The organism is Spirosoma montaniterrae (genome assembly GCF_001988955.1).
GTDB classification, from domain to species: Bacteria; Bacteroidota; Bacteroidia; order Cytophagales; family Spirosomataceae; genus Spirosoma; species Spirosoma montaniterrae.
On record NZ_CP014263.1, the window covers coordinates 2765545 to 2880887 of the forward strand.

The following is a 115343-nucleotide window of genomic DNA, read 5'->3' on the forward strand; positions in this document are numbered from 1 at the left end:
AACGTCTGGGCGAAGAGAGACGTAGCAAAGAGGGCTACGGCAAACAAAACGCCATAGCTTTTCAGGCACCGCCGGATTAGCCCAGCGGTTGAGGGTGTGGTAGACATTTGGTCAAATAGTGTAGTTTATGGGTTAGCTATCGAGGATAAAGCCCTGACAATGAGTCTTGTTTTTTAGACCTTTTGTCAATGCACCGTCACCTACCGCTTAGTAAATAAGCCATTCGCACGGAAGAGTGAATAGAAATGGTTTGTTTTGCAAAGCCGTTGGCGGCTGCGTCGTCTACCTATTCATGACCGAACTTACTCAACCCTCTCCCCTGCCCCATCGCTGGTTTGCGGCCCTCGTCGCCGTCGGGATTCTTATCAATGCAACCGGTCTGTTTCCGCCCATCATGGAACCCGACGGGGCATTGTACGCCTGCATTGCCAAAACAATGGCGCAGTCGAACGATTTCGTGAACCTCTACGCCGTTGGCACCGACTGGCTCGACAAGCCGCACTTTCCGTTCTGGATGGTCGCGCTGAGTTTTAAGCTATTTGGCATCAACACGTTCGCCTACAAACTACCGGCCCTGCTGTTTTTTCTGATGGGTGTTTGGTACACATACCGGTTTGCCCGGCTTCTGTACCCGAAGGTCGTAGCGCAGGTGGCCGTGCTGGTACTGCTTACGGCCTTCCACGGCGTACTGTCCAACGCCGACGTTCGGGCCGAGCCGTATCTGATGGGGCTGATTATCGGAGCCGTATATCATTTCTGGCGATTGACCCCACCCCAACCCCTCCCCTTGAAAAAAGGGGAGGGGCTCAAACCATGCCGCCCTGTAAGCCCCTCCCCTTTTTTCAAGGGGAGGGGTTGGGGTGGGGTAGACCTCCTCCTCGGCTCTTTCCTGACTGGCTGCGCGCTGATGACTAAAGGCGTTTTTGTGCTGGTGCCTATCGGGGCGGGATTGGTGCTGCACTGGCTCCTGACGGGTCAATGGCGCGAGTTGCTGAAACCACGCTGGTATGTAGCCGTAGTCTTGTCGTTTGTTTTTACGCTGCCCGAAGTGTATTGCCTGTATCAGCAATTCAATTTGCACCCCGAGAAGATCGTGTTCGGCAAAACGGGCGTTTCGGGTATAAAATTCTTTTTCTGGGATAGTCAGTTCGGGCGATTTTTCAATACCGGCCCCATCAAAGGCGAAGGCGACAAACTGTTTTTCGTACATACGACGCTATGGGCGTTTCTGCCGTGGTCGCTGCCGTTGTACGCGGGCGTAGGCAAGGCCGTGATGCAGTTGTTCCGGCGGTTTACGGGCAAATCGCACCAACCGCTCCCCGAATATGTGTCGCTGGGGTCGGGGCTGGCAACGTTCGCGCTGTTCTCGCTGTCGGGCTTTCAACTGCCGCACTATATGAACATTGTGTTTCCATTTTTTGCAATTCTGACGGCACAGTTTCTGGTGGGTCTTTCGCCAAAAAATCTGCGTCGATGGACAGTCGGGCAGAGCGTTATCGCCGGTTTGCTGGTGGTGCTGACAGTGGGTTTGATACTGGTTGTTCGGCCCGCCGGGATGAGTCTGGCAATTGGCTGGGTTGCCGTTGTTTCGCTGCTGACGCTGATGCTGTTCCGGCAAGCCGACCTATCAACGCTGACGGGTCGCCTGACGGGGGCAATGGCCGTATTTTTCGGCATCCTGAATCTGTTTTTATACCCTGCGTTTTTACAATATCAGGCCGGTATGACAGCCGCCCGCTACGTGAACGAGCAGCCTGATCTGGTCCAGCAACCCGTTTGGCTGTACCTGCCCGGCACAGGCGTTGGGGGGGGTAGTTTCTGGTCATACGAGTTTTACGCCACTGGCCCAACGGCTTACGTGCGTTCTGATTCGGCCCTGCGCCAACGGCTTCAGCGCGGCCCCATAATGGTGTTCACCGAAGGCGTTTACGCCGATTCGCTCGTAAGCCGGGGCTTTGGGCTGCGTCGGCTGGCTGCGTTTCCGTTCTTCCATGTCAGCACCCTTACCGGCGATTTCCTGAACCCCGACACCCGCCCCAAAACGCTGGAACCGTATGTACTGGCGGAGGTATCACCGCGATGACTGACTCAGGTAGCCCGAGCCGTGATAGAACTCGACGCGCTGGGTTTTGCCGTTGGGTTGTTTCACCAGGCGGTGTGTTTCGCCGGGTTTGGCGGGTTGTGGACGAATGGGGTTAACTGGGCGAATGAGTTGCAGGGGGCCGTTGTTGTTTGCCACCAGATACAGCAATTCCTGCCCGGTCGAGAGGGCCGCGAAAGCTTTGGCATCGCGGTCAATGGCAAGCCCGGCATCGGCAGGCATCACGGGCCGGAAGTTGCCCCGGCCATCGCCCAGCAGCAGGCACCCACGCCCGGCATCGTACCAGCCCGTATAGGTTTCCGGCGCGTAGGAGTTACCCACCAACAACGCATCGGGCAACCCATCGGCGTTGAAATCGCCGGTTTGCATACCGAACACGGGCGATAGTTGCGCCAGCGTCGGCAACGGGCGAATAGCAAACTCACCGTTGCCTTTGTTCTCAATATAGCAACTCCGTAACTCAGTTGCGCTCAACATAGTAGCCCCTTCTGTATTGTCAGAGAAAGCATCGTCAAAAGACTGCCGGGCGTATTGCTGGTAGCTGGTAAATCGTTTGCGCGAGAGCGTCGGCATCTGATCGTTGAGCAGATCGCGGATGGGTACAATATGCTCTTTCCCCTGGAGATACTGCGTCAGAATGGGGTCAAGCTGGCCGTTTCCGTCGAAATCTTTGGCATACACGCGAAGCGGCTCATCAGACGAAACGCGGTAGCGGGTGTTAAGGCCCAGATTACCCGCGATGTAATCCACATCACCGTCCTGATCGAAGTCGGCTCCGGTGAGGGAGTTCCAGAGACCTTTGTATTGACTAAGTGACTGATTGACTGATTGAACGAGCCGCCCGCGTTCGTTTGTGAAGACGGTGATGGGCATAAACTCGCCCGCCAGCATCAGGTCAGGGTCGTTGTCGTTATCGAAGTCGGTCCAGAGGGCCGCACAGGTCATGCCTACGTAGCGCAGGCCCGGCGCGAGTTGGTCGGTCACGTCAGTAAACCGTTTCCCATCGTTTCGCAACAGGTAAGACCTCGGAGCCAGCGGGTACTGCCCCACTTTCACGCGCCCGGCCCGGAACAAATCCAGATCGCCATCACCGTCAAAATCAGCCGCCACCACGCACGACCCCGACGATGTAGTGGGCGGTAAAACGCCTTCGGCGCGGGTCAGTTTTCCCGTGCCATCGTTAAGATAAAGCCGGTCCTGATAGATGCCGCTGCTGTCGGGCAACCGGCTGCCGCCACTGACCACGTACAAATCCTGATCGCCATCGCCGTCGGCATCGAAAAACAGCGACCCCATGTCTTCGAGGTCGTTGGCCCCCTGTACGCGTTGAGCAAACTGACCGGGTTTGGTTTGCAGAAACAGGCTGCGAACCTGCCCAGCATCGGCCCCCACAAACACGTCGTCCAAACCGTTCCCATCAGCGTCGGCAATAGCAATGGCGGGGCTGTTTTTGGCATAGACCTGCGGCAGCAACGGCGTTCGCTCCAAATCGTTGAGTGGGGCCTCCTCGTGCCGGAAGGTCAGGCCCGCAGAAGCGGCATCAGCCGTTGAAAATAACGGGGCTACAGCCGCCGGAACTACCGAAAACGCGCTGGCATTCGGCTTGTACACGATTTCATGCATCCGATCAGCCGGAAGTTGGCCCACCCGCTGATACGCGCCATCGGCCCAGCGAATTTCGACCGTTGCCGCCGTATGTTTACCCAGCCCGACATGCACAAACGGCTCCACCGACGATGCGTAGCCCCGAACCGGATGCACGGCCACCGCCTGTGTTTGCCCGTCGGGTGTTCTGACGCGCACTTCGGCCCCCAGTCCGTGTGCATCGGCGGGCAGGTGCAACCGGAGCGCGTGATTCGCTATCGGCTGGCCGGGCCGGTTGGTTTCGTTGCGGTACAGCCCTGCTTCGCTGTCCATATTATTGATTATCAGGTCCAGATCGCCGTCGTTATCCAGGTCGGCGTAGGCCGCGCCGTTGGAGAACGTTTTCTCGCCAAAACCCCAGTTTTCCGACTCATCGGCAAAGGTCAGTTCGCCACCCGGCTCGCCCGAGCGGTTGCGGAACATATAGTTGTGCAGCTTAATTTCGGGCAGTTTGTAAAGCTCCGCCAGCGTCTGCCTGCGCGACGATTGCGCCGGGTTGCCAAAGCTCGCGGCCTGACTGTTCAGGTAAGCTACGTAATCGAGGTTGGTAATGTCGCGCCGGTAGCCGTTGGTCACGAATAAGTCTTTATAGCCATCGTTGTCGAAATCAGCCAGTAGCGGTGCCCAACTCCAGTCGGTGCGGAACACACCAGCCAGTTGCCCGATTTCAGAGAATCGCTCCTGACCCATGTTCAGTTGCAACGTATTGCGCACATACTCATCCTGATAACCCTGCTGCCGGGCGAGGTGAAAAAATTCCCAGTTGGTTTTGATGAGCATCATTTTCTGCCGTTCGTTGGTTTCCGGGAGCATGTCTACCACCATCACGTCGGGCCGAGTATCGTTGTTAACATCCTGAATGTCAACACCCATACTGTTGTAGCTGGTATGTTTGAAATAGTCGCGGGAACGGTCCGTAAAATGGCCGTTGCGGTCGTTGACATACACTACGTCGTTCGACAGAAAATCGTTGGCACAATAGACGTCGGGCCAGCCATCCTGATTGATATCGGCCACGGTCAGGCCCAGCCCGTAGCCCTCGGCCAGAATGCCGGCCTCGCGGGAAACGTCAGTAAAGCGTGTAACGCGGCTGGAAAGCCGCCGGTTTTTGTTGCTGACTGGCGGCTTTCCAGCCGCGTTACTTGTCTCATTCCGGTACAGCCGATCCGTGCTTGGCCCTTCGCCGTTCAGGCGTTTGGGGCGGATGGTGTTGCGACCTGTGCGTTCTACAGCGTTATTCAGGACGTAACAATCCAGATCACCGTCGCGGTCGTAGTCGAAAAATGCGGCCTGGGTGTTCATGCCGCTGTCGTCAAGGCCATAGTCACGGGCCATCTCCCGAAACGTCGGCACATCCCCCACTCCCTTGCCCTTACCTCTTATACCCTCGTTGATAAACAGCAGGTTGTGCCGCATGGCGCGGGCCGTATCGCGTCCGGCCACGCTCACGTAAATGTCGGGCCAGCCATCCTGGTTCACGTCGGCCACGCTCACGCCCGTACACCAGGCTGCGGTGGTTACGCCCGCTTTTTTGGTCACGTCCTCGAACTTGAAGGCGTCTTTACCCGGCTCCGTCCTGTTCAGATACAGGCGCGACGTAACGTTGTTTCCCGCAAAAAACAGGTCGAGCCGACCGTCGCGGTTGAAATCGCCGACGCCCACGCCCGCACCGTTGTACATCGGGTCGTAGGTATTGGCGTTGAGCGTATCGTTCTCAAACGGCTGCATTTTGTTGTTGAACGTCACGCCCGACTCTGCCCCGCCGATTGGCGTGAAGCGGGCATCCGATGGCTGGTTGGATTGGCAGGCAGCTAAACCCGTTAGTAACACCAATAGTATGGCGCGGTAAATCATACAAAGACGAATCATTCTACCCGTAAAGCAAAAAAATGGCATAATTATCTGTTGCCTATCGCGCCTTAACTACGATCAAGTGGCCGTTAATAGAAAAATCTAAAGAAATAGTAGTAAAAATACGCAGAAAATACCGCAAGTTTGTGGGCAGTTTTTCGTAGCTTTCGTATCAATCCTCGCGTACTATTAACTGTGAACGGTTCATTTAACTACCACAAGGCTACCGACGCCCAAATCTGGGACGACTTTTTACGCGGTAATCAGCTTGCCTATTCGTTCATGTATGAAAAGTACGCTCGCGTGCTGTACAATTATGGTTTTAAGATTGCCCAGAACCGCCAACTTACCGAAGATTGCCTGCAAGACCTGTTTTTGACTATCCTGGAAAGCCGCGAACGGCTTAGCCATACCGACTCGATTAAGTTCTACCTGATGCGGTCGCTCCGGCGCGAAATTGTCCGCAAGCTGAACGCCCAACAACGTTTTTCCGACAATCCCGACCATGAAATCGACTTCAAAGTCGAGTTTTTTTACGAACCCACCTGGCTCGATTCGCAAATCAGCAAAGAACGCTCGGAAGCCGTACTCCGCGAGCTAAACCACCTGCCCGCCCGCCAGAAAGAAGCCCTTTTTTTAAAATTCTTCGACAACCTCAGCTACGAAGAAATTGCGGGCATTATGGGCATCGAAACCACCTCAGCCTACAAAGTCATTTACAAAGCAATTGCCTCTCTTCAGAAACGTATGCCCGTCGATTTGCTGGCAGTACTATTAACGGTGGCAGCAGCGTAGAGACGCAAGATGTTGCGTCTCCTTCCCGGATGGCTCTTCACCGAATGGCGGGTGCGTCTCCTTCCCGGATGGCTCTTCACCGGATGGCAAAGGCTACCGCAGCGTAGAGACGCAACCCTTTGCGTCTCATTTGCCGGATGGCTCTTCACCGGATGGCAAAGGCTGCCGCATCAGGAGACGCAAGATCTTGCGTCTCTACTAAAAATTTTCCTCTTTTTCCGGGGGATAATTCAGTACGCCGTTTCCTCTTGGTGATAAATAACCCGTATCGCCTGCATGAAACAGCCCTACGAACAGTTTAGTGTCCACGATTTTGTACTCGACGATGCCTTCCGCCGATGGGTGTTCGAGCCAAACGAACAGAGCATGACGTTCTGGCACACGTTTATGCTTCAACATCCCGATAAACAGGCCGATCTGGATGAAGCTTCCTCGCTCCTGCTGCACCTTCGGGCCAATTATGACGACCTCACCGACGCCAGTCAGCAACGGATTCAACAGGTGCTCGATCAGGCTGCGGCTGTTCAGCTTGCGCCCGAACCGATCAGTACAACCGTTCGGCCACTTTGGCAACGGCGCGGTTTTGTGTGGCGTATGGCCGCGTCGCTGACGGGCGTTCTGTTGGTGGCTGCATCGGTCTGGTATTGGATGCAGCCGAATGAGCAGTACATAAAAACTGCGTTTGGCGAAAACCGCAGTGTACAGCTACCCGATGGCTCAACGGTATTGCTCAATGGCAACTCTACTCTAACGTTTACCGACGACTGGAATGCCGACGAAACCCGCGAAGTGTGGCTGGAGGGCGAAGGGTTTTTTAAGGTTGCCAAAAAGCAGGCAGCGGGTGGGCGGCTGAAGTTTGTGACGCATACGCCCGGCTTAGACATTACGGTGCTCGGTACGCAGTTCAACGTAAACACCCGGCGTGGCAACACTGCCGTTACGCTGGTAGAAGGCCGTGTTCGGTTGAGCAAACCGGGCGTGACGCAAAGCCGGATTATCGAGATGAAACCCGGTCAGGTTGCCACTACCCAGCCGAGTATCGCCAACGTTGAAGTACGAGACGAAAAACCGCAACTCCACACCGCCTGGACGCAACGGCAGTTTATTTTTGAAAATACCGCCCTGCGCGACATCGCCCAGCAACTAAGCGATACGTACGGCCTCGAACTGGTATTTGAAGACAGCGAATTAGCCGACCGACGATTTACGGGCAACCTCTCCAACGAGAGTCCCGAAACGTTGCTCACTACCCTATCCATCACCTTCGACCTGAGCATCCGGCGCAATGGCAACCGGATATTGCTGCAACGCTCACCGTAGATACCCCCCCCTGTCCCCTCCCCGTTAGGGAGGGGTAAGCCTGAAAAGCTTCGCGCTCCTCACCCCTCCCTAACGGGGAGGGGACGGGGGTGGGGTAAAAGGCAACTGTTCCAGTAAATCGACCAACCAACTAATAGTTTAATACCCTACAGTCAAATGAAAAACACATACATTACTCTCTCGATGCTGGTGGCAGGCATAGGGGTATATGCAGTACCGCAAACAACAGCGGCTCAACTGCTATCCCGCGCCCAGCCCGCCTACGCCAGCACGGCATTTCGGCAGCAGGCGGCTACCGAGCAGCCCGCCACGCCCGCCAGCAGCCGAAGTCAGTCGGGGCGTTCGCTGAAGCGGGTGCTGACCGAACTCGAACGGCGATTCAACGTTAATTTCGCGTATGACGAACAGGCATTGGCCGGTCGGCGGACCGAGCTTGAATTCAATGGATTATCACTCGATCAGGCTCTGACCCAACTGAGTGAATCGCAGGGGTTGCGTTACCGGAAAGTGACCGACAACTTAGTGGCGATTCAGGCGTTGCCAGCAAAAAACGCACTGGCCGGAGCCACGCCACCGGCCCAACTACTCAACGAAACGAACATAATCGAAAGCAGTAACAACCAACAGGTTCGCCGGATCAGCGGCCAGATTACCGACGAAAAAGGGCAGGGCCTGCCCGGTGCCAACATCATTGAAAAAGGCACCACCACCGGCACCACGTCCGATGGCAGCGGTAATTTCGTACTGAACGTGTCGGATGGAGCCACTACGCTCATTATTTCGAGCGTGGGCTATCTGCGACAGGAAATAGCTATCGGCAATCGCACAACCATTAACGTGCAGATGGCCGTTGACGACCGCACCCTCGATGAAGTGGTTGTGGTTTCATATGGCACGGTAAAACGCTCGAACCTGACCGAAGCCGTGAGTATTGTGAATACCGTAGAAGCCAAAAAAGTACAGGCGGCATCGGTAGTTGATCAGATTCAGGGGCGGGCTGCCGGGGTTACGGTGGCCTCAACAGGCGGTGCGCCAGGAGCAACAGCCAGCATTAAAATTCGCGGCTCAAGCACGTTCGGCTCCAAACAAGACCCGATTTATATCATCGACGGGGTCATCATCGAAAGTGCCGGGTCTGATTTTAACCCGAATGACATTGAAACCATTACCATTCTGAAAGATGCGGCTGCCACGGCTCTATATGGCTCACGCGGCATGAACGGAGCCATTGTAATTACTACCAAGCGCGGCAAGGCAGGCAGACCAAGCATCGAATACAGCGGCTACTACGGCGTTCAGAACATTGCCAAACGCCTGCCACTGGCCGGGCGGGAGCAGTACATTCGCACCTGGACGGCAGCCTACCAGAACGCCAAACTGCCGGTGCCTGATTTCGGCGCGGGCGGTTTCAATACTGACTGGCAGGAGGAGCTAATTAAACCCGGAGCCATTACCGATCATAACGTCAGCATTTCGGGCGGGTCGGATAACAACGGCAACAGTTCGAACTACCGCATCTCGGCGGGCTACTTCGATCAGGACGGCACCATCGTTGGGCCACGTTTTCGCCGGTATTCAGGCCGGGTCAATGCGGGCGTGAAGCGTGGTAAGCTCAACATCGGCGAGTCGTTGTATCTGGCTTATGTTGACAGTCGTAATGTGACTGGCCAACCGTTCGATCAGGTTGTGCGAATGCCGCCCACCATTCCGGTATACGATCCCAACAACCTAAGCGGTTTTGGCTACGGCAGTGCCAACAATCCAACTTTTGGCACTAATCCAATTGGGCAGCAGTTGAAAGATGATAACACCAGCAACGGCTACAAAATGCTGGGCAATATTTATGGTGATTACGAACTGTTACCAGGCCTGAACTACCGGCTAAGCCTAAGCTTAGACTTCAGTAATTATCAGAATAAGTTTTTCGCCCGGCCCGGCGCATTGAGCTACAACAGCCCTGCTCCGCCGTTTGGTATTCTCGAGAATACTACCGGACGGTTCTTCAACACGCTTATCGAGAATACGCTGACATACAACAAAACCGTTGGTAAGCATCAGTTCAACGCCCTTTTAGGCTATACACGCCAACGGTTCGACCAGAACGAAGTATTTGCCCGGACCGAAGGTATTGTGGGCGAATTTCAGCAACAGGGTGCTGGTACGCTGAACCCACAAACGCGGGGTTTTGCCCGTATTTCTGGTCTGGTTTCGTATTTGGGTCGACTCAATTATACCTTCGCCGACAAGTACATCATCCAGGGTAACATTCGTCGGGATGCGTCGTCGAACTTCCCAAAAAGTAATCAGGTGGCGTATTTCCCATCGGTATCGGCAGCCTGGAACATTAACCGCGAAGCCTTTATGTCGGGCATTTCGAGCATCAGCAACTTGCAACTGCGGGCCAGCTATGGCTCAGTGGGCAATCAGGCTATTGACCCGTACTCGCTCGACCCCACCATCCAGCCCAACCTGAACTATGTCCTGGGCGGGGGCAACTCGATAGTGGCCGGGGCTACCAACCGCCAGTTGCAAAACTCAAATCTGCGCTGGGAAAGCAAAATCACCACAAACGTGGGCATCGATGCGGCTTTCTTCAGCAACCGCCTGCAAGTAACGGCTGAATATTTCAACTCGCTGTCGAAAGACCTGCTGCTACGCGTACCTATTCCCATCTCGGCGGGCAATCAGGGCGATAATCCTTTCGACAATTTAGGGCAGATTCGGAATCGGGGCGTTGAGCTAAGTTTGACCTATCAAGACAAGAAAGGCGACATCCGCTACAGCGTAAACGGGCAGTTGACCAGCATTCGAAACAAGGTGCTGCAATTGGTACCCACAAACGGCAACCAGCCTATCTTCGGCTACGGGCAAATTACCCGCACAACAGTGGGCGGTGGATTGGGGGAGTTCTTTGTGCTACGACAGGATGGTATTTTCCAGAATCAGGCTGAAATTGACGCGGGCCCGCGCCAGCCCAATGTAACGCCCGGCGACGTGCGCTACCGCGATATCAACGGCGATGGGCGAATTAACAACGATGACCGGCAAGTAGCTGGAACGCCATTCCCGACGCTCGAATACGGTTCCAATATATCGGTTGGCTACAAGAATTTCGAGCTGACGATGTTCCTGCAAGGTGTGTCGGGTAATGTGCTATTTAACCGCAGCCGCAACTGGACCGACCGTTTCGATGACGTGCAAAACGTGCGCTCGGACGTGACCTTCTGGACCGGCCCCGGCACCTCGACTATCACGCCAAAACCAATTAAAAATGACCCAACGCTAAACCCGGCTTTCAATACCGACCGCTGGGTAGAAAGTGGTGCCTATGCCCGTCTGCGCACCCTGCAAGTAGCATATACGTTCTCGTCCGATGCACTGACGCGCATGAAAATGAGTAACGCTCGGGTTTATGTACAAGCGCAGAATTTGTTTACGATTACCAAATATTCAGGTTATAATCCTGACGTTGTAGGTGATAATGGCAATAGCAATTTTATTGCACGGGGTATTGACCAGGGTAACTACCCTGTTGCGCGGGTAATCAGTGTTGGCCTTCAACTTGGTTTTTAAGAAAAATACCCCCAACCCCCTGAAGGGGGCTTCCCATCCGGGTCCGCAAGCCCTCTTCAGGAGGTTGGAGGTCTAAAAATTAGACATAATTATGAATACGAAATCTCTGGCACTAACTGCCGTATTGACCGGGGGCCTGCTGTTTAGCTGCAGCGAGAGCAAGCTGCTCGATCAGGTAAACCCCAACCAGGCATCGACGGCCACGTTCTGGAAAACGCAGGACGATGCCATCAAAGGCCTGAACGCAGCGTACAGCGGTATGCAGGACCGCCGTTGGTCGCTCTGGATTCGCTTCCTGACCGACCTTAGCTCCGACGAGGGTTATAGCCAAAGCCCCTGGACCGACCTTGCCAACATTAGTAAGTTCATCGTTACGGATTATAATATTCCGATGAACCGCGAGTCGTTCGAGGCTGCCTATCAGGGTCTGTACCGCACCCATCAGGTGCTGGAAAACGTGCCGAACATTCAGATGAATGCCACACTGCAAAAGCGGATTCTGGCCGAAGCCAAACTGATTCGGGCATATTTCTATTACAACATGGCGAATATCTGGGGCAATGTGCCGCTTGTGTTGACCTCACAAACGCTGAGCGACCGGCCCAAGCAGGCGTCGCAGGCCGATGTGTTCGCGCAGGTGATTAAAGATTGTCAGGAAGCCGCTGCCGACTTGCCCGAAAATTACACCGGAGCCGACGTGGGCCGACTGCACAAGTACAGTGCCATTGCGTTGCTGGGCAAAACCTATATGCAGCAGCGCAAGTGGGCCGAAGCTGCCGCAGCGTTCAAACAGATCATCGACGTTGTGCCGACCCGGTTCGACCTGATTCCCGACTGGCGCGACAACTTTACCACCGCAGCCGAGAACAACAAAGAGTCGCTGTTCGAGATACAGTACTACGAAGAAAACCGGCTCGGCTTCCCCAACTACGACGTAGCGGGCGGTTCGGAGTCGTCGGAGCGGGCACAGTTTTTCGGATTGCGTAACACAGATGGCTTCAGCGGGGGCGGCTGGTGCGACGGTCAGCCAACCAAGTGGCTGTATAACCAGTTCTTGCGCGAAAAAGACAAAGACGGTAAAGTGGACCAACGACTCGATTATACGATTTTCTACGGCGGCAGTTCGCTGAAGCCCTACGGAAAAACGTATGCCGAGTTCAATCAGTCGGCAGGAGGTAAAGATTTTATTACTGCCACCGACCGGTTCTGGATCAAATACACCAACTACTGGAAAAGCAACGACAGTTATTTCTCTGGTATCAACGACCGCGTGATTCGTTTGGCCGATATAATGTTGCTGTATGCCGAAGCCCTGAACGAGCAGGGGCAAACAGCGCAGGGAATTCCGTTTGCCAACCGGGTGCGGGCGCGGGTAAACATGCTGCCGCTGCCACTGACCATTTCGCAGGTGCAGTTTCGCGAGCAGCTTCGCCACGAGCGCGTACTGGAACTGGCGGGCGAAACCCAACGCTTCTGGGACATGAAACGCTACGGCATTGCCGGGCCGGAAATTGCCGGGCCAAACCCCACACAACCCGCCAACGTTTCGGACTTCGACACCGATTTCCGCACGTTCGTGAAAGGCAAGAGCGAACTCTATCCGATTCCGCTCTACGAAACCGACGCCAACCCAAACCTGAAACAGAATACAGGCTGGTAACGGCCCATGTAGAGACGCAAGATCTTGCGTCTCGTTCGCGTCAGCAACGCACACCCGGCAGTGAAGCCTCAACAACCATCCGGGAAGGAGACGCAATAACATCCGGGAAGGAGACGCAACATCTTGCGTCTCTACATGGGTAATTCATAGGTTAGTAGTATCCAAAAGCCGATCCTGACGTGGGGTCGGCTTTTTTAAACCTCAACACATGAAAAACTTTCTTATTGCGCTACTTGGCATCGTACTGCTGACCGGGCCGATAGCCTGCCGCAAAACGCCCGGCACAAACGCGGTGGTGCCGCCCAGCCAAACTCCACCTGCCGATACCAGTACCCGGTTCAGAAATCCGCTGCTGACCGTTGGCCCCGATCCGTGGGTGATTTATCAGGACGGCTTTTACTATGCGATGCACACCACCGGCAACGATTTGCGAATTTATAAAACGCCGAAGATGAGTCAGTTAGGCACATCGACGTATCGAACAGTATGGTCGGCACCGGGCACCCCTGCCACGCGCGACGTTTGGGCACCCGAACTCCACCGGGCCAATAATCGCTGGTACATTTATTACGCGGCTCTGGTAGCACCCAACACGCAGCACCGGATGTATGTCCTCGAAACCGATGCTGCCGACCCGCTTACCGGAACCTGGACGGCGCGGGGTGAACTGAAACTACCCGACAATCGCTGGGCCATAGACGGTACGCTGCTGCAACTCAACGGCAAGCTCTACTACGCCTGGTCGGGTTGGGAAAGTGCGAATGCCGCCGATGGTCGCCACCAAAATATTTACTTCTGTGCCATGACCGACCCACTCACCCCCACCGGGCCGCGCATTCGGGTATCGTCGCCGGAGTACGATTGGGAGAAGCAGGGAAGCCCCAGAGAACCCAACGTGAACGAAGGGCCAGAGTTTCTGACGCGTAATGGCAAGGTCTTTTTAGTGTATTCGGCCAGTCATTGCAGCACCGACGCCTACGCCCTCGGTATGCTTACGGCCAATGCCACTGCCGACCTGACCAACCCGGCCTCCTGGACCAAATCGGCCACGCCCGTCTTCGGCCCAACTGCCGCCAACGGCACCTACGGGATAGGCCATAACAGCTTTTTCCAGACACCCGACCAGAAAGAAGACTGGCTTGTGTATCACGCCAACCCACAGGCCGGGCAGGGTTGCGCCGACAACCGCTCGGTACGGATGCAGCCGTTTACGTGGAAACCCGACGGTTCGCCCGATTTTGGTACGCCCGTTTCGTTAACGACCCTTTTGAAAAAACCCAGTGGCGAGTGATTACGTTACAAGTCATAGAACAATGCTATCTTTTTCAATTAAGTCAACACTTGCCGGGCTATCTGGCTTACTTGTTCTGCTTATGGCTTTAACGGGCTGTACGTCGAGCCGGACGGTGCCGCCAACCAAGCAGGCCAACAACACCACGACGCAGAGTACGCTGGTGTGGGATCAGCAGACACGCCGAAAAGTTTCGACGGGACCGGGGATTCGGTACAGCGGGTATGCCCGGCTGGTTCAGTTACACGACCGTTCGCTGCTGGCTGTGTATGAAGCCGATGGCAGCATTGTGGCCGTAAGAAGTCAGGACATGGGCAATAGCTGGTCGGCTCCGGTGGTGATAGCGGCCCGGCAACCCGGCCTGAACATGGCCGTTCCAGACGTGCTTGAACTGAACGACCGCTCGATTTTGGTATGTTACAATCCCCGGCCTAACCCTATCGACCCGGCCCGGCGGTTCGGGATTCGGACCAAAAAAAGCTACGACGGGGGCCAAATCTGGCGCGACGAACGGCTGCTCTACGAAGCCGGGTATCGATTCGACGACGGTTGTTGGGAGCCTTCGGCGCGGCAACTGCCATCGGGTGAGATTCTGCTATTTTTTGCCAACGAAGGCGTTTACCTTACCTCAAACGAGCAGAACATATCACTGCTGCGTTCGGCAAATAATGGCCTGACCTGGAGTCAGGAGCCGCAGATAGTCAGTTTTCGGGCGGGTAGCCGCGACGGTATGCCGGTGCCGCTGCTCCTCAACAACGGGCGTGAGTGGGTAGTAGCGATTGAAGATAACGGCTTCCGGAATTTCAAACCCTACATCGTTCGCTCAACGCTGACGCAGAACTGGCAACAGCCCGTGCTGCACAATAGCCCCGACCGCTGGCCCGCGCTGGCCGAACCCCTCCCCGACTCGATCTACGCTGGAGCACCCTACCTGCGGCAGCTACCTACTGGAGAAACCTTGCTGTCGTATCAGGGTACGGAAGGCCGCGTCAACGATATAAAATTTGCCGACATGAAGGTGGTCATCGGCGATAGCAGTGCCCGGAACTTCGGTAGCAAGAGTGTTCCGTTTATTATTCCCGCCAACAAATCGGCCCTCTGGAACAGCCTGAGTATTCTGGCAGACTCGACCATAGTGGCTCTCACCAGCACCAATGCGTATTCGGCTGATGGAACCGTTGACGTCTGGATGATTAAAGGGCGTTTCATCCGTAAGCCGACAAATTAATTCGACGGCTTACGGATTATCGTTCATGGCTTAATTCACTTTTGTGAGCAGCGTATAGCCCATTAGCTTGCCGTTTTTGTTAAACGTTTCAGACTTGATATCAAGCAGTTGATTGGGAGCACGGTAACTCACTACGCGCATGTTGCCACGAATCGGGATACCCATTGTCCGGTTTGTAAAGTTCATGTCCGAGGCCACTTTATACGTATCGAACGTACCGGCGGGGGTCGTAATAGACTCTTTACCTTCGACCTGCCGGTTCACCATCGTCATGTTCATCTCCATCATGGTTGTGCCGTTAGTCAGGAAATCGGCTTCGATCTGCCCATCGGCCAATTTCTGCCCAACGCTATAAGAAGCCGGGTACACGATGCTATTGCTTTTCATTTTCAACTGCGCATCTTTCATGGCCGTCTGCATGCCCTGCAACGCGCCCGACAAGTCGGCCAGCAGTTCATCGCCTTTGCAGGTATATCGAATGGTGTAGGGAGGCTGTGTTTTGCCTTTCTCATCCTGCACCTGCACGGTCATGTCGACAAGGGTAGCCCCGCCTTCCTTACGAACGTCGTTGACCCGATACGACATCACGCCCGTGAGTTTATCTTTGGCATTGTAGGTACTCATCTGATAACTCATACCGGTTTTCATTGAGAACCCTAAACAATCCTGCGCCCAACCCGTGGTGAGCGTTCCCAAAACCAGCAACAGCGAAAAAATCAATACTTTCATGACACGTGTGTTTAGCGTTTCATCGGCAAAATAGACATGCAGACGAACACACTGTCAATTCATTGATTGAACGGAGTGTAGGTCAACCGCCCCGCCGATTGAGTTCGCGTAGCACGTCGGCCAATGTACGGAATCGATTCGCATCGCCAATAAAACTCAGGCCCGACATAATTAGCGCAAAACCGCCTGTGCTAACCCAAAACCACAGGTCCTCATTAGCTTCCTTCATGTTGGAGCCGTGTAGTAATACGGCTAATCCGGTGCCCAACAGCATAGCCCCGCCCCCGCCAAAGAGCCAATACTTTAGTAGTAATTTCTTTTCCCGTTCTGTTCGCATGATGCCTGTTTTTGTGAATTAAAACCTCTACAGCACAGTTGGGTTTCAAAAAAATAGTATCTTACCCCTTCATTTTTCGTCTCTACTTTGTCCGCATTTAGCTAAACCGACAACACGAATGCCCGTATTTACTTTAGGTATCGAAGAGGAATTTCAGACCATCGACCCCGAAACCCGCGAACTTCGCTCGCATATGTCGAAGTTAGTGGAGGGCGGTAAAATTGTGCTTCAGGAGCGCGTAAAAGCCGAAATGCACCAGGCCGTGGTCGAGGTTGGGACCAATATTTGCCACAATATTCAAGAAGCGCGGCAAGAGGTAACGTACCTGCGCCGGGAGATTATCGAACTGGCCGAAAAGCAAAACCTGAAAGTAGCGGCTGCCGGTACGCACCCCTTTTCCGACTGGCAGAGTCAGCTCATTACGCCCAACGAACGCTACGACCGGCTCATCGAAGAAATGCGCGACGTAGCCCGCTCCAACCTTATTTTCGGGTTGCACGTCCACGTGGGCATCGAAACCCGGAACCAGGGCATTCACATTATGAACGCTGTGCGGTATTTTCTGCCACATATCTACGCGCTCTCAACCAGTTCGCCGTTCTGGCGGGGTCGTAACACGGGCTTCAAATCGTATCGATCAAAAGTATTCGACAAGTTTCCGCGCACGGGTATTCCTGATTTTTTTGCGTCGGCGGCTGAATATGACGAATATATCAACCTGCTGGTTAAAACAGGCTGCATCGACAACGGCAAAAAAATCTGGTGGGATATTCGTTTGCACCCGTTTTTCGACACCATCGAGTTCCGCATCTGCGACGTACCCATGCGCGTAGACGAAACCATTTGCTTAGCCGCCATCATGCAGGCATTGGTGGTCAAGATTCACAAGCTGATGGGTAAAAATCTGAATTTCAGACCCTATCGCCGTATTCTGATCAACGAGAACAAATGGCGGGCGGCCCGCTACGGTATTGAAGGCAAACTCATCGATTTCGGCAAACAGGAAGAAGTGCCTACGCACCAGCTTATTCATGAACTGCTCGAATTTATTGACGACGTTGTCGATGAATTAGACAGCCGGGCCGAGTGCGAATACGTACTGAAAATTCTGGAAATGGGTACTGGTGCTGATCGCCAATTGGCCGTTTTCAACCAAACCGGCGACCTTAAACACGTTGTGGATTACATCGTTAGCGAAACTTCTTACGGAGTTCGGTAGTTGGTAGTCTTAACTAAGAATGAAAAATGAAGAGTGAAAAGTGAAAAATGTAACGGGGGCGCGCGAACCGTAGAATCGCCCCACTTTGCATTTTCCACTTTGCATTTTTCACTACTGAATGATGAAAATTGCCGTACTCGATATGAATGACAACCGTCCCAACGAAGGGATGCGTTGTATTTTACATGCTATTCGCACCGTCCAGGGAAACGATCATCTGGAATTGAGCTTCGACGTGTTCAACGTTCGGGGCAACAACGAAGTCCCCGGTCTGGATTACGATCTATATATCTCGTCGGGTGGGCCGGGTAGCCCAATGGCAACGGATGATGAGTGGGAGAAAAAGTATTTCCGGCTGATCGATCAGTTGTTTACCTGGAACAAACAGAACAAGCGTAAGAAATACGTTTTTCTGATTTGCCATTCGTTCCAGTTGGTAACGCGTCATTTGGGAATCGCCGAACTGAGCAAACGCAAATCGACGTCGTTCGGCATTTTTCCTGTTCACAAAACCGACGACGGCTGCACCGACCCCGTTTTCGACGGATTGCCAGAACCGTTCTACGCCGTTGATTCACGTGATTATCAGGCACTTGAACCCGATCTGAAACGCATGGATGCTATGGGAGCCACAATCCTGTGCATGGAGAAAATCAGACCCCACGTCGATTTGCCCCGTGCGCTGATGGCAATCCGGTTCTCGCCCGAAATCGTTGGTACGCAGTTCCATCCTGAAGCTGATGACGAAGGTATGCTGCGCTATTTCCTGACCGATGAAAAACGCGAGCAGATCACCCGCAACTTTGGGCAGGCCAAGTACGACGAAATGATGGCTTACTTGCAGGACCCTACCAAAATTGCCCTGACCGAATCGGTTGTGCTGCCCGGCTTCATCCGGCAAGCCGCCCGTGCGCTACAACCAATGAATCAATTAGTTAGACAGGATTAACAGGATTTTGGCTGTATATCCTGTCAGTCTTGTTAATCCTGTCAAAAAATGATTCAGTCTGCCCGCCAAACCTTCAATTCGGCATTTAGCCCTGAAACCTATCAGGCATTTATAGATAAGATTCACGCCGACCTGCCCGGTCAGTTGGATTTCCGCGTGGCCGAAACGCCCGTGTTCGTGCCCAAAATTCTGACTAATAAGCTACTGACGGCCTGTGATGACATTATCGACACGCTGACTCGCGACGATTTCAAAACGCTGACCGAGGCCGCTATTCCTGCCGGTCAGCGCGTACCAAACGAAGACGAACATACTCAGTTTCTGGCCGTTGATTTCGCCGTTTGCCATGATGATACTGGCGAATTGACACCACAGCTAATTGAATTACAGGGATTTCCGTCGCTTTATGGATTTCAGCCCTATCTGGCGTCGCAGTTCCGGGCCAATTATCCGATACCGGCAGATTTGTCGCACTTGTTCTCCGTATCGACCAACGAAGCCTATCTCGACAACCTGCGGCAACTCCTGCTGGGTGATTGCAACCCGGAAGAGGTGATTCTGCTGGAAATCTACCCCGACAAGCAGAAAACCCGCATCGACTTTGTACTGACCGAAAAAGCCACTGGCGTGAGAGCCGTGTGTCTGACCAAAATCAGCAAAGAAGGGCGGCAGTTGTTCTACGAGCGCGATGGCCGCAGGGTGCAGATCAAACGCATCTATAACCGCCTGATTTTCGATGAGTTGCAGCACATAACCGACCTGCAAACCGATTTCCAACTGACCGATGACGTAGACGTGGAGTGGGTGGGTCATCCGAACTGGTTTTTCCGCATCAGTAAATACACGCTGCCCCTGCTCAACAGCCCGTATGTTCCTGTTAGTCATTTCCTGTCTGACCTGAGCGAGTACCCATCCGATCTGGAAAATTATGTATTGAAACCGCTGTTTTCGTTCGCTGGTAGTGGTGTAAAAATTAACATTACGCAGGCCGACATAGACGAAATTCCTGCCGGGCAGCGCAGCGGCTATCTGCTGCAACGCAAGGTAAAATACGAGCCAGTTATTCAGTCGCCCGACGGATTGGTGAAGTGCGAAATTCGGATGTTGTTCATCTGGCCGAAAGCCGACAGCAGGCCCACGCTGATTACCAATCTGGGCCGTCTGAGCCGGGGCGAAATGATCGGCGTGAATTTCAACAAGAACAAAGACTGGGTCGGCGGAACAGTGTGTTTCTTCGAGAAGTAACTTTTATGACACGGAGGAGACGCAGAGATACACAGAGATTAATACCCAATGGAATCATCTATGACGTATTGCTGACGCATGAGGAGACGCAAAGGGTTGCGTCTCTACGGTTGACCATCCGACGTAGAGACGCAATCCTTTGCGTCTCACTCGCGTCAGCAATACGTCATAGCCAAGTCAAAATAGTATAAGTAAAATATTCTCTGCGAATCTCTGTGCGTCCTCTGTGTATCTCTGTGTCATAGCCAAATCTCTTACCCCACATGCAAACCACAGAAAAAGCCGTTTTTGACCTCACGGGCAAGGTTGCCATTATTACCGGAGCCAGCAAAGGCATTGGCGAAGACATTGCCCGGCTCTATGCCCGTTTCGGTGCCAAAGTCGTTGTCAGTAGCCGCAAGCAGGATGCCTGCGATGCCCTCGCAGACGATATCAGGGCGCAGGGGGGCGAGGCTATCGGCATTGCCGCTCACGTTGGCGACATGGCCCAATTACAGCAGTTGGTCGAAAAAACCATCGAAGCCTATGGCGGCATTGATATTCTGGTCAACAACGCGGCCTCGAACCCCGTTTTCGGCCCTTCTCTTGACTGCGACGGGTCGGCTTTCGACAAAATCATGCAGGCCAACGTGAAGGCTCCGTTCGAGTTGAGCAAACTGTGTTACCCCAGCATGAAAGCGCGGGGTGGCGGCAGCATCATCATGATGGGCAGCATTGCCGGTCACACCCCCGACCCCGGTTTGGGCATTTACAGCGTGAGCAAAGCCAGCCTGAACATGCTCACCAAAGTGCTGGCGAAAGAATGGGGCCCTGATGGCATCCGGGTAAACGCCATTTGTCCGGGCCTGATTAAAACCAAATTTTCGCAGGCACTCTGGCAGAACGAACAGATTCTGGAACACTTCACCCAGCGCATTCCTATTGCCCGCATGGGTACAACCGACGAGATTAGCCCGTTGGCTCTGTTGCTGGCTTCGGACGCGTCGTCGTACACCACCGGCAGTTTGTTCTACGCCGATGGCGGCACCGTGATTTGAGCCAATTCTGCGTTACTTTTGTTATGCCGGTAAACACACGAACCTATGCAATCGATCACGTATCATTTAGACGCCAGTGAACTCGATAACCGCCTGATAGATAGCATCAAATCGCTGTTCAAGCACGGGCGCGTAACAGTTACAGTTGAATTGGACGAGAAAGAAATTTCGAGTGATGCTATTTTAAAAAAAATACAGAAAAACCAGTCCGCATCGGTTAAATATGTATTCGAAGGTAATGAATTTGATAAGGTTGCAAACCAACTCCTCAACGACGAGGCCGTTGACCTTCAGCCTTACAGCCGCATTAATTCATGAGAACTGTTGAGTTTGTAGGCGATGCATTTGATGAGTTCGCTGACTGGGCAAGAACAGACAAGAAAGTTTATCAGCGCATTGTCCGATTAATCACCGAGTGCCGACGTACTCCCTTTGATGGTACGGGAAAGCCCGAAGCGTTGAGAGCAAATTTGTCGGGCTTCTGGTCACGGCGAATTACCGACGAGCACCGATTGATTTATCAGGTTACTCAGGATACGATTATAATCTACAGTCTCCTCGGGCATTACGAAGATTAAACCAGTATGATTCCGCTCAATGCTCGTGAAGTTTGGCTGCGTGGCCCGGTGCCGGGTATTCCGGGGCTGCTCCAGCCGGTGGCCCATGCGCTGTTGCAGGCCCGCGAAGAAGTGAACGCCCTGATGCACGATTTTCCTGATGCGCTGCTCCGCGAACGCCTGCCTTCGCCATCGGGCGAGCCTGTTGCATCGGTCGGTTTTCACCTGCAACACCTGTCGGGCGTTCTCGACCGGATGTGTACATACGCCCGTGGCGAAAGTCTGTCGCCCAGCCAGTTGAACGATTTGTCGATGGAAAGCAAGCCGGTAGGGTCGTTTATGACCACAGCGCAATTGCTGCGTCGGTTCGGTGAACAGATTGATAAAGCACTGGCGCAATTGAAAACAGTCGATGAAGCCACGCTGACCGAAGTGCGCGAAGTAGGCCGGGCTAAACTACCTTCTACGGTTATTGGCTTGTACGTCCACGCGGCAGAGCATACCATGCGGCACGTTGGTCAATTGTCCGTAACGGCGCGGCTGCTGAAACCAGAATAAGCTTTTCGTGTTGTAGGCGAGCATTAGCCCGTATTACTGCACGGCTACGATCTTAAACTCGGTTCGGCGGTTTTGCTGGTGTTCATCTTCCGAACAGGCAACTCCATCTACGCAACCATTCAGAATTTCGGATTCACCGTAGCCTTTCGCTACTAAGCGACTTGCTGGAATACCGCGTGAAATCAGGTAATCCAATGCGGCCCGTGCGCGGTTTTCAGAAAGGCGAATGTTGTACATGTCAGTAGCCCGAGCGTCGGTATGTGAACGCAATTCGATCTGCATCTGCGGGTATTCTTTCAGAATCGCCAGCACGTGGTCGAGTTCGCGGGCGGCATCGGGCCGGATAAAGAACTTATTCAGGTCATAATAAATGTTCTTCAACTGAAATACGTCGCCCACACCGTAAAGCCCCAGCGAGTCGGTAACAACAGCTTTTTTCTTCGCCTTGCCATACTGTGCTTTTTTAGTAGCATAACGGTCTTTCTGCGCTGTAATCGTATAGGGCGCATTCGGTTTGGTAGCAAACTCGTAGCCGCCATCGAGACCGGTCGTTACCGTTTGTTCCGATTTATCTTTTTCGTTCCGTAGTGTCACTTTCACACCGGGAGCAGGTTTCTGATTCACTTCGGTTTTAATTACCCCTTTCACCAGCGTATTTTCTGACCGTTCGAGGTAAATTTTCAAATCCATCGTTGGTTTCGGCGACTGCGTCAGAGTTGAATACCGAACACTGTTCATGGCGTAGCCTTCTTTGATGGCTTTAAACTCGTATTCGGTGTTTGTATCGATGCAGAGGTCAGTGCGCCCGGCTTCGTTGGTAATGCGCAAATCCTGATTTACACTATTCCGAACAATACGAACGTCGGCTCCTTCGAGTGGGGTGCCGGTTTTGGCGTCATACACCAGCACGTTCAACTGTTTGCAGGTGCGCCGGAACGAATAAATATCGTCGTCGCTCACCCCTTTTTTGCGGTTACTGCTGAAATAACCCGTTGTGCGGCCCCGGTCGGTGATAAACCCAAAATCGTCTTTTTCCGAGTTGATGGGTGCGCCCACGTTCTGAACGCCTTTGTAGGCCACACCGTCGCGCAGTTCGGCATAGAATACGTCTAAACCGCCCAGCCCTTCGTGACCATCCGACGACAGATACAGATGTCCGGCTTCATCAGCATAAGGAAACATTTCGTTACCCTCAGTATTGATTTCCTTACCCATATTTACGGGTGTCCCCCATTGGCCGTTGTTATATTCAACCACGTAAATGTCTGTGCCACCATAACCACCGGGCATGTCCGATGCGAAATACAGTTTAGAATCGTCGGGCGAGAACGCCGGATGGCCTACTGAATATTCGCTGCTGTTGAATGGAAGTTCCTGAATGCTAACCCATTTACCATTTTTATTGACGGCTGAATACAATTTCAGTTTTTTCACACCATCCGAACTTTTGCCCGACTTGCCTTTGCCGGTGTTGTTTCGCGTGAAGACAATGAAGTTCTGGTCTTTCGTAAATGTCATGGGTCCCTCGTGATACTTGGTATTGAGGGTTTTGCTAAAAATTTCGGCCTTCGTCAGCTTCTGCGGTTCAACTATTGTTTCGGTTTCATTGGCTTTGGCATCGCCACCTCCACCCAGCACAGCCGCGTTTGAGGAGCGCGTAACAACCGAACCCGGCACGCGTAACTGATTGGTATCGGGGTGAAAATACAGATCGAGGAATGGAGTTTGATTCCAGTTGAATACCCGCTTGATAGCCCCCGACTCGTCGCGGGCCGATACGAATACCAATCCTCCTTTATAATACATCGGGCTGAAATCGGCCTGCCGCGAGTTAATGGGCAGATCATAAAGCCGGTACGATGATGAATCCTGATAAAACCGGTTCATGTCCATATACGATACCGTAAACCGGCGACCGCGCAAGTCCTGACCCTGTTTTTCACCGTATTGGCTATACATCTTCTGCGACTCGCGGTATTTGCCGTTAGTGGCTAATGCCTGCGCGTAGTACAGGTAGATTTCGCTGTCGAGATCGGTGTATGTTTTTACCAATTCGCCGTACACACGCTCGGCGTTGCGGGCATCCTGCAATTTACGGTAGCTGTACCCTAATTTGATCAGGGCTTCACGGGTTTCGGCGGGATCTTTCTTTTTGTCGGCCCGCAGCAGTTCCTCATACGCCCGCACCGCACCGACGTAACTAAGGTTATCAAACTGCCTGTTGGCTGCCCGCAACCGTGCACTCTGTGCCTGAGCTGTGAGACTTGCCAACGACAGCATTGCCAGCAACAAGACCTGTACTATTCGATTCATGAGCGTATTCGATTTTAAAAAAGAACTTTGGGCTTTTGCCGAAAGCTATCAAATAAAGTGCCAAAATTAAACAACCCCTTTAAAAAGGCATAGCGAGTTGATTTTCAGCTTATAAATATGCCTGGTTTTACCGAAACCGAATCTCTATGACCTGCGCGTAGTTCTAAACAAAAGTTTTCGATACCGGTCAGACGTATCAATCTCAGAAAGTCATTACGTTTGAGTATGCGTGCTAATCAGCTTTCATCAGCCAGCACACCCGGTTCGTTTCACCCGTAACCCGAAACCGGTGTCCAATCCGTCGACCAACCACCCAGGCGATGTCTCCGCCCGATAACAGCACCGCCGTTTGTTCGCGCTCGGAGCGGCTGATTTTCAGATCGTTCAGCAAATCGCTAACGAGTTTGGTGCCGCTCAGGCCCAGCGGTCGGAAGCGGTCGCCCTGCCGCCACGGGCGAATGATGATGGGGAACGTTAGCCGGTCGGCGTCCAGACAGGCTAAGGCGGCATCGGCGGGCGGGCGAAAATCGTCGGGTTTATCGAAACAGGATACGGTAAGCTGAAATTGCCCGGCTACATCGATTGGTGTGTCGGGCCACTCGGTCAGCACCAGTTCATAATCGGCAGCAACAGGCAGCGGTTCGAGCAACAGTCCGGCGCGTTCGTGCGTAATTCGATGCGTAGCCGACAGAAACGCCTGCCCGCTTTGCCGACTCAGCGCGTTCAGCATCTGGGCAACCGGCTCCGGCCCAAAACCATAAGGCCGCAACCACTCGGCCAGCCGAAAGCCCGGCTCCGGTAGCGTCAGCAACGCATCGGCGGGAATGAAAATAGCGTCGTTTTGTTTTGTAACCAGCGCATGCCACGACCGGGCAAGTTCGGTTTGCACCAGCACTTCAGCCGCCCGAAGCCGCTCAACGGTTCGCGGCAGGGTATCGGTCAGCAAGCCTGGGTTAAGGTCTGTCAACACTGGCACCACCTGATGCCGAATGCGATTGCGGGCATATTTGTCTTCGGCATTGGAACTGTCTTCTCTATGAACAAGGCCGGTTTGTTGCGCATAAACAGCCAGGTCGTTGCGGGTGGCAAAGAGCAGTGGGCGAACTACGGGGCCGCTGCGGGGCAAGATGCCGTGCAGACCGGCCAGCCCGGTGCCGCGTGTCAGATTCAGCAGCAGCGTTTCGAACACGTCGTTCTGATGATGGGCCGTTGCCACCCAGGCGTAACCGTGTTCGCGAAGCAACGCCGTAAACCAGTTATAGCGCAATTCACGAGCGGCCATCTGAATCGAAATACCCCGTTCGGCAGCCACCGTAGCCGTATCGAAGCGGGTCAGGTGAAACGGAACCCCGTAGCGGTCGGCTATGTTTTGAACAAAAACGGCATCGGCATCCGACTCGTCCCCGCGTAGCCCGAAGTTGACGTGCGCTATGGCAAACGGCTGGTGAATGGCTCCAAATAGGTCGGTCATCACAACCGAGTCTACTCCACCGCTTACGGCCAGTAGTACGCAATCGGTGGGCGCGAAAAGCTTTTGTTCGTTAATATATCCTAAAAAACGGTCTGTCAACATCCGGCACCGGCCCAAAGCCGTAGTTTTGTTATCATGGTTCGCTCGCTTACCCGCCTGTTTGGGTGTTTTGGTTTATTGGTTCTGCTGCTATCGCCCGGCGCACGGGCGCAGGTGGGCGGTATGCCCGGTCGTTCGGGAGCGGCTGACAAAGTCGAACTGCTGTCCGGAGCCGACAGTTTAGTGGGCATTACGGTGCCGGGGCAAGTGGTTCGTAAAATTTACAATAACGTTCGATTTCGGCAAAAAGGTGTGCTGATGTTCTGCGACCTCGCCATCCAGAACGTAACGACCAACGTTATCGAAGCGTATGGCAACGTGCGGCTCGTGCAGGGCGACACCATCAGCGTTCGGAGCGACACCATGTTTTATTACGGGAACACCCGACAGGCCAACCTGCGTGGACGCGTGACCATGCGCGACCGCAAAATGACACTGACAACCTCACAACTCGACTACGACATGCTTTCGGGCATGGCCTATTATCCTAAACCGGGCCGCATTGTCGATAAGGAAAACGTACTGACCAGTCGCGAAGGATATTATGACACCCGTATCAAGCAGTTTATTTTCCGACAGAACGTTCGGCTCGTGAACACCAAAGGTACGCTTACCGCCGATTCGCTGCTGTATAATTCCAACACCCGTATCGCCACGTTTCAGGGGCCAACCCGCATTACCAACAAAGATGGCGTACTCACGTCTGTTGCAGGGCAGTATAACACAACAACCGGCATCTCAAATTTTCAGCGACGGGCCACGGTCGAAACGCCCAAATACCGGCTCACCGGCGACTCGCTCTATTACGACAACACCACCGAACTCGGCATTGCGAAGGGCAATGTGCTCATGGTTGCCAAAGATCGGAAAGCCATTATTTTGGGCGATCATGTTCGATACAACGGCAAAAATGGCATTTCGCGCGTAACGGGCCATGCCGTTGCCAAGAGCCTTGCCAACGAAACTACCAACGACACGCTCTATTTAAGAGCCGATACGCTGTTTTCGTTTGACAACAAGGTAAACAACACGCGCCGGTTTCTGGCGCAGAAAAACGTGTTTGTGTTCAAGTCGGACCTGCAAAGCAAATGCGACTCGCTAATTTACAGCACCGCCGACTCTACCATTTACTTCTACAAAAAGCCGATTGTCTGGAGCCAGAATAAGTACCAGATGGAGGCAGATTCAATGCGTGCTTTGTTGAAAAATAACGTTATCAACACCATGTTCATGAAGGGCAAATCGTTCGTGATTTCGCTCGACACGCTTAAGAATTTCAACCAGATCAAAGGTCGCACCATTACGGCCTATTTTAGCACGAAAATTGCTTCTGTTACAACGGTAACGCCTACTGCTCAGGCCACAAAGACTGGCATTCAGTCGACAAAACAGACCCGGCCAGCCAGTGTAAGCACGTCGGCAGCGTCGTTGGCGAAGGTTGTCTCAAATCGAGCAACAAAACCCGTGTCTGTGACCGTGACGCAGCAGGAAAAAACCACCATCGACCGCGTGATTGTGGAAGGGAACGGGCAGAGTATTTATTACGCCGTCGACGAAAAGAACCGAATGATTGGCCTGAATCACGTAGAATGTAGTCGGATGAACATCGAGTTCAATGATACAAAAGTGGGGCAGATTCGATTCTATGGGCAACCCGACGCGCAGTTGGTGCCGCCGAGCGAGATTACCGACGACATCAAACAGTTGGATGGGTTCAGGTGGCGCGACGCAGAAAAGCCGACGAAAGGGCAGGTGTTGTGGGTAGAAACGCCCCCCGCAGAGCAGGCTGGCAATAAGAATTCGATTAAAATTAAGCCAAAACCCAAACCTTTACCTAAAAAACTGGTTCCGAAACTAAATACGTAGGGATTTTAACAATATTTTAAACCCTCCCCCGTTGACTTTGTCTTATTCCGTGAATACGTTTGTGGTGAATAAAAGTGCAATTGACGTAGGCTTTCATGAAACAAATTATACTTGTTGGTATGTTGGTTGGTTTGCTCTCCGCAGCCATTCCGCTTCGGGCGCAGGTTGCCCAGCGGGATTCAGACGCCCGCAAGGGTAGTCGGCTGGAGCTGGGCCGTACCACGCCAAACCGTAAAACAAACACCGCTACGCTCCCCGGTACGCGCTTCACGCTCGTACCCAAGCCATCGGAAGCGGGCCTTGACCGGGGCGTTAACCTCCGCAAAAACGCTCCGATAAACGAGCATTACCGTACCCTGCTGGTAGCGCGTCCGGCTGCAAAGTCGGCGTCGCGCACATCGGCCAGTCCCGATGTAACGCCGGTTGTTTCGGCAGAGCGTAATTCGGCACCAGCTGTAGAAGGCAAAGCAGAAGACCGGTTGTTTGCCAACGAAAAAATCTGGGTATCGAACGTTTATCCAAATCCTGCCGACGATGTAGCTGAAGTTGATTATCAGTTCAGCAACGGGGCTTCTGGCGATGCCCGGTTAGTGTTGCTGAACGTGCTGGGGTCGCCCGTAGCAGAGTATGTACTGGACCGAAGCGACCGCAAAGCCCGGCTCGTCACGCGTGACTTATCGACGGGCTATTATTTGTATCAGCTTTCGGTCGATGGCCGCAAAGTAGCGACCAAACGGCTATTGGTTCGGCATCAATAATTAACAGTTCTTAACACGAAGCCTGCCGGGCTTTGGTACTATACGGGCTGCGCCGTCGTTAAAACGGTGTAGCCCTCTATTTTTTTTGTATCTTTGTGCGGTATGCAACAGTGTCATTTTGTTAAAGTTCTGCTGGGAACGTGGGTTGTGTTTGTGCTGGGATCGTGTAGTCCGTTCTCCAAATTGCAGAAGAGCGGAACCGACGACGAGAAGTACAAAGGTGCCCTTGAGTACTATAAAAAAGAAGACTGGTATCGGGCTGGTGTGCTGTTTGAAGAACTGATTCCGGTATTGAAAGGCAGTAACGAGTCGGAAATGGCTCAGTTTTATTATGCCTACACGCAGTATCATCAGCAACAGTATCTGCTAGGTGCTACACTGTTCAAGAAGTTTTATGAAACCTTCGCCCGCAGTGAATACGCGCAGGAATCCATGTACATGTATGCCCTGTCGTTGTATAAAGATACGCCCCAGTTCAACCTCGACCAGTCGAATACGTTAACCGCTACGGCGGCCTTGCAGGATTTCGTAAACGCCTATCCCGACAGCAAATACAAAGACGAATGCACGAGCATGATTCTGGATTTGCGCAAAAAGTTAGAGCGAAAAGCCTACGAGAAGGCTAAATTGTATTACAAAACCAGCGGTTTCAACATTGCATCCTACAAATCGTCGGTTATTGCGATCAATAACTTTCAGCGCGAATTTCCAGATTCGGAATACAACGAAGAATTGGCCTTCTTAAAGGTTGATGCTGAGTTTAGTCTGGCTCAAAATAGCCTTGAGACGAAGCAAAAGGAACGATATTTAGAAGCAATCGGTTATCACCAATTGTTCGTGGACAAATATCCGAACAGCAAATTTCTGAAAGAGTCAGAAAAAATGTATGAAATCAGTCAGCGTGAAATCGAGCGACTGGTTAAACTCGAGCAAGAGCGCGAGCAGGAAAAACAAAAAGCAAAAACGGCTGATCCCAACCGCCCCGCGAAGGTAACGGCAGCAAACTAATTCAGTGAACATATGGCAACCAACCAATCGATCATTACCCGCGACAACGACAAGATTGCCGCTCAAACCGGCAACCTCTACGAATCGGTATCAATTATCTCGAAACGTGCTCGTCAGATTTCGACCAAGAACAAGGAAGAACTGAGCAACAAACTGTCTGAGTTTGTGTCGGCGGTTGATAACCTTGAAGAAGTGTTTGAAAATCGTGAACAGATCGAAATTTCGAAATTCTACGAGCGGATGCCGAAGCCAACGTCGACGGCTACCGATGAGTTTCTGGAAGGCAAAGTCTACTGGCGTTATAACGACGAAGATCCACAGGTATAAGTGGGTCTATCGATGTTGATATAGTTAGCCGCACGGTATATTCGCCGTGCGGTTTTTTGGTTTAATCTTCGTTCGTTCAATGACCGGCAAACGCATTCTCCTCGGCATAACGGGTAGCATATCAGCTTATAAATCAGCACTATTGACCCGATTGTTAATCAAAGCCGGGGCTGAGGTTCAGGTAATTATGACCGAGTCGGCGCAGGCATTCATTACACCCCTCACCTTAGGTACGCTGTCGAAACGGCCCGTGCTGACCAGATTTGTGAGCGACGAAGCCGCCGGTACATGGAATAACCACGTTGAGTTAGGTTTGTGGGCCGACGCGTTCATAATTGCCCCGGCCTCGGCGCATACGCTGGCCCGCTGCGCCCACGGCCTGTGCGACGATCTGCTGTCGGCGGTGTATCTATCGGCCAAATGTCCGGTGTTTTTTGCCCCGGCAATGGACCTCGATATGTACCGTCACCCCACAACAGTCGAGAATTTGCGCCGACTCGAATCCTTTGGCAACCACATCATTCGGGCCGAGTTTGGCGAACTGGCAAGCGGCCTGGTAGGCGAAGGGCGACTGGCCGAACCCGAAACCATCGTCCAAACCCTCGAAACGTTCTGGTCAATAGACAAGCCGGAAAACCCTTCCAGCCCTGCCCCTTACCCCCTACCCCTGCTGAATAAGCGTGTTTTGGTAACAGCCGGACCAACGCAGGAGGCCATTGACCCGGTGCGGTACATTAGTAATCATTCCACGGGCAAAATGGGTTATGCCATTGCCGGGGCGCTTGCGCAGGCCGGTGCTGATGTTACGCTCGTGAGCGGCCCCACGGCCCTCCCCCTGCCCCACCCGACTATCCGCCGTGTGGATGTGCTATCAGCGCGGCAGATGTTTGAAGCTGCACAGGTCGCTTTTACCGAGGCCGACGTGGTGGTACTGAGTGCCGCCGTAGCCGACTACACGCCGGCCCATCCTGCCGACCGCAAGATTAAAAAGAAGGAAGATACGTTTTCGATTGAATTGACGAAAACTACCGACATTGCCGCTACCCTGGGGGCTATGAAACGCGACGGGCAACTTATCATGGGCTTCGCGCTCGAAACCGACAACGAACGCGAAAACGCGCTTAAAAAGCTGTACGCCAAGCAATTCGATTGGATTGTACTGAACTCCCTACGCGACGCCGGGGCCGGTTTCGGGCACGATACCAATAAAATTACCGTTATTGACAAAGACGAGCAAACCTACGAATTTGCACTCAAGTCGAAGATTGAACTGGCACAGGATTTGGTTAATCTTGTAACGCAAAAACTGGCTTCTGCCTGACTCGTTTCTATGAGAATTGTACATATTTTCTTACTATTAATTGGCTTCGTCGGGTCGGTGCGGGCGCAGGAGCTGAATTGCCAGGTCACAATAAACTCCGATCAGCTATTTGCCCAGCAAAAGACTGATTTTTCGTACATGGATCAGTTGAAAGGGATCATCACTGAATTCATGAATACCCGGCGCTGGAGCAACGATCAGTTTGCTACTTCCGAGCGGATTAACTGTTCGCTGAATATCAACCTGATCAAGTCATTACAACAGGGCGCATTTGAAGCTACGGCGCAAATTGTGGTCACGCGGCCTGTGTATGGCTCCAACTATGAGAGTACTATCTTCAGTTACGTAGACCGAAATTTCAACTTCGTTTACCTACCAACTACGCCTGTTTTTTTTCGTGAGAACCAGTTTTCCGACGACCTGACTTCGTTACTGGCCTTCTATGCCAACGTAATTTTAGCCGTTGACTACGACACGTTCAGCAAGCAGGGTGGCAACCTGTTTATTCAACGAGCCTACGCCATTACAAATCTGGCTCAGCAGGGTTCGCCGAATCCGGCGTGGCAGGCAGGCGGTGATCGGCGAAGCCGGTACTGGCTTATCGAAAATTTGCAGAATCAGCAACTACTGCCATTCCGCGATGGCATGTACGCGTATCACCGACAGGGGTTGGACGTGTTTGCGGCTAACCCCGTACAGGTTCGAAAACAAACCCTCGACCTGCTCGCTACTATCCGCACTATTGGCCTGCAACTACCTGTTTCGGTGGTGATTAACTCGTTTTTTGATGCGAAAGCGCAGGAACTGTATAACATCCTGGCCGAAGGTACACCCACCGAACGGAAACGAGCCTTCGACCTCCTCTCGTTTTTAGACCCCGCCAAAACCGAGCTGTACCGAAAACTGATAACCACGGGGCAGTAAACGTTCTCCGTCTTCTATGGAGAACATACGGCGTTGCAATAAAAAATCAGAACCGAGTATCCGCCCTCGTTGTTAGCTTTGTAAGGAATCTGCTGTATGCTATCGCATCTATTGATAAAAAACTACGCCCTCATCGACGAACTCGAACTCGCCCCTGACCGTCAGCTCAACATTATTACGGGCGAAACTGGCGCAGGAAAGTCGATTATGCTGGGAGCTATTGGGCTACTGCTGGGTAATCGGGCCGACACGCGGGTGTTGTATAATCCCGAAAAAAAGTGCGTCATCGAAGGGTCGTTCGGCGTTTCAGGTTACGCCATCGAGCGCATTTTCGAAGAAGAAGAATTAGATTTTTCCGATACCTGCATCGTCCGTCGTGAGATTAGCGTAAGTGGTAAATCGCGGGCGTTTGTCAATGACACACCCGTAAATTTAGAAACGCTCCGTCGGGTGTCGAGCCAGTTGATGGACATTCATTCGCAGCACGACTCCGTACTGCTCGGCTCCAATGAATATCAGTTGGAAATTGTAGATACCTATGCCCAGGACGATGCTTTACTGCGCCAGTATCGAACTGATTATCAAGAGTATAGAGTCAAAAAATCTGTCTACGATCAGCTTCAGAGCGAGGCTGCGGCTATGCGTAAAGAGTTTGATTATAACAGTTTTCTGTATGAAGAACTCAGCAAAGCACAGCTACAACCCGACGAGCAGGAAACACTCGAACAGGAGTTGACCATTCTGGAGAATGCAGAAGATATAAAAGCCCGGCTCCAGTTGGCGTATGAATATTTAGACAATACCGAACAGTCGATTATTGACTTTTTAAAAGGTGTAGTCAGTAATCTGGCCTATATCAGTAAGCTCTCGGACCAATACGAACAATTGCAGCAACGGGCACAAAGCAGCCTGATTGAACTGCGCGACCTGGCCGATGAAATCAGTACTGAACAGGACCGGGTAGACATTGACGACGCCCGCGCCGAAACCATCCGCGAACGGCTTAACCTGCTGTATCAGCTTCAGACCAAGCACCAGGCTAAAGACGTAGCTGCACTCATTGCCCTGCGCGACGAGCTGGGGCAGAAGGTGAGCAAAGTACTGAATTTGGACGACAGCTTAGCCGCTGCTAAAGCCGACGCCGAAAACGCCCGCGCCCAGTTGCTGGTCAGTGCGCAGGCTTTGTCTGCGGCCCGGCTCGCGGTGTTGCAGCCTATAGAAACCGAAATTGGCGGGCTGCTACACGACCTCGGTATGCCCAATGCATCGCTGAAAATTCAGGCTGAAACGGGTAAACCTACACCTACCGGCATCGATACTATCTCATTTCTGTTCAGTGCCAACAAGGGTATAAAGCCACAGCAGTTGAAAAACGTGGCCTCAGGCGGTGAGTTTTCGCGATTGATGATGGCGATTAAATACATTTTAGCCAGCAAACGCTCGTTGCCAACAATCATTTTCGATGAAATTGACACGGGCGTATCCGGCGAAATTGCCATTAAAATGGGCAATATGATGCGTGAAATGGCGCATAACCACCAACTCATTGCCATTACACACCTGCATCAGATTGCGGGTCAGGGTAACGCGCATTATTTTGTGTATAAAGATCACTCTGCCGATAAAACCGTTAGCCGTATCAGAAAGTTGACGTTTGACGAGCGCGTGAATGAGATTGCCCAGATGATTGGCGGTAAGAATCCATCGGCGAGTGCGCTGAAAAATGCCCGCGAGATTCTGAAACAGCGAACGGCTGCAACCGTCAAGTAGTAAACCGGTAAAACTGTCTTCGTAGAAAAAATAGTTATGTGTCTATGAGAAACTGGTTTACCACTTGTGTGCTGGTGCTTTCGGGTTTGCTGGTATCGGCATGTCGTATGCAAGATGCTGTTGATCAGGCCGAAAACGAGGTTTTCGCCATTCATGATCAGGTTATGCCCAAGACCAGTCAGATTCTTGCGCTGCGAAAACGCCTGACGGAGCGCGTAGCCGAATTAGATAGTCTGAAACAAACAGGTTCGGCAGTTGCCACCCTGCGTACCGACGAAGAACGCGAACAGGCGTTACGCATCAAACGAAACTTAACCGAAGCCGACAGCCTGATGTTGTTATGGATGAACCAATACAACAGCGATACGCTCGATAAGCTATCGGAGGAAGATGGTTTGCGTTATTTAGACACCCAAAAAGAGCAGATTACGCATATCAAAACGAAAGTTGACGGCAGCATTCAGCAGGCCAGAAAGTTTTTAGATGAGAGCTAACCAAATCAGATTTCCGGCAGGCATGGCCCTGTTGACCGCTACGCTGCTCTATAGCCTTTCCTGTCAGAGCGATGATGAAATTAAACGGCAACGCTACATTACGGAAGGCATTCTGGTCTACAAAAATAACTGTGCCAACTGCCACCAAACAGACGGGAAAGGTCTGGCGGCACTCTATCCGCCCCTCGCCGGATCTGATTATTTAGCCAAAAAAGACAGCGTAATTTGTTTGATTCGGTATGGTCAGCAGGGCCCGATTGTGGTGAATGGCAAGCGATACAACCGCCCGATGCCCGCCCAACCCCAACTTAGTGACCTTGAAATTGCTGAATTAGTGACCTACATCTACAACGAGTGGGGCAATGAAACCAAAGTAACCGACGTCAAAGAAGTAAAGCCGGTGCTGGAAGCATGTCGGAGGTAACGACACGGTAGTGGTTCTTCCGGCGATTTGTCAGATGCTTTCTACGGTATGACCAACGGTTTCGGCTTCGGTGGGTTCATACTTGTAATCGCGCTGCAAATAAAGACGGAATGTAGTGCCTTCGTTTTCACTGCTTTCTACTTGAATTTCAGCCTTATTAGCGTCTACAAGCTCTTTCACAAAATTTAGCCCTATGCCTAATCCGGGTTCGTTTCTGGTCCCGAACCGGACTGATTTCCGGGATAGTGTGAAGAGCGTAGTGAGCGTATCGGCAGGAATACCTACCCCCGTGTCGGTTATTATGAGACAAATTTTATGCCTATGATATTTGTGCGCAACTGCAATTGAACCACCAGGTCGGGTAAATTTCACCGCGTTTTGGAGCAGGTTACGAATGATAATTGATAAGTGATTCGGATCAGCAAAAGCACATAGATTTTCGGGTAAAGCAGATCGTAAGTCAATGCGTTTGTCATCGGCAACGGTCTGTAGCAAACGAATTTCCTGCGCTACTATGGCCGATAGAGATACAACGGCTGGTTCGGCACGAAGGCCGCCAAGCTGCGCCACCGACCAGCTTAACAAACTCTCTAACAGGTTGCTAACCTGAGTGAGCCGATCCGATAAGCTTTGTACTGATTGATTAAATTCGGCTTTGCTCAATACACCCCAATCGTGGAGGGCAATAAAGTTTTTCAGGCCCGCAACCGGCGACCGAAGATCGTGCGACAAAATGGTAAACAGCTTGTCTTTCGTCTGATTTAGCTGCATTAGCTGGATGCGCTGTCGCTCGATACGCCATCGACTGTGAAAGAGTACGATCAAAAAACTTAACAATAGTACAGAGACGCTAAAAACTATAAGGTTATAAATACGTTGCTGTCGTTGCTTTGTTTCGAGGGTTGCCAATTCCTTTTCTTTCCGTTCAATAGCTACAGCCGCCTTAAGTTCAGCCACCTGAATTTTGGCATCACGGGTTTGGCGAACGCGCTGTAGCCATAACTGTATTTGATTTATCGTCTTACTTAGTCCGTAAGCACGTTTGTAGTCGTTCTGGGCCAGATATAGTTCTGTAAGCGTTCGGTAATAGTGGAGTAAATGCAGTGTGTCGGGCTTCACACGCTTTTGCTCATGGCTCAACCCCTTCAGCAGATACGATTCGGCCTCGTCATACTGCTTCAGAAAAATAGCCAGTTGAGCCATATCGTTACTATAAATAAAAAAACCCCTCGATTGACGTAACTTACTTTTAGCCGCAGCCAAACGACGTGCAACGGCCAACGCTTGTTTGTGTTGGCCCTGAGCCTGTAAGATTTTACAGTAATCCAGACCAATCGTAATCCAGCGGTCTACATCATGCTGCTCATAAATGTGCATAGTCCGCAGGCAGTACGGCTTAGCCTGCGAATACCGTTGTTGCAGTATATTAATTTCACTACATAAGCCGTAAACGTCGGCCCTGACCTCCCAATCGTTTGTCTTTTGCGCGTGAAGCAGAGCTAAATTCATCAGCTCAGGGAGGCTCTGCATCCGCTGATGTACGGCTACGACACACAAAAGCTGATAACACGCAGCCAGATGCCGGTGGTCGTTATGACGGGTGGCTATGGCTTTCGCTTTTGTTATCCAATGTATTGCACGAGCTTCATCTTTTACTACATACAAATACATATGGCCTAATCGGTGCATAGCCCGCGCCACGCCAGACGTATTACCTGCGCGTTGCATCGAACCCAGCGACTGGTATAAATAATACAGGCAGGAGTCGGTCTGTTCAGGCTCGTAATAGACAGCTAATGTCCAGGCGATCTGACCGCGTGCCGAATCCGACGTTGTGCTTATCAACTGCCGCCGTAGAGAATCGGGGCTACAGACGGCCCTCGTTCCGATTCCCATCATAGACAGGAAAAGCAGATGCCGCAAAATGATGGTTCTACAGCCTACGAAATAGTAGCACATACTATATTGTTCTGCTAACCAATTGATTGCCAATATGCTTGCGGTGCAGTTGCGACCGATACTGATCGCCAATGGGTATGGTTTGCCCTGTAGTAAGTATCAACTCATTCTTACCAATCCGACTGATGGCAGCCCGGTGAACAATGAACGAACGGTGAACCCGCAGAAAATGGTCGCCCTTCAACTGTTCTTCAAGCTTTGCGATGGATAGCGTGGGAACGATAGTCTGCGTCGTAGTAACGATATGCAGAAAATTCTCCTGTGCCTGCATATACAGCACGTCGTCGTAGGTAATTTGTACGTACTGCTGATTTTCGCGAACAAAAAAGTAGGGAACCGGCGCGGTTTGATCGGCAGGTTGTTGCAGGCGCAGCCGTGCCTTCTCGACACTGTGTAAGAAACGAGCCAAGTCGATGGGCTTCAGCAGAAAATCGACCGGCGATACTTCGTAACAATCCAGCGCATAGTCGCGGTGCGATGTAACAAAAATCACCAAAGGCGGCTGCTTCATGCTACGGATAAACGCCAGCCCTGATATTTCCGGCATCTCTATGTCGCAGAGCAATAAATCGACCTCGTGGCCGGTCATGAGCGCGTAAGCTTCCATAGCCGATGAGCAGCTACCAATCAGATGCAGTAACGGATTCATCTGTACCATTTTGGTCAGAATGGTCCGCCATTGACTGTCATCGTCAATAATCACGCTATTGATTTTCATACGAACGGTGGTAAACTGATGGATACTTTTATTTAATGTACGAATCGATAGTGTTAACCCACGGATAGAATAGGTTCATCAACGTTTCTTATTTCGCTTTGGCACAGCGGGTGTGGGCAGATAATTTTGACTATAGGTTCTGATAGATTCTATTGAGCAAATCTACTTAATAAAACCTACAGACCTGCTTTTTCTTATTTACCGTTATCCAACATTCCTGAAATAGCGGTTTACCCGTAAGCAATATGACCTCTACGCTAACAGACGAAGAACTTGTTTCCCTATTCATCAAGACCCAACAGGCAACTTATTTTCAGGCAATTTATACCCGTTACTACGGCATGATCTACCGATACTGTCGGCAATACGCTCATCAGCACGAAGAAGCGAAAGACCTGACGCAGGAGGTATTCATCCGACTGGCACGGGGCATGACGAGCTTTGCCGGGCGTGCGCGTTTTAAAACCTGGCTGTGTGCCGTCACCCATAATTATTGCCTCGACTATATTCATAAACAAAGTCGTCTGCGCATTTTATACTACGACCCCGAATCATTGCTGCTGTTAAATCTGCCCGATGTCAGTGAGCAACAGAATCAGCAATGGGAACAACTCGACACAGTAATGAAACAGCTAAAACCGGCTGAAATTCAGCTCTTAACGGATTTCTATTTCAACCGTCTTCCCTTGAATGAGCTGGCGTTCCGCTATCAGACCAAGAAAAGTATTATAAAAACGCGGTTGTTCAGGGTCAGGGCGCGGCTGCGGCAACTGTACCGGGAACGGGTTGCCTCACTGGATTAGCTGCGCCTAATAATGACGCATCTATTACCAGAATTACTGTACAAAACAGGCCGGTTTGTCAGTAGAATCATACGATTCATCAATATGACTACGTTGGCTTTTCTGCTTCTTTGCGAAGCCTATACTTTTGCTTCGCTTCTTAAAACCTATGTGCTTCTCAGTTAGAAACCTTTTGTTGATCAGTGCTTTAGCTACTGGATTCGTATCCTGCAAAAAAGAGGATAATCCGGTTGTGCCAGTTGGCGGGCAATTAAGCGGGCAGGTTCAACTGTGGGATAGCCGGACAAATACGCTTGCCGACCACAGCGGTGTAACGGTATCCATAGATGGCCCCTCTGCTGAAACCGCTCTTACCGACGCTTCGGGCAATTACGTTTTCAAAGACCTGCGCTATGGCGATTACAATCTGACGTTTGTTAAAAATGGTTATGGCACCTACCGGTTGTTCAATGTAGCGCATAGGCAAGCTACCACGGCCCCGACTACGATGGTCAATACTGTTCAATTGGGGCAGCAAACAACGACCTCGATACGCTCATTCACGATTACAGGAACTACTTATACTGGTAACAGTGGAGTCAGCTTTCAAACGACGGTTAGTCCCAACCCAACTGTTTCGGATCGGGTGTACATACGCCACTTTCTGAGCAACGATTCGACTGTTTCCAATACCAGATTTACGTTTGCGTCGCCACTCACTTCACTGATTAGTAACAATGCGACCAGTGGATTCACCAAAAATGATCTGCTGGCCGCAGGTTTCAAAACCGGGCAAACGATTTATGCCCGTATCTACACCGATTCGTTCCAGAGCAACAGTTACAAAAACCCTGTAACAAACACCTGGGTGTTTCCAAACCTCAATGTGGCGGCTCCCCCTGCTCAATCGTTTGTGCTCACGAAATAAAGCTTTGTAAACTAATCAATCGTCTCCATATGAAGACCTTCCTCTTTTGTTTACTACTCTCTACTACAAGTCAAACCACTGGCGGTCAGGCGACTAAGCCTACCGCAAACGCGCTGAATTTTCTGAAAACCTACGATGGTAAGTTTTCGTATAAAGTGCAGCTATTTAAAAAACGAGCCTTTACGCAACGGCTCGAACGGTTGGTTGGCCCTAAAAGGTATGCCTTTCTGAAGCGAAACTGGCACATCGATATGCCGATGGTGTATAAGAACGACCAATTTGTAGCGGAAGCCTGCCAGCGTCATTCATGCGGCTTCACCGACTTCATGGTCGTGTATGACTTTAACACCGACGAGATGTTTGCAGGCATACGCATTGACCGTGTGCCGAAAACCTATGCTGAAAAGAAGGGGAAATTACCCCCCGTATTGACTACCTGGAGGGTGGATAAGTACATTAAAAAATAAGCCCGCCGGGGTGCTGGCACTAACTTTTGGTTTTCTCCAATCCAGCTATTTAACGCATCATGACAACACTTAAGGTTCCAGGCATTTACACACCCCTGCCGGTAGAACTAATTGTCTGGATTCAGGGCGACGAGAATTATGTACGTATGCACCTGATCAATGGCCGCTACCATACGCTAACCCGAACCTTGAAATGGTTTGATATACAGTTACCCCAGTTTGTTCGGCTGCATAAATCAACACTGGTTAATCCGGCCTACGTAACGCATCTGAACTGGGCCGGGTCTCGCAATGTCAAGGCTGTTCTCCGCACAGGGGTTGTGCTGCGGATTTCCCGTAGGCGCATCAGATCGGTGGCCACTCAACTACAGCAGGGCGTCATTGTGTAGCAAACATCTTGTTCAGGATACCTCGCTTTCACTCAAAACATACTTTTACTATGAAGTTCGTTCCTTACGTTCAACTACTGACCGTTATTTTTTGCGTTCATTCCTGCGTCCTGCATCATCCTGGCGGTGATTTCGGCGGAGGAAATACCGGCAATGGCAACGCAGGCGGAGGCACTACCGTTGTGGATAACCTGACGCGGTATCGATGGGGCTTAGTGCGTTTTGGCAATACAAACAATCCGTTGACGATGCGTTCCGCAGGCCCTTCAATCTATCTGCCAGCAGGGGGAAATGGAGAAGGCTTTACCGGGTGTCGGCAGTTTCGCTGTAATTTCAGTGCAAACGCTTCGTCGCGGTACATCACTTTCCGAAACATTCAGTTTCAGAATTACGACCCCTGCAACGACGGACGCACGGAAGACCGCTTCTTAGACGCACTGAAACGCACCAATCGCTACCAAATTGACGGCAATCGACTTACACTATACAGCTACGCCGATGAGTTGGCCGTATTTACGACAAGCAATTAGCATTAGACTGTTGGGCTTCTATTCCTCTGTTTTTACACATCTAATACCGTAGTAATCAAAATGTACCCTGCTGATATGGCGGGGTACATTTTTATAAGAATAAGCGTATCAATACCCCGGCGAGGTTTCTACATTGAACACGCCCGTGGGTTTAAGAACTTTATAGTTTGTAAAATCCTGATTAGATTCCAGTCCTAAACCACCGTTCAGTTTTTCGCCCGTAAGTTGACTAATAATAGTCACCGGCTTGTTGGTGAATACTTTCTTCGTAACGGGGTTCCAGTTCAGTTCGGACGTCAGCAGTTTTTCCTGCTTTTGTTTGTTGATAACCACCACATGGCCCATCACGGTGTAAATGTCTTTGGCCTTGTCGTACCGCCCGGAGTCGGATTTGAGGGTGGTTACTTCTTCACCCGTTGGCCCGTAGAACAGAATAGAAACAGGCTTCGGATATTTACGGTCGTCGTTGATATAACGTAGTTGTTTGGCCGTAGTTAACTTCACTTTTAGCAAAGCAGCTTCGCTAAACAGCATTTTCACGTCGTTAATTTCTTCGATTGGCCCTTTGAAAGGTTCGACTTTCTTTACCTGCTTTGGGCCTTCGCAGGACAAAAGAAGAAGTGAAACGTGAAAAACGAAAAGTGAAAAGCACACACGGGACGGCAGGTTGCGCCAGACTGCATTTACTCGGTTCACTATTAACTTTTCACTTTTCATTTTTCACTAAAAAAATCAATCTACTACCTGTTTACGGAACCACCAGTCGTTGAACGAGAAACCCAAACCGATGCGTATGTACTGTTCGCGAATCTGCGAACCTGTCAGCACCCCACGCTGACCGCCCACGGCTGAGATCGTAATGTGGTTAACCAGATAGGCACCCAGCGGCAACGATAAACCAATACTGCCATTAACATCGTTAACCTGTGCCCCATCGACACGGTATGGCATTCTATTGTATTGAAAGCCAACCCGGTACGTAATCAGGTCGCGATAGCGGGTCGAGTTGGCTTTGGGCGTATATTCCATGCCGGTTGCCACGCTCAGGCCGCTGGCGAAGTTAGTGGGCACATCGCTCACTGTGCGAAACATACCCCACGGCTGATAGCCAATGTCAACACCAGCCACAAACACATTGTTTTTTTCCAGGCTAATCCCGAACTGCATTTTAGACGGCAAAACCACACGCCCATTCGAGCTGTTCAGTATCGTATCGGGAGCCGAAACAGTTTGGCCACCCAACGACGACTGTTGGTAAATATCCGTTTGCCGACCATTGATTCGGGTTTGTGGATCGAGCACGGCACCGACGTTGAGGGTCCATTTTTCGTTCAGTTTGGGACGCCACGCAGCCCCAAGCCGCCAGACTACATCGCTGTAGTTGACCCGATTAAACCGCGACACGAGCAAATCCTGCTCACCAGCCGACGTGTTGTCGTTGATCAGCACACGCGAATCGGATGCGTTGGTAATGTTACCGAAAAGGAACGCAGCTTCAGCACCGAGGTAGATGTTTGTGCCAATACGAAACCCGTTGGCAAACGATGCTTTATTTAGCCCACCCCGACCTGTATAGTTATAAACGGCTTCGTAGATAGTAGTGCCGACGGGCCGATACTGCCGGGTGTTGTAATTGACATACGAGTACGGGCGCAGGCTCACCGCCATGCTCCAGCGGGAGTTGGCCGGAAACGCCAAAGCCAGATAACCAAGATTTGCTCCGAAATCGCGCTGGTTTTGCACACCCCCGTTAAGGTTCTGGGCCAACGATTTCACTTGCCCCATCAACCCGATTTCGTAGACTGTGAAGCGGCTTCGGCGGGCCAGCAAAGCCGGATTTTGCATGTTCAGATAAAATGGGCTGGCATTGCTGACGCCGAGATTACCCATGCCCATGTTCGTGATGTTGCCCTCACTATACAACTCGCCCACACCCAGAGCCGAGTAGGGTGAATTTCCTAAACCCTGCCCCAGCACTAAAGGCGACGTAGCGGCAACGGCCAGTAAACTATGCGTTAACGTCTGGCGTATCCGCTTGTAAATTCTCAACATTATAGCGTAAAATTCGATTCAATCCAATCAGCACCAGTTCGGGCACTGCAAATATCGGCGGTTTCAGACGACTTTCAAAGGTGGGTGCGTCTCCGCCACACAGGATAACCACAATGCCGGGCTGTTCGCGCCGGTACTGGTCAATAATTCCATTCATCTCAAAGGCCAGCCCGTTTACTACACCAGCCTGCATAGCCTGCCGCGTATTTTTGGCGGTCAGACCCGGCCAGTTGCCCGGCGAATCTGGCAGGTCAATCAGCGGCAGGCGGGCCGTTTGCTCATGCATGGCCCGGAACCGCATTCGCAGGCCCGGCGAAATCAGCCCTCCCCGAAACACAGCACTACGGTCGACAAAGTCGGCGGTCAGGCAGGTGCCCAGATCGAAAATCAGGCAATCTTCGCCCGGAAACAGCGTTGCAGCTCCTACAGCAGCCGCCACCCGGTCGGCCCCAAGCGTGGCCGGGGTGTCGTAATCTTTACCAATCGGCACTGGCGTTCGACTGTCCAGCACCCATACCGTTGCGGGCGTATGGCGCAAACCAGCCCGGATTTCGTCTGCCGACCGGCTCGTTGACGATACCAGCACATGCGCCGGACAGCGTTGTTGTACTACCCGCATCAGTGCCTCGGGCGACTCGTAGCGGGCTGTTTCAAGCTGGTCTGGACCGATAAACCAGCCGACTTTCAGGCTCGAATTACCCCAATCGACAACAACGTTTACTACGTCAGGTTTCGCTATCGGTACGAGTGGATTCATGCGTAATCGTAAGGTCAACGTTTAAAGAACCGGCAAAATTTGGCGATTCACGGCATTTTAACCATTTTTAACGGCAAAGTTGTTCGGCATAGCCAGACATCCCACACCAACCATGCTCAACGTCAGGAAATTCAGTACAAAAAGATTTTTAAGATTGAATGGAAACATTTTTATTCAGCTTGCGTTATGTTGACAATAGCAAAAGAATAATCTATCTTTGCTTGCATCAGAACTACCGATTGTCTTAGTTCCTGCCCCGAACAGCGACCGGTGTTTCATTCCCAACCGTTTTATTCGTCACCGCGTCTGGCCCCACCAGACTTCCGTGTTTGAATCAGGCAACTAAGTCTTATTCACAGTTAACCGAATTTCATTGTTTACGTTTCCAGACCTTCACGGTTCATTCAAGTTGGTGGTTCGTATGCTGGCCTAACGCCCCGATACGCCCCTATTGAACACGCCCAGCGAACATTCGTTCCTGCACTTTAACTAATCCTCATGTTCACCATCACCGCCTAAGCGGCCCTCTTCAGGTTAGTATAACCTACACTGTATGTATAACAAAGAAGAACTAAGTATGAAGCTCTTATCTGAGCTTCAACCAATTGCCGAGCAGTTCGGTATTCGAGATAGTGCGAAATACACCAAAGAAAAATTGATTTATAAAATTATCGACGAACAGTCGAAGAAACCCGTTTCCGCAGCCGAGGAAGAAGCTATTGCACAGCCTGCCCGGCGTGGTCGACGCCCTAAAGCCGTACAGGCCGAAGCCGAAACGCCCGCGCCGATTGCCCCTCCTGCCGAGCAAACCGAGCAGGCAGCAACCGAAGATACCGAAACAGTACCCCCGGTTGCCCGCACCCGTCAGCGTGCCCGGCGCGACGCTGGCGCATCGGACATCCCGGCTCCTACGCCAGAAGATGGCATGACGCCCCAAACCGAAAGCCCTGTTGCCGAATCAACGCCAACAGAAACGGCACCCGCTGAAAATACCGCTCCAACTGCCGATTCAGAACCAGCGGTGGCTCCGGTTGATCGCCCGATAACCGAACCGGCTCCTCCTACGCGACCCCGCTTTGACGGACGGGTGCCCAATCAGCCGAACGGTCAGCGCAACGCGCCGAACAATCAGCAACAGCCGCGTATGCGCAATGATCGGGATAACCGCAACGGTGGTGGCCCACCGCGATTCGATAACGACCGACAACAGCGCGATCAGCGGCCTATGCGCCCCGATAGCAATATAGGAAATCAGCGGGATACAAACAGCGGACGGCCCCGCCCCGATGGTGGTCGGCGCGACGGTGGCCCTGGTCAGCGACCCCGCACGCAGCGCGTTGTGACCGATGAAACCGCACTCAACTACGGTGGTCAGCCCGACGAGGAGTTTCTGACACCAACAGTGGTATCAGACGACAATGCAGCCAATATGGAAGCAGCGGTTGTTCCAACGGCCCCGGCAGTTGAAGGCGATCAGTCTCCAACCGACATATCTGCTGAGAGTCAGACTGGTGATGCGTCGGCTATGGCCCAGCAGCCGCAGTTACCCCAACCTTCACGCGAAGCCCAGGAGTACCAGAATCGTATCCGTCGGCAGTATAATCAGCACATTCGCGAGTTCGATGGCATTATTGAAAACGAAGGGGTTCTGGAAATTATGTCCGATGGGGGCTACGGCTTCCTGCGGTCGGCAGATTACAACTACCTTGCCAGCCCCGATGATATTTACGTATCGCCTTCGCAGATCAAGCTTTTCGGCCTGAAAACCGGCGATACGGTGAAAGGAGCAATCCGCCCGCCGAAAGAAGGCGAAAAATATTTTGCCCTGTTGCGGGTAACGACCGTAAACGGCAAAACTACCGAGGAAATTCGCGACCGGATTCCGTTTGAGTATCTGACGCCCTTGTTCCCCGAAGAGCAACTGCACCTCAGCAACCGACCCGAAAACTACTCTTCGCGTGTACTCGACCTGTTTGCCCCTATCGGCAAAGGGCAGCGGGGTATGATTGTGGCACAGCCCAAAACCGGTAAAACGGTGCTGCTCAAGGAGATTGCCAACGCCATTACGCGCAACCACCCGGAGGTATATCTGATTGTGCTGCTGATTGACGAACGCCCGGAAGAAGTGACCGACATGGCCCGCAGCGTCAATGCCGAAGTGATTTCGTCGACATTCGATGAGCAGGCCGACCGGCATGTGAAAGTATCGAGCATGGTGCTGGAAAAAGCCAAGCGTATGGTCGAATGCGGTCACGATGTGGTGATTCTGCTCGATTCGATTACGCGTCTGGCACGGGCCTACAACACGGTGGTGCCATCGTCGGGTAAGATTCTGTCGGGTGGTGTCGATGCCAATGCGCTCCACCGGCCCAAGCGGTTCTTCGGCGCGGCCCGGAACGTAGAAAACGGTGGTTCGCTCACCATTATCGCTACGGCTCTGATTGATACCGGCTCGAAAATGGATGAGGTGATTTTTGAAGAATTCAAAGGCACCGGCAATATGGAACTTCAACTCGACCGCAAGTTGGCCAACAAGCGCGTTTACCCCGCCGTTGATGTTTTATCGTCGGGTACGCGCCGGGAAGATTTGCTGTTGGACAAAGAAACGCTACAGCGCGTCTGGATTCTGCGTAAACACATGGCCGACATGAACCCAATGGAATCGATGGAATTCCTGCTCGACCGTATGAGAGGCACCCGTACTAACGAAGAATTCCTGATTTCGATGAACCGCTAAGGGTTTAAGGAGAGCACAGAGTAAACAGATCCGCGTTTATCTATTCGGTCTGCTTGCTCTGTGCTCCTCTTTTTAACCGGGCCGGGCAATCGGCCTGAATGTGTTATGTTTGCACATTCATCATTCTTTGCTGACGAATGCGTTGCCTAACCCTCCTGCTCGTACTGTTTTTCGGCGTTTTCTCCGCCATCGCCCAACCGCTTCGGCTATTGCCCCAAAACCCACATTACTTTCAATACGATGGTAAACCCACACTAATTGTGGGGTCGGGCGAACACTACGGGGCGGTGGTCAATCTGGATTTCGATTACCGGACATACTTAGCCACACTGGCTGCCGATGGCCTGAACGTAACCCGCTTGTTCACAGGCGCATATATCGAAAAACTCGGCGATTTTGGCATTCAGCGCAATACGCTGGCTCCCCGCAGCGGGCGGCTGATTCTGCCGTGGGCACGCAGCGAACAGCCCGGCTATACGCTCGGTGGCAATAAATTTGACCTGACCCGCTGGGACGATGCGTATTTCGAGCGGCTTCGCGATTTTGTGGGCCGTGCCCAGCAGTTGGGGGTTATTGTGGAAGTGAACCTGTTTTCATCGTACTACGGCACCGGCTGGCCTTACAGCGCGTTCAACCGTATCAATAACATCAATCAAACCGACAATATTAAACCGCTGCAAGCCAACACGTTACAGAATGGCAATATACTGGCGCATCAGGAGCAGTATGCACGTAAGATTGTTCGCGAATTAAATAATTTTCAAAATATCTACTTCGAGATACAGAACGAACCGCAGGCCGACCTGAAAGATACCATACTGGTTCGGAACGAGTACCATGCCGATACAAAGGGAAAACCCGACTGGCGGGCCACCTACGAAGTTACGAGCGAAATAGCCAATGAATGGCAACGGCGCGTGGCCTCGTGGATTGCTGACGAAGAAAAGACGCTGCCCCAAAAACACCTGATTTCGCAGAATATCGGCAATTTTCGCTACCCAATTATTGGCCTCGACCCAAATGTGTCGATCTATAATTTTCACTATGCCCTGCCCGAAGCCGTGACCGATAACTACGCGCTGAATAAGGCCATTGGTTTTAACGAAACGGGTTTTGCCGGGCAATCTGACCAAACCTATAGGCGGCAGGCATGGCGGTTTTTGATGGCGGGCGGCAGCCTGTTCAATCACCTTGATTATTCGTTTGCGGTTGGCTCCGAAAATGGCTTAGATACTACCTACCGGCGTGGCACTACGCCCGGTGGTGGCAGTCCATTGCTCCGTAAACAGTTGGGTCTTCTGAAACAATACCTCGAACGCGCCGACCTTGCCCAGCTCACTCCCGACCGCAGCGTAGTTCGGGCATCGCCGGGAGCCATGACCTGGGCGTTGCGCAACGGCAAAAGTGGCTGGATTATCTATGCTGAACCACTCACAAAAGGCGCGTTTCTGCTGCAACTAAACCTCCCAAAAGGCGATTATCACGCCGAATGGACCGACGTTGAGACGGGCAAAGTGCTCAGCAGCGATGCCATTAACGCCAGTGGATCATTGGCCGCACCAGTCAGTATGCGCGACGTGGTTGTGCGAATCATTAAGTTTTGAGCCAATTCCGTAAGGGGCCGAATTAATTCGGCCCCTTACGGAATTGGCTCAAAACTTTTTTGCTATTCGGCCCCTTACGGAAATCGGGAAGGTCAATTACATTTCCTTCAACACCTTCGCCATTTCATCGGCCACTAACTGATTACCGGTCTCGTTCAGATGCACCCGGTCAGTTGTCAGAATACCCCGGTCTTTATTGTCGGGGTTATTTTTCAAATTATGCGCTAAAAACGTCTGGCGCAAATCAACCAGCGGGAGGTTTTGCCGTTTGGCAAGGTCGCGGATGAGTTGGCTGTATTGATTCAGGTCGCCATCCTGCGGGTTAGTGAAATCAGTTTTTTCGCCGATAGCAGCGGGCGTACAAAGCACGACTCGGGCATTGGCCGCCCGTAGTTTCTTGATAACCGCTTCGTAAAACTTCACAAACTTATCAGGGTCAGTGCCGGTGCCGAAACTGCTTTTGTGCCATACATCGTTGACGCCCACCCAGATTATCACCACGTCGGGCTGACGAGCCAGCACGTCGTCTTCCATCCGCAAGTACAAATCGTAAATTTTGTTGCCGCCAATGCCCGCGCCAATCAGCTCGAACTGATCGGCGGGCAGAGCTTTGCGCAGCCGGTCGATGTAGCCGCCGGGATTTACGCCCGCCTGCGTGATGGAATCGCCGAAAAAGACTACGCGTGTTGGCTTGGCCGGGGTCAACGCTAACAGGCCAGCCATTGACAGTAGTAGGCAATAAAGTGCAGTTTTCATGGTAAGGGAAGCAATATTAAACAACCAGATTCAACGCCAGCACACCCAGCAGACCGATAATAGAGACCAATGTTTCCATCAACGACCAGCTTCGGATAGTTTGTGGAATAGTCAGGTTGAAATATTCTTTGTAGAGCCAGAAAGCCGGGTCGTTGATGTGCGAGAACATGAGGCTCCCGGCCCCAATAGCCAGTACCATCAGTTCGGGCTTAATCGGCTGGCTCTGAATAAGTGGCAGAATAATACTCACGGTTGTCAGACCTGCCACCGTAGCCGAACCTACACACACGCGAATGAAAGCCGCAATACCCCACGCCAGCACCAACGGCGGAATGGGCGCACCGGCCAGCAAACCGCCAATGTATTTGCTTGTACCGCTGTCGCTGAAAATCTGTTTCAAAGCACCCGCTCCGGCAATAACCAGCAAAATCGGCGCGGCAGCTTTAATGGCATCTTCGAGGTCTTTCATCACGGCTTTCATGCTCTGCCCGCGCCGGAGACCCAATGCGTAGGCGGCAGTTAACACGCTGAGCAGCATACCGATATACGGCTCAGCCATGAGCGTGACAGCAGGCTTAAGGGGCGACGTATCGGGCAGGGCAGCTTTGAGTGGGCCGAAGGTGGTGAGCAGCAATACCGGTAACAGAGCAACAAAAAAGCTGATGCCTGCCCCCGGTAAATCGTGATCGGGTACGTCGCGGATGTCGAACAGTTCGCGGTTTGGCGACGCTTTCTGATTAACGAGCGTTTTACCAAACAGCGGCCCGGCAATTACAATAGCCGGAATCGAGATAATGATACCGTAGATGAGCGTTTGCCCAATGTTGGCGTTTAGCTGTCCGGCCACGGCTGAGGGCGACGGATGCGGGGGCAGATAGCCATGCGCCACCGACAATGCTGACAGCATTGGAATGGCAACCGACAGCAGTGGCAACCGCGACGAAGCCGCAATAGTGAAAATCAGCGGTACGACAATGATAAATCCGGCATTATAAAACAGGGGAATACCAACAATGAACCCTGCCAGAGCCAGTCCCCACCGGATGTTTTTCACTCCGAAAAGGTTAATCAGTACGTTGGTAATGCGCCGGGCGGCACCGCTTTCGGCCACAATCCGGCCCAGCATGGCTCCAAACCCGATGATAAGCACCAGATCGCCAAGCGTACTGCCAATGCCCGTCTGAATCGATTTACCCACTGCCGTTACGCTCATGCCCGACGCCAGCCCGATGCCTAACGAGACAATTACGAACGAAATAAACGTATCTAACCGAATATAGGCAACTAAAAAAACAAGGGCAAGAATGCCAATAAGCGTGAGAATGAGCGGCATGAGGTGGGTTTGGATTTAAGACTCCAAAGCATATCGCGCCAGCTTTTCTACTTCCTGCGCCAGCGGGTTGGTTGGGCTGAACGGCACTACGTGCAGGCGGGTTTGGGCGTCGTAGCCGAACACGGGTAGCGGCTCGCGGAAGGTTTCGTTGGCCGGATACACCAGAAACAAGTCGCTGGCTGCGTACTTTTTGCCATACGCATAAAGCTGGTATAAATCAGCCTGTTCTATGCCATAATTACCGTTGCCAGGCCGGTCGCCCGTAATGCGTTTCCACTTCGTATCGAACAACAGCGTTCGGTCGGCCTGCCGCACAATAATGTCGGGGCGGAGTTTGAATTTGGGTGTACCAGCGTGTTCATCGACCAAATGCGCCGATGCTTCCTGCACGGCAACAGCCCCCGTATTGGGCCAGTACGTTCGCAGCCCGTGTGCTACGTAATCTTCAAAAACCCGCTCCATCGGAAACAGCAGGGCCATTTCATCGACCCGCCCGGTTCTTGCTCCCAACCCCTGCTCAGTAAGCAACGCCTTCGCCCAGCGCAACGCCGGTTCGTAGCGTAGAAACAGCCGCGTTTGTCGTTGACTGGCCCGCAAATCTTCAGCAATTGATTCGGCGGGCGGCACGTCGGCGAGTGTCCACAAATGCTGCCGAATGCGCCGTTTGTTCGATTCAGCCTGTACGCGATTTTCCAGAAACAGCAGGGTGGTTTTCAGCACCCGATTTGGTGGTACGCTCGCTGTCAATACGTCGTGCCGAACCGCCAGCCGTTCGGCATGTTGCGCATTTTCGCGAAGTTGGCGGGCGGGCTGAAATTGACCCCGCCAGTAGCGTTCGTTGCTATCGACAGGTATGTATGCCCGCTGAAAACCCTGCCGCGACAGCACATCGAGCGTATGTAAAAACGACGAAACAAACACTTCCCAAAGCGGCAACGAGGTGGCTGCGCTGCGGGCGTTTGCCAACGAACGAAGCGGGCTTTGCCGCAAATGTCGCAGCATATAGAGCAGCGTAGTACGCGGGTTTGCCGCATCGGTGATGTTGGGCAGAATTTCGAGCTGAACACCATTCGATACGGGTAGCAGCCCTACATAATTGCGCAACTGTACGTACTCGACACCTTTATATATGCCAACTAAAAACAGGCTATCGGCTCCGTCGAGCGTAAAGGCCAACTGCCGCAATTGCTGAAACAGCAGGTCATCGACCGGCACTCCGTCGAACGGCAACCCGGCTACAGCCGACCCGCTAACCAATCGGTCGTTCTCATAAACAGTTAGTTGCGGCATAACAATGTGTGTAGTATGAATAGCTGTTCATACAAAAATAATTCATAAATGCTTGTGAGATTTTCAGCGTCTCAAACACTACAGACAGAACGCCAAATTCGTCGGGCCTGACGCAGCGTGTTTGATTCACTTCCAAACAATCTACTATCTCATGAAACTCCGTCTTTATTTCGTTCAGTTTGCGGCTTACTTACTGGTCGCTATTTTGTTCACAGCAACGGGCTGCGAACGTGCGCTTCAGCCGGTCGAACCCGTTCGGGCCAGCGGTGCGCGGGTCCGGGTCAACCAAACCATAACGGAATTAGTTGTTAACAACCCCAATTTCAGTCTGTTGCGCGATGCTGTTGTGCGGGCCGGTTTGGCCGATGCGCTGGCGTCGGGTGATTTGACGGTTTTTGCCCCAACCAATGCGGCTTTTGAGCAGGCTGGTCTGGATGCTAACGCCATTAGCGGTGCCGACCTGAATACCCTGCGTAACATTTTGCTGTATCACGTTATTGGTAACGGACGTTTCTTTGAAGAAGGTATTCAGCCTTTCCTGAATGGCCTGACCACATTGCAGGGGCAGCAGGTGCAGGTGGTTCGGCGTGACGGATTTTCGGTAAACGGCAATCTGGTTTCAACGCCCGACATCGAAACCCGCAACGGCGTGGTGCACGTGATCGATAATGTGCTGATGCCACCCTCGGCCAGCACCGTTGAACTGGCACTTGCCAACCCCAACCTGACGTATTTGGTAGCGGCTCTCCAGCGGCTGAACCAGGCCAACCCTACCCTCCTCAATCAACTGCAATCGGGCGAATTTACGGTCTTCGCACCCACGAATGAAGCGTTCCAGCGGGCGGGCTTTACCACCATCGACGCCGTTCGTACAGCCAATACCGACTTTCTAAGCCGGGTTCTGACGTATCATGTCATTGCCGGACGGCGGTTTACGACCCAGTTCAACGACGGTCGGGTTATGACCAATCAGGGTAATGCCATCACCCTGACTCAGTGGCCGGGACGGTCTACCGTACAGGGCCTCGGCAACGCTATGCCCACCACCATTCTGATGCCCAACATTCTGACAACCACCGGGGTAGTACACGTTATCAACGATGTGCTGCTACCTGATGCCCGGCCTTTGGTATCGATCACCAACCTGGTTGTTGGCAACCCTGAGTTTAGTCTGCTTCGCACGGCGGTAGTGCGGGCTGGTCTGGCCGATGCGCTGGCGTCGGGCAACCTGACGGTCTTTGCGCCAACGAATGCTGCGTTCCGCCGGGCTGGCTTTGCCGACGAAAATGCCATTAACAACGCCGACCTGAACACGCTGCGCAACATCTTGCTGTATCACGTTATTGGTGGTCAACGCTACGAAACCAGCAATTTTAACGAACTGCTCATTGGCTTCACCACGTTGCAGGGACAGCAGGTGCAGGTAACGCGCCGACAGGGTGTTTCGGTCAACGGTGCGTTCGTAGTGCAATCTAACGTGTTCGCAACCAACGGCATTGTGCATGTAATTGATAACGTGCTGATGCCGCCAATGGGTACGATTGTCGATGCTGCCGTAGGAAATCCAAACCTGACCTATCTGGTAGCCGCTGTGCAGCGGGCAGGTTTAGCATCGACGCTGGCCTCGAACGGACCGTTTACAGTCTTTGCTCCAACAAACGCAGCTTTCCAGGAAGCCGGTTTTGCTACCATCGACGCTGTGCGGAATGCTGACCCGGCTGTGCTGACGCGCATTCTGCTGTACCACGTAACCGACAACCGAACCTTTGAGTCGATGCTGCGCGGAGGTGAACTGCTTACCCTCGGCGGTGTGCTGAACGTATCGGCGGCCTCTGGCGTTCGGCCAACGGTTCGCGGGCGGGGCAATTCGCGGGCGTCGAATATCGTAGCCGGTAATGTCGTAACGACCAACGGCGTTGTTCACGTCATCGACCACGTATTGCTGCCGTAATTTCAGGGGAACACGGCAGAATTTATAAAATAGTTTAGGTGTGTTGAATGGCTGACGCGAGAGAGACGCAAAGGGCGATGGCTGGCGCAAAGGAGACGCAAAGGGTTGCGTCTCTACGCCCGCCGGATGGTATCTGTAGAGACGCAACCCTTTGCGTCTCCTTTGCGCCAGCCATCGCTCCACCTAATCCAATAAGGCATTATTTACTCATATAATACCCGTTATACGCTGCAAACACGCCGAAGCCCCCGTCAATGTTAGAGAACAAGGGCGTTGCATTTGTCAGAAAAGGGTTGGTGTTGGTCAACTGTTCGCGTAGCGTGGCGTGGTAGCGATAATAATTTTCATCGGTAGTGAACAATGCAATGTGAGCCAGTTCGGTACGGATGCGGGCGTTGGCCGGTATACTGACGGAAAACGAACCACTGATTGTTTGTGGCCCCGGCTGACTGCCAATTTCGCGTTCTACCATAAAATCAGGCTGGCTGATCCGGGTTTCGGCCTGTAAAACTCCCGGCGTAGAAACGGTCTGCTTTATCCGGCCCCAGCCCCGGTAATAGTTGGTGCCGCCCGGCGAGTTCCAGCTAAGCCGCACCGTATACTGCCACGTTTTTTGATTAGCCGAGCTATCGACCAGCAGCGAATCGATACCTACCCGTTGAAGCGGGATAGATTCTGGTACGGTAGCTTGCGCGGTTATCTGGCGATTTTCGCCCATCCGAACCGTCAGCCGGTATGTTTCGCCCGCCCGAACCCGAAACTGATCCGACGGTTTAGTGCGGTAATAACCCAGCGCGTCATCATAGTCAAGGCGGATGGTTTGTGGCCCGTTGCTGAGCGTTACAACGGCATTTTTCACCAGCAGTGTTGACTCGAAGGTGGCAATAATTTTGGGTTCCGACATGGCTACTTTCGCGGCCAGCACGCTGTCTTGCGGAGAAATAAAACACACAACCACCGGCTTCGATTCGCGGTCGGCCAATAGCCGGTCGGGCGAGATGGGGTCAGTTGTTTTCAGACAGCCCGCCAGCAGTGCGACCAGTAAAATTGCTATCAGAAACCGCATACGTCAAAAATTTCTATCACCAATTTGCGCTCACAGTGGGGCGGCCTTTCGCTGTACCAGCCCGCGCAATTTATTAAAACCGTAGCGTATAATTCAACGCTGGCAAGAAGGCAAACAGCGATACGCGCTGCAACGTCAGTTGCTGGTTGGCATTGAGCTGCAAATCATAATAAAATGGGTTGCGCCGACCATAGAGATTCACAATATTGGCTTCCAGTACGTGCGCCAAACGTGTACCCTTAAACGTCTTCTGTATGCCCAGGTCGAGCCGATGAAATGGTTCGGCCCGGAAGTTGTTTGTCAGCCCTCTTGCCTGCACCAGTACACGCTCATTACCAAATAATTGCCCGCCCGGCGTGTTCGGGGCAGCTACACCGCCCAGGCCCAAATGCCCGAAACTTGATACGCCCGACACAGGCAGCGACTGCGGATTACCCGAACTGTACGTCCAGTTTGCCGATAGCCGCAACGTGGGCGTGACGTTGTATGAACCTACGAACGATACCGAATGCCGCCGGTCGTGGGCGGGGTAAAACGGTTGGCCGTTGTTCAGTTCGTCGAATTGCCAGCGTGCAATGGACCACGTATAAGCAGCCCAGCCCGACAGCCTGCCGGTTCGTTTCTGCACCATCACCTCCACGCCCGACGCGCTGCCGTGTCCGCTCGTCACGTTACGCTCCCAGCGAATATCGTTGGCATCCTGTGCGCTGGTTAGGCCAATAAAATCGGCATCAGGACGATAACCGATTATATGGTTCATCTGTTTTTGATAGCCTTCGATGCTTAGCTGCACCGCCGGAGTCAGATCTCGCACCAATCCCAGCACAAACTGCCGGGCGTGCTGCGGTTTCAGCCGGGCCGTGGCAGGCACCCACAAGTCGGTAGGCAGGCCCTGCCCCGTATTTGAGAGCAGATGAATAAATTGATTCATTTCCGAATAAGAGGCCCGCAACGCCATCTTTTCGTTGAGTTTAGCCGACACCGACACACGTGGCTCAGCCCGGAAATACGTTTGCTGATGAATGCGATAGAGCGTAGCCCGCCCACCCACGTGTACGGTAAGACGCCGACCCGGTGTCCAGGTATCTTCGGCGTATAGAGCCGTTTCGAGCGACCGGGCCGGGGCCACATGCGCTACCCGTAAGGTGTTGGCCGGGTCATTGACTTCGATACCGTTGAGCTGATACATACGTTGGGTAGCCACCAGCCCCGCATGAAGCTGATGCGCTGGATTAGGGTAATAATCCATGTCATATTTCAGCGTATAATCAGTCAGACCATCGAAATACCGCCACAGTTGGGCCGATGTCGAGGCCGGGGACGTTACGGTTGGCACGTGCTGCGTATGCGTCGAGAAACCGTAGTTGCTGTAAATCAGCGATACATTGGAGAATAGCCGTTCGCTGAACAGGTGATTCCAGCGGAGTGTGCCGGTGGCGTTGCCCCATCGAACGGCATTTTCCCAGAGCCGGTTATGCGTCAGGCTGTCGGTGCCGGTGAAGAAATCTCGCCCGAAATAGCCGCTCAGATACAGTCGGTTGCGCGGGTTGAGTTCGGCGTTTATTTTAGCGTTGAGGTCGTAGAAGCCCGCTCGCCAATTGGCTCCGGAATTGTCGTTGAGCAACCCAGCCACAAAACCGCCCAACGCTGTCGGAAAATTGGTTCGGCGAGCCGTTAGCAAAAACGACGCCCGGTTACGCAGCATTGGCCCTTCTATCATCAGTTTCGACGCCACCAACCCCGTGCCAACCTCCCCCTGCAATCGCTGCTGATTGCCCTCCCGCATACTCAAATCCAGTACCGATGACAGCCGCCCGCCATATCGCGCCGAAAAACCTCCTTTTTGCAGCCGCACGTTCTTGAGCGCATCGACGTTAAAAACCGAGAAAAACCCGAACAGGTGGTTGGCATTGTAAACCGGAGCTTCATCCAGAATGAGCAGATTCTGGTCGGCCCCGCCCCCGCGCACGTGCAGGCTCACCTGCCCATCAAGCCCCTTCTGCACGCCGGGCAACCATTGAAGTGTTTTCAGAATATCTTTTTCACCAGCTACTGCCGGTACACTTTCGGCCAGTGCCATCGGCAGATTGTGCTGCCCCGTTTGCGGATTATTACACGCCTGTTCGGTAGCTTCGGCGGTAAGTACTACTTCATCAAGGGCCGTGTTGGGCGTCAGTTCGATGTTGAGTTGTATGGAGCGATTAAGCCGAACGCGCTGATAAAATCGCTGGTAGCCCACGAGCGACACCATCAGGTCGTGGGCGTCGGCCTCTGGAATGGTCAGCGAGTAGAAACCATAGTTGTTGGTAGTGGTTCCCCATTTGTCGGATATGGAAACCGTAGCTCCAACGAGCCGTTCGCCACTCGCCTGCTCTGTCACAAAACCACTGATTGTAAATCGTTTGCGAGCTACATTCGTCACCGTATCGGGCGATGTACCCGTTGCGACGGGTTCAATGAGGTAACAATCGCCAATTTTACGAAAAGAAAGATTAGTGCCCGTCAGAAACTGTTGCAACACGGTTTCGACGGGCTTTTTTTCGCTGATGCGCCCCGATACATAGTAGCTATTTATGTGATTGGGATCGTAGAGAAAGAAAATGCCGCGTTTCTGGTTCAGCTTTCGCAGGGCGTCACGCAGAGGCATACCTGACTGTCCTGCCACGTCTTGTGTAGCAAGCAGCAGACTGAATAGTAGAAAGCCCGAAAAAAGCCTGTACCCAAACCGGGTCATATACGCCAGTTTCATGCCGTTCGGGTCGTTATTTGTTTACCAGCAAATAGCCATCTTCCGTTTTCTGCAACGTGAGATGGTTCAGTTCGGCCAGCGCGTTCAGCACGGTTTCGGGCCGGTCGATGGGCATTACTCCGCTAAGCTTACGTCCGGCTACTACCCCCTCGCCCACCCTTACCTGAACACCAAACTGATTTTCAACCATCTGCAACGCGTCGGTCATCCTGGTTTCGTTGAACACAAACTGCTGTCGGGTCCAGGCGTCGTACTGCTCAGGGCGAACGCTACGCTGCTGTACGTCGGGCAAACCCGTGATTACTTCTACCAGCTCGCCGGGGCGCAAAGTCCGGTCGGTTCGTTGGTCATGAAAATCTACCTGCACCTTACCCGTATTAAGCACGACACGGCTTAATGACGGGCGACTGTGTACGGTAAACGCTGTTCCGAGCACCTGCACGTCGAACGCGCCATCGGTCACAACCCGAAACGGCGCATCGCCAGACAAGTGCCGAACCGCGAAAAAGCCCTCACCCGATAGTTCGACCGTTCGGGCCACGTTGGTGAAGGCATTTCGGCGGTATTTTAATGTAGAATGACTGTTGAGTACAACCGTTGAACCATCGGGCAGCCGTACCGTTTGTTGCTGATTGTTAGCCGTTTCGTAGGCAATATATTGATTTCGCCACCAATCGAGACCAAACCAGCCCGCTGCGACCAACAGTACGACCGATGCCGCTGCCATCCACCAACGCACATAGCCTGAACGCACTGGTCGGGCTACTACGGGCAGTGGCACTACCTTTGCTTCCTGCGACGGAGTAAGCAGTTGCTCTAACTCCTGCAACGACGTATCTAATCGGGGTTTATGGCCGCTGAGTATGGCCTGCAAACGTTCGGCTTCACGAAACACGGCCAGATTTGGCGGTTGCGTTTGCTGCCACTCGGTCCAGAACGCCACAGCTTCCGGGTCGCTCCCCTGGCAATAGGCCAAAAAGCGGTCGTCTAACAAAAAATCATCTATCGAGTAATCGTTGTAGTTCATTCCTACTATAAAACAGGCGACAAGTCAGGTATCGCGTTCGTTTATAGTGCAATTTACTGCCTAAATCTCACAGGCTACCAGCTATTCTTTTCACAAAATCAGCAATTCGGCAGAAGCCCCCAAACCCAACCAGAAAGGCCATTGGGCCAGCAGCGTATAATATTCTTCCTGAGTAAGCGTTTGCCGCAGCGTTTTCAGAGCCGCTGACATGGTGTTATATACTGTGTTGACATGCATACCCGTTGCCCGACTGATGGCCTCGTTCGACAGTCCCTCGAAAAAACGCATCTGAATCAGTTCGTTTTGCCGGGGTGTCAGTTGTGTCAGTGCTGCCCGTAGTCGCGCCCGAACGTGTTCGTCCTGTTGCTGGCTTATGATTACGTCTTCGTAAGAACGCTCGGTGGCTGGTTCAAGGCCGGTCAGTTCGGTCTGGCGGTTGCCATATTCATACTCACGAATCAGTTTCCGACGCAAGTATGTAATCAGATACGACCGTACATTGTCGACTGGCATCAGCGTTTCGCCTTTCTCCCAAATTTCCAGAAAAATTTGATTGATGGTATCTTTGGTCGTGTGGGCATCGTGCCCGAAATACATACCAAAGTTGAGCAGATCTGTATACACCTGCCGGTAAAGGTTGGTTAAGCTTTGCGAGTCACGCTGACGGATGCCCGCCCACAGCGTTTGCAGGCTAACGGCCATGACGGTCGGTTGTGTATCGGGTGGGGCCATACGAGCAACGGTATATGTCTCCAACCAAACAAAATCAGTTTTGTTTAACTATGCCGAACAACACGCCCGTGCCGGTATCGCATCGCCATAAATACAGACAGCCCGCCAAGTAACCCAACCACAGCCAGCAAAGACCAATTTATAGCCGACTCCTCCGGTATTTCGCTGATGGTCAGTAAGGTATTTATTTTCTGCTTAGTCAGAATTTGCCGCTTGCCGCCCGTCCAGGTGACGATGATAGAATCGATAACCGCAGTATTTCCCAGGCCAAAGTGCGCGATAGTCGAGTTTTGCGAGATATGGCTCGATGCGCCCCCGTCGATTTCGCGCAGCATCCGCCGACCGCCCACTACCACCTCAATCCGCGAACCGATACCATGCGATTCGGCCTGTAAGCCCTTCAGGGCAATTTTCAGCCAGTTGCCTTTGGCCCCATCGTTTCGGTAGAAGTGCGTAACTGAAGGTACCGGATAGTCGAGTACGGGTTTTTGGTTCACCACCAGCAGGTCGAGGTCGCCGTCGTTATCGGCATCGAACGTTACCGAGCCGCGCCCAATGCCGTAGTCTTTTAGTCCATGCAGGTGCGCGTTGTCCTGAAACTGCGGCTGAGCCGGATTGCGGTTTCCCACGTTTTCAAAATAGAAGTCGGCCATCGGTACGCAGTTGGGGTTCAAATCGCCGTTGGCAACAAATAAATCAAGGTCGCCGTCATGGTCGAAATCGGCGAAATTGGCTCCCCAGCTAATGCCAATCCAGGTCATACCCATCTCGCGGGTTTTATCAAGATACGGCTTACCCGGTCCCTGACTCACCATCATACGGTTGAAGCGGATATTCGTAAAATAGTAATCCAGCAGCCCGTCGTTGTTGACGTCGGCCACTGCCGTACCCATCGAGTTAATTGGCAGGTCGAGTTTCAGTTCAGGAGCGACGTCGCGAAATTCCCGGTCAGAAAACTGGTTTTGCAACAGCAGGTTAGGCGTCCGTTTATAGCCAAAATCATGGTTTACCATCAGGTCCTGGTCGGCATCGTTGTCGTAATCGGTAAAGATTGCTCCGAAGCCGAACCCCTTGTGTGTCAGTCCGTAATCGTCATACAAATCCTCGAACCGCTTGCCGCCTTTGTTGATAAGCAGATAGCCCTTTGCCGTTTGCGTAGCACTAACGATGGTGGCGTCGTTGATATACGTCAGGTTGCCGGTGAATGCGTTAAAGTAGTTGCCTACATACAGATCGGGATAACCATCGGCGTTAACATCACCAAAACTTGCCCCAGTACTGAACGCAATCAGTTGATCGAGACCATATGCCTGCGTCGCATCGCGGAAGGTGCCGTTGCCGTTATTAAGCAACAATAGATTCCGGGCGCGGGGAATGGGCTGTTTTTTACCCTTCGTTGTAATCGTCGTCACAAACAAATCGACCCAACCATCGCGGTTCACGTCGGCGGCTGCTACGCCCTGCGTCACGAATCCGCGCGTCACGCTTAGGCCAGATTTCTCATAGACATTCGCAAACTGGCCTTTGCCGTTGTTGCGGTACAGCACGTCGTCGTTCATGCCGCCGGTGATAAACAGGTCCTGATCGCCATCATTATCGTAGTCGAAAGCGCAGGCTCCTCCGCCAAACATGCCTTCAAATACCCGAAACTGGTGGTTGACACCTACTTCCTGTGTTACGTCTTTAAACAGGGGCTGGGCAAATAGGGGAGCCGATAAAAAGCAGAGAATGAAGAGTTTAGAGAGCATACTTGGTTACGGTATCGGTGCGCTAATATAGGTTATGGAACTGGCGCAACACGCCAGGGCAACCCGTTGATATGTTCGCCAATGGTTTTTCCTTTTTCCAGCCCGGCCTGATTATCCTGCGGGGTATGAATACCGCCGTAAAAGCGCGAATCAGCGGTTTCCTGCGCCACCTGCCAGAACGAACTAAACCGCCGAACCTTGAACTCGGTGTTGCGGAGCCGGTCGCGCGGGCGTCCGGCGTGGGCACTGTCGGTCAGGGCGAAGCGGTCGCCGTAGAGGTTGGTCAGTACGGTAGCGGCTGCGGCTGCCTGAATGGCGTGGCCCGACGGGAAAGCTGGAAAAGGAGGTTCCGGCCAGAATGAATCCCACTGAGGGTCAATGTATTGCGGGATAAACGTGTTGGGGCGTTCGGTAAAAAACTCGTATTTCCACTTCCAGCAGTTGATAAATGCATCGGCCACGGCCATACCCACACGGGCGTAGGTTTCGGCGCACTTCACGAGCGAAGGCCGGGTTTTGCGAATGGCAAGCGTCGCTAAATAATACGAATGACCGGGGGGCGTAAACGTTTCGTCGGGGTCGTCGCTCCACCAGATAGCACATTCTTTTTCAGCCTGCGTCAGCGTGCGTTCTTTATCGTAGACCTGCTTAAACTGTCGGTAATAAGCCGACGTGGGCAACGTATCGTAGGGAATAAAGGTTGGGGCCGAAATCTGCGCGTCGGAAGCCAGAAACGTCCGGTTCTTTCCCCAGTGCGGATGCAGCGGGTAATGGCTGAACGACTGCGCGTAAAGGGGTGGTTTCCAGCAGCCTACATGTGTAGGCTGCTTCATGGCTTTGTCGAAATTTTTCAGGTAGCCCCGATGTCCGCCATCGGTTTTCGACCACGCAAAAATGCGCTCGGCCACAGCCCGCCCAAACGCCACCGACCGGCTGAGTTGCGCGTCGTTGGCTACTGCCAGCCGTTCCTGTACGGCCCGTTCGAGCGAATCTATTTTTAGTTTGTTGGCATCCGACGTTTGGTTATACAGGCTTTTGAGAATGTATGCCTGCCCGGCGTTCAGTGCCGCAGGCCAGTGATACGGCTTCCCGGCTTCGGGTTGTGGCAACGTTGCCAACCCGTTCACCTGCCCCGCCAGCGACTGATAATCAGCACTTTCCGCCACTACCGACTCATACATCGTCAGTCCGATATAGCCCAAGCAGCGCGACGCATAGGTTGGCGAGTTAGCTGGCGTATTTTTGGTTATATACAGGGTCATATCGGCCCATGCCGTTGCTACGTCCACGTCTTGCAGGGGCGGTTTGGGGGCCGAACAGCCGAGAGTAAGGGTGAGTAAAACCCCACCCCAACCCCTCCCCGTTAGGGAGGGGCTTTTAAAAAAGCTTACGCGAGTAAGCCCCTCCCTAACGGGGAGGGGTTGGGGTGGGGTCATTTCCATTGATACGCCACCAGTTTCTTCTCATTAATCCCAAATAAAAGCGTGTTGTTAACCGGCACCACGGCCCGCACGTCGCCTTTCAAAGCCAGACCCGACCGGCGTTGATCGACATACTGGAAACCGCCCCGTCCGTTGCCTTTCAGCAGTACACCATAGTTGGCGTCCATTTTACCGAGCCTGATTTTAGCGAAATTAGTATTGCCACACAATAGCACGTCGGTAAGGCCGTCGCGGTCGAAGTCCATCGTCGTAATCGTATGTACGGGCGCGTACTGCGCCTGTTCGGGCAGTTTCGCCACCGTAAAGCGGCCCGACGCGCTGCTCAGAAAACAACTCGTTTGCAGGTGATTGGCCGTCAGATGCTCCGCTTTGGCGAGCGCGTTACGGTCGAAAATCTGGTCGAGCGTTTGGTCGGCGTAGCTTTCGTAGTTTGGGTAACGGGTGCGGTAGCCGTTTATCTGATTCAGGAGTTCGTCGCGGGTGACGTAGGGATAGCTTTTGCCCTGTATGTACGCACTCAGAACCGATTCAACCGAACCGTTTCCGTCAAAGTCAGCGTAGTGCATCTCAACGGGCTGTTTATCAGCGGCTTTCATCTGCGAGTTGTCGCCCCAGTTGCCCACCAGCAGGTCGGCTTTTCGGTCGTTGTTGAGGTCGGTGGCGGCAATTTTATTCCACCAGCCCCGATAGGGCTTCTCGAAATACGTGCTTGTCTTATCGTTTAGTTTACCGCCTTCCAGCGCGAACACCGTCAGGGGCATCCACTCGCCTACTACCACCAACTCGTTGCGCCGGTCGCCGTTCAGGTCGGCCCAAACAGCGTCTGTCACCATGCCAACCTGACGTAGGCCGGGAGCAAAGGTTGCCGTTTGGTCGGTGAACTGCGGAGGACCGCCCCGCCCCTTGCTGTTGTTGATGAGCAGGTAGCTGTTGGGCGTTTCGGGATAACGGCCCGGCACCAACCGACCGCCCACAAATAAGTCGGGCCGACCGTCGCCGTTCACGTCCTGCACAGCCACGCACGAATTACTGACGCGCAAATCGGGCAGGGCGTTCGGGCTGTGGCTAAGATTACCCCGGCCATCGTTCAGGTAAAGTCGGTCCTGTAGGCGGGGGTCGTTGGGGGCCATGTCGTGGTAGCCGCCCGTTGCCACGTACACATCGAGCGAACCATCGCCGTTGGCATCGAACAGGGCCACCGCGCAGTCGTGATAGCCCCGGTCAGCGTCTAAAGCAGGTGATTTCTGCGGTACAAACCGCCCGCCTTTTTGTTGAACATAGACCATCGCTGGCTGTTGAGCCGAAGCACCCACGAACAAGTCTTCCAGCCCGTCGCCAGTCAAATCACCTTTCGCCATACACGGGCCGCTGTGCGAGAGTTGGTTAGTCAGCAGCGATTGCCGGTAAAAATCATTGATGTCCTGTACCGGGTTTGCGTAGGCCAATGGGGCAGCTACTTCCATCAGTAGCGGTTTCGGTGTTGAAACGGTTTTAGGTTGCTCGTTTGCCTTCGTTTCGTCGGCTTCCAATACCTGATTGGCCGCTACACTCCTAAAGGTCTGCTGCGTTCCCAACGGCCATATAATCCGCACCGAGTCAAGCTGTTTCGCCTTACCCAGTCCAAAATGCAGCACAGGCGAAACTGCCGACAGATACCCCCGCGCCAGCGTCTGCGTCTGGGTTTGCTGCGTACCGTTGGCATACACTGTCACCCGCGCTCCGATGCCCTGCGTGTTGCCGCCTTTCCCGCGCAGTTTCACCTGCAAAAACGGATGCTTTGTTTGCGCGTTGGCCTCGTTGCGGTACACAAATGCAGGCTGATTGATGTTATTGACCATCAAATCCAGATCGCCATCATTATCAAAGTCGGCGTAGGCAGCACCATTGCTGTTGGAGGGACGATTCATGCCCCAATTCTGTGTTTGATTGGCGAACGAAGCCCCGCCCTCGTTCCGAAATACGTAGTTAACTACGTTCGATGCGGGCATGTGGTTGATGATTTCGAGTACATCCTGCCGTTGAAGCCGCCCCCGGCTTTTGGCGAAATCGTCCATGTACTTGATAAAATCCAGATTCGTATAATCGTGCAGGTAGCCGTTGCTTACGAAGAGGTCTTTCCAGCCATCGTTGTCGAAATCGGCCAGCAGCGCGGCCCAACTCCAGTCGGTATTGGAAACGCCCGCCTGTTGCCCCACCTCCGAAAATACCGGCACCCTACCCCTTGCCCCTTCAACCCCTACCCCCGTATTCAGGTGCAGCATGTTCCGCATGTATTGGTAATACAGCCCGCTCCGCACGTTGAGATCGAACTTGGCAAAGTTATCAGGAGCCATCAGCAGTTTTTGCCGCCGGTTATCTTCAGGCAGCATGTCGAGCGTGAAAATATCAGCCCGCCCGTCGTTATTCACGTCGGCCACATCATTACCCATTGAAAACTGGCTTGTGTGGCCGATACTGTTCGGGAGTTCGTTGGCAAACGTGCCGTTGCGGTTGTTGATGTAGAGATAATCGGGTACTGTATAGTCGTTCGAAACGTAGAAATCGAGCCAGCCATCGTCGTTTATGTCGGCCATACCCAGCCCCAGGCCGTAGCTCAGGGGAGAGCCGTTGATGCCAGCCTGCTGCGTCACGTCGGTAAAACGGCCCGCCGTTTGTTTGTAGAGCCGCAATCCACGCTCGGGGTCGTCGGTACGAAGCAGTTCGGCGGTACTCGCTTCGTTCAGAATGGGCAGATTTTTGGGATTATGATTCAGCAGCAGCATGTCCAGGTCGCCGTCGCGGTCGTAGTCGAGGAAATACGCCTGATTGCTGAAGCCAGGACTGTCGAGACCATACTGGGCAGCCTGTTCGGCAAAGCGCGGTACGCCGTTGGCATCGTTGCCCTGATTTACGAAAAGCTGATTGACGCGCTTTTCGGGCGGCATGGCTCCCGAATAGCACACATACAAGTCCAGTTTTTCATCGGCGTTGATATCAACAACCGTTACGCCCGTTTTCCAGGGACCGGGTCGCCCGCCCGCGCCCGATGCGTCGGTAACGTCGCGAAACTGCCACGGTTCGCCGTCGCGATTGCCCTGATTCAGATACAGCCTGTTGTCAGCCATATTGGCCGTAAAATACGCATCGATGCGCCCGTCGCCGTTGAAATCGCCCGTTGCTACGCCCCCGCCGTTATAGAAGTACTCATACAGTAAGATGTTGGTATTCAGCCCCTCGTCCAAGCGATTCTGAAAGGCGATGCCCGTTTGTTCGGGAGTTAGCAACGTGAAAAGCGGAGGACCGGAGACCGGTTGCGTTTCGGCTCGTTCATCGGTTTTCTGACAGGCAAAAAGCCCCCAGATGAGCAAGCCAATCAACACACAGCGATTACAAAGATTCATGGGATATACAAGAAACAATCAATCCCCAAGATACATCCTGGGGATTGATTTTGAAGCGGTTATGATAAAAAGAAATCAATACCCCGGATTCTGAACCAGTTTGGTGTTCCGGTTGATTTCGTCGCGACTGATGGGTCGATAATACATCTTATCGTTCCAGCGTCGGGTTTCGTTCTGCGTATTGTCGGCCACCGTGTAGGTATAGTTGTACTTCGAGCGGTCGAACCGATATGGCACATTAGGCGTGGCTCCCGGCCTGAGCGTGGCCCGAACGTTGATCGACTTGATACCCCGGCCTACGGTTGTAGGTGCAATCAGCCACCGGCGGGCATCGTGGTAGCGGTGTTCCTCGTATTGCAGTTCAATCCGGCGTTCGTTCTGATAGCGCGCCAGCAGCGCAGCCCCCGACTCGGTAGTGGGCGGCATACCGGCCCGCGCCCGAATCCGGTTGAGCCACAGCCGGGCTTCGGCCTCCTGCCCCGTATTCAGGCAGGCTTCCACGTAATTCAGCACGTTTTCGGTTTGCCGGAGGAACGGGAATGGAATCACCTGCGCACTCGACTGATTGTCGCGCAGAGCCGGGTCGTTATCGATAAACTTGCGGGTATAGTAACCCGAACGAGTGCCGTTCCAGTTTTCGACCGCCGATTCGCGCGTATCAACGCCGTTAATCGTACCACCCTTCCCGTCGTCGTAGAAGCCCGTTTGTATCTGGTTGGCGGGATCGATGCCTGCTACAGCGGGCGGACGCGGTTTCCAGCCCGTACCATCGAACATAATGCTGGCGTAGAAACGCGGGTCGCGGTTGTCGTAGGGCGCGGCTTTGTGCGTGGCGTTATTCCAGTCGAACTTAGAGCCGTCCATCATTTCAAAGTCGTCGACTAAGTTCTGAATGGGCGTGTTCCCGGCCCAGTTGTTATACCCGTTGGGGCCGTTGTTGATGCCGTAGTGAATACCTCCCAGCGGCCAGTTGCTTTCCTGCGTAAACAGGGGCGTGTGGGTGCGCTGCCAAATCAGGTCAATGGCACCGGCAGGGTCGGCAGCGGCACTCTTGCCGCCCATTGCAATGGCATTGTAGTTGGCGCGGCCTTCGGCAGCCGTTACGGGTGCGGCCAGATTCAGTTTATAGCCTTTCCCGGCAGCGGCTGCTTCATCGAGCGCGGCTTTGGCAGCAGTGCGGGCAGCCTGCCACCGTGATGCCTGATCGCCCGACGTATAGGCCACCAGTTCGGGGTTTGAAAACGACGCCATCACCGAAACCTTAGCGCGGACTTTGGCCGCATCGTGCAAATCGCTGGCTGCGTAGGTCAATACGCGGGCTTTCAGGGCCAGCGCGGCCAGCCGATTAGTGCGGCCATCTTCGAGGGTTTTGCCTTTCAGCAACTCGGCAGCTTTATCCAAATCAGCTACAATAAACTTTATGCAGTCGTCATAGCTGCTCCGGGCCACGCTGTAATCTTCGTTCAGGCCGTAGGGCTTGCTGATAAGCGGCACCCCACCATAAAACCGGACTAATTGCTGGTAATAATGCGCCCGCAAAAAGTGTGCTTCGCCCATCAACTGATCTTTCAGCGTCTGGTTGGTAAACGTAGCTTTGGGCAACTGCTCAATGGCGATGTTAGCCTGCCGAATGGCAAGGTACATGTTACCCCACTCATACGTCGGACTCTGCCAGGCTAAGTTGCCGGGTGTTTCAGTACCTTCTGTAAAGGTATTGATGTTTCGCCCGGCGTGGGTAAACATGGCTTCGTCGGTAATTGCCGACAAGCCCTGCTCTTCAAAACCAGCATAACCAAGATAGGAATACACGTTGAAGACAAATGCCTGCGCCAGTGCGCCATCGGCCCAGGTAGCGTCTGCCGAAATTCGGTCCAGCGGTTTGGTCTCCAGAATATTATCATTACAGGCCGCAATAATCAGCGTCGAACTGAGGGCCAGCACCGATAATCGGGAAATGATCAGTCGTTTCATAGGTAATAATAGGTTAGAAGCTTACGGATAAACCAGTGTTGATAACGCGGGTTTGCGGATACACCTGCCCGGCACTGTTGACCGTTTCGGGGTCGAAAATATTCTGAGCCGCAATCGTGAACACGTTCAGGCCGTTGATATACACCCGTGCCGATCCAAGCCCGGCCCGACGCACCAGTGCGGTAGGCAAACGGTAGGCGAGTTCGATGTTTTTCAGTCGCACGTAGTTTTTGCTCAACAGGAAGAACGTGTTGTTGCCGAAGTTACCGCCCGTGTAGTACGTATCGCCCCGGCTTGCCAAACGGGGGTATTTGTCGCTCGGGTTATCGATGGTCCAGCGGTTGTCGTGATTCCATTTCAGGTAATTACCAATATCCCCCGATTCGGTCTGAAGCCGGAAAGCAGCCCCCGTTGCACCCTGAAACAGGATGTTCAGGCTGAAGTTTTTGTAACTCAGGTCGATAGTCGAGCCAAAGTTGAACGTCGGCGTGATGTTCTTGTCAAGCCGAACGGCATCGTCAGCTGTAATTTTGCCATCGCCGTTGTAGTCCCGAATGCGCATATCGCCCGGCAGCAGTTGGTTGGTTACGCCACTATAGTCGATACGATTTTCGGCAATGGACGCCTGATCGCGGAATGCGCCTTCTGACTCAAATACCAGATATGCACCAATGGGCTTGCCTTCCATCCGCTGCCATTGGGGTGCGCCGGGCACCTCGTCCATGAAGTTCACCCGGTTGCGGGCGTAGCCGCCATTGATACCGGCTTTGAGTTTCCAGTCGGGCGTGGCAATGGCGTTGTAGTTCAGCGTAAACTCGAAACCCTGATTGGTCACGATACCAGCGTTGGTAGGTGGCAACAGTGTGCTGATTCCCGACGACGCAGGCGTTGATCCCGTCTTCTGAATCAGGATTTGGTCGCGCCGGTTGTTGAAATATTCCAGAATCAGGTCGAATTTATTGTTCAGGAAAGCTGCGTCGATACCAACGTTGAAGTTATTGGCCCGTTCCCAGGTAAAGTTGGGGTTTGCCAGTACCGTTTCGCGCAGCGTGTTTACCACGTTTCCGCCAACGGGGTACTGCCCAAAGCTATAGGACGACAAAAAGGCAAATTCCTGTAAGGCTCCGTTGTAGAACACCTGATCGTTCCCCATCTGACCGTAAGATGCCCGCAGTTTCAGGTAGTCGACACCTTTAATGTTGAAGAATTTCTCGTCGCTGATGTTCCAGCCCACCAGCAAGCCAGGGAAGAAGCCAAATCGACGCGACGCCGGGAAGATATATGAACCGTCGTACCGCCAGATAAATTCAGCTAAGTACTTCTCCCTGAAGGCATACTGCACCCGGCCATAATACCCCAGACGGGTGCGGTTGTAGGCACTACCATCGGTGTTCTGCTGAATGGTTCCACCAGCAAACAACTGGTCGATAGCGGGCGAGATGAAGTTCCGGCGGAAGGCCGTGAAAAATTCACCCTGAAAGCGTTCCTGCGTTACACCCGCCAACGCGCTGAACTGATGCCCGTCGCCCAGCGAAAAGTCGTAGTTTAGCAAGGCAGTCAGGTTGGTGTTGAGTACCGACCGATGACCTTGCAGTAAACGCGGGTCAGTGAAGTTCGAGCGAACGGCTCCAACCAGTTTCGGCGTGCGGCCATCGGCCTCGAACGTGATGCGGTCCCAGGTGTAAAGCTGCCAGGGCGTTTGCCAGACCTTCGTGGTGCCCGACGTTTTATCTGCCGACCCCATCAGTGTGAGTTTCAGCCCTTTCACCCACGGGTTGGTAATTTCTACGCTTCCATTCGATTGCAGATAATCGGTTGGTTCGTTGACATAACCCGTAGCATCGGTCGTAATCACAATCGGGTTCTGGCCGTTCTCAATATCGGGGCCGGGCAGCCCGTTGGGCCACACTGCCGGTTCGCCCGGACGACCACGCATCAGCATTCGGAAAATAGCCCCGGAGCCTTCGGTTGGTAGCCGACGCTGTTCCCGGCGAGCCGCCACGCCAATAAACGTTTTGATATACGGATTGATCGTAGCGTCGATATTCGTGCGAAAGTTGTACTGCTTGTAGTTGGTAGCAGAGTTTTTATACACAGCATCCTGAAACACGTAGCCCACCGAAGCGAAGTAGCGAATCGCATCTGAACCACCTGAAATCGACAGATTATGCCGCGATTGAGGTGCCCATGTTCTGAAAGCCGCACCAAACCAGTCGGTATTTGGAAAACCCCACGGGTCAGATCCATCGGCATATTTACGGATTGACTCAGGGCTGAAATTGGCGTTGATGGTGCTGACACCAGACGTTGGCGAATCGTAAGTGCCGGTGGTGCGAATGGCCGTTGAAGCCGCCTGCCACTCACTGGCCGGAATCGACTTGTAGATTGGCAACTCGTTCATGATGTTGGCATACTCCACGGCGTCCGACATCTTCGGAATAACCGACGGCTGGCCCCAGCCCTGATTAAATTCATAATCGATGACAGGTTTGCCGGCTTTGCCGCGCTTGGTGGTCACGATGATGGCCCCGTTAGCAGCCCGCGCCCCGTAGATAGCTGCCGAGGCATCTTTCAGCACCGAAATCGAGCCAATATCCTGCGGAGCCAGCCGACCCAGCCCGCCATCGCGGTCAGGAATACCGTCGATAACAATCAGCGGGCTGCTATTACCAAGCGTGTTCGTACCGCGAATGCTGATTTGCGCACCATCGCGACCAGGTTCGCCCGTGGTCTGAATAACTACCAGGCCCGGCAACCGACCGGCCAGCGAGTTCGACAAATCAACAGCAGGCGACTGCACGAGACGATCTCCCTGTACGGCTACAACCGCCCCGGTTACGGTCGCTTTTTTCTGCGTACCATAGCCCACTACCACCACCTCGTCGAGGGTAGAAGCACCGGGTTTCAGCGAAACATTGATGGTTGTGCGCGTACCAACGGCCACTTCCTGCGGCTGGTAGCCTACGAACGAAAAAACAAGCGTAGCTCTGGCCCCTTTCACGTTCAGCGTAAATTCGCCTTTGCCGTCGGAGGTTGTACCATTGTTAGTGCCTTTTTCCACCACGCTTACACCGGGCAGATCGGCCCCGTTTTCGTCGGTAATCTTCCCTTTTACGACGGTATCGAGGGGAGCTGCCTGAAGGCTCAACGTAACAAGCGGTATCAGCAGACTTAACATCAGCCATTGCAGTAACCGGCCAGGCGTACCGAGACAGCGTAAACTGCCCCGGCTTCGGGAACGTAGAATTTGCATAGAGAAGTAAGGTTAGAGGTTGGCAATAAACTGACAATCAACGTATATACATCGAGTAGCAGCCTCTCAAATATAAACACAGGTGCTGCGGTTCACAATAGATACAGTCAATTTTTTGGCAGAAAAGTAATAAAAAAGAGATTTATACTTATCGATGTTTTTTGATTTACGTTTTTCGTGAGTTGCTAATAATATCTATACAGTCAGCGGCTATTGACTCTAATCGGTTCAGCGTGGCTGAATGGCCTGAAAATATGCAGGCAAACGTATTTACGAAATGCGACCCCAGTTGCTTTCGGTACGCTTCAGGCTATCGACGTGGTTGCGGATGGGTGCGTGTTGGGGCAGCATCAGTTCGGGGTCTTCCTGCAAAATTGCCTGCGCCGACTCGCGGGCAGCAGTCAGAATGGGCGCGTCTTTGGCGAGGTCGGCAATCATCAGATCCATAACGCCACTTTGCTGGGTGCCGGTGAGGTCGCCAGGGCCGCGCAGTTGCAGATCCACGTCGGCAATCTCGAAGCCATTGTTGGTTCGTACCATTGTTTCGAGCCGGGTGCGGGTGTCGGTGCTGAGTTTATAGCCCGTCATCATAATGCAGTACGACTGCTCGGCTCCGCGCCCTACCCGACCCCGCAACTGATGCAACTGCGACAGCCCGAAACGTTCGGCACTTTCAATGACCATCACGCTCGCGTTTGGCACATTGACACCCACTTCTATCACGGTCGTTGCGACCAGAATCTGCGTTTCCCGGTTCAGAAACCGCTTCATCTCATCGTCTTTTTCGTAAGGCAGCATCTTTCCGTGCAAAATCCCAATTTCGTATTTCGGACGCGGAAAGGCCCGTTGCATACTCTCAAATCCATCCATCAGGTCTTTGTAATCCAACTTTTCCGATTCTTCGATAAGCGGATAGACCACATATACCTGCCGCCCCAGTTCAAGCTGCTGCCGCATGAAGCCAAACACTTCGGCCCGGTGTTTGTCGTATTTATGAACCGTTTTGATGGGTTTGCGACCTTTCGGCAGTTCGTCAATCACCGAGACGTCGAGGTTGCCGTAGAGTGTCATCGCCAGCGTGCGCGGAATGGGCGTGGCGGTCATGACCAAGATGTGGGGCGGCACGGTCTCGTTCTTGCGCCAGAGCTTGGCCCGCTGCGCCACGCCAAAGCGGTGCTGCTCGTCGATGATGCACAGGCCAAGATTTTTGTACTGTACCACGTCTTCGAGCAGGGCGTGCGTTCCGATCAGAATATGCATTTTGCCCGATTGGAGTTCGTCGTGCAGGACTACGCGCCGTTTTTTGTTGGTCGAGCCAGTCAGAATGCCAATGTTCAGGCCCATTGCATCGGCAAACGGTTTCAGGCCATTAAAATGCTGATCGGCCAGAATTTCGGTGGGAGCCATGATGCAGGCTTGTGCGCCGTTGCCAATTGCCATCAGGCAGGCAATGAAGGCCACAATGGTTTTGCCACTGCCCACGTCGCCTTGCAGGAGCCGGTTCATCTGCCTGCCGGTCAGAAAATCGGCGTAGATTTCTTTCAGTACGCGCTGTTGCGCCCCGGTCAGTTCAAAGGGCAGCAATTCGTTATAGAAGTGCTTAACGAGTGCCGTATCCTTAAAAATTTGTCCAGGAAACTCCTCTTTCTGAATGAGTTTGTTCTTAATCAGCCGCAATTGATTATAGAACAACTCCTCAAATTTCAGCCGCCGTTCGGCCTGTTTCAGCCAGCTTTGGTTTTGCGGAAGGTGGATATTCCACATGGCCTCGCGTTTGCCAATGAGCCGGTATTTTTCGATCAGCGACGCGGGCAGGGTTTCGTGAATGTGCGGCCACGCCTGTTCGAGCAGATTACGCTGCGCCTTCGCCAGAATCTTACTGTCGAGGTGGCGTTTGCGGAGTTTGTCGGTAAGGTTGTAAACGGGGAAGAAGCCAGGTTCGTGTTCCTGTGCCGCAGCCATGCTTTCGAGTTCGGGATGCACGATGCTGAACTGCCCGTTGAACGACTGCGGCTTGCCATACGCGATGTACTCACCATCGCGCCGGAGAATTTTTTCGATATACGTAATACCCTGAAACCAGACTAAGCTCATCGACCCGGTGCCATCCTGAAACTGGGCAACCAACCGTTTCTTCGGCCCTTCGCCTTCCATGTACCACTCGCGAATGCGCCCCCGCACCTGCGCCGACGGCATCGATTCCATCAACTCGCTGATGGTGTAGTAGCGCGAGCGGTCTTCATAGCGAAAGGGATAATATTGGATCAGGTCGCCAAACGTGAACAGATTCAACTCTTTGTTGAGCAGTTCGGTACGTTGCGGCCCCAATCCTTTCAGATAAAGCAGCGGTGTATCAAAAAATGTAGCGCGTTCGGTCATTGACGTGGCTCTCTGAACCCGGTCGTTATTGACCAAAATTACAAAAAAGACGGATACCCGAATTTTGTTTATTTTTACAGAAAAGCAATCAGCGATATGGTAGCGGTCGAAAACGTAGCGGAGTATCTGCTCGCTGCCGCTGACTATTTCCTATTCTTCTTCATCAATCCGGCCAATGCCAAACGCTACTCCGCCGTAAACGTCTAATCCACGCGGGCGGATGCCGTTCGATGCGTTGCCAATCAGGCCGAAAAAGTTGTCGGTGCCAATCCAGCCAGGCCCGACACGCACCATAGCACCGGCAGTTAAGCCCCGATTCAGGTACGTAACCGGCATCGATACACTAACCCAGCGGGTTTCGTAACGGGGCGTCACGGCCAATAGCGTGGGCTGATGTATGGCCGTGGCCTGCTGCGACCGCACGTCCTGAAGATAGGTGACATTTAGCCCCAGACCTTTAGGGAAGGCATAATCGGCGGTTAGGTTGAGCGATGTCGGTAAACCCGCCCGAAAACGGCCCGCACTGGGATTACGGCCCGTATTGAGCTTGTTCTGAATCGTGCGTATGATTTCGGTGCTGTTGCCTACGTTATTAAAATCACTGCTTCGAAAGCGGATCGGGTTTTCAGCCGCATCATTGTATGTGTAGGCATCACCTCGATACGATAAACCGCCAATGTCAGTTATGGCTACACCCAATCGTAACGCGGCTCCGTATGGGTCGGGTTGGTAGATGTAGGAGAGGCCCAAATCAAGCCCAATTCCCCGCCCAGGCGCATTGGTGCTCAATAGGGTACGCGGGCTTAACGGTCGATTCTGCAAAAACGTAGTATAGGCCAGTTTGGCATCGAGCCGGTTCACTTCCAAGAATGCGCTGTTCGGATTATCGGGGTCGGCGGCTATGCGGTAATCTAAACCCCGATTAATCAGGTGCTGTGCATTGTAGCCTAAAAGTCCTTTGGCTGTTACGCCCAGCAGCAGCCGGTCGGTTTCTCCTTCCCAAAGTACGTTTGAGTACGTAAAAGCCAGTTCAGAAAAGGTATTGGTGTTGGCACTGAACTGGTTGTCATTGTTGGGAATACCATACAACACGCCATCGCTCAACCCCGCCCGAACCGCCGATAACAGCGACTCCGACGCACCTTTTACCTGCGCCACAGCCCGCAACCGGGTTGTAACGGCAAACGCTCCCCAATTACCACGAGTCAGGAATGCAGGGCCGCGTACCTCCCCCCATATTGTGCCGTTTTTAGGATTATCGTCCAGAATCTCATCGGTATAATTGACGTCGAACCGCAGCGACCCATCAGGGTTGCGATATTGCGCCGGTACGCGGTTGCTGATCAAACGCATCAGCGAGAACGGAGCCTGATAGCGAACGTAATTATTATTGACGTGCGCGCTGCCCATACCAACATTGACATAGAATCGGCTGGGCGAGTCGGCAGCAAAGGCAGGATTGACGTAAAGGCGGTTCGTGCCGCCGTAGCGGCTGGTAGCAACGCCCATCATGTTTTGGGCAGAGCTGACTGAGGTCGTTAGCAGCAACGATCCCAGCAGCAGTAAGTTTTTCATAGGCAGGCTGTATATACTTCCTGCAAAGTAAACGCGATTTTCGGTGGTCTGTTAGCTGCCAGGCCGATTATTGAATAAGCGGCAACAAGAGTAGGAACTATCGAATACGGAATAGTCACTATTCCGTATTCGATAGTATTTTACACCCCTTCGGCTTCAACTAATTTAACTTCCGGCACTAAGCGAGTCAGCAGATTTTCGATACCTGCCTTCAGCGTCAGCGTTGAGGAAGGGCAACCACTGCATGAGCCTTGCAGCAGTACTTTTACAGTGCCGCTCGATTCATCGAACGAGTAAAAGTTAATGGCCCCGCCATCTGATTCTACGGCTGGTTTAATGTATTGGTCGAGCACTGCTTTGATCTTCTGTACGGTTTCCGAATCCATGTCCAACTTCGCCGAGTTGGCATCCATCGTCCGTTGCGAAAACACGGGCTTTTGCTCACCGAAATAGTCTTTCAGGAAATACTTGAGTTCGAGCATTATCTCGTCCCAATCGGTTTCGTCATCTTTTGTAATTGTTATAAAGTTCGACGAGATAAACACCCGGCGCACAAAGTCGAACCCAAACAGGGCCACAACGAGCGGAGAAGCTTTGCCGTCGAGCAGGGCGTCGCCCGGCGTAGCGTAGTCGAACGATAGGCCGCTCGGTACAAGTTCAAAATTGACCACAAACTTCATGGAGTTTGGGTTAGGACTTCCTTCCGTGAAAATCGACACGGGGCGGTTTAATGCAGAATTCATCATATAAATCCGTTTCTACTGGCTACATCTTTATTTTGTTCAAACAACAGCACACTCGTTTTTTTAGTTTTTGTGCACAAAAAAAGCCCGCTCAGCAAGAACTGAGTGGGCTTTTTCTATTCCACCTCAGAGGTGGTTCAACGTGTTAGGCGACCGTTTCTTCAACCGGAGCCGTGGCTACTGCCGACGGGCCAGCCGGAACGATGTCGACATACGACCGCTGATTGCGACCGGGGCGGAATTTTACCACGCCATCGACCAGAGCAAACAGCGTAAAGTCTTTACCCAGACCCACGTTTTTACCGGGGTGGTGCTTCGTGCCGCGCTGACGAACAATAATGTTGCCGGCAATAGCCGACTGACCGCCGAAGAGCTTCACGCCTAAACGCTTGCTAATCGAATCGCGACCGTTTTTGGAACTACCTACACCTTTCTTGTGTGCCATTTCTTTAAAAAGAGTTGTAAAGTTGTGTGGTTGTAGAGTTGTATAGTTAGCTCTGCTCACGGCAAAACCTTACAACTATATAACCCTGCAACTTTATAACTTAGATGGTTATGTCTTCAATTAAAACCTTGGTCAGATACTGACGGTGGCCGTTTTTCTTTTTGTAGCCTTTCCGACGCTTCTTTTTGAAGACGATAACTTTTTCGCCCTTCAAATGCTCGACGATTTTGGCTGATACCGTCGCGCCAGCGACAGTGGGAGCACCTACGGTGATGCTACCTTCGTTGTCAACCAGGAGAATCTTCACCTGATCGGAGGCAAGTGCAGCGTCCACGTCACCCGCCAGCCGGTGGGTATAGATCGAACGACCTTTTTGGATCTTGAATTGCTGCCCTGCGATCTCTACGATTGCGTACATGATTTATAGAAAATTGAAAATGAGGGTGCAAAGGTAGAGGTTTTACTGTAGAGACGCAAGATCTTGCGTCTCATTGTATATAAAATCTTACCTGTAACAGAGACGCAAAATCTTGCCTGTAACAGAGACGCAAAATCTTGCCTGTAACAGAGACGCAAAATCTTGCCTGTAACAGAGACGCAAAATCTTGCCTGTAACAGAGACGCAAAATCTTGCCTGTAACAGAGACGCAAAATCTTGCCTGTAACAGAGACGCAAAATCTTGCGTCTCTACGTGGATAATCTTATGCTTGTCTGGATCAGATTTGTTGCGCATTTGGCGATAATTTTGCCATCAGCCGCTATGATGCGGCCTTCGCAGTGAATAATGTTTTTACCGGCCCGAATTACCTCTGTCGTTGCTGTTACAACATCGCCCAGTCGGGCTGCGTGTAGAAAATCAATGTTCAGGTTCACCGACGTATAGGCATACTCGCGGCCCAGGGCAAAAACCATTGCTCCTACCAGATCGTCTAAAATGGCGGCAGCCGCCCCGCCGTGCAACACCCCCGCCGGGTTGGTCATCTCCTCCCGAATGGTATAATCAACAATCAATTTACCATACTCTGCGGCTCGGAGTGTGCCGTTCAGCCAACGGCCTACAGGTGAAATACTGCTACTCATGTCGCGGCCAATTTGCGAGCGAAAGTAGTCTAAGCGGGCATTTGTAGTCGTTTCCATACACGGCAAAAATAGCATTAAACCAAGCCGAAAGCTTGTTTCACGCTTTTATTTATGTACTTTCTTGGGAGTTTACCGGGCCGTGTACTACTTTTGAGCCGATTTTTGTACTCCTTCCAGACAAACAATAATGAATTATACGCTTACGCAGATTCCTGACCGCACCGCCAAACCCCGTCAAAGTGGGCTAACGATGGTGATGGACAAAGGATTAAGCCTGCGCGAGGTGGAAGACTTCCTGTCTACGTCCGCCAACTACGCCGACATTGTAAAATTAGGCTGGGCTACTTCGTTCGTAACCCCTAACCTGAAAGAAAAAATAGCTATTTACCGCGATGCAGGTGTTCCGGTTTACTTCGGCGGCACACTCTTTGAAGCATTTGTGGTTCGGAAACAGTTCGACGATTATCGGCGGCTGCTCGATGAATACAGCCTGGAGTACGCTGAAGTCTCCGACGGTTCCATCGACATGAAACAGGACGACAAGTGCGAATACATACGCACGCTGGCTACGCAGGTAACGGTGTTGTCGGAGGTCGGCTCGAAAGATGAAGCCAAGATTATTCCTCCCTACAAATGGATTCAGTTGATGAAGTCCGAACTCGAAGCTGGTGCCTGGAAAGTAATCGGCGAAGCTCGCGAGGGCGGCACGGTGGGCCTGTTCCGGTCGAGTGGCGAAGTACGGCAGGGCCTGGTCGAAGAAATTCTGACGCAGGTGCCGTTTGAAAAAATTCTGTGGGAAGCTCCGCAGAAAGAACAACAGGTATGGTTTGTGAAACTGCTGGGCAGCAACGTAAATCTCGGCAATATTGCCCCGCATGAAGTCATTCCACTCGAGACCATCCGGCTCGGCCTGCGTGGCGATACGTTTAGTCATTTTCTGGACAAATAATGGAACTCATCAAACAATTGATCGATTTTCTGCTTCACCTCGACGGCTACCTCGACATGTGGGCAAACGAATATGGCGTACTGCTGTATGCCATATTGTTTCTGATCGTATTTACGGAAACGGGGCTGATTGTGATGCCGCTGCTGCCGGGCGATTCGCTGTTGTTTGCTGCCGGTGCCTTAGCCGCCCGCCAAACAAATGATCTGGAAGTGTGGATTATTATTCCGCTCCTGATTACTGCCGCGCTGATGGGCGATAACGTAAACTACTTCGTTGGAAAAACGCTTGGCAATCAGATTAAAATGCGCGAACGCATCCTGTTTTTCAAGCGTGAATACATTACCGAAACCGAGAAGTTCTACGCCAAGCACGGCGGTCGGACGGTTATTCTGGCCCGGTTCATTCCAATTGTACGCACCATTGCGCCCTTCGTGGCCGGGGCAGGCAGCATGAACTACGGCACCTACATCCGCAACTGCATTGCCGGAGCCATTTTGTGGGTCGTGAGCATTACGCTGCTGGGTTATTTCTTCGGTAATATTCCGTTTGTTCAGAAGAACTTTGAATTGGTTGTGTTCGGCATCGTTGGGCTGTCGATTATGCCCGTCATTGCCGGTATGCTGAAACGCCGGTTTCAAAAAGCACTCTAATGACCCGCTACGGTCTGATTGGCTTCCCGCTGACGCACTCGTTTTCGCAGCGGTATTTCACTGAAAAATTCGCACGGGAAGGCATCTCGAACTGTCAGTACGATTTGTTCGAGATGCCCGACGTGGCTACGGCTTTGCCCGCGTTGCTGCAAACGCCCGACCTGCGCGGCCTGAACGTAACGATTCCGCACAAACAGGCCGTCCTGCCTTACCTCGACCGACTCGACGCATCGGCGCAAAAAGTGGGGGCCGTGAACGTCATCAAAATCGAGACCGATGGCTCTCGAACAGGCTACAACTCCGATTATTATGGCTTTCGGCAATCGCTCGAAACGTGGCTTGGCGCAGAACAGTCAGGGGCGTTACAGGCATTGGTATTGGGTACGGGCGGAGCATCGAAAGCCGTCGTTGCCGCGTTGACTGACCTCGGCATCGAACACCGTTACGTTTCGCGCACCCCGGCCAACGATATGCTGACTTATGACGAATTGCCAGGCATTATTGCTACTTACCACCTGATTATCAACTGTTCGCCTGTTGGCACGTATCCTCGTGCAGATGAAGCCCCTACCCTGCCCTATCATCTGTTGACTGAGCAGCATTGGTTATATGATCTCGTATATAATCCCGCCGAAACCAAATTTATGCAATTAGGTCGTGAGCGCGGTGCAGCCGTCATGAATGGCTATGAAATGCTGGTACTGCAAGCCGAAAAGGCATGGGAAATTTGGCAGTCATAAACATATTTCTTTCATCCGGTTCTCGTCCATGACAAACACGTTGAAATCGACCATGCCGCGAATGCCCTGCACCCAACCGTTTTGGTTGTGCTGCCACAAATAGAGTTTGTCGGGGTCGTAGTCGCGGAGGTGCGTAGTCGAATAATCAGCGATCCAGAGCGGGTAATCGTCTAACTGCCCCCGAATGTAACGCTTGTATAAATTGCCGTTTGTGTAGATAATAGGTCGAACGTGGTAGTGTTCCTCAACTGTTTCGAGCCATAGCCGCAGCCCGTCGAGAATCGTAGTTTCCGATTGGCCGTTTGTCACTTCAAAATCAACCACGGGCGCAAAGTCACCCTCGCTCAGCTCAACACGATTGATGAAATTAGTAGCCTGTTTAATGGGGTCGCGGGTGGGGTGGTAGAAGTGATACGCCCCCCGGCGCAGATTTGCTTTTCTGGCTCCAGCCCAGTTTGTCTTAAAATTTTTATCGGTCAGTGTCGCACCTTCGGTGGCTTTTATAAACACAAATTGCAGCCGCACGCCATCGGCCTTCATCTGCTGCACCCGCTTCCAGTCGATGCGGGCATTGTGTTTCGATACGTCGATGCCGTGAATGCCATAACGCATGGGCAACCGGATGCCAAATGCCCTGACAGTCTGCCAGTTCATGTCGTTTTTCTGACGCGACCGAATCCAGCGATACCCAACAAAAATCAGCAAAATTGCCAGCAGCCACAGCCCATACCGCTTAACGATGATGCTGATCAAAACGCGACTTTTCATACGTCTTTATACCCATTCAGTGTGCAAGTTACGCCAAAAAAAGTAGCCCGACCGGGGAGCTATATCCATCGGTCGGGCTATTTAGCAAAAGAGATCTCATTAATCGTGACCTTCCAGCTTTACCAATTTGTTGTAAAGACCTAATATCAGGAAGGGCGCGGCCCATTGGCCTACAAACAGGCTACGGTCGCGGTCGCCCTGCGCCTGTAAAACCAGCGACGCGGCCATTGAGCCTAATGCAGCCCACAAAAACAGGTCTGATGGAAGTTTGGCGGTTTGTTCTTCGATAGCAGTTGCTACAGGCCCCTCGTTATGCTGGGGGTTCGTGTTTTTTTGCTTTGCCATAACGCTGATTTGTTTGCAGTGAAACTTGTTCACCTCAATCAACCCGCAAACTGCGCGAAGGTTTAGAGAAATAAGTTGCAGGGCGCATTACCCCCACACCAATCAGACCGCCAAACCGTCCTCCCCGTTAGGATTGGGTCCTTTTTATTTGTTCGGTTGGGGCGTTGTACGCAGGTAGGGCTTCACGAACGTAACACCCTTTGGAAATTTAGCTTCGAGTTGATCGTTCGGAACGGCGGGCGTAACAATCACGTCTTCGCCCTCTTGCCAGTCGGCAGGTGTAGCTACCTGATAATCAGCCGTTAACTGAAGTGAGTCGATTACGCGCAGTAACTCGTTGAAGTTTCGGCCCGTTGACGCCGGATAGGTTAGCGTCAGTTTAACTTTTTTGTCGGGGCCAATCACAAACACCGAGCGAACAGTCGATTTTTCACTGGCATTTGGGTGAATCATATCATAGAGTTCGGCCACCTTGCGGTCGGAATCGGCAATAATTGGGAAGTTCACTTCCGAGCCGGTCACGTCTTTAATATCGGGAGTCCAGCGATTGTGCGACTCCAGATCATCGACCGACACGGCAATCACCTTAACCCCACGCTTGCCAAACTCATCTTTCAACAGGGCTGTACGGCCCAGTTCGGTAGTGCATACGGGCGTAAAATCAGCAGGGTGCGAAAACAGCATACCCCACGAATTGCCCAACCATTCATGAAAACGAATTGGACCTTGCGTTGTATCGGCCTCAAAATCAGGGGCGATGTCTCCTAAGCGAAGTGACATAATGAGGAAAAGTTTAGTTGTTAAAATCTATCTACTTTATGTAGTAAATAAGAAATGGAAAAACCGGCAGATTAGGGCCGGTTTGTTTGATAAACGTAAGGTTTTTTATTTGAGTTCGCAGTTAAATCAGTTTGTCTTCCACAGCCATTCGTACCAGTTCTGCTGCATTGCGTACCTGCAACCGGCGCATCATATTAGCGCGGTGGTTATCGACCGTTCTGACGCTTAGCTGGAGTTTCTCGGCAATTTCGCGACTACTCATCCCATCGACCAGAAATTGCAGGATTTCTTTTTCCTTGTTCGACAGTCTCGATTGCCGTTCGTTTTTCCCATGCCGGTCGCCTTTTTTGAGCGTTTGCATGTATCCACTCAGAATAATCGACGCTACGGGCGAGCTATAATATTTTTCGCCCGAGGCAATTGTCCGGATCGCTTTCACCATCTCCTCAGATGAAGAGTCTTTCAGAATATACCCATACGCTCCGGCCTCAACCGAACGCAAAATATAATCTTCATTATTGTGCATCGACAGCATCAGCACTCGAACGCCTTTGTATAATCGACTGATAATCTGCGTAGTCTGAATACCCGACATACCCGGCAGCGAGATGTCCATCAGAACAAGCTCAGGCATATCGGCATTGGCGTGGTGATTTTTCAGTTTTTCGAGAGCCTCTTCGCCATCATTGGCTTCATCGATGATTACTAAACCGTCGACCTGTTCAAGCAAAAGACGGATACCGTCGCGGACGATAGAATGATCGTCCACCAACATCAATTTAGTTGGCGTCATGGTGTGCAAGTTGTGTTTGATAGGGAATGGTAACGACTATTTTGGTGCCTTTCCCCGGAGTTGAGTATAATTTGAATGTACCGTTGAGCAGTTTAGCCCGTTCACGCATATTGTGCAGCCCTTGCGAAGGGGGACGCTTAGCCGTCGTTTGTGTAGCTACTACGTTTTTTTCGTTGGTTTCGTTGCGTTCAGGCAGGTCATTGGCCGCCCCGCGCCGGGTTGGCCGAAATCCATGTCCATCGTCGCTAATCGCCAGTTGGAGCGAATTTGCCCGCTCCAGTAGGTCGATGCGGATATGCGACGGGCTACCATGGCGAATGGCGTTACTCACAGCTTCCTGCGTAACCCGATACAGCATAATCTCAACATCACGATTCAGCCGTGGCATATCAGGGGTCAAATTTGTTGTGAACGTAACGTCAACGGCTTCGGTTCGGTCGTTTTCGGCCAGTAATTTTAATGCGGGAACAACGCCAAAATCGCTTAACACGGTTGGCATCAGGTTGTTTGAAATCGTTCGGGTTTCCTGAATTGTTTGAGTGATTAATCGTTTCAGCGTTTTCAGGTTTTTACTGTATACCACTGTTCCATCGGCGTCAGGCTCGGTCGATTTCGCCAGGACACCCTCCAGCCCTTCGAGTTGCAGTTTGATCGCCGTAAGCATTTGTCCAAGCCCGTCGTGCAGTTCGCGTGAAAGTCGTTTGCGTTCTTCTTCCTGACCCGCAATTAGGTATGAGGTCCGGGTTTTCTGCTGATCTATTTCGCGCAAATACTGCTGTTTTTGCGCTTCAAACAGCTTTTGCCGCGTTTCTTTCAAGGTTTTATTAGCACGCAACAGCTTCACATTCAACGCTTTTGTTTGACTTTCTGCTTCTATAACCTGACTAAAGACCTGCCGCAGCCGCCGTGCAGCAGGCCGGAAAATAAACAGCCCGATACCGATCAGCACCAGTAAAGTAAATACATACAGGTATAATTCAACGGTTTGAAGCAAGGTCAGCTTCGCCCGCACTTCGCCCGTGTATTCGCGCACAATGGTGTCGATCTTTTCCAGAAATGGTTTTTCGTTGGCTAAGATCAGTTTCAATCCGGCCTGCACGTCGGCTTGCATAATACTGGCGGGTTGCCGAAGGCTGCCGAGTTGGTGAACCCCTTGCTGATATGCCTGAAATTCAGGGCGAATCGCATCATACATCCGCTGAACCGTTTCTGAATTGGGTAGCGTAATCTGCCGGTCGGGAACAATGCCCTGCCGCCCCTGAAGGTGATACCGCTCGAAGGTGCTAAAAACCTGTTTCAGTTCCCGGATGTTCAGATCGAAATTGGCTTGCTGGCTCGGATCAGTGAGTTGAAGAGCCTGTTTGGCTATTTGCTGACATTGATGACGTTGTAACGCAACATACCGAATCATCCAAAGCTCGTCCTGAACGGCACTCAGTCGCCACTGTGTCAGCATTTGCCCTGCCGTCAGTAACAACGCCAGAATACCAAACAGCGTGATATACAAACGAGTGAAGCGAACGGGAATTGCCGAGCCTTGTTTTGCGTTATCGTTGAGTAATTCGGACACGAGCTTGTTTATCGGTGTCAGTTTAGTCTGTAAAAGTAATATTTTTTGTAGTTTTACCTCAAGTTAAGACCTGCTAAGTACCCAACGCCATGAACCGCATATTGATTTCACTCCTGCTTGTTTCGTTTGCTCTCACGGCGTTCCGGCCCATGTTGCCAACGCCCAAAGCCGAGCCTGTAAAACTAACTTGGGAAGCTTTGCGCGATGTTACGTTCAAGAAAAAATGGTATGCCGAAGAGTCGGTATACATGCTTTATCCAACGTTCGGGCCAGGTATTCAGAAGTTGAATGGCAAGGCGGTTGAGTTAACCGGCTATGTACTGCCCGTTGACCTGGAAACAAATACGTATGTGCTGTCGGCATTTCCCTTCAGCGCGTGTTTCTTCTGTGGAGGAGCCGGGCCAGAATCGGTTGTGTCGCTGAAGTTCAAGAAAGCAGGCCGCAAATTTAAGACCGACGAACGCCGGACGTTTCGGGGTACGCTCAAACTGAACGCTGACAATATTTATGAGTTGAATTATATTCTGGCTGATGCCGATATGGTGGAAGACAAATAAACTCACTGGTCATACACAAAAAAAGCACTCGATTTGAGTGCTTTTTTTGTGTTCTGTGGAGAATATCGGATTCGAACCGATGACCTCTTGCATGCCATGCAAGCGCTCTAGCCAACTGAGCTAATCCCCCAAAACAACCACCTTTCGGCGTTTTGTGGGTGCAAATATGAGGAAAAAACAGATTCAATCAACAACGCTCAAAAACTTTTTTTTGTACTGTTTACTCTACCAAACCACTACCTCAAATAGCGTTTGCTTTCCGTGAAGGAATGTCTAACTTTGGTAATAGTTCCTTTACACGATGCATACAGTCTATATCATTTACAGCCCCTCGACCGACCGATATTTTATTGGGCAGACGAAAAATTTGCGAATCAGCCTGTGGCAGCACAACGCCAAAACGAATCCGGCTACTGCTGCCGGTAAACCGTGGGAAGTAAAGTTTACACAACAATTCGATACCCGAAACGAAGCCCTCAGTCTCGAAATGAAATTGAAAAACCGAAACCGGGAACAAATCGAAGAAATTATCAGCGAAGCGCAAACGGCATAAATAAGCAAGACAGGATCAACGGGATTTTATAGGATTTGATAAGCTTCTGCGAAGAACAATCCTGTAAAATCCCGTTAATCCTGTCTAAAAAATTTTAATTAACGTTCAAAATGGTCGTAATGCTTTCACAAACCGGCCTTTAAAATAATCGGCATACAAATTGTCTTCCCGAACGCCCCGCGACGATGAGGCATGAATGAATCGGATATTGTCTGCACCATTCACCTCCGTCACAATGCCCGTATGCGACACGTAGCCAGCCTGCCCTTTGTCAGGTACAAAAAAAATCAGGTCGCCGGGCTGAATATCATTTACCTCCACTTCGCGCCCAACCTCCGACTGTTGCCACGAGATACGCGGCATTTTCAGCCCAACCGTGTTGAAGACAGCAAATACCAACCCCGAACAATCGATGCCATCGGTGGTGTTGCCGCCCGACCGGTAGGGAGTGCCGGTGTAGGTGCGGGCAACCCGCACTACCTCAGGCACATACCGATGTTCATACGTCCGGGAATCAACTACGCGCCCAGATGATTTGGCAGGCGTAGCTGCGGGTTTGCGGGCGGGAGTTTTATGGGCAACTGACTTAGTAGCAGAACGACGGCTAACCGATGGGCCCGACGAGCGCAGAGCACTACAGGCCGAGAGCATACCAATCACGCAGAGACTCAAAAAAACAGGCCGACCAACAGCCCGGAACCAACCTGATTGCATAGAAATGGGGTTAGGTATCCCTGTGCCAAACTGTTGACGTTTGGCGCAGATACATGCAACTTATTAAATCTTCATGGATAATGCAATGCGTTTGCGGGCCGTATCCACCTCCAGCACTTTAACTTTTACTTTCTGGTACATGCTAACCACCGTTTTTGGATCTGAAACGTACTTATCTGCCATCTGAGAAACATGAACAAGTCCGTCCTGCTTCACGCCAATATCGACAAAGGCTCCGAAGGCTGTGATGTTCGTTACAACGCCGTTCAGCACCATACCTTCGTGCAAATCATCAACTGTGCGCACACGGGCATCGTAAGTAAAAACCGCCAGTTGTTCGCGCGGGTCGCGGCCCGGCTTTTCGAGTTCGGCCAGAATGTCGTGTAGGGTGGGCAAGCCAACCGCGTCGGTAACGTAGCGTTCAGGGCGGATTTGCTGGCGCATGTCGGGCCTGCGAACCAGGTCGGCAACGGTTGTGCCAGCATCAGCAGCCATGCGCTCAACCAGAGCGTATCGTTCGGGATGAACCGCGCTGTTGTCCAGCGGGTTGGCGGCTCCATTGATGCGTAGAAAACCAGCACACTGTTCAAATGCTTTCGGACCCAGACGCGGTACTTTTTTAAGCTGCTCGCGCGACGTAAACGCGCCATGCTGCGCCCGATACGCAACGATGTTACCCGCTAACTGCGGCCCCAGCCCCGACACGTATCGAAGCAAATAGGCACTCGCTGTGTTGAGCGAAACGCCCACCGAGTTCACGCAGCTTTCAACAACCGTATCCAGGCTGCTTTTCAGCGCGTTCTGATCAACGTCGTGCTGATATTGCCCTACACCAATAGATTTGGGATCGATTTTCACCAACTCGGCCAACGGGTCCATGAGCCGACGCCCGATGCTGACGGCTCCGCGCACGGTAACGTCGCGGTCAGGAAACTCTTCACGGGCCACCTCCGACGCCGAATACACCGATGCGCCCTGTTCGCTGACCATAAATACGGGCTTATCAAGATTCAATCCCTGAACAAACTCTTCGGTTTCGCGACCGGCAGTGCCGTTGCCAATGGCAATGGCTTCGATATCATATTGTTTAACCAATTTCTGAAGCGTCTGTGCGGCCTGTTGCCGCTGATTATCAGACATGAACAGGTATAAAACGGTATCGGTCAGCAGATTTCCCTGTGCGTCGAGGACAACGGTTTTGCAGCCGGTACGATAGCCAGGGTCAATAGCCAGCACACGCTGTTGGCCGAGGGGCGAACTGAGTAGTAATTGCCGCAGGTTGGTCGCAAAAATCTGAATGGCTTCGGCGTCGGCTTTTTGTTTCGAGAGATTATCGAATTCGGTTTCGAGGGCGGGTTTCAGCAGCCGTTTGTAGCCATCCCGAATGGCAAGCGTAAGCTGTTCGCGACTGGCCGACGTGGCGTTTGGGTGCAGAAACTGCCGTTCGAGCCGTTGCAGAGCGGCTTCTTCGTCGGGGCTGATGCTCACGCTTAGAAATCCCTCGGTTTCGCCCCGTCGCAGTGCCAGCAGCCGGTGCGACGGTACGCGTCGGAGCGGCTCGGCAAAGTCGAAATAGTCTTTGAATTTGACGCCCTCAATTTCTTTGCCTTTCTTCAGCACCGAACGAATAATAGCTTCGCGCTCAAACAGATTGCGAATACGTTGCCGGGCATCGAGGTCTTCGCTGATCCGTTCGGCCAGAATGTCGCGGGCACCTTGCAGGGCATCTGCCACGGTCGGCACGGCATCGTTCAGGTAGCGTTGGGCAGCTCGTTCCAGGTTAGATTCGCGCTGGGTTTGCAGCAGATTGGCGAGGGGTTCAAGCCCCCGTTCGATAGCCTCGGTGGCACGCGTTTTGCGTTTGGGCCGATAGGGCAGATAGAGGTCCTCAAGGTCGGTCAGCGAATCGGCAGCGTCAATTTTCTGGCGCAGGTCGGTAGTTAACTTCCCCTGTTCATCAATTGACTTCAGAACAGTTTCCCGGCGTTTGTCGAGGTCGAGCAGTTTCTGGTGGGTATCTCGAATTTGCGTAATCTGCACTTCGTCGAGCTGACCGGTGGCTTCTTTTCGGTAACGGGCAATAAATGGTACGGTAGCTCCACTGTTGAGCAAATCAATGGTAGCGGCCACCGACCGGGCGTTCAGGCCAAGTTGGGTGGCAACGCGCTGTTCGGGAGGTAATACGTTCATACAACTAAATTATAGTCCGCAAAAATGGCCCTTATGAACGGATAGGGCAAAAAAAAACATGCCGGGTGGCATGTTTTTACAACGGTTGTCGGGATATATCTTACGATTAAGCCATTTCGACGTTCACGGCGTTTAAGCCTTTCTTGCCGCGCTCAACGTTAAATTTCACTTTGTCGTTTTCGCGGATTTGATCGATGAGACCTGAAGCGTGTACGAAAACGTCTTCACCACCATCGTCGGGCTTAATGAAACCATAGCCTTTGGTCTCATTAAAGAATTTCACTGTTCCTGTTTGCATTGTATTGTTTAAATTTAGGCGAAGGACGGTACTATTAAATTCACATCCAAATTTTTTGTAAAAATTTTCTGTTGCTAACTGCGGGATAACTACCCGCCCTGCTATGATTCATCAACTTTCGCTGACGCTTGCCCCTGAAATTGCACTGGATGAGGAAGCCTTTCAGGCCCACGTACTCAGTCAGGTCAAACTCCCTCTTTCACCTGACGTTGTGGTGCGTAAACGTCGGCAGTCTATCGATGCCCGCAACCGGCAGGTACATGTTCGGGTCGAGGCAGAGGTGTTTGCCGGGCAAATTCCCCCCCCGCTTATTCAGTATCGAAAACCGCAAAACGACGTTAGTGCGGCTCCGGTAGCTCTTGTGGTTGGGGCGGGGCCAGCCGGGTTGTTTGCCGCTCTACGGCTTATCGAACTTGGTATTAAGCCCATCGTACTCGAACGGGGCAGCGATGTTCGCGCCCGCCGTCGCGATTTGGCAGCCATAAATAAAGACCATATCGTTAATCCTGAGTCGAACTACTGCTTCGGCGAAGGCGGGGCCGGAACCTACTCCGACGGTAAACTCTACACCCGCTCAACCAAACGGGGCGACGTTCGGCGTATTCTCGAAATATTCGTGGCACACGGGGCTACGGAGCAGATTTTGGTTGATGCACACCCACACATTGGTACCAATAAACTGCCGAATGTAGTTGCCGACCTGCGGGATACTATTATCCAGGCGGGCGGTGAGGTGCGGTTCAATACTAAAGTAACCGACCTGCTGCTCACCAATGGCGAACTTCGGGGCGTAGTTACTGCCGATGGGGAGGAAGTGACCGCTATCGGTGTGATTCTGGCAACGGGTCATTCAGCCCGCGACATCTTCTATCTGTTGCAACAGCGTAATGTACTCATCGAAGCCAAACCTTTCGCGATGGGCGTGCGTATCGAGCATCAGCAGTCGTTGATCGATCAATTTCAGTACCATCGGCTCAATCGGGGCGATTACCTGCCTGCCGCATCGTATAGCTTAGTAACACAAACGCGCTACAGGGGGGTAGAACGGGGCGTTTTTTCGTTTTGTATGTGTCCGGGCGGGTTTATCGTTCCTGCGGCAACGGCCCCCGGCGAGTTGGTCGTCAATGGCATGTCGCCATCGCGCCGGGACTCGAAATATGCGAATTCAGGGCTGGTGGTTGCCATTACCGATACCGATTTGAAACCCTATGCAGATGAGGGTTCGCTGGCCGGGCTGGCTTTGCAGCAAGACCTCGAACGCTGGGCCTGTCGTGTTGGTGCCACTACCGACCCTAACCGGTCGCAGACGGCACCGGCACAGCGCGTGGCCGATTTTGTGGCGGGTCGCGTATCGCCCGATCTGCTGCCGACCAGCTACCAGCCGGGCCTCACATCGGTCGACATGGCCGACGTTTTGCCCGATCACATTGCGCAGCCGCTGCGTGAGGGTCTGCGCGATTTTGGCCGGAAAATGCGCGGCTATGTGAGCAACGACGGGCAGGTGATTGGCGTTGAAAGCCGCACGTCGTCGCCAGTCCGAATTCCGCGCGAACCCAGCACGTGCGAACATGTGGTGGTTCGGCGGTTGTTTCCCTGTGGCGAAGGGGCAGGCTATGCAGGTGGTATTGTTTCGGCAGCCATGGATGGCGAACGCTGCGCCGAGGAGTTAGTGAAGTTGTATAAATAAAATGATCGACACCACGTTTCAGGCTTTTACCGAAGATCTCCGGCAACGGCTGCGCGAACCGCTTCCGGGCGAGCGGGCACACAGCAAAATGGCGTCAACGGCGCGGTATCGGCTTGGTATCAAGCCCAACGAACGAACCCGCCGAAGCGCGGTGCTGATCTGTTTTTACCCCTATCAGGATTCTGTTTTCCTGCCGTTGATTCTGCGTCCGCAATACGATGGCGTTCATGCCGGGCAGATGGCTTTTCCCGGCGGACGAATGGAACGCTTCGACGAAAACCTGACCCGAACCGCCCTGCGTGAAGCCCAGGAAGAGGTAGGCATCCGGGTGTCGGATGTAAACGTGCTGGGTTTGCTGACGGAGTTATTTATTCCCCCCAGCAACTTTTACGTGCAACCCGTAGTAGGTGTTCTCCCTTACCGCCCCGACTTTTACCCTGACCCGCGTGAGGTAGAAGCCGTGCTGGAAGTTAGTCTGGATACACTCTTAGATGAGACCATCGTTGGCGACAGTCAGATCGAAGTGCGGGGCGTGGTGGTCGATGCGCCGTTCTACCAGATTCAGGGCTACCGCGTTTGGGGAGCCACTGCCATGATGATCAGTGAGTTATTGATGGTAATCGGTCGTTAACTACTGGGCTGTTCCAGCCACGAAATAGAGTTCGGCCAATGCTTTCTGGTATTTGGTTTTCAATTCTTCGCCTTTCACCCGCAAATCGATCAGTTTGGTTTCGCGAGCATTCACCAAGAACAGGCTGCTTTCGCCAATCTCAAATTTTTGCTGTTCGGCCTGCAACAGCCGCTGCTGGTTCTGAATGGCCTGCTGTTGTACGGCAATCTGCTGGCTAAACGCCTGCATCTGGTTGAAAGCCGCCTGCACGTCGTTGGCAATATCGCGGCCAACCTGCTGCCGCTCCAGAATCACCTGCTGGTTTTTAACCTGCACTTCACGCAACTTTCCCCGCTCTTTTCGCAGAAAAAGCGGAAAGATTACATCGACGCCAACTTTGTAATTCTGTGGCTGGAAAGAGAAATAGTTAGGTAAGTTGTAGCGCCGGTCTATGTCGGGCGTTGCACTCAGTAAATTGGCGTCGAGCATAATTTGCGGCTGAATCAGTGCCCGGCGGAGCCGCTCCTCCAGCGAAAGTTGCTTTGATTTCAGGTCTAATTTGAGCAGTTCGGGGTGTTGTTGGGCCGCCTGATCGGCCAATGCCTGTAGTGCCGCTTCATTGGGAGGAGTTAGTCCCGGCTGCTGAGGGATAGCTGTTGCGGGTAACTCAACGGGTTGCCCATCAGCATTCCACAAAAACGCATTCAGGCGAATGCGGGCATTGTTCATCTCTACCACCGCCTGCTCACGCTGTACCTGCCGGTCCTGCACCGTAATCAGGGCTTCAGTGGTATCAATAATGGCCGCATCACCCAATAAAGCGCGTTGCCGAAGTGCGTTAAAACGTGTATCAGCCAGGTCAAAACCTTCGTCAATCAGCCGAAACTGCTGGTACGCCAGAAACCATTCCCAGTAGGTTTTGGCGGCATCGAACAACACTTTGTTCACCAGTTTGACCCGGTCAGCAGCCGCCAGGTCGAGCGCGAGCCGGGCCTGCCGAACAGCCGTTCGCCGGGCGTCAATCATCAGCGTTTGCCCGATAGGTACAGTAATGCCGACCCCCGCCAGCCCTGTCGGGGGGGTTGTCTCCTCCGGGTTAATAAACCGGCCACCCGGATTGTTGCGGTCGTAGGACACGTTCAGGTCGATGCCGCCTAACCAAACCGGAACGGCCAACTTGTTGCGCCAGTGGTCGAAGTAGAGTTTGTTGTCAAACTCCTTCCGGTCGTAGTGCGACACTAACTTGGGGTCAAACGCGCCCCGCGCCTGCATCAGCACCTGCTCGGCTTCGGCTCCGAACAGTCCGGCCTGTTTTACGATTGGGTGATACTGCCGGATAAGTTCATAAAAAACAAGTGCCGAGAACACCGTTGTGTCGGGAGCCACAGCCGGGCCGTTGGTTGAGGTGGCAACCGGCAAGCCTGTGGCTGAAGTTGGCACCGAGGCCAGCAATTGTGGTTTCGGAATCGGCACCGACGTTACGGGGGCGGGGCGTTGGGTAGTTTGCGCCCCAACGCTGCACGCAACGAGCCAGCAACAAAAAATGGCAAAGACTTGTCTCATTTTTTCGCTCCTCCTTCTTCTTTCGGCTCCTGATTCAGGCTGGGCGGGAAACCGTTCAACTGCCGCCAGAGTTCGTACCATACCGGCACATCTTCGAGCATTACCCAGCCATATACGCCCGACCCAATACGCAACTGCGGGGGCCAGGGCTGATCGCCTTTCTGCACCAGTGGTCGCACCAGCATCCGGTATTTACCGTTTACGCTACTCACAGCGTCGATAACGGCCACCTGCCCGCCAAACGTACCGACCGATACGGTCGGCCAACCCGAAAACTGAATGGCAGGCCAGCCGTCGAACTCCAGCCGCACCACCCGCCCACGCTGAATGAGGGGCACATCCATTGCCCGCACAAACAACTCAACTGCCAGTTGCGGATTGCCCGGCTGAAGCGTGGCAATCGACTCGCCTTCTTTGATCGTCTCGCCGATACCAGCCTTCAGTGGGCGCACCACGAAGCCATCCTGCGGAGCACGCACTACATACAGCCCCCGACGCACGTCGACGCTACTGATTTTGTTGCGTAGTTTGGCAATTTCACCATCAGCTTCGGCCCGATACGACACCGCCGAGCTACGGTCAGACTGGGCTTTGGCAACTTTTTCCTGATAATCGGCCTGAATAGTACCCAGGTCGAGTTGGGCATTGATCAACTCCTGCCGCGAAACGGCCAATTTGTTTTCCTGCGAAATCACCTTCGCCTGATCTTCCTGCACTTTTAACCGGCGCGTTTCCAGATCATTCAACGAAAATAAATTGTTTCTGTACCCTTTCTCAAAGCGGTCGAGCCGGTCGAGGGCAATCTGGTAGTTTTTCCGGATAGCCGCCAAATCAGCCTCATCGGCTTTTACTTTGAATTCGCTCTGTTTCACTTTGTTACGGGCGGCTTTCAGCTTTACCTCAACGCCCACGTTCAGGGCTGTAATCTGCGCATCCAACGCTCTGATTTTGGTATTCGTAGCCTGCAAACTTCCCTGTTTGGCAGCCAACTGTTCGGTCAGTCGTTGTGGCAGATTTGGGTCGAAATACTCGTCTTTAATATCGGAGATAATCAGTAACGTATCGCCCCGTTTCACATAGTCGCCATCTCTGACGGCCCACCGTTCGATTCGGCCTGCAATGGCGTTCTGAATCGTTTGCGGACGGTCTTGTGGCGTCAGGGCCGATATCACACCTTCGCCATTAATATTCTGCTGCCAAGGCAAAAACATGACAACTAAGCCAACGACCAGGAAAAACAGCATCCAGCGGCCCAGTTTTCGGCCCCCGTCCGACTGCGGCAATTCGCGCAGGGTTTTGAGTGTATAGTGCGTAAAGAGTTCCTCGTTTACGCGCTGATTTGAGAGGTTAAGCATGTTTTTTAGTGATGAACGATGAACGATGAGTGATGAGTGTTAACGGGTGAAAGGCCATTCATCACTCATCACTCATTTCCAGTGGCATGTCTGTTACGTAGCCAATTTTCTCGACCGCCGTAAGCATGTCAAAAACCGTATCTATCCCTGAGATCAACTTATCGACCGAACTGGTAATCAAAACAATAATCAGTTCAGCCGCTACAAACTGCCCCAACGACATCTCACGACCTACCACCAGCGATGTGCCCACAATGAGCAAACCACCCGTAATAAGTGTTTTGAAGGCTACACCGCTGTAAAAGAAGCGTTTCAATACACTGAAGTGTGCCTTCCGGTAATTGATGTACCCCGCTACCAGTTCATCCATTTTATCGATGGGTTCGAGCAGATCGGCAGAGTCATGCCCCTGATGGTGCCGATACACCGACAGGTCGCGGGCCATGTCTTCGAGCCAGGCTACCACTTTGTACTTATATTTCGATTCGTTGAGACTGGTTTTGATACCACCCGGCCCATAAATACGGCAAATCATGTATATGACTAAAATCGTGAAGGCACCAAAACCGATAAATACGGGATGGTAGGCCGATAACAGGATAATGCCGAAAATAATCTGTACTGCCGCAGCCGTCAAATCGATCAGTAGTTTGGGCAAGCCCTTCTGAATGGTCAGCACGTCGAAAAAACGGTTCATCAGTTCGGGCGGGTAATAGCCCGAAAACGCATCGGGGCGGATGCGGGGCAGGCGGTATGTAAACTCGAAAGCAGCTTTGGCAAAAATACGTTGCTGCAATATTTCGACTAAGGTAATTTGCCCAACCAGCAACAGGCCCGTAACGAGTACGCCCAGAATAACCAGCCCAATCAGCAAATAGACTGAACTAAATACCAAACCGCCCGACACTAAGTTGAAAACGGCCTGAATTCCAAGTGGCAACGACAGGCTAATCAGCCCCGTTACAATAGCGTAAAGATACACATACCCAATGTCTTTTTTATCGTTGCTCAACAACCGAAACAAGCGTTGAGTCGGTGTTGGTGTTGGTTCTGAGGAAGCTGTAGCAGCCATGAATCTTTTCTATAAAACGTTAAAAATGAATCATTACTTCAGTCACTAACGCGTCGGTATCATTAACGCGGTCATTGGCCCGTTTATAGGCCAGAATCAGCACCTGATGCGCAATGGTAAACTGTACACCTGTAATCAGGGCAGCAATGTCATGCCGTCCCGAAATCCAGTCGGCCAGCAGCCCAACGTGCTTCGTAATGGGTTGCTCGATACCTCCGATGAACGTGAAAGGCGACAAGGGAACTCGTTGTTGCATTGGTTCAACCAAGCCATTTAACCCAATCAGGTTAGTTGTACGAAACCCAAACACATGCGATGACCCGTAGCTCAGCCCGCCCGTTAGCCGGGTGCGCGAAGGCCACAGCCGCGTGCTTACATGACTATAAATCCAGCCACCAACGCGATCACGATTGGTGTTCTTTTCGGGTCCAACAGCGGCATACACCATCTGTCCAACCGACAACTTTCGTTCGCGAAACGTTCCGACGTCTTCTCCTTTACGAAGTGGCACAATCGTTTTGTAGCCAATGCCCGCAGCCACATTACCAGTTCCTGGCGAACCAACATTCACCAATGAAACAGCTAACTCGGTACGGTTGGCAATGCCATAAGTAAAAAAATTAAAACTATTCCATTTCAGTTTGCTGTTTTGACTCGCCCATTGGCTTTCGTGCGTGAACTCGATGTGCCCACGTTTGGCGACATCGGCACTCGGAATACCCGCAATCAGCGATTGACCTAACGATTTGTTTTCTGCCAACAAGACTAAACTCGCTACTATGCACGTCGAAATCCATGCAGTTGACTTCACAGAAAGCGTACTTATTGGCGGTAGTCCTGAAATATCCACAGTAAAATTAGTTTGTTCATAAATTTGATAGTAAGTTGCTAACGTTTGATAGTTTTACTATCCTTTTTTGAAACAACCCTTCTTCACAGAAGGTTTTTCTATTGGATTAGAATATTATTAGAAACTCCAAAGCCAGACATATGGAATATTCGGTACACGTGCGCATGAATGAGCGGCTGTTTCTGCGCGATCCCGAAGGGTCTGATCTCGGACGGCGCATCGTTCGGCAGGGAATTTTATTATTTGATGAGGTTGGTTTTGAAGAAGCTACCTTCAGAAAATTAGCCGACCGCATGGGTACTAAGGAAGCCAGCATTTACAGGTATTTTGAAAATAAGCATCGGCTATTGGTGTACCTGATTGCCTGGTATTGGCAGTGGCTTGATTTTCAGTTGGTTTTTCAGACCAATAACCTCAACGACCCGGCTGATAAGTTAGAAAAACTGCTGAACCTGCTGTTGCTCACTGACATCGACCAGCCGCTGAGCGACGACATCGACGTGCGGGCCTTGCATAATATCGTTGTACGCGAGGCCAGCAAAGCCTACCTGACCCGGCACGTTACAGAAGACAACCGGCAGCAGCTCTTCAAACCTTATAAAGACCTTTGTACTCGCATTGCCGACATCATTCTGGCCTATCGACCCGATTATCCGTATGCTCGTTCGCGAGCCAGTTCACTCATTGAAACGGCCCATTATCAAACATTCTTCATGGATAACCTGCCTTCACTTACCGATTTTGGCAACCCGAAAGATGAGAAAAAACTCTTCGACTTTGTGCGGCATCTGCTGTTTTCGTCATTAGAGTCTCCGGTTTTCGTGGAGTAGCAGGGCTTCCTGTACAACGGAATATTCCAGCGAATCACCTCGCGCACCTCATCGGACGAGGTCAGTAAAATGCCCCGTAACCAACGCAAAATTTGCTGTTGAGGGGGCATTTGCTGAAGAATATAATCGTCGACGGTCATAGTTTTGCAGTAAACGAACAAAGACGAACTCTTTTCGCTTTACCAGATACGTATCCTGGTAAAGTGCGCTTGTGTTTCCGAAAGTTCGTGAGTAAATAAAATTCTGCAAAACGTTATTCTGTGAAAAGGTGGATTGCTATCGGTCTCGTCATTCTTGTAGTGGGGGGGATTATTGTGTACAATAAAGTATTACACCCCGCACCAGGGTCTACACCGGGTGGTGGCGGTTCACGAAGTGAAGGTGCCAAAGGAGGTTCTGGTGGGGGCCCGGGTGGTGGTGGCCCGGCTAATGTCAATGGCTTCGTGGTCGTGTCGCAGCGGCTGCGCGAAGACGTAGTTGCCAGTGGTTCGCTGCTGGCTGCCGAGCAGGTCGACATTTACCCAGAAATTTCGGCACGCATCACCCAACTCAACATTCGCGAAGGCCAGCCCGTTGCCAAAGGCGCATTACTGGTGAAGCTATTCGATGCCGACCTGCGGGCGCAACTCCTCAAACTACAGGCGCAGGCTGATAACGCCCGCCGTACCGAAGAACGAAACAAACAACTGCTGGCGCGGGGTGGTATCAGCCAACAGGAATATGATATTGTAACGACCAACCTGCGGTCGTCGCTGGCCGACATTGAGTTGGTCAAAGCCAATTTGCAGCGCACCGAAATTCGCGCACCTTTTGCGGGTGTTATTGGTCTGCGTAATGTAAGTTCAGGGGCGGTTGTTTCGCCCAACACGCTGATTGCCCGCCTACAGCAAACATCGTCGCTTAAACTTGACTTTTCAATTCCAGAAAAATACGGCCCGGCGGTACGCACTGGCAGCAGCGTTTCGTTTTTAGTTGACGGAGCCGCTAAGCCAAGTCAGGGCGTGGTCTATGCCATTGAACCCGGTGTAGAAGAGCAAACCCGCAACCTGCGCATCCGGGCACGGGTCAACAATACGTCGCTGGGATACAGACCCGGCACGTTTGCCCGCGTCACGCTCACCATTCAGAATGAGCAGAGTTTGGTTGTGCCCACACAGGCGGTTATCCCCCAAACCCGTACCAATCAGGTGATTGTGGTGAAAAATGGGAAAGCGCAGTTTAAAGACGTTACAACGGGGCTGCGTACAGCGGGGGTGATTCAGATTTTGTCGGGCCTCGCTGTGGGCGATACCGTAGCTACCACCGGACTATTATTCCTGAAACCCGACGCACCGGTGAAAATCGGCAGAGTGATCACTTTATCCGGCAGTGGGCCAAAAATAGCCAGTAACTAAGTTATAAAGTTGTAGAGTTATAAAGTTATAAAGTTGGCTTTCATCAGGCGAACTCCAGAACTCAAACTCTACAACCTTATAACTCAACAACTTTATAACTCAACAAATGTCTCTCCCCGAACTTAGTCTCAACCGACCCGTTTTCGCGATGGTGATGTCTATCGTGATTGTGCTGTTCGGCGTTATCGGATTTACATTTCTCGGCGTTCGGGAATACCCCGCCATCGACCCGCCAGTTATTACGGTGCGGACCAACTACACGGGTGCTAACCCTGATATTATCGAGTCGCAGATTACGGAACCCATCGAGAAGTCGCTGAATAGTATAGAAGGCATCCGTACCATTTCCTCGAACAGTTCGCTGGGAGCGAGCACCATCACGGTTGAGTTTAACCTCGACGCCGATCTCGAACGAGCCGCCAACGACGTGCGCGACAAGGTGGCGCAGGCTCAGCGACTGCTGCCGCAGGACGTTGATGCCCCCCCGGTAGTGACAAAGGCCGACGCCAACTCGGACCCCATCATTTTTATGACCGTTCAGAGTACTTCCCGCAACGCCACACAACTCTCGGACTATGCCGAAAACGTGTTGCAGGAACGCGTACAAACCATTCCGGGCGTTAGTCAGGTAAATATTTACGGGCTGAAACGTCAGGCCATGCGGCTCTGGATCGACCCCATCAAATTGTCGGCCTACCGCCTGACAACCCAGGATATTCAGAATGCGCTGAACGCACAGAACGTGGAACTGCCGGGCGGTAAAGTATACGGCAACGCTACCGAGCTGACCGTGAAAGCGGTGGGGCGGCTCGTATCGGAAGACGACTTCAACAACCTTATTCTACGCCAGACCAGCAACCAGATTGTGCGGTTTAAAAACGTTGGTTACGCCACGCTGGGGGCCGAAAATGAAGAAACCATCTCGAAGCAAAATGGGGCTGTGGGTGTGATTTTGGTGCTGATTCCGCAGCCGGGAGCCAACTACGTGAGCATTGCCGATGAGTTCTACAAACGATTCGATCAACTCAAAAAAGACCTCCCCGACGATATTATTACCGGTGTCGGCATCGACCGGTCTATCTTCATTCGGAGGGCCATCGAAGAAGTGGGCGAAACGCTCATTATTTCGTTCATACTGGTTGTGCTGGTCATTTATTTCTTTTTCCGCGACTGGCTTATTGCCTTCCGCCCGCTCATCGATATTCCGGTGTCGCTGATTGGTGCGTTCTTCATTATGTACATGGCCGACTTTAGTATCAACGTGCTGACATTGCTGGGAATCGTGCTGGCAACCGGGCTTGTGGTAGACGACGGCATTGTAGTGACAGAGAACATCTTCAAGAAGATTGAAGAAGGCATGGACACCAAACAGGCGGCTAAAGAAGGCTCGAACGAGATTTTCTTTGCCGTACTGGCTACGTCGATTACGCTCGCCATTGTGTTTCTGCCCATTATCTTCCTCGAAGGGTTCGTGGGGCGACTATTCCGCGAGTTTGGCATTGTGGTGGCTGGTGCCGTACTGATTTCGGCCTTCGTTTCGCTCACGCTAACGCCCGTATTGAGCGTGAAACTAACCTCGAAAGACCACGGCAAGGGGAGTTGGTTCTACAAAAAAACCGAACCGTTTTTTCAGTGGCTCGACCGTTCGTATCGCAATTCGCTCGGCGGTTTCATGCGCAAACGAGTCTGGGCACTGGTAATGATTGGTGCCTGTATTGCTATGATCGTTGGCGTTGGATCCCTGTTAAAGTCAGAACTGGCCCCGCTCGAAGACCGTAGCCGAACACGTCTGGTCATTACCTCGCCCGAAGGTACAAGCTACGAAGCACAGGCTGGCCTGACCGACCGGGTGATGCAGTTCGTACTCGATTCTGTTCCTGAAACTAAACTGGCCTTCAGTGTAGTAGCACCGGGTTTTACAGGGTCAGGAGCCGTGAATAGTTCGTTTGTAATCGTAAACATGAGCGACCCGTCGGAGCGGACACGGTCGCAGCAAATGATTGTCGATTACCTGAACAAGAACATGCGGAAATTTAACGAAGCCCGCATCTTCGCTACCCAGGATCAGACCATTCAGGTAGGCCGGGGCGGTGGTTTGCCCGTGCAGTTCGTGATTCAGAACCTGAACTTCGAGAAGTTGCGCGAGAAATTACCCACGTTTCTGGAAGAGGTGCAGAAAGACCCCACCTTCCAGAACTCAGACGTTGATCTGAAATTCAATAAACCTGAACTGAACATCACCATCGACCGGGAAAAAGCTACCAACCTCGGCATATCGGTGCAGGACGTGGCACAGACGCTGCAACTTGCGCTGAGCAACCGGCGGCTGGCCTACTTCCTGATGAACGGCAAGCAGTATCAGGTAATTGGGCAGGTCGACCGCGCCGACCGCGACGCTCCTGTTGATCTGGCGTCGTTCTACGTGCGCTCGAATCAGGGCGAACTGATTCAGTTGGATAACCTCGTAAAATTTTCGGAGGTGAGCAGCCCCCCGCAGGTTTTCCACTACAATCGCTTCAAATCGGCAACGGTGTCGGCGGGGCTGGCTCCCGGCAAAACCATTGGCGATGGCGTAACGGCGATGCAGGCCATTGCTGCCCGCACGTTAGACGAAAGTTTCCAGACGGCCCTCTCCGGCCCCTCACGCGACTACGCCGAAAGTTCTTCCAACACGCTGTTTGCCTTCGGACTGGCCCTGATTTTAGTGTATTTGGTACTGGCCGCGCAATTCGATTCGTTCGTTGATCCCTTTATCATCATGATTACCGTACCGCTGGCGTTGGCCGGGGCTGTGTTCTCGCTCTGGATGTTCAACCAGACGCTGAACATTTTCAGCCAGATTGGTATCATTATGCTGGTGGGCTTAGTCACGAAAAACGGGATTCTGATCGTTGAATTTGCCAACGAACAGCGACTGCTGGGTAAAAACAAGTTTGACGCTGTGCGTGAAGCTGCCGCCATGCGCCTTCGCCCAATCTTGATGACCACGCTCGTAGCCGCCTTTGGTGCGCTGCCACTGGCTCTCGCGCTGGGTTCGGCCTCGAAAAGCCGGATTCCGCTTGGTATCGTCATCGTAGGCGGATTACTGTTCTCACTCGTGCTGACGCTCTACGTCGTGCCGGTAATTTACACGTACCTGAGCCGCCGAAAAGACGTTGAAAAACGCCCCTCGCCCCAACCCGAAGGCCGCCCAACCGGCGACACGACGAAGCCCGAAGAAATGGAAGTACGGGTATAGAGCCGATCTTAGTTACCCCCGCCGAATGGCCTGCACGGTGATAATGGTTGGGGCCGACTGGTAGAAATCGAAAAGTGCGCGGCCCAGCAGTTCGTGGCCCACAGCATTGAGTTGGGCGGGGTGTTGCGTCTGAAAATATTCGTCGCGGGGTTGAATTACCGAATTAACGTCGAAAACGCTGAACGCCTGATTGCCCGCCCGGCGCAACAGGGCAGTTCGACATTGACGTTGTTGCCATCGGCTCAGCCGGGTGCTGGCGGGCATAGGTGTCATCAGCAACACCGTACACCGGTACGGACGCAGCCGCTTCAACAGGACCGACAGCGTTTGTGTGCGCGGAGTTGTGTAGCGGCTCCACAGTGCCTGAACGCCTGTTTTCAAACCATGCAGTAGCTGAGTGAATCGATAACGGCTTCGCGGTATTTGCACAGGTGACGACCACAAAGCCGGGAGCAGAAGCTGACACGGTTGCTGAACAGGGGCGGTCTGCACTACGGGTTGCAGCAGCGTAGCGTCGGTTTGTAAAATAATCAGATCATATTGATGTAACGGCAGCGTCGACAAGCTCGACAGGGCCTGCGGCATGGTCAGATACGGCTGTGCTTCAACCGACACCGACTGCCCGGTACGCATCATTTGCTGAACGAAATGCGCCAGATAGCTGCGCTGCCCGGCAGGCAAACCGTAGCCAAAAATATGTCCATCGCCGAGTACTAATACATTCATACCTTCACGCCGACGAGGTGAGTAGGCCCGTCATCTTTCTTTACGTCGTTTTTTTTAGGAACGTGGCAACATTGGCGAAAATTTTTCGTTTCCAGCCCGCCCGGTGCAACACTTGCGAAACAAGTTGCGTACTATATTTACTTATGGTCTAAACCTACCGAGCGTTGCTATTCAGAAAGTCTCCCTCCTTCTCGGAAACCGACCTGCCCGGCGTTATTCGCGCTTGCCGGGCCAACGACCCGCGTGCGCAGCGAACGCTTTTCAAACAATTTTTCGGGTATGCCAAAAGCATCTGTCTGCGCTATACGGCCAGCGTTGAAGAGGCCGAAGACGTGCTGAATGAAGGATTTTTAAAAGCGTTTCAAAACCTCAATAACTACGACGAAAATTTACCGTTCAAAGCATGGCTGCGCACCATTCTGGTGAATACGGCCATAAGTCACTACCGCAAAAACCAGCGTCACGAGCAGCAAACCTCATCGCTCGAAACGGGCGAACAGGTAGCGTTTAATGAAAGCGTAGTTGATGCGATAGCCGCCGAAGAAATTCTGGCGTTGGTGCAGCAGCTAACACCAACCTACCGAACCGTGTTTATGATGCACGTGGTAGATGGCTACAGCCTGCACGAAATAGCCGAACTGCTCGAACTCAATGAAGCTACGGTGCGCTCAAACTATGCCCGCGCCCGGCAAAAATTGCAGGTACTCATCAAACAAACGGACACCTATCTACTCAAGAACGGCCCTGAGGCCCCACGCTATTATGAATATTGATCGTTTTGGCGATAGCATCCGGCGAAAACTGGAAAGCATCCGGCCCGACTATACCGAGCGGGACTGGGCGCGGATGCAGGCCACACTTCAGCAAGCCCAGTTGCAGACCAACGGTATGGCCGAACCCGTTGTCAGGCCATTGTGGGCAAATAGAACAGCCTGGCTGGCGGCTGCCATGATCAGTACGGTAGTTCTGTTTGCACATAACGTATGGCAACGCCAGCAAATCAAGGAGTTGCGTCGGTCAGTGCAGGCGTTGAACCAGCCGAAAACAACGGCTTCGTCGCGCCCTGCTTCGCCTTCGCAGGTCGATACGGTGTACATCACCCGGTATGTGCCGCTGTCGTCGAATTCGGCGAATAGTACGCCCGACGCAGTAACACAACGCCCGGAGTCGGTGGCTGAACTGTATGTCCGAACCGAAGTCCCGGCAATGCCCACCGGTCGTTCATCGGGTCAGTCTGTTACTGCAAAACCCTCTTCTAACTCAACCCTTTCGAGACCTACAGTGGCCTATGAAAAAAACAATACATCCCGTCAGACCAATCCAGTAACATTACCCGCCCAGAACAATCAGACGCTGCCGAGTGACAATATCTCCCGGATTGCCCCATCCGTTCGACAGACCGAGACTGTTTCCGGCAATCCGCCGAACGTAGCTACTTCGGAAGGCAATAGTCAGATCATACGTGCCGAGCCGCCAACTGAGCCAGCTACGGAAGCGATCCAGATCAATGCGCTTGCCAGTAAAGTGATGCTACCCGAATCGGTTGATTGGGGTAAAGCACTGAACCGCCGGGCCAGGCCGATTCGGGAGCAGGCCGTGGCAGCTACGATCCGTGAAAATCAAACCGCGCCTGAGAGCCAGCCCGTAAAGACGCCTGTTCAGTTCCGATTGGGCGTAGCGTCCGACATAAACCGCTTGGCCTGGTCAGTGGGTGCTGTTGGTGAATTGGTTATCGGCAAAAACTGGGTAATCGGCTTAGGATTAGTTCGAAGCAACCAGCTTATGGGCCGCTTTCTGACTGATTTTGAGTTCAATACCCAAACCAGACGCGATTTTCGGCGCGAATTCGCCCGTGGTCTCGACCCCCGGCGCGAAGTACTCAACATCGATGTGCGGCAGGTACAATTGCAGATTCCGATAACGTTGTCGTACCGGGTGCCGCTAAGTCGGTCGGTGGCTATTGCGCCCAACATCGGCACCTATATCAGCCTAAGCAATCGCGAAACCGTGTCATTCTATTACCGCGAGGCATTCAACAAGTTTGATGAAGCTCGTTTCAGCGACAATCGCCCGGTTGAACTAATGAACAATTACACGGTCGGAACCAATCTGGAGTGGCAGCGCGGCCATTGGGCTGCTCAGGGCGGGCCACTACTCACTGTACCGCTCAAAACCACTCCCCGGTGGGAAGCCAGCACGGCATTAGGTGCGCGGCTTCGGGTCATGTATGTGTTTTAAAAAACTATGCCACCCCTGCACGGAGTGGCATAGTTGCTATTGAGCCGACACGCGCCAGATGCGACCGGCAGCATCATCGGCTACGAGCATTGAGCCATCGGAAGCCACTGTTACGCCCACGGGTCGGCCATGTACGTCTTTATCCTGACCTGCCACAAAGCCCGTCAGGAAATCTTCGGGTTTACCCGGTTTGCCATCGCTGAACGGCACGAAAACGACTTTGTATCCCGAAAATTCGGAACGATTCCAGGAGCCGTGCTGCCCAATAAATGCGCCATTTCGGTACTTCTCCGGGAAGGTTTTGCTGTCATAAAACGCCAGTCCCAGCGAAGCCGTATGCGCGCCCAGCGGCACATCAGGCATTACTGCCTTTTTGACCAAATCAGGGCGTTCTCCCTTCCGGCGCGGGTCTTCGTTCGGCCCGAAATAACTGTACGGCCAACCGTAAAATGCACCTGATTTTACGCTCGTCAGGTAATCGGGCACGAGGTCATCGCCCAGCTCATCGCGCTCATTCACAGCCGTGTACAATGTCTGGGTTCCGGGGTGCCAATCCATGCCCACAGGGTTGCGCAGGCCGCTGGCATAGATGCGTTCGCCGGTGCCGTCGGGGTTGATTTCGAGAATACAGGCCCGGCGCACTTCGTGTTCCATACCGTTCTCGCCCACGTTGCTGCCCGACCCTACCGATACATAGATTTTCTTCCCATCGGGGCTGGCAAGCAGGTTGCGCGTCCAGTGATTATTATATCCACCGGCGGGCAGATCCAGAATTTTCTTCCCTGCCGATGTCATTTTGGTTTGCCCGGCCTTGTACGGAAACATGAGCAGCGCGTCGGTGTTAGCAACGTAAAAGTTATTGCCCAGTACGAGCATCCCGAATGGCTGATTCAGTCCGGTCAGAAACGTTTCGCGCTGGTCGGGTTTGCCGTCGTTGTTGGTATCGCGCAGAAGGGTGATGCGGTTTGCGCTTTCGCCCGACCGCTCCGATTTGTTGCGGCCCGTTACGGCACTCACTACTTTTTTAACACCTTTGCGCTCGGTATTCGACTCAGCCACAAACACGTCGCCGTTGGGAGCCACGTAAATCCAGCGCGGGCTTTCCAGATCACGGGCGTATTCGGTCACGCTAAAGCCCGCCGGAGCCTGGGGCGTTTTACCATCGGGCCAGCCAACAACCTTGCTGAACTTTGTCGATGATTTCGTGGCATAGGGCGCAGGCAGTTCGAGCGGCTGGGCCGTTGTTTGCACCGAAGCACCCGTCGCATTTTCGTCTTTTTTCTGACCACAGGCCAGCAGCGTAGCAACCAGAGCTAAACAAAAGAAGGGACTTGCTCTCATAACGTTGTGTTTATACTAATTTGATTTTAATTGCCACATGGCTGACGCGGGTGAGACGCAAAGGGTTGCGTCTCTACAATCGACCATCCGGCGTAGAGACGCAACCCTTTGCGTCTCACCCGCGCCAGCCAGCAAACCCTTTGCGTCTCACCGCGTCAGCCATCCGCTACACCTGATTCAATTTTGTATTAAATCAAGAATGGTTAACAGAAACGAATGCGCCACTATCGGAAGTAACGACACTCGTCTCTATTAACCATTATTCCCTCTACCCGGTTTTAACTACTCTTTCTTCGCCGATAATTCCGTACCCTGAATGGTCAGCGTGAGGCCCGTAACGGCTTTTGTGGCTGCGTCGCGAATAAACGTGATGATAGAACCGTATGAACTGGTCGATTGATACATATCGGCTTTGGGCTGCTTGACTAATTTGTTTTTGCCGTAGCTATCGGCTTCGCCAAATAACTCGCCCTTCTCAGCCGTGACCGCAAATTTGTTTATTGGGCTACCGCTGCTAAACGTATATGAGCCAGCGTAGGCACTGAGCGAATCGGTAGTGGCGGTTGTCTGCGCCTGAGCAGCAGCAGATACGGCGAACAGCAGCGTCAGGCAGAATAGTATTGTTTTCATCGATTGGTTGGCTTGGTTTGTCTGATTACAAGGTTACAGAAAATTGGGCATACGGGATTGGCCCTTTATAAAAAACTTCGCTGACGGCTTCCATGCCGAATCGTCGGTAAAAGTCAGCCGCGTCGAGCCGGGCGTCGCACCAGAGCGTAGAGGCACCCAGCCGCCGGGCTTCGGCAATGACGTGGTTCATCAACTGTGTACCGATACCCTGCCGCTGCCGGTCGGGCCGGGCGGCAAACTTCCGAAAGCGGGCAACGTTTCCCTCGACAAACAGCGAGATGACAGCCACTAATTCGTCGGCCTGAAACGCGCCGTAGTGATGTCCCTCGGCATCATTCTCCACTTTTACATAATCGAACGGCTTGTCTGGCCACAGCACGGCGTGGCGGAGCGGGTACGTCTGTTCGGGCGCGATGGGTCGAATCGTTATCATCAGAATGGCAGTTTTCCCAAATCAACATTTCCGCCGGTTAAAATAATACCGATTTTTTGCCCTGCGAAGCGATCCGGGTGTTTCAAAACAACGGCCAACGGCACGGCGCAGGAAGGTTCGACAATGATTTTCATACGCTCCCAGATCAGCCGCATGGCCGCGATGATTTCGGGATCAGACACGGTCAGAATATCGGTAACGTGCTGACGGATGATGCTCAATGTTCGGTCGCTGAGGGTGGTTAGCAGGCCATCGGCAATGGTATCTACAAACGGTGCTTTTTCGACCTGCCCGCTCCGAAACGACAGCACAGCATCAGCCGCACCTTCGGGTTCGCCCGCTACGACGCGCGTTATGGGCGAGAGATAATGAGCTATGAGGGCCGTGCCGCTCAACAGTCCTCCCCCACCCACGGGGGCCAAAATCGTATCCAACGGTGCATCGGTTCCAATGTCTTCAATTAATTCTTTGGCGGCTGTAGCCTGCCCGGCAATCACGCGCTCATCATCGAACGGATGTACCAGCACGGCCCCCGTTTGGGCGATCACGTCGCGCACACCCTGTTCGCGGGCTTCGAGCGTTGGCTCACACTCAATCACTTCGGCACCGTAATCACGCACGGCATCTTTTTTCACCTGCGGGGCTGTACGCGGCATTACGATGTAGGCGGGCATACCCACCTGCCGGGCCGCATAGGCCACCGCCTGTGCATGGTTGCCCGACGAATGCGTGGTGATGGCCGTTCCTTCACGGTTTTGGGCCACCTGCAACACAGCATTCACACCACCCCGCGCCTTGAATGCCCCGATTTTCTGAAAGTTCTCGCATTTGAAATACAGGTCGGCCCCGGCGCGTTGGTTTAAGGTATGATTGGTCAGCACGGGCGTTCGGTGGATGTAAGGCCGAATGCGGTCGTGGGCGTCGCGGATAGATTCGAGCGAAATCATGCTTTGTGTTCATTGGTCAGGGTTCAAAGTTTACCATTCAAAGTTTATTGTCCAAAAACCTTGACCAATGACTATCGAACGATGAACTTTGAGCCTTAGAAACCGCTAAACCTTTTTTGGGTATGACACTCAACCGCCGTTTATTTATTGCACAGATTACCGGAGCCGCTGCCGGGCTGGCCTTTCTGCCCGATGCCTTTGCCGCTCCGGCGAAGAAAAAAATGTTCTTCGACATTTCGCTGGCCGAGTGGTCGCTCCATAAAGAACTGTTTGCCAAAAAGATAACGAACCTCGATTTCCCCGGCCTTGCCCGCAAAGAGTTCGATATCAGCATCGTGGAATACGTCAGCACGTTTTTCAAAGACAAAGCCGAAGATAAAACGTACCTGAACGACTTGCTGGCCCGCTGCAAAGACAACGGCGTGAGCAACCACCTCATCATGATCGACGGTGAGGGCGGGCTGGCCGAACTCGACGCGGCCAAACGCAGTCAGGCGGTCGATAACCACAAAAAATGGGTTGAATGCGCCAAATACCTCGGCTGCAAAACCATTCGTGTAAATGCCTACGGACAAGGCACCGCCGAAGAGGTGCAGAAAGCCGCCATCGACGGTCTGGGCAAGCTGGGCGAGTTTGCCAAACCCGTTGGTATCAACATCATTGTCGAAAACCACGGCGGCTATTCATCCAACGGGCAATGGCTGGCAACGGTCATGAAACAGGTAGGCATGAAGAACGTGGGAACGCTGCCCGACTTCGGCAACTTCTGCATCAAGCGCAACAGCACCGACTGGAAAATCTGCGAAGACCAGTACGACCGCTATCAGGGTACGCAGGAGCTAATGCCCTTTGCCAAAGGCGTTTCGGCCAAAAGCTACGATTTCGACGCGCAGGGCAACTGCATCGAAACCGACTACAGCCGCATCATGAAAATCGTGAAAGACAGCGGCTTTAAAGGCATCGTCGGCATCGAATACGAAGGCGATAAAGACGACGAACGCACGGGCATCCGCAAAACAAAAGCCCTGCTCGAACGGGTTGGCGTTACGGTCTAAACAGTAACGCGGGTGGAAATCCGCATGGTACCAAACTAACGAATGCGGGTTCCCATCCGCGTTACTTCATGCAAACGACTCAACTCCTTACCGCTAATTTTATTGGCAACGACGCAGTTACTGGTGACAATGACGTGTTTCAGGCATTTGCCCCCGCGCAGGGTGAAACACTGGCCGATGAGTTTACCAACGTAACGCCCGAACAGGCTGATCTGGCCGTTGAAAAAGCGGCTGCTGCCTTTGGGCCATACAGCCGACTGCACCCGCACGAACGCGCGACTTTTATTGACGCCATTGCCGCTGAAATCGACGCGCTCGGCGACGCGCTCATTGACCGCGCCGTGCTGGAAAGCGGCCTGCCCACGGCCCGCCTGACGGGCGAACGGGGCCGCACTACGGGGCAACTGCGGCTGTTTGCCAATCTGTTGCGCGAAGGCTCGTGGGTCGATGCCCGCATCAACCCGGCCCTGCCCGACCGGCAGCCTTTGCCCCGCCCCGATTTGCGCCGGATGCTGGTGCCACTCGGCCCGGTGGTGGTGTTTGGCGCGAGTAATTTTCCGCTGGCGTTTTCGGTGGCCGGGGGCGATACGGCTTCGGCACTGGCCGCTGGCTGTCCGGTGGTGTGCAAGGCGCACCCGTCGCACCCCGGCACGTCGTCGCTGGTGGGGGTAGCCATTGCGCGGGCGGCAGAAAAAACGGGGATGCCCGATGGCGTTTTTTCGCTGCTCCACGCCGACAATGAAGTGGCGCAGAGTTTGGTAGCGCATCCGGCCATCAAAGCGGCAGGCTTTACGGGGTCGCGCCGGGGTGGACTGGCTTTGTTGCGCGTGGCGCAGGAACGGCCCGAACCGATTCCGGTATACGCTGAAATGAGCGCGGTAAATCCGGTAGTGATTCTGCCCGGAGCCATTGCCGACAATGCGCCAAAGGTAGCGGCTGGTTTGGCGGCTTCGATTACGCTCGGCGTTGGGCAGTTTTGTACCAATCCTGGTCTGGTGTTTTTGCTGGAGTCAGACCAAACCGAAGCGTTTCTGGAGACCGTGGCCGAGAAAATACGGGCGTCGGCTCCGGCTACGATGCTCAACGCGGGCATTTGTTCGGCCTATCAAAAAGGCGTTCAGCACATTCGGGTTATGCCAGGCGTTCACCTGCTGGCCGAAGCCGACACCGACGCCGACCCAACCCGCACCGAAGGCCGGCCCGCCGTGCTGACCACCACAACCCCGCTTTATCTGAGTAATGACGAACTGAGTCAGGAAATCTTCGGTCCCAGTTCATTGATCGTGGTTTGCCAGGATGAAAGCGAACTGGCCGAATGCATCGCGTCGCTGGAGGGGCAGCTTACGGCCACGCTTTACGCCACGCCCGACGAACTGCGCCCATCGGCTTACAACTGGATTGACCTGTTGCAGAACAAAGCTGGTCGCGTACTGTTTGGCGGCTTCCCAACGGGCGTAGAAGTGGCCGAAGCCATGACCCACGGCGGCCCCTTCCCGGCCACCACCGACAGCCGCACTACCTCCGTTGGCACGGCGGCTATTCTGCGCTGGGTGCGGCCCATCACCTATCAAAGTTTCCCCGACGAGCTATTGCCATTAGCTTTGCAGAATGCCAACCCCCTCGGCATCTGGCGAAATGTGGACGGAGTGATGACGAAATAGGCTGGTGAATTCATAAGCGAAGTACACATGTGCAACAGCATTTGTCGCCTATCTATTTACTTGGAACCGTTAGAATGTGTATACTTGTGCATCGGCTCAACACGCGTACTTTGCAATTATTGAAATACAGACTAATGATTCAACGCTTAATGTCAAATATGTGATTACCAATCGTTTAACATTAAGCGTTATTGCGTACAATAATACGTTGGGCGGTCGCCATCCGTGAGCGTTCATTTCCGGGTTTCGCGCGACAGGTTGCTGGCCGCTGGAGCTGTCGGGCGGTCTGTTGGGGTGCCTCGGCTGACAAATAGCACTTACGTGAGTTTGGGGCCTTTTTCCGTGTTTCGGCTTCCGGTTGACCAGCCGCACTTGCGTAAGTGGCAGACTTTATTGTTATTGGTCAGAGGGTTCTATCTCGGTCAGTTCGTTATGAATGTCCATTTTAACCAATGTATTTGCCCCTCTCTCTTCTTCGTATTCTTGGAGTAATGAAACTAAAAAATTGTCGCCTATATCCAAGGTTTGCAGTGGCCCTCTTTTGGGATAAACATATAGGAGACAGATTTCATCTGTCTGAGTATCGGCAAATGCAATGAGTCTGAATCCGTTGCTTTTACTCAGCTTTAAACTTGAATGAGCCACCCTAATCTTTAGAGCATAACGCGTTTCATTTTTTAGCAACTGAACGTTGCTTTTAGTCAGAGTAGTGACATCCTTGCCGTCCAACTCATTGCAAATATCAACCTTACATGAAATATAATTATGCTTGGGTTTCTTGTAGAGTTGCCTTAAAGCATCACGAAACTTTTTTGTAGAACTTACAATCAAATCTAAAGACGACTAAAGAGTGATAGCAAATTTGAATTAGCTTTATAAGTTACATGAACGTTGATTGTATCTGAAATAATTTCTTTCAGTTGCGCCACTTGCTCGCTGTAAGACCGGATTGCAACACCCATTGCAGGGGCAAATGCACTTTTCTCTAATTTAATCCGTGTTTTAGTCACAGCATTAAGCAAACTCTTTAGCGATGGAAGTGCGTTATATACAGAATTACTATTTAAGTTGAGTTCAAGTATCAACTTTTCGTTTAAGTCACTAAATTTGGCAGTGAAGTCGTTGAAATCAGCAGATAATTCATTGGCTAAGTCAAAGTATTCGTCTGAACCAATTGCTATCCTTTCGCTGCTTCGCTTTGAAACGGCTTCGTTTTCTTGAAAAACTTCACAAATCGTTTCTTCTATAGCAACCATCTCTCAATTAAAATTTGCGTTACTTTGTTACGGGTGTTCTACGACTGCCTGTTACAAAGTAACGCAAATTTTCGGAACTTCGTTTAAAAATTTTAGCAACGAAACAGGTACAGCTTTTCGCTCCGCGCTGCCACCTCTCGTTCGACAGGTTGCAGGCCGATAGGTCGGAGTTGAGGCTCCCAACACGTCCATGTGTGTAAAGGCTTCCTTCGGTCGCCATCACCACATGGGGGCGTTGGTGTTCGTCTAAGCCGGGCTTTCGTATGACAGGCCGCATGTCCCGATTGGGCAGCTCTATACTCCCATTTCAGCGTTTCGGGCGACACTGCGAACACCCCGATTGGGTAGTTTTAGGCTTCCATGTCTGGGTCTTGTCGGCGACAGACTAACCACCCCTATAACACTATTTTTATACTAAATTAGCTCTATGAAAATTCAAGAGATGAGCAATGAGGCTTTGCTCAAACGGAAAAAGATAACAGAAGTCGCAACGGCTACACTCGCTGGCTTGCTTACGGTCCTGCTGATTGCAGCCCTATTTCTGTGCTTCACAAAGGAATTATCCATTGGACTCTCCTTGGTCATCATTCCTTTGGCTTTGTCTCCTATTCTGTACATCAACATCAATGACGTGAGAATTGTCAAGAGGGAGCTACAGAATCGAAACCAAGTGCTTTGACTCCGCTTCGCATAAGATGATTTTGGGTGACAAGTATTACGCGTCCTGAGAGGTAGTTACACATCAATCCCATAAGTGAACCACGCCCCGATATAGTATTAGTTTACGTAGTAATTGAACCCCGTGTTCTCAATAGTAAATTCATACACGCTACCGTCATGCTGAGAATATTCCTGACCTTAGCCTTTATTCATGTTAGCTTTAGTGGTAAAAGTCAGTCTGTACTTGACACCCTAACCTATCAGGAAAAAGTTCGGGGCATTTCTACCTTTTGGAAAGAAGCAGCCTACAACTTTGTTTTTTTTGACAAGATCGCTGTCGATTGGGACAGTGCTTATTGCGCTTATCTACCGCGAGCAATAGCTGCCAAGAATGTACTCGAGTACTATCAGGTACTCTCTGACTTTGCCACTTTGTTAAAGGACGGCCATACCGGCATTTTTACACCTGACTATTTTTGGAAGGAAATAGGCCCTCCTCCTCTCCAATTACGCCGAGTTGGAAGCAAATATTTTGTCTCCCGAATTGATGAGCGTTTAGTCGATGAAATCGCTGTTGGTACTGAAGTCATTCGCATCAACAACGAAATGCCTTCTGATTTTCTCGCACGACGAAATTCATTGAATGGCTTGAAAGGCACGGAGCTAACGTTCACTTTTCAAGACAATCTAAAGCAGTCTTATTCAAAAACCCTGAAACGTGTTGCAGGCAAAGAGCAAGTAAACTATCTCCCGCCCTTGACTTGGGTGCCCTTTCAGCATAAGCAGTTAAATCAGACAATGTATTATGTCAGGATTAACACATTCGCCGACAGTACAGTAGTAGCCAGATTCAGAGATATTTTACCCCAAATTCAACAAGCAAAATATCTGATTCTGGACGTTCGTGAAAATGGAGGTGGCAACAGTATGTATGCCCGTAAGATTGCGGAGCATTTAGTTGATAGAGACTACGTTGTAGGGTCTGCCTGGCGGGCGAGGGTACATAACTCAGTCAAAAAAGCTTACGGATCTTTTGCCGCAGCAGGTTATAAGAGCAAAGAAACCATTGAAAACAAGGACTACTTTTTCAATACTAATTGGGAGTTTCACCCTGGCGATACAACCCGTATTTCTAATGAGGTTACGAAAGTTAAAATTCCGATTCTGGTTCTGATAGGCCCACGAACCTTTTCGGCTGCGGAGGATTTTCTAATTTATTTAGATGGCTCTAAACATATCCAAACTTTGGGTCAGTCGACTGCTGGTAGTTCCGGACAGCCATTGTTACTCAAATTACCTAAAGGGCTATCGGCAAGAATCTGCTCAAAACGAGACACATACCCAGACGGACGGGAGTTTATCAATATTGGTATCAAGCCAGATATATTTGTCGAAAAACGTGCAGAGGATTATTTGAGTGGGATAGACAGCGAATTACAAGCAGCTATCAATCATCTTATAGATCAGCGCAGATGATTGATGATTGAAGTTTTTTGCTCCGTGTTAAAAGACGTGAACTCCTGAGTACAGACCAACGAATTGTCAATAGTCTATGACCATTGTACGCACTTTGCCATGCTCGAATTTGTACACGTGGTTTAGTTGTTGATCGCTCAACACCTGGCCGCTCAGGTCTTTAATAACCTGACGAACTTTGATGGCAATTTGACCGTCGGGCTTGGTCTCAAACGAGAGGGGTTCTACTGTAGGGTCGATTTGTTGCCATTGGCGAAGCCAGTAGGCCCGTACTTCATCATGGCCCGACACATAGCCCCCCTCCCAGCCGTTCGGCCAGGCCACATCGGTGTGCATGTGCGCTACTATCGCATCAATGTGGCGAGCATTGAAATCCTTGTAAAGTTGACGCAAAAGTGGCTGATAATCCATGACTTGACGAACGGTTTTGGTTTCATTAGTTGGTAAACCAAAAGTAGGCCAAGCTCAACACAGCCAAGTGTCGGTAACGATTGAGATTTTGACGGATTTGCTTGAGACTGCTCCAGTAGTTTTTACTGTCTATTTCAAGCTTCCCATCCCGCCATCTACGCCAATCACCTGCCCGGTAATCCACCCTGCCTGATCGGAAAGCAGGTAAGCAGCCATACCGGCAATGTCGGCAGGAGAACCGTAGCGGCTTAGTGGGTGACGTTTGTTGGCAGCTTCGCGTTTGGTATCGTCGGCGAGCAGAAACTGAGCCATTGGCGTATCGGTCAGAGACGGGGCCACGGCGTTGACGCGGATGTTGAACGGCGCAAATTCTGCCGCCAGCGACTTTGCCAGCCCTTCAACCGCCGATTTCGCTACCGATACCGACGAGTGCATACCCATACCAAGTTTCGAGGCCACCGTGCTAAACAGCACAACACTGGCTGCTTTCGACTTTTTCAACGCCGGATACGCAGCATGAATCACCGATACCGCACCCAATACGTTGATTTGCAAATCATGTTGAAAATCGCTGATTGTCAGCCGCTGAAACGGCTTGAGATTAATGGTGCCGGGGCAATAAACCAACCCGTGCAACACGTCGGGGAGTTGGCGGTCCGGCGTTCCGGTAAATGCATCGGTGGCCGGGGTTTGGCTTGCTGCATCCCACGTAAAATGGGTGGATTGAATGCCGTCGGGTTGTGTCCGACCGGCGGTGAAGAGCGTAGCACCCTCCTGTTGAAGCTGTTGCGCCAGCGCGTGGCCGATGCCCGAACTCGCGCCAACGATCAAAATGTTTTTCATTAAACGAGTTGTGAAGTTGTACGATTGTGAAGTTGTAAAGTCCATTCGGTAAAGCGTGTGCTTCAGCCAACTTTACAACTTCATAACGTTACAACTTTACAACCCATCAGATAGTTACGTTCGAGCAACTGATATAACGCAGAAACTCCTGCCGGGTAGCTTCGTCCTCAAACTTGCCGCCGTAAGCTGCCGTGATGGTAGAACTGTTTACGTCATGCACGCCCCGTGTCGATACACAGAGGTGTTTGGCGTCAACGATAACCGCAACATCTTCGGTTTCAAGTACTTTCTTGAGTTCGTCGGCAATCTGCACCGTCAGGCGTTCCTGCACCTGCGGGCGTTTGCTGAAGTACTCCACAATCCGGTTCAGCTTCGACAAACCGATCACTTTCCCGCTCGAAATGTAAGCAACGTGTGCTTTACCGATAATGGGTACAAAGTGATGCTCGCAGTACGTCTGCACCAGAATATCCTTCTCTACCAGCATTTCGTTATACCGAAACTTGTTATCGAAGAGCGTCGGCGCGGGCTTATTTTCAGGATTTAGCCCCCGAAAAATCTCTTTCACGTACATTTTAGCTACGCGCCGGGGCGATCCTTTCAGACTATCGTCGGTGAGGTCGAGCCCCAGAATACCCATGATTTCGCGAAAGTGTTCTTCAATCAGGTCAATTTTGGTATCGTCGTCCAGATCAAAAGCATCGGGGCGCATGGGCGTATCAATTGAGGCTGCACCATGTTCATCGCCAATAGCATCAATGAGTTGATCAACGTCATGACTATGGCCGTTGAGGGTGTGGCCGTTGTGCTTTCCATTCAGGTGATTTCCGTTAAGCGGGGTATTCGACGAAATTCCGTTCAGTTTCATATAATTTGACTTTTAGGTCTAAGCCCTCGCTTAGCTGATTGCGTAGAATGTTGTAAATGACAATGGCAATGTTTTCTGCCGATGGGTTCAAATCGGCGAACTCTTCGGTGTCCATGTTGAGGTTTTTGTGGTCGAACCGATCCGTAACGTGTTCTTTAATAAGGTCGCTAAGCACCTTCATATCAACGACGTAGCCGGTTTCAGGATCAACCGGGCCAGTAACCTGTACGATTAGCTCGTAGTTATGGCCGTGGTAATTGGGGTTGTTGCACTTGCCGTACACGCGGGCATTTTTCTCGTCCGACCAGTTTGGGTTATTCAGACGGTGAGCCGCGTTGAAGTGTTCTTTGCGAAACACAGCAACCCGTGGGGCATCGGCCCAAGATGTTGTCATAGAAGCGAGGAATCGAAAAATGGTTCGATCAACCTGTCGTTACAAAGTATGTGTACAACACAGGCAGACGGCAGGGTGTTGAACATTAACAGCCCTTTAGTGTGCGAATGGTACTGAAATAACCCAGAAATCACGTATTCTGTTCAACTTTTATCTCCAAAAATTAAACAAGCTATCTTCAGTAC

The 115343-nt window shown here is 52.3% G+C and carries 99 protein-coding genes and 1 tRNA gene (1 of these 100 running past the window's edge); 47 read left to right on the forward strand and 53 right to left on the reverse strand.

The annotated features are described in order from the left end of the window. On the reverse strand, positions 1-107 hold the 5' portion of the coding sequence (locus tag AWR27_RS12015) for an RICIN domain-containing protein (protein WP_083732827.1). It extends 3709 nt beyond the left edge of the window; 107 of the gene's 3816 nt are visible here — the first part of the coding sequence; it begins with the start codon at positions 105-107; the stop codon falls past the left edge of the window. Between the two features lie 185 nt (positions 108-292). Here AWR27_RS12015 and AWR27_RS12020 point away from each other — a divergent pair, with 185 nt between their 5' ends. Beyond that, entirely contained in the window at positions 293-2083 is a 1791-nt protein-coding gene (locus AWR27_RS12020) for an ArnT family glycosyltransferase (protein ID WP_077131395.1), read from the forward strand. On the opposite strand, the gene AWR27_RS12025 is transcribed toward AWR27_RS12020, so the two are convergent. Beyond that, on the reverse strand, positions 2072-5599 hold the full coding sequence (locus tag AWR27_RS12025) for a VCBS repeat-containing protein (protein WP_198045132.1): 3528 nt from the start codon (positions 5597-5599) through the stop codon (positions 2072-2074). The two genes, AWR27_RS12020 and AWR27_RS12025, sit on opposite strands and share 12 nt — an antisense overlap. A gap of 192 nt (positions 5600-5791) precedes the next feature. Between AWR27_RS12025 and AWR27_RS12030 the strand changes: the two genes are divergently transcribed. From AWR27_RS12030 to AWR27_RS12055, 6 genes are all read left to right on the forward strand, one after another. Continuing rightward, positions 5792-6391: an RNA polymerase sigma factor gene (locus tag AWR27_RS12030; protein WP_077131397.1), complete on the forward strand. Its 600-nt coding sequence runs from the start codon at positions 5792-5794 to the stop codon at positions 6389-6391. A gap of 276 nt (positions 6392-6667) precedes the next feature. Then, positions 6668-7711, forward strand: coding sequence for a FecR family protein (locus AWR27_RS12035; protein WP_077131398.1), 1044 nt, complete (start codon positions 6668-6670; stop codon positions 7709-7711). A gap of 156 nt (positions 7712-7867) precedes the next feature. After that, the gene (locus AWR27_RS12040; RefSeq protein WP_077131399.1) at positions 7868-11284 is read left to right on the forward strand and encodes a SusC/RagA family TonB-linked outer membrane protein; all 3417 of its coding nucleotides are present in this window, start codon (positions 7868-7870) and stop codon (positions 11282-11284) included. A 91-nt stretch (positions 11285-11375) separates the two neighbouring features. Next, the gene (locus AWR27_RS12045; RefSeq protein ID WP_077131400.1) at positions 11376-12944 is read left to right on the forward strand and encodes a RagB/SusD family nutrient uptake outer membrane protein; all 1569 of its coding nucleotides are present in this window, start codon (positions 11376-11378) and stop codon (positions 12942-12944) included. Positions 12945-13152: 208 nt separating this feature from the next. Beyond that, entirely contained in the window at positions 13153-14235 is a 1083-nt protein-coding gene (locus tag AWR27_RS12050; protein ID WP_077131401.1) for a glycoside hydrolase family 43 protein, read from the forward strand. 22 nt (positions 14236-14257) lie between these two features. Next, positions 14258-15463 carry a sialidase family protein gene (locus tag AWR27_RS12055; protein ID WP_157579199.1) on the forward strand — a complete coding sequence of 402 codons (1206 nt, stop codon included), beginning with the start codon at positions 14258-14260 and terminating at the stop codon, positions 15461-15463. A 30-nt stretch (positions 15464-15493) separates the two neighbouring features. Here AWR27_RS12055 and AWR27_RS12060 read toward each other — a convergent pair whose 3' ends face one another. Together AWR27_RS12060 and AWR27_RS12065 are read right to left on the reverse strand one after the other, a co-directional pair. After that, complete coding sequence (locus AWR27_RS12060) at positions 15494-16192, reverse strand: TapB family protein (protein ID WP_077131403.1); 699 nt, start codon at positions 16190-16192, stop codon at positions 15494-15496. Positions 16193-16274: 82 nt separating this feature from the next. Then, a complete protein-coding gene (locus AWR27_RS12065; RefSeq protein WP_077131404.1) occupies positions 16275-16529 on the reverse strand; it encodes a hypothetical protein in 255 nt (84 codons plus the stop codon). 118 nt (positions 16530-16647) lie between these two features. On the opposite strand from AWR27_RS12065, the gene AWR27_RS12070 reads away from it, so the two are divergent. The 7 genes from AWR27_RS12070 to AWR27_RS12100 all read left to right on the forward strand — a co-directional run bounded on the left by AWR27_RS12070 (position 16648) and on the right by AWR27_RS12100 (position 22094). Next, complete coding sequence (locus AWR27_RS12070; RefSeq protein WP_077131405.1) at positions 16648-17748, forward strand: carboxylate-amine ligase; 1101 nt, start codon at positions 16648-16650, stop codon at positions 17746-17748. Positions 17749-17869: 121 nt separating this feature from the next. After that, entirely contained in the window at positions 17870-18697 is an 828-nt protein-coding gene (locus AWR27_RS12075; RefSeq protein ID WP_083732999.1) for a type 1 glutamine amidotransferase, read from the forward strand. Positions 18698-18745: 48 nt separating this feature from the next. Further along, complete coding sequence (locus AWR27_RS12080; protein WP_077131407.1) at positions 18746-19942, forward strand: hypothetical protein; 1197 nt, start codon at positions 18746-18748, stop codon at positions 19940-19942. A gap of 263 nt (positions 19943-20205) precedes the next feature. Continuing rightward, positions 20206-20979 (forward strand): glucose 1-dehydrogenase, encoded by a 774-nt coding sequence (locus AWR27_RS12085; RefSeq protein WP_077131408.1) that lies wholly within the window; start codon positions 20206-20208, stop codon positions 20977-20979. A gap of 45 nt (positions 20980-21024) precedes the next feature. Then, on the forward strand, positions 21025-21297 hold the full coding sequence (locus tag AWR27_RS12090) for a hypothetical protein (protein ID WP_077131409.1): 273 nt from the start codon (positions 21025-21027) through the stop codon (positions 21295-21297). Next, positions 21294-21557, forward strand: coding sequence for a Txe/YoeB family addiction module toxin (locus AWR27_RS12095; RefSeq protein WP_077131410.1), 264 nt, complete (start codon positions 21294-21296; stop codon positions 21555-21557). The genes AWR27_RS12090 and AWR27_RS12095 overlap by 4 nt, the downstream gene beginning before the upstream one ends. A gap of 6 nt (positions 21558-21563) precedes the next feature. Further along, on the forward strand, positions 21564-22094 hold the full coding sequence (locus tag AWR27_RS12100) for a DinB family protein (RefSeq protein WP_077131411.1): 531 nt from the start codon (positions 21564-21566) through the stop codon (positions 22092-22094). A 33-nt stretch (positions 22095-22127) separates the two neighbouring features. On the opposite strand, the gene AWR27_RS12105 is transcribed toward AWR27_RS12100, so the two are convergent. Beyond that, complete coding sequence (locus tag AWR27_RS12105; protein WP_077131412.1) at positions 22128-24407, reverse strand: carboxypeptidase regulatory-like domain-containing protein; 2280 nt, start codon at positions 24405-24407, stop codon at positions 22128-22130. Between the two features lie 232 nt (positions 24408-24639). Further along, the gene (gene tilS, locus AWR27_RS12110) at positions 24640-25980 is read right to left on the reverse strand and encodes a tRNA lysidine(34) synthetase TilS (protein WP_077131413.1); all 1341 of its coding nucleotides are present in this window, start codon (positions 25978-25980) and stop codon (positions 24640-24642) included. A gap of 33 nt (positions 25981-26013) precedes the next feature. Here tilS and AWR27_RS12115 point away from each other — a divergent pair, with 33 nt between their 5' ends. The 9 genes from AWR27_RS12115 to AWR27_RS12155 all read left to right on the forward strand — a co-directional run bounded on the left by AWR27_RS12115 (position 26014) and on the right by AWR27_RS12155 (position 34869). Then, positions 26014-27843 carry an OstA-like protein gene (locus tag AWR27_RS12115; RefSeq protein ID WP_077131414.1) on the forward strand — a complete coding sequence of 610 codons (1830 nt, stop codon included), beginning with the start codon at positions 26014-26016 and terminating at the stop codon, positions 27841-27843. Positions 27844-27938: 95 nt separating this feature from the next. After that, positions 27939-28601, forward strand: coding sequence for a T9SS type A sorting domain-containing protein (locus AWR27_RS12120; RefSeq protein ID WP_077131415.1), 663 nt, complete (start codon positions 27939-27941; stop codon positions 28599-28601). 102 nt (positions 28602-28703) lie between these two features. Further along, positions 28704-29609 (forward strand): outer membrane protein assembly factor BamD, encoded by a 906-nt coding sequence (locus AWR27_RS12125; RefSeq protein ID WP_077131416.1) that lies wholly within the window; start codon positions 28704-28706, stop codon positions 29607-29609. Positions 29610-29621: 12 nt separating this feature from the next. Next, on the forward strand, positions 29622-29936 hold the full coding sequence (locus AWR27_RS12130) for a DNA-directed RNA polymerase subunit omega (RefSeq protein ID WP_077131417.1): 315 nt from the start codon (positions 29622-29624) through the stop codon (positions 29934-29936). Between the two features lie 79 nt (positions 29937-30015). After that, positions 30016-31257 (forward strand): bifunctional phosphopantothenoylcysteine decarboxylase/phosphopantothenate--cysteine ligase CoaBC, encoded by a 1242-nt coding sequence (gene coaBC / locus AWR27_RS12135; RefSeq protein WP_077131418.1) that lies wholly within the window; start codon positions 30016-30018, stop codon positions 31255-31257. Positions 31258-31266: 9 nt separating this feature from the next. Then, positions 31267-32181, forward strand: a complete 915-nt coding sequence (porD, locus tag AWR27_RS12140) for a type IX secretion system protein PorD (protein ID WP_077131419.1) — start codon at positions 31267-31269, stop codon at positions 32179-32181. Positions 32182-32277: 96 nt separating this feature from the next. Then, a complete protein-coding gene (gene recN, locus AWR27_RS12145; protein ID WP_083732829.1) occupies positions 32278-33951 on the forward strand; it encodes a DNA repair protein RecN in 1674 nt (557 codons plus the stop codon). Between the two features lie 44 nt (positions 33952-33995). Beyond that, positions 33996-34445 carry a viral A-type inclusion protein gene (locus AWR27_RS12150; protein WP_077131421.1) on the forward strand — a complete coding sequence of 150 codons (450 nt, stop codon included), beginning with the start codon at positions 33996-33998 and terminating at the stop codon, positions 34443-34445. 22 nt (positions 34446-34467) lie between these two features. Continuing rightward, entirely contained in the window at positions 34468-34869 is a 402-nt protein-coding gene (locus AWR27_RS12155) for a c-type cytochrome (protein ID WP_083732830.1), read from the forward strand. A 30-nt stretch (positions 34870-34899) separates the two neighbouring features. Here AWR27_RS12155 and AWR27_RS12160 read toward each other — a convergent pair whose 3' ends face one another. Both AWR27_RS12160 and AWR27_RS12165 read right to left on the reverse strand, forming a co-directional pair. Next, entirely contained in the window at positions 34900-36768 is a 1869-nt protein-coding gene (locus AWR27_RS12160; RefSeq protein WP_198045133.1) for an ATP-binding protein, read from the reverse strand. A 61-nt stretch (positions 36769-36829) separates the two neighbouring features. Continuing rightward, complete coding sequence (locus tag AWR27_RS12165; protein ID WP_077131424.1) at positions 36830-37546, reverse strand: LytR/AlgR family response regulator transcription factor; 717 nt, start codon at positions 37544-37546, stop codon at positions 36830-36832. A gap of 245 nt (positions 37547-37791) precedes the next feature. Between AWR27_RS12165 and AWR27_RS12170 the strand changes: the two genes are divergently transcribed. The 5 genes from AWR27_RS12170 (at position 37792) to AWR27_RS12195 (ending at position 40642) form a co-directional block, all read left to right on the forward strand. Beyond that, the gene (locus AWR27_RS12170) at positions 37792-38349 is read left to right on the forward strand and encodes an RNA polymerase sigma factor (RefSeq protein WP_077131425.1); all 558 of its coding nucleotides are present in this window, start codon (positions 37792-37794) and stop codon (positions 38347-38349) included. 172 nt (positions 38350-38521) lie between these two features. Then, complete coding sequence (locus AWR27_RS12180; RefSeq protein WP_198045134.1) at positions 38522-39256, forward strand: carboxypeptidase-like regulatory domain-containing protein; 735 nt, start codon at positions 38522-38524, stop codon at positions 39254-39256. Between the two features lie 29 nt (positions 39257-39285). Next, entirely contained in the window at positions 39286-39723 is a 438-nt protein-coding gene (locus AWR27_RS12185) for a hypothetical protein (RefSeq protein WP_077131428.1), read from the forward strand. Positions 39724-39782: 59 nt separating this feature from the next. Then, positions 39783-40112: a LytTR family DNA-binding domain-containing protein gene (locus AWR27_RS12190; RefSeq protein ID WP_077131429.1), complete on the forward strand. Its 330-nt coding sequence runs from the start codon at positions 39783-39785 to the stop codon at positions 40110-40112. A gap of 50 nt (positions 40113-40162) precedes the next feature. Then, positions 40163-40642, forward strand: coding sequence for an META domain-containing protein (locus tag AWR27_RS12195; protein WP_077131430.1), 480 nt, complete (start codon positions 40163-40165; stop codon positions 40640-40642). A gap of 108 nt (positions 40643-40750) precedes the next feature. Here the strand turns inward: AWR27_RS12195 and lptC are convergent, their stop codons facing one another. The 3 genes from lptC to AWR27_RS12210 all read right to left on the reverse strand — a co-directional run bounded on the left by lptC (position 40751) and on the right by AWR27_RS12210 (position 43451). Next, a complete protein-coding gene (gene lptC / locus AWR27_RS12200; RefSeq protein WP_232326048.1) occupies positions 40751-41254 on the reverse strand; it encodes an LPS export ABC transporter periplasmic protein LptC in 504 nt (167 codons plus the stop codon). A 120-nt stretch (positions 41255-41374) separates the two neighbouring features. Then, positions 41375-42694: a hypothetical protein gene (locus AWR27_RS12205; RefSeq protein ID WP_198045135.1), complete on the reverse strand. Its 1320-nt coding sequence runs from the start codon at positions 42692-42694 to the stop codon at positions 41375-41377. Further along, positions 42651-43451 carry a type III pantothenate kinase gene (locus AWR27_RS12210; protein ID WP_077131431.1) on the reverse strand — a complete coding sequence of 267 codons (801 nt, stop codon included), beginning with the start codon at positions 43449-43451 and terminating at the stop codon, positions 42651-42653. The genes AWR27_RS12205 and AWR27_RS12210 overlap by 44 nt, the downstream gene beginning before the upstream one ends. Positions 43452-44004: 553 nt before the next feature. Between AWR27_RS12210 and rho the strand changes: the two genes are divergently transcribed. Together rho and AWR27_RS12220 are read left to right on the forward strand one after the other, a co-directional pair. After that, entirely contained in the window at positions 44005-46188 is a 2184-nt protein-coding gene (gene rho, locus AWR27_RS12215; RefSeq protein ID WP_077131432.1) for a transcription termination factor Rho, read from the forward strand. A 137-nt stretch (positions 46189-46325) separates the two neighbouring features. After that, positions 46326-47792, forward strand: coding sequence for a cellulase family glycosylhydrolase (locus AWR27_RS12220; protein ID WP_077131433.1), 1467 nt, complete (start codon positions 46326-46328; stop codon positions 47790-47792). 96 nt (positions 47793-47888) lie between these two features. Here the strand turns inward: AWR27_RS12220 and AWR27_RS12225 are convergent, their stop codons facing one another. Genes AWR27_RS12225 through AWR27_RS12235 form a run of 3 tightly spaced genes read right to left on the reverse strand, consistent with a single transcriptional unit; the run spans position 47889 to position 51171 of the window. Further along, positions 47889-48548: an SGNH/GDSL hydrolase family protein gene (locus AWR27_RS12225; protein ID WP_077131434.1), complete on the reverse strand. Its 660-nt coding sequence runs from the start codon at positions 48546-48548 to the stop codon at positions 47889-47891. Positions 48549-48564: 16 nt separating this feature from the next. After that, on the reverse strand, positions 48565-49881 hold the full coding sequence (locus AWR27_RS12230) for a gluconate:H+ symporter (RefSeq protein WP_077131435.1): 1317 nt from the start codon (positions 49879-49881) through the stop codon (positions 48565-48567). 15 nt (positions 49882-49896) lie between these two features. Further along, positions 49897-51171 carry an McrC family protein gene (locus tag AWR27_RS12235; protein WP_077131436.1) on the reverse strand — a complete coding sequence of 425 codons (1275 nt, stop codon included), beginning with the start codon at positions 51169-51171 and terminating at the stop codon, positions 49897-49899. Between the two features lie 151 nt (positions 51172-51322). Here AWR27_RS12235 and AWR27_RS12240 point away from each other — a divergent pair, with 151 nt between their 5' ends. Continuing rightward, entirely contained in the window at positions 51323-53122 is a 1800-nt protein-coding gene (locus tag AWR27_RS12240; RefSeq protein ID WP_077131437.1) for a fasciclin domain-containing protein, read from the forward strand. A 199-nt stretch (positions 53123-53321) separates the two neighbouring features. Here AWR27_RS12240 and AWR27_RS12245 read toward each other — a convergent pair whose 3' ends face one another. The 15 genes from AWR27_RS12245 to AWR27_RS12315 form a co-directional block, all read right to left on the reverse strand. Continuing rightward, positions 53322-54188, reverse strand: coding sequence for a DUF4249 domain-containing protein (locus tag AWR27_RS12245; RefSeq protein ID WP_077131438.1), 867 nt, complete (start codon positions 54186-54188; stop codon positions 53322-53324). Positions 54189-54261: 73 nt separating this feature from the next. Next, entirely contained in the window at positions 54262-56937 is a 2676-nt protein-coding gene (locus AWR27_RS12250) for a carboxypeptidase-like regulatory domain-containing protein (RefSeq protein ID WP_083732833.1), read from the reverse strand. A 13-nt stretch (positions 56938-56950) separates the two neighbouring features. Continuing rightward, the gene (locus tag AWR27_RS12255) at positions 56951-57964 is read right to left on the reverse strand and encodes a FecR family protein (RefSeq protein ID WP_077131439.1); all 1014 of its coding nucleotides are present in this window, start codon (positions 57962-57964) and stop codon (positions 56951-56953) included. A gap of 90 nt (positions 57965-58054) precedes the next feature. Continuing rightward, a complete protein-coding gene (locus AWR27_RS12260; RefSeq protein WP_083732834.1) occupies positions 58055-58696 on the reverse strand; it encodes an RNA polymerase sigma factor in 642 nt (213 codons plus the stop codon). Positions 58697-58740: 44 nt separating this feature from the next. Further along, entirely contained in the window at positions 58741-60444 is a 1704-nt protein-coding gene (locus AWR27_RS12265) for an FG-GAP-like repeat-containing protein (RefSeq protein WP_077131441.1), read from the reverse strand. Positions 60445-60476: 32 nt separating this feature from the next. After that, the gene (locus AWR27_RS12270; RefSeq protein ID WP_232326049.1) at positions 60477-61706 is read right to left on the reverse strand and encodes a vanadium-dependent haloperoxidase; all 1230 of its coding nucleotides are present in this window, start codon (positions 61704-61706) and stop codon (positions 60477-60479) included. A gap of 170 nt (positions 61707-61876) precedes the next feature. Next, positions 61877-65266: a VCBS repeat-containing protein gene (locus tag AWR27_RS12275; RefSeq protein ID WP_077133956.1), complete on the reverse strand. Its 3390-nt coding sequence runs from the start codon at positions 65264-65266 to the stop codon at positions 61877-61879. Positions 65267-65341: 75 nt separating this feature from the next. Continuing rightward, positions 65342-67237 carry a RagB/SusD family nutrient uptake outer membrane protein gene (locus AWR27_RS12280; RefSeq protein WP_077131442.1) on the reverse strand — a complete coding sequence of 632 codons (1896 nt, stop codon included), beginning with the start codon at positions 67235-67237 and terminating at the stop codon, positions 65342-65344. A 13-nt stretch (positions 67238-67250) separates the two neighbouring features. After that, entirely contained in the window at positions 67251-70490 is a 3240-nt protein-coding gene (locus AWR27_RS12285; RefSeq protein WP_232326050.1) for a SusC/RagA family TonB-linked outer membrane protein, read from the reverse strand. Between the two features lie 270 nt (positions 70491-70760). Then, positions 70761-72869, reverse strand: coding sequence for an ATP-dependent DNA helicase RecG (recG, locus tag AWR27_RS12290; RefSeq protein WP_077131443.1), 2109 nt, complete (start codon positions 72867-72869; stop codon positions 70761-70763). 150 nt (positions 72870-73019) lie between these two features. Next, complete coding sequence (locus tag AWR27_RS12295) at positions 73020-74444, reverse strand: DUF5723 family protein (RefSeq protein ID WP_077131444.1); 1425 nt, start codon at positions 74442-74444, stop codon at positions 73020-73022. Between the two features lie 140 nt (positions 74445-74584). Further along, positions 74585-75187: a NifU family protein gene (locus AWR27_RS12300; protein WP_077133958.1), complete on the reverse strand. Its 603-nt coding sequence runs from the start codon at positions 75185-75187 to the stop codon at positions 74585-74587. Between the two features lie 145 nt (positions 75188-75332). Next, a complete protein-coding gene (gene rpmA / locus AWR27_RS12305) occupies positions 75333-75632 on the reverse strand; it encodes a 50S ribosomal protein L27 (protein ID WP_077131445.1) in 300 nt (99 codons plus the stop codon). Positions 75633-75732: 100 nt separating this feature from the next. After that, positions 75733-76050, reverse strand: coding sequence for a 50S ribosomal protein L21 (gene rplU / locus AWR27_RS12310; RefSeq protein WP_077131446.1), 318 nt, complete (start codon positions 76048-76050; stop codon positions 75733-75735). A gap of 270 nt (positions 76051-76320) precedes the next feature. After that, positions 76321-76770: a PaaI family thioesterase gene (locus AWR27_RS12315; protein WP_077133959.1), complete on the reverse strand. Its 450-nt coding sequence runs from the start codon at positions 76768-76770 to the stop codon at positions 76321-76323. A 130-nt stretch (positions 76771-76900) separates the two neighbouring features. Here AWR27_RS12315 and AWR27_RS12320 point away from each other — a divergent pair, with 130 nt between their 5' ends. The 3 genes from AWR27_RS12320 to AWR27_RS12330 are packed head-to-tail and all read left to right on the forward strand — an operon-like array spanning position 76901 to position 79052. Further along, positions 76901-77662 (forward strand): phosphosulfolactate synthase, encoded by a 762-nt coding sequence (locus AWR27_RS12320; RefSeq protein ID WP_077131447.1) that lies wholly within the window; start codon positions 76901-76903, stop codon positions 77660-77662. After that, positions 77662-78312, forward strand: coding sequence for a DedA family protein (locus AWR27_RS12325; protein ID WP_077131448.1), 651 nt, complete (start codon positions 77662-77664; stop codon positions 78310-78312). Before AWR27_RS12320 ends, AWR27_RS12325 begins: the two co-directional genes overlap by 1 nt. After that, a complete protein-coding gene (locus AWR27_RS12330) occupies positions 78312-79052 on the forward strand; it encodes a shikimate dehydrogenase family protein (RefSeq protein WP_077131449.1) in 741 nt (246 codons plus the stop codon). The genes AWR27_RS12325 and AWR27_RS12330 overlap by 1 nt, the downstream gene beginning before the upstream one ends. On the opposite strand, the gene AWR27_RS12335 is transcribed toward AWR27_RS12330, so the two are convergent. From AWR27_RS12335 to AWR27_RS12355, 5 genes are all read right to left on the reverse strand, one after another. Beyond that, entirely contained in the window at positions 79047-79820 is a 774-nt protein-coding gene (locus tag AWR27_RS12335; protein ID WP_198045136.1) for a glycoside hydrolase family 25 protein, read from the reverse strand. The genes AWR27_RS12330 and AWR27_RS12335 overlap by 6 nt on opposite strands. Before the next feature lie 99 nt (positions 79821-79919). After that, complete coding sequence (locus AWR27_RS12340) at positions 79920-80165, reverse strand: hypothetical protein (RefSeq protein WP_077133961.1); 246 nt, start codon at positions 80163-80165, stop codon at positions 79920-79922. Positions 80166-80309: 144 nt separating this feature from the next. Then, on the reverse strand, positions 80310-80945 hold the full coding sequence (locus AWR27_RS12345; RefSeq protein WP_077131450.1) for a peroxiredoxin: 636 nt from the start codon (positions 80943-80945) through the stop codon (positions 80310-80312). Between the two features lie 121 nt (positions 80946-81066). Further along, on the reverse strand, positions 81067-81738 hold the full coding sequence (locus AWR27_RS12350; RefSeq protein WP_472548848.1) for a response regulator transcription factor: 672 nt from the start codon (positions 81736-81738) through the stop codon (positions 81067-81069). Beyond that, entirely contained in the window at positions 81725-83308 is a 1584-nt protein-coding gene (locus AWR27_RS12355) for an ATP-binding protein (RefSeq protein ID WP_077131451.1), read from the reverse strand. The genes AWR27_RS12350 and AWR27_RS12355 overlap by 14 nt, the downstream gene beginning before the upstream one ends. Positions 83309-83397: 89 nt before the next feature. Between AWR27_RS12355 and AWR27_RS12360 the strand changes: the two genes are divergently transcribed. Beyond that, positions 83398-83865 (forward strand): DUF3299 domain-containing protein, encoded by a 468-nt coding sequence (locus tag AWR27_RS12360; protein WP_077131452.1) that lies wholly within the window; start codon positions 83398-83400, stop codon positions 83863-83865. Positions 83866-83921: 56 nt separating this feature from the next. Here AWR27_RS12360 and AWR27_RS12365 read toward each other — a convergent pair. Continuing rightward, positions 83922-83995: transfer RNA gene (locus AWR27_RS12365), tRNA-Ala, on the reverse strand. 171 nt (positions 83996-84166) lie between these two features. Here AWR27_RS12365 and AWR27_RS12370 point away from each other — a divergent pair. Continuing rightward, positions 84167-84418 carry a GIY-YIG nuclease family protein gene (locus AWR27_RS12370; protein WP_077131453.1) on the forward strand — a complete coding sequence of 84 codons (252 nt, stop codon included), beginning with the start codon at positions 84167-84169 and terminating at the stop codon, positions 84416-84418. A 105-nt stretch (positions 84419-84523) separates the two neighbouring features. Here the strand turns inward: AWR27_RS12370 and AWR27_RS12375 are convergent, their stop codons facing one another. The 3 genes from AWR27_RS12375 to AWR27_RS12385 all read right to left on the reverse strand — a co-directional run bounded on the left by AWR27_RS12375 (position 84524) and on the right by AWR27_RS12385 (position 87620). Further along, positions 84524-85132 carry a C40 family peptidase gene (locus AWR27_RS12375; protein WP_077131454.1) on the reverse strand — a complete coding sequence of 203 codons (609 nt, stop codon included), beginning with the start codon at positions 85130-85132 and terminating at the stop codon, positions 84524-84526. A gap of 63 nt (positions 85133-85195) precedes the next feature. Beyond that, positions 85196-87322 (reverse strand): Tex family protein, encoded by a 2127-nt coding sequence (locus tag AWR27_RS12380; protein WP_077131455.1) that lies wholly within the window; start codon positions 87320-87322, stop codon positions 85196-85198. Between the two features lie 106 nt (positions 87323-87428). Next, on the reverse strand, positions 87429-87620 hold the full coding sequence (locus AWR27_RS12385; RefSeq protein WP_077131456.1) for a cold-shock protein: 192 nt from the start codon (positions 87618-87620) through the stop codon (positions 87429-87431). Positions 87621-87723: 103 nt separating this feature from the next. On the opposite strand from AWR27_RS12385, the gene AWR27_RS12390 reads away from it, so the two are divergent. Continuing rightward, entirely contained in the window at positions 87724-89307 is a 1584-nt protein-coding gene (locus tag AWR27_RS12390; RefSeq protein ID WP_077131457.1) for an NAD(P)/FAD-dependent oxidoreductase, read from the forward strand. 1 nt (position 89308) lies between these two features. Further along, positions 89309-89938 (forward strand): NUDIX hydrolase, encoded by a 630-nt coding sequence (locus tag AWR27_RS12395; RefSeq protein WP_077131458.1) that lies wholly within the window; start codon positions 89309-89311, stop codon positions 89936-89938. On the opposite strand, the gene AWR27_RS12400 is transcribed toward AWR27_RS12395, so the two are convergent. From AWR27_RS12400 to AWR27_RS12415, 4 genes are all read right to left on the reverse strand, one after another. Continuing rightward, positions 89939-91480, reverse strand: coding sequence for a TolC family protein (locus AWR27_RS12400; protein WP_083732835.1), 1542 nt, complete (start codon positions 91478-91480; stop codon positions 89939-89941). After that, the gene (locus AWR27_RS12405) at positions 91477-92835 is read right to left on the reverse strand and encodes an HlyD family secretion protein (RefSeq protein WP_077131459.1); all 1359 of its coding nucleotides are present in this window, start codon (positions 92833-92835) and stop codon (positions 91477-91479) included. Before AWR27_RS12405 ends, AWR27_RS12400 begins: the two co-directional genes overlap by 4 nt. 61 nt (positions 92836-92896) lie before the next feature. Beyond that, positions 92897-93907: an ATP-binding cassette domain-containing protein gene (locus AWR27_RS12410; protein WP_077131460.1), complete on the reverse strand. Its 1011-nt coding sequence runs from the start codon at positions 93905-93907 to the stop codon at positions 92897-92899. A 19-nt stretch (positions 93908-93926) separates the two neighbouring features. Continuing rightward, complete coding sequence (locus AWR27_RS12415; protein ID WP_157579200.1) at positions 93927-94718, reverse strand: hypothetical protein; 792 nt, start codon at positions 94716-94718, stop codon at positions 93927-93929. Between the two features lie 179 nt (positions 94719-94897). Here AWR27_RS12415 and AWR27_RS12420 point away from each other — a divergent pair, with 179 nt between their 5' ends. From AWR27_RS12420 to AWR27_RS12430, 3 genes are all read left to right on the forward strand, one after another. Continuing rightward, a complete protein-coding gene (locus AWR27_RS12420; RefSeq protein WP_077131462.1) occupies positions 94898-95587 on the forward strand; it encodes a TetR/AcrR family transcriptional regulator in 690 nt (229 codons plus the stop codon). Positions 95588-95847: 260 nt separating this feature from the next. Next, a complete protein-coding gene (locus tag AWR27_RS12425) occupies positions 95848-96981 on the forward strand; it encodes an efflux RND transporter periplasmic adaptor subunit (protein ID WP_077131463.1) in 1134 nt (377 codons plus the stop codon). 106 nt (positions 96982-97087) lie between these two features. Further along, positions 97088-100219, forward strand: a complete 3132-nt coding sequence (locus AWR27_RS12430; protein WP_077131464.1) for an efflux RND transporter permease subunit — start codon at positions 97088-97090, stop codon at positions 100217-100219. Positions 100220-100231: 12 nt separating this feature from the next. Here AWR27_RS12430 and AWR27_RS12435 read toward each other — a convergent pair whose 3' ends face one another. Further along, positions 100232-100945 (reverse strand): hypothetical protein, encoded by a 714-nt coding sequence (locus AWR27_RS12435; RefSeq protein ID WP_077131465.1) that lies wholly within the window; start codon positions 100943-100945, stop codon positions 100232-100234. A 164-nt stretch (positions 100946-101109) separates the two neighbouring features. Between AWR27_RS12435 and AWR27_RS12440 the strand changes: the two genes are divergently transcribed. Both AWR27_RS12440 and AWR27_RS12445 read left to right on the forward strand, forming a co-directional pair. Beyond that, positions 101110-101718 (forward strand): RNA polymerase sigma factor, encoded by a 609-nt coding sequence (locus AWR27_RS12440; RefSeq protein ID WP_077131466.1) that lies wholly within the window; start codon positions 101110-101112, stop codon positions 101716-101718. Then, entirely contained in the window at positions 101708-103183 is a 1476-nt protein-coding gene (locus tag AWR27_RS12445) for a hypothetical protein (RefSeq protein ID WP_077131467.1), read from the forward strand. Before AWR27_RS12440 ends, AWR27_RS12445 begins: the two co-directional genes overlap by 11 nt. Positions 103184-103219: 36 nt before the next feature. Here the strand turns inward: AWR27_RS12445 and AWR27_RS12450 are convergent, their stop codons facing one another. The 4 genes from AWR27_RS12450 to AWR27_RS12465 all read right to left on the reverse strand — a co-directional run bounded on the left by AWR27_RS12450 (position 103220) and on the right by AWR27_RS12465 (position 106534). After that, positions 103220-104524 (reverse strand): PQQ-dependent sugar dehydrogenase, encoded by a 1305-nt coding sequence (locus tag AWR27_RS12450; protein ID WP_077131468.1) that lies wholly within the window; start codon positions 104522-104524, stop codon positions 103220-103222. A 282-nt stretch (positions 104525-104806) separates the two neighbouring features. Continuing rightward, positions 104807-105154 carry a DUF3471 domain-containing protein gene (locus tag AWR27_RS12455; RefSeq protein WP_077131469.1) on the reverse strand — a complete coding sequence of 116 codons (348 nt, stop codon included), beginning with the start codon at positions 105152-105154 and terminating at the stop codon, positions 104807-104809. A 25-nt stretch (positions 105155-105179) separates the two neighbouring features. Beyond that, positions 105180-105587, reverse strand: a complete 408-nt coding sequence (locus AWR27_RS12460) for a GNAT family N-acetyltransferase (RefSeq protein WP_077131470.1) — start codon at positions 105585-105587, stop codon at positions 105180-105182. Next, the gene (locus AWR27_RS12465) at positions 105587-106534 is read right to left on the reverse strand and encodes a threonine ammonia-lyase (protein ID WP_077131471.1); all 948 of its coding nucleotides are present in this window, start codon (positions 106532-106534) and stop codon (positions 105587-105589) included. Before AWR27_RS12465 ends, AWR27_RS12460 begins: the two co-directional genes overlap by 1 nt. A 122-nt stretch (positions 106535-106656) precedes the next feature. Here AWR27_RS12465 and AWR27_RS12470 point away from each other — a divergent pair, with 122 nt between their 5' ends. Then, a complete protein-coding gene (locus AWR27_RS12470; RefSeq protein ID WP_077131472.1) occupies positions 106657-107589 on the forward strand; it encodes a sugar phosphate isomerase/epimerase family protein in 933 nt (310 codons plus the stop codon). Positions 107590-107657: 68 nt separating this feature from the next. Beyond that, entirely contained in the window at positions 107658-109250 is a 1593-nt protein-coding gene (locus tag AWR27_RS12475; RefSeq protein ID WP_077131473.1) for an aldehyde dehydrogenase (NADP(+)), read from the forward strand. A gap of 396 nt (positions 109251-109646) precedes the next feature. Here AWR27_RS12475 and AWR27_RS12480 read toward each other — a convergent pair whose 3' ends face one another. After that, entirely contained in the window at positions 109647-110081 is a 435-nt protein-coding gene (locus AWR27_RS12480; RefSeq protein WP_077131474.1) for a hypothetical protein, read from the reverse strand. 2 nt (positions 110082-110083) lie between these two features. Then, a complete protein-coding gene (locus AWR27_RS12485; protein WP_077131475.1) occupies positions 110084-110506 on the reverse strand; it encodes a hypothetical protein in 423 nt (140 codons plus the stop codon). Positions 110507-110933: 427 nt separating this feature from the next. Here AWR27_RS12485 and AWR27_RS12490 point away from each other — a divergent pair, with 427 nt between their 5' ends. Then, the gene (locus AWR27_RS12490; protein ID WP_232326051.1) at positions 110934-111185 is read left to right on the forward strand and encodes a redox-active disulfide protein 2; all 252 of its coding nucleotides are present in this window, start codon (positions 110934-110936) and stop codon (positions 111183-111185) included. Positions 111186-111343: 158 nt separating this feature from the next. Then, complete coding sequence (locus tag AWR27_RS12495) at positions 111344-112642, forward strand: S41 family peptidase (RefSeq protein ID WP_077131477.1); 1299 nt, start codon at positions 111344-111346, stop codon at positions 112640-112642. A gap of 66 nt (positions 112643-112708) precedes the next feature. On the opposite strand, the gene AWR27_RS12500 is transcribed toward AWR27_RS12495, so the two are convergent. The 4 genes from AWR27_RS12500 to AWR27_RS12515 form a co-directional block, all read right to left on the reverse strand. Next, positions 112709-113053, reverse strand: a complete 345-nt coding sequence (locus AWR27_RS12500; RefSeq protein ID WP_077131478.1) for a nuclear transport factor 2 family protein — start codon at positions 113051-113053, stop codon at positions 112709-112711. 129 nt (positions 113054-113182) lie between these two features. Beyond that, positions 113183-113896, reverse strand: coding sequence for an SDR family NAD(P)-dependent oxidoreductase (locus tag AWR27_RS12505; protein WP_077131479.1), 714 nt, complete (start codon positions 113894-113896; stop codon positions 113183-113185). Between the two features lie 106 nt (positions 113897-114002). Further along, complete coding sequence (gene folE, locus AWR27_RS12510) at positions 114003-114764, reverse strand: GTP cyclohydrolase I FolE (RefSeq protein WP_077131480.1); 762 nt, start codon at positions 114762-114764, stop codon at positions 114003-114005. Continuing rightward, positions 114727-115158, reverse strand: coding sequence for a 6-pyruvoyl trahydropterin synthase family protein (locus tag AWR27_RS12515; protein ID WP_077131481.1), 432 nt, complete (start codon positions 115156-115158; stop codon positions 114727-114729). The genes folE and AWR27_RS12515 overlap by 38 nt, the downstream gene beginning before the upstream one ends. Positions 115159-115343: the final 185 nt, after the last annotated feature.

What these genes read in the sequence shown, in the direction of transcription:
- AWR27_RS12020 (WP_077131395.1), top strand. Translation starts at nt 293, where the DNA reads ATGACCGAACTTACTCAACCCTCTCCCCTGCCCCATCGCTGGTTTGCG.
- AWR27_RS12025 (WP_198045132.1), bottom strand. Translation starts at nt 5,599, where the DNA reads ATGATTTACCGCGCCATACTATTGGTGTTACTAACGGGTTTAGCTGCC.
- AWR27_RS12035 (WP_077131398.1), top strand. Translation starts at nt 6,668, where the DNA reads ATGAAACAGCCCTACGAACAGTTTAGTGTCCACGATTTTGTACTCGAC.
- AWR27_RS12040 (WP_077131399.1), top strand. Translation starts at nt 7,868, where the DNA reads ATGAAAAACACATACATTACTCTCTCGATGCTGGTGGCAGGCATAGGG.
- AWR27_RS12045 (WP_077131400.1), top strand. Translation starts at nt 11,376, where the DNA reads ATGAATACGAAATCTCTGGCACTAACTGCCGTATTGACCGGGGGCCTG.
- AWR27_RS12050 (WP_077131401.1), top strand. Translation starts at nt 13,153, where the DNA reads ATGAAAAACTTTCTTATTGCGCTACTTGGCATCGTACTGCTGACCGGG.
- AWR27_RS12055 (WP_157579199.1), top strand. Translation starts at nt 14,258, where the DNA reads ATGCTATCTTTTTCAATTAAGTCAACACTTGCCGGGCTATCTGGCTTA.
- AWR27_RS12060 (WP_077131403.1), bottom strand. Translation starts at nt 16,192, where the DNA reads ATGAAAGTATTGATTTTTTCGCTGTTGCTGGTTTTGGGAACGCTCACC.
- AWR27_RS12065 (WP_077131404.1), bottom strand. Translation starts at nt 16,529, where the DNA reads ATGCGAACAGAACGGGAAAAGAAATTACTACTAAAGTATTGGCTCTTT.
- AWR27_RS12070 (WP_077131405.1), top strand. Translation starts at nt 16,648, where the DNA reads ATGCCCGTATTTACTTTAGGTATCGAAGAGGAATTTCAGACCATCGAC.
- AWR27_RS12075 (WP_083732999.1), top strand. Translation starts at nt 17,870, where the DNA reads ATGAAAATTGCCGTACTCGATATGAATGACAACCGTCCCAACGAAGGG.
- AWR27_RS12080 (WP_077131407.1), top strand. Translation starts at nt 18,746, where the DNA reads ATGATTCAGTCTGCCCGCCAAACCTTCAATTCGGCATTTAGCCCTGAA.
- AWR27_RS12085 (WP_077131408.1), top strand. Translation starts at nt 20,206, where the DNA reads ATGCAAACCACAGAAAAAGCCGTTTTTGACCTCACGGGCAAGGTTGCC.
- AWR27_RS12090 (WP_077131409.1), top strand. Translation starts at nt 21,025, where the DNA reads ATGCAATCGATCACGTATCATTTAGACGCCAGTGAACTCGATAACCGC.
- AWR27_RS12095 (WP_077131410.1), top strand. Translation starts at nt 21,294, where the DNA reads ATGAGAACTGTTGAGTTTGTAGGCGATGCATTTGATGAGTTCGCTGAC.
- AWR27_RS12100 (WP_077131411.1), top strand. Translation starts at nt 21,564, where the DNA reads ATGATTCCGCTCAATGCTCGTGAAGTTTGGCTGCGTGGCCCGGTGCCG.
- AWR27_RS12105 (WP_077131412.1), bottom strand. Translation starts at nt 24,407, where the DNA reads ATGAATCGAATAGTACAGGTCTTGTTGCTGGCAATGCTGTCGTTGGCA.
- tilS (WP_077131413.1), bottom strand. Translation starts at nt 25,980, where the DNA reads ATGTTGACAGACCGTTTTTTAGGATATATTAACGAACAAAAGCTTTTC.
- AWR27_RS12115 (WP_077131414.1), top strand. Translation starts at nt 26,014, where the DNA reads ATGGTTCGCTCGCTTACCCGCCTGTTTGGGTGTTTTGGTTTATTGGTT.
- AWR27_RS12120 (WP_077131415.1), top strand. Translation starts at nt 27,939, where the DNA reads ATGAAACAAATTATACTTGTTGGTATGTTGGTTGGTTTGCTCTCCGCA.
- AWR27_RS12125 (WP_077131416.1), top strand. Translation starts at nt 28,704, where the DNA reads ATGCAACAGTGTCATTTTGTTAAAGTTCTGCTGGGAACGTGGGTTGTG.
- AWR27_RS12130 (WP_077131417.1), top strand. Translation starts at nt 29,622, where the DNA reads ATGGCAACCAACCAATCGATCATTACCCGCGACAACGACAAGATTGCC.
- coaBC (WP_077131418.1), top strand. Translation starts at nt 30,016, where the DNA reads ATGACCGGCAAACGCATTCTCCTCGGCATAACGGGTAGCATATCAGCT.
- porD (WP_077131419.1), top strand. Translation starts at nt 31,267, where the DNA reads ATGAGAATTGTACATATTTTCTTACTATTAATTGGCTTCGTCGGGTCG.
- recN (WP_083732829.1), top strand. Translation starts at nt 32,278, where the DNA reads ATGCTATCGCATCTATTGATAAAAAACTACGCCCTCATCGACGAACTC.
- AWR27_RS12150 (WP_077131421.1), top strand. Translation starts at nt 33,996, where the DNA reads ATGAGAAACTGGTTTACCACTTGTGTGCTGGTGCTTTCGGGTTTGCTG.
- AWR27_RS12155 (WP_083732830.1), top strand. Translation starts at nt 34,468, where the DNA reads ATGGCCCTGTTGACCGCTACGCTGCTCTATAGCCTTTCCTGTCAGAGC.
- AWR27_RS12160 (WP_198045133.1), bottom strand. Translation starts at nt 36,768, where the DNA reads ATGATGGGAATCGGAACGAGGGCCGTCTGTAGCCCCGATTCTCTACGG.
- AWR27_RS12165 (WP_077131424.1), bottom strand. Translation starts at nt 37,546, where the DNA reads ATGAAAATCAATAGCGTGATTATTGACGATGACAGTCAATGGCGGACC.
- AWR27_RS12170 (WP_077131425.1), top strand. Translation starts at nt 37,792, where the DNA reads ATGACCTCTACGCTAACAGACGAAGAACTTGTTTCCCTATTCATCAAG.
- AWR27_RS12185 (WP_077131428.1), top strand. Translation starts at nt 39,286, where the DNA reads ATGAAGACCTTCCTCTTTTGTTTACTACTCTCTACTACAAGTCAAACC.
- AWR27_RS12190 (WP_077131429.1), top strand. Translation starts at nt 39,783, where the DNA reads ATGACAACACTTAAGGTTCCAGGCATTTACACACCCCTGCCGGTAGAA.
- AWR27_RS12195 (WP_077131430.1), top strand. Translation starts at nt 40,163, where the DNA reads ATGAAGTTCGTTCCTTACGTTCAACTACTGACCGTTATTTTTTGCGTT.
- AWR27_RS12205 (WP_198045135.1), bottom strand. Translation starts at nt 42,694, where the DNA reads ATGTTGAGAATTTACAAGCGGATACGCCAGACGTTAACGCATAGTTTA.
- AWR27_RS12210 (WP_077131431.1), bottom strand. Translation starts at nt 43,451, where the DNA reads ATGAATCCACTCGTACCGATAGCGAAACCTGACGTAGTAAACGTTGTT.
- rho (WP_077131432.1), top strand. Translation starts at nt 44,005, where the DNA reads ATGTATAACAAAGAAGAACTAAGTATGAAGCTCTTATCTGAGCTTCAA.
- AWR27_RS12220 (WP_077131433.1), top strand. Translation starts at nt 46,326, where the DNA reads ATGCGTTGCCTAACCCTCCTGCTCGTACTGTTTTTCGGCGTTTTCTCC.
- AWR27_RS12225 (WP_077131434.1), bottom strand. Translation starts at nt 48,548, where the DNA reads ATGAAAACTGCACTTTATTGCCTACTACTGTCAATGGCTGGCCTGTTA.
- AWR27_RS12230 (WP_077131435.1), bottom strand. Translation starts at nt 49,881, where the DNA reads ATGCCGCTCATTCTCACGCTTATTGGCATTCTTGCCCTTGTTTTTTTA.
- AWR27_RS12235 (WP_077131436.1), bottom strand. Translation starts at nt 51,171, where the DNA reads ATGCCGCAACTAACTGTTTATGAGAACGACCGATTGGTTAGCGGGTCG.
- AWR27_RS12240 (WP_077131437.1), top strand. Translation starts at nt 51,323, where the DNA reads ATGAAACTCCGTCTTTATTTCGTTCAGTTTGCGGCTTACTTACTGGTC.
- AWR27_RS12245 (WP_077131438.1), bottom strand. Translation starts at nt 54,188, where the DNA reads ATGCGGTTTCTGATAGCAATTTTACTGGTCGCACTGCTGGCGGGCTGT.
- AWR27_RS12250 (WP_083732833.1), bottom strand. Translation starts at nt 56,937, where the DNA reads ATGAAACTGGCGTATATGACCCGGTTTGGGTACAGGCTTTTTTCGGGC.
- AWR27_RS12255 (WP_077131439.1), bottom strand. Translation starts at nt 57,964, where the DNA reads ATGAACTACAACGATTACTCGATAGATGATTTTTTGTTAGACGACCGC.
- AWR27_RS12260 (WP_083732834.1), bottom strand. Translation starts at nt 58,696, where the DNA reads ATGGCCCCACCCGATACACAACCGACCGTCATGGCCGTTAGCCTGCAA.
- AWR27_RS12265 (WP_077131441.1), bottom strand. Translation starts at nt 60,444, where the DNA reads ATGCTCTCTAAACTCTTCATTCTCTGCTTTTTATCGGCTCCCCTATTT.
- AWR27_RS12270 (WP_232326049.1), bottom strand. Translation starts at nt 61,706, where the DNA reads ATGACCCTGTATATAACCAAAAATACGCCAGCTAACTCGCCAACCTAT.
- AWR27_RS12275 (WP_077133956.1), bottom strand. Translation starts at nt 65,266, where the DNA reads ATGAATCTTTGTAATCGCTGTGTGTTGATTGGCTTGCTCATCTGGGGG.
- AWR27_RS12280 (WP_077131442.1), bottom strand. Translation starts at nt 67,237, where the DNA reads ATGAAACGACTGATCATTTCCCGATTATCGGTGCTGGCCCTCAGTTCG.
- AWR27_RS12285 (WP_232326050.1), bottom strand. Translation starts at nt 70,490, where the DNA reads ATGCAAATTCTACGTTCCCGAAGCCGGGGCAGTTTACGCTGTCTCGGT.
- recG (WP_077131443.1), bottom strand. Translation starts at nt 72,869, where the DNA reads ATGACCGAACGCGCTACATTTTTTGATACACCGCTGCTTTATCTGAAA.
- AWR27_RS12295 (WP_077131444.1), bottom strand. Translation starts at nt 74,444, where the DNA reads ATGAAAAACTTACTGCTGCTGGGATCGTTGCTGCTAACGACCTCAGTC.
- AWR27_RS12300 (WP_077133958.1), bottom strand. Translation starts at nt 75,187, where the DNA reads ATGAATTCTGCATTAAACCGCCCCGTGTCGATTTTCACGGAAGGAAGT.
- rpmA (WP_077131445.1), bottom strand. Translation starts at nt 75,632, where the DNA reads ATGGCACACAAGAAAGGTGTAGGTAGTTCCAAAAACGGTCGCGATTCG.
- rplU (WP_077131446.1), bottom strand. Translation starts at nt 76,050, where the DNA reads ATGTACGCAATCGTAGAGATCGCAGGGCAGCAATTCAAGATCCAAAAA.
- AWR27_RS12315 (WP_077133959.1), bottom strand. Translation starts at nt 76,770, where the DNA reads ATGGAAACGACTACAAATGCCCGCTTAGACTACTTTCGCTCGCAAATT.
- AWR27_RS12320 (WP_077131447.1), top strand. Translation starts at nt 76,901, where the DNA reads ATGAATTATACGCTTACGCAGATTCCTGACCGCACCGCCAAACCCCGT.
- AWR27_RS12325 (WP_077131448.1), top strand. Translation starts at nt 77,662, where the DNA reads ATGGAACTCATCAAACAATTGATCGATTTTCTGCTTCACCTCGACGGC.
- AWR27_RS12330 (WP_077131449.1), top strand. Translation starts at nt 78,312, where the DNA reads ATGACCCGCTACGGTCTGATTGGCTTCCCGCTGACGCACTCGTTTTCG.
- AWR27_RS12335 (WP_198045136.1), bottom strand. Translation starts at nt 79,820, where the DNA reads ATGAAAAGTCGCGTTTTGATCAGCATCATCGTTAAGCGGTATGGGCTG.
- AWR27_RS12340 (WP_077133961.1), bottom strand. Translation starts at nt 80,165, where the DNA reads ATGGCAAAGCAAAAAAACACGAACCCCCAGCATAACGAGGGGCCTGTA.
- AWR27_RS12345 (WP_077131450.1), bottom strand. Translation starts at nt 80,945, where the DNA reads ATGTCACTTCGCTTAGGAGACATCGCCCCTGATTTTGAGGCCGATACA.
- AWR27_RS12350 (WP_472548848.1), bottom strand. Translation starts at nt 81,738, where the DNA reads ATGACGCCAACTAAATTGATGTTGGTGGACGATCATTCTATCGTCCGC.
- AWR27_RS12360 (WP_077131452.1), top strand. Translation starts at nt 83,398, where the DNA reads ATGAACCGCATATTGATTTCACTCCTGCTTGTTTCGTTTGCTCTCACG.
- AWR27_RS12370 (WP_077131453.1), top strand. Translation starts at nt 84,167, where the DNA reads ATGCATACAGTCTATATCATTTACAGCCCCTCGACCGACCGATATTTT.
- AWR27_RS12375 (WP_077131454.1), bottom strand. Translation starts at nt 85,132, where the DNA reads ATGCAATCAGGTTGGTTCCGGGCTGTTGGTCGGCCTGTTTTTTTGAGT.
- AWR27_RS12380 (WP_077131455.1), bottom strand. Translation starts at nt 87,322, where the DNA reads ATGAACGTATTACCTCCCGAACAGCGCGTTGCCACCCAACTTGGCCTG.
- AWR27_RS12385 (WP_077131456.1), bottom strand. Translation starts at nt 87,620, where the DNA reads ATGCAAACAGGAACAGTGAAATTCTTTAATGAGACCAAAGGCTATGGT.
- AWR27_RS12390 (WP_077131457.1), top strand. Translation starts at nt 87,724, where the DNA reads ATGATTCATCAACTTTCGCTGACGCTTGCCCCTGAAATTGCACTGGAT.
- AWR27_RS12395 (WP_077131458.1), top strand. Translation starts at nt 89,309, where the DNA reads ATGATCGACACCACGTTTCAGGCTTTTACCGAAGATCTCCGGCAACGG.
- AWR27_RS12400 (WP_083732835.1), bottom strand. Translation starts at nt 91,480, where the DNA reads ATGAGACAAGTCTTTGCCATTTTTTGTTGCTGGCTCGTTGCGTGCAGC.
- AWR27_RS12405 (WP_077131459.1), bottom strand. Translation starts at nt 92,835, where the DNA reads ATGCTTAACCTCTCAAATCAGCGCGTAAACGAGGAACTCTTTACGCAC.
- AWR27_RS12410 (WP_077131460.1), bottom strand. Translation starts at nt 93,907, where the DNA reads ATGGCTGCTACAGCTTCCTCAGAACCAACACCAACACCGACTCAACGC.
- AWR27_RS12420 (WP_077131462.1), top strand. Translation starts at nt 94,898, where the DNA reads ATGGAATATTCGGTACACGTGCGCATGAATGAGCGGCTGTTTCTGCGC.
- AWR27_RS12430 (WP_077131464.1), top strand. Translation starts at nt 97,088, where the DNA reads ATGTCTCTCCCCGAACTTAGTCTCAACCGACCCGTTTTCGCGATGGTG.
- AWR27_RS12435 (WP_077131465.1), bottom strand. Translation starts at nt 100,945, where the DNA reads ATGAATGTATTAGTACTCGGCGATGGACATATTTTTGGCTACGGTTTG.
- AWR27_RS12445 (WP_077131467.1), top strand. Translation starts at nt 101,708, where the DNA reads ATGAATATTGATCGTTTTGGCGATAGCATCCGGCGAAAACTGGAAAGC.
- AWR27_RS12450 (WP_077131468.1), bottom strand. Translation starts at nt 104,524, where the DNA reads ATGAGAGCAAGTCCCTTCTTTTGTTTAGCTCTGGTTGCTACGCTGCTG.
- AWR27_RS12455 (WP_077131469.1), bottom strand. Translation starts at nt 105,154, where the DNA reads ATGAAAACAATACTATTCTGCCTGACGCTGCTGTTCGCCGTATCTGCT.
- AWR27_RS12460 (WP_077131470.1), bottom strand. Translation starts at nt 105,587, where the DNA reads ATGATAACGATTCGACCCATCGCGCCCGAACAGACGTACCCGCTCCGC.
- AWR27_RS12465 (WP_077131471.1), bottom strand. Translation starts at nt 106,534, where the DNA reads ATGATTTCGCTCGAATCTATCCGCGACGCCCACGACCGCATTCGGCCT.
- AWR27_RS12470 (WP_077131472.1), top strand. Translation starts at nt 106,657, where the DNA reads ATGACACTCAACCGCCGTTTATTTATTGCACAGATTACCGGAGCCGCT.
- AWR27_RS12475 (WP_077131473.1), top strand. Translation starts at nt 107,658, where the DNA reads ATGCAAACGACTCAACTCCTTACCGCTAATTTTATTGGCAACGACGCA.
- AWR27_RS12485 (WP_077131475.1), bottom strand. Translation starts at nt 110,506, where the DNA reads ATGGTTGCTATAGAAGAAACGATTTGTGAAGTTTTTCAAGAAAACGAA.
- AWR27_RS12490 (WP_232326051.1), top strand. Translation starts at nt 110,934, where the DNA reads ATGAAAATTCAAGAGATGAGCAATGAGGCTTTGCTCAAACGGAAAAAG.
- AWR27_RS12495 (WP_077131477.1), top strand. Translation starts at nt 111,344, where the DNA reads ATGCTGAGAATATTCCTGACCTTAGCCTTTATTCATGTTAGCTTTAGT.
- AWR27_RS12500 (WP_077131478.1), bottom strand. Translation starts at nt 113,053, where the DNA reads ATGGATTATCAGCCACTTTTGCGTCAACTTTACAAGGATTTCAATGCT.
- AWR27_RS12505 (WP_077131479.1), bottom strand. Translation starts at nt 113,896, where the DNA reads ATGAAAAACATTTTGATCGTTGGCGCGAGTTCGGGCATCGGCCACGCG.
- folE (WP_077131480.1), bottom strand. Translation starts at nt 114,764, where the DNA reads ATGAAACTGAACGGAATTTCGTCGAATACCCCGCTTAACGGAAATCAC.
- AWR27_RS12515 (WP_077131481.1), bottom strand. Translation starts at nt 115,158, where the DNA reads ATGACAACATCTTGGGCCGATGCCCCACGGGTTGCTGTGTTTCGCAAA.